At 70.1% G+C, this 112,511-nt stretch carries 106 protein-coding genes, 3 tRNA genes and 1 pseudogene (2 of these 110 only partly in view); 49 read left to right on the top strand and 61 right to left on the bottom strand.

From position 1 onward, the window contains the following. A protein-coding gene (alsS, locus tag HMPREF1529_RS08710; RefSeq protein ID WP_016464532.1) for an acetolactate synthase AlsS crosses the window boundary here: on the top strand, positions 1-883 show its 3' portion. Its footprint begins 878 nt before the window's first position; the window shows 883 of its 1,761 coding nt (coding positions 879-1,761); its start codon lies off the left edge, out of view; its stop codon occupies positions 881-883. Between the two features lie 52 nt (positions 884-935). Further along, a complete protein-coding gene (gene budA, locus HMPREF1529_RS08705; RefSeq protein ID WP_005051000.1) occupies positions 936-1,667 on the top strand; it encodes an acetolactate decarboxylase in 732 nt (243 codons plus the stop codon). Between the two features lie 21 nt (positions 1,668-1,688). Here the strand turns inward: budA and HMPREF1529_RS08700 are convergent, their stop codons facing one another. The 3 genes from HMPREF1529_RS08700 to HMPREF1529_RS08690 are packed head-to-tail and all read right to left on the bottom strand — an operon-like array spanning position 1,689 to position 7,493. After that, positions 1,689-5,192, bottom strand: coding sequence for an error-prone DNA polymerase (locus tag HMPREF1529_RS08700; protein ID WP_016464531.1), 3,504 nt, complete (start codon positions 5,190-5,192; stop codon positions 1,689-1,691). Further along, complete coding sequence (locus HMPREF1529_RS08695; RefSeq protein ID WP_016464530.1) at positions 5,192-6,790, bottom strand: Y-family DNA polymerase; 1,599 nt, start codon at positions 6,788-6,790, stop codon at positions 5,192-5,194. Before HMPREF1529_RS08695 ends, HMPREF1529_RS08700 begins: the two co-directional genes overlap by 1 nt. A gap of 1 nt (position 6,791) precedes the next feature. Beyond that, the gene (locus tag HMPREF1529_RS08690; RefSeq protein ID WP_016464529.1) at positions 6,792-7,493 is read right to left on the bottom strand and encodes a hypothetical protein; all 702 of its coding nucleotides are present in this window, start codon (positions 7,491-7,493) and stop codon (positions 6,792-6,794) included. Positions 7,494-7,629: 136 nt separating this feature from the next. On the opposite strand from HMPREF1529_RS08690, the gene HMPREF1529_RS08685 reads away from it, so the two are divergent. Then, a complete protein-coding gene (locus HMPREF1529_RS08685) occupies positions 7,630-8,985 on the top strand; it encodes an amidohydrolase family protein (protein ID WP_016464528.1) in 1,356 nt (451 codons plus the stop codon). 27 nt (positions 8,986-9,012) lie between these two features. On the opposite strand, the gene HMPREF1529_RS08680 is transcribed toward HMPREF1529_RS08685, so the two are convergent. After that, positions 9,013-10,014, bottom strand: coding sequence for a PDR/VanB family oxidoreductase (locus tag HMPREF1529_RS08680; protein ID WP_016464527.1), 1,002 nt, complete (start codon positions 10,012-10,014; stop codon positions 9,013-9,015). A gap of 196 nt (positions 10,015-10,210) precedes the next feature. Between HMPREF1529_RS08680 and HMPREF1529_RS08675 the strand changes: the two genes are divergently transcribed. From HMPREF1529_RS08675 to HMPREF1529_RS08660, 4 genes are all read left to right on the top strand, one after another. Continuing rightward, a complete protein-coding gene (locus tag HMPREF1529_RS08675) occupies positions 10,211-11,503 on the top strand; it encodes an amidohydrolase family protein (protein WP_016464526.1) in 1,293 nt (430 codons plus the stop codon). Beyond that, positions 11,500-12,294, top strand: a complete 795-nt coding sequence (locus tag HMPREF1529_RS08670) for an ABC transporter ATP-binding protein (RefSeq protein ID WP_016464525.1) — start codon at positions 11,500-11,502, stop codon at positions 12,292-12,294. The genes HMPREF1529_RS08675 and HMPREF1529_RS08670 overlap by 4 nt, the downstream gene beginning before the upstream one ends. Then, positions 12,291-13,223, top strand: coding sequence for an ABC transporter permease (locus tag HMPREF1529_RS08665; RefSeq protein WP_016464524.1), 933 nt, complete (start codon positions 12,291-12,293; stop codon positions 13,221-13,223). The genes HMPREF1529_RS08670 and HMPREF1529_RS08665 overlap by 4 nt, the downstream gene beginning before the upstream one ends. A gap of 84 nt (positions 13,224-13,307) precedes the next feature. Continuing rightward, a complete protein-coding gene (locus HMPREF1529_RS08660) occupies positions 13,308-14,513 on the top strand; it encodes a hypothetical protein (protein ID WP_005051019.1) in 1,206 nt (401 codons plus the stop codon). A gap of 57 nt (positions 14,514-14,570) precedes the next feature. On the opposite strand, the gene HMPREF1529_RS08655 is transcribed toward HMPREF1529_RS08660, so the two are convergent. Next, entirely contained in the window at positions 14,571-15,179 is a 609-nt protein-coding gene (locus HMPREF1529_RS08655) for a cyclodeaminase/cyclohydrolase family protein (protein ID WP_005051022.1), read from the bottom strand. 153 nt (positions 15,180-15,332) lie between these two features. On the opposite strand from HMPREF1529_RS08655, the gene HMPREF1529_RS08650 reads away from it, so the two are divergent. Both HMPREF1529_RS08650 and HMPREF1529_RS08645 read left to right on the top strand, forming a co-directional pair. Next, the gene (locus HMPREF1529_RS08650; RefSeq protein WP_016464523.1) at positions 15,333-16,490 is read left to right on the top strand and encodes a methylenetetrahydrofolate reductase C-terminal domain-containing protein; all 1,158 of its coding nucleotides are present in this window, start codon (positions 15,333-15,335) and stop codon (positions 16,488-16,490) included. After that, complete coding sequence (locus HMPREF1529_RS08645; protein WP_016464522.1) at positions 16,487-17,575, top strand: methylenetetrahydrofolate reductase C-terminal domain-containing protein; 1,089 nt, start codon at positions 16,487-16,489, stop codon at positions 17,573-17,575. Before HMPREF1529_RS08650 ends, HMPREF1529_RS08645 begins: the two co-directional genes overlap by 4 nt. 8 nt (positions 17,576-17,583) lie before the next feature. Here the strand turns inward: HMPREF1529_RS08645 and HMPREF1529_RS08640 are convergent, their stop codons facing one another. Continuing rightward, the gene (locus HMPREF1529_RS08640; RefSeq protein WP_016464521.1) at positions 17,584-18,195 is read right to left on the bottom strand and encodes a helix-turn-helix domain-containing protein; all 612 of its coding nucleotides are present in this window, start codon (positions 18,193-18,195) and stop codon (positions 17,584-17,586) included. A gap of 34 nt (positions 18,196-18,229) precedes the next feature. Between HMPREF1529_RS08640 and HMPREF1529_RS08635 the strand changes: the two genes are divergently transcribed. Genes HMPREF1529_RS08635 through HMPREF1529_RS08625 form a run of 3 tightly spaced genes read left to right on the top strand, consistent with a single transcriptional unit; the run spans position 18,230 to position 21,062 of the window. Next, complete coding sequence (locus HMPREF1529_RS08635; protein ID WP_016464520.1) at positions 18,230-19,603, top strand: FAD-binding oxidoreductase; 1,374 nt, start codon at positions 18,230-18,232, stop codon at positions 19,601-19,603. Then, positions 19,600-20,409, top strand: a complete 810-nt coding sequence (locus HMPREF1529_RS08630) for a creatininase family protein (protein ID WP_016464519.1) — start codon at positions 19,600-19,602, stop codon at positions 20,407-20,409. The genes HMPREF1529_RS08635 and HMPREF1529_RS08630 overlap by 4 nt, the downstream gene beginning before the upstream one ends. Beyond that, positions 20,406-21,062, top strand: a complete 657-nt coding sequence (locus tag HMPREF1529_RS08625) for a pyridoxamine 5'-phosphate oxidase family protein (protein WP_016464518.1) — start codon at positions 20,406-20,408, stop codon at positions 21,060-21,062. Before HMPREF1529_RS08630 ends, HMPREF1529_RS08625 begins: the two co-directional genes overlap by 4 nt. 30 nt (positions 21,063-21,092) lie before the next feature. On the opposite strand, the gene HMPREF1529_RS08620 is transcribed toward HMPREF1529_RS08625, so the two are convergent. The 3 genes from HMPREF1529_RS08620 to HMPREF1529_RS08610 form a co-directional block, all read right to left on the bottom strand. Further along, positions 21,093-21,590 carry an HNH endonuclease gene (locus HMPREF1529_RS08620; protein ID WP_005051039.1) on the bottom strand — a complete coding sequence of 166 codons (498 nt, stop codon included), beginning with the start codon at positions 21,588-21,590 and terminating at the stop codon, positions 21,093-21,095. Between the two features lie 313 nt (positions 21,591-21,903). Continuing rightward, on the bottom strand, positions 21,904-22,680 hold the full coding sequence (locus HMPREF1529_RS08615) for a M23 family metallopeptidase (RefSeq protein ID WP_232212088.1): 777 nt from the start codon (positions 22,678-22,680) through the stop codon (positions 21,904-21,906). A gap of 354 nt (positions 22,681-23,034) precedes the next feature. Beyond that, complete coding sequence (locus HMPREF1529_RS08610) at positions 23,035-23,742, bottom strand: metal-dependent transcriptional regulator (RefSeq protein WP_016464516.1); 708 nt, start codon at positions 23,740-23,742, stop codon at positions 23,035-23,037. A gap of 99 nt (positions 23,743-23,841) precedes the next feature. On the opposite strand from HMPREF1529_RS08610, the gene serC reads away from it, so the two are divergent. After that, on the top strand, positions 23,842-24,960 hold the full coding sequence (gene serC / locus HMPREF1529_RS08605; RefSeq protein ID WP_016464515.1) for a phosphoserine transaminase: 1,119 nt from the start codon (positions 23,842-23,844) through the stop codon (positions 24,958-24,960). 24 nt (positions 24,961-24,984) lie between these two features. Here serC and HMPREF1529_RS15855 read toward each other — a convergent pair. The 3 genes and pseudogenes from HMPREF1529_RS15855 to HMPREF1529_RS08595 form a co-directional block, all read right to left on the bottom strand. Then, positions 24,985-25,126, bottom strand: a pseudogene (locus HMPREF1529_RS15855) (TetR family transcriptional regulator); the annotation flags it as partial. A gap of 94 nt (positions 25,127-25,220) precedes the next feature. Next, complete coding sequence (locus tag HMPREF1529_RS08600) at positions 25,221-25,817, bottom strand: DUF3027 domain-containing protein (RefSeq protein WP_016464514.1); 597 nt, start codon at positions 25,815-25,817, stop codon at positions 25,221-25,223. Next, a complete protein-coding gene (locus tag HMPREF1529_RS08595) occupies positions 25,801-26,184 on the bottom strand; it encodes a cold-shock protein (RefSeq protein ID WP_005051055.1) in 384 nt (127 codons plus the stop codon). Before HMPREF1529_RS08595 ends, HMPREF1529_RS08600 begins: the two co-directional genes overlap by 17 nt. A 139-nt stretch (positions 26,185-26,323) precedes the next feature. On the opposite strand from HMPREF1529_RS08595, the gene HMPREF1529_RS08590 reads away from it, so the two are divergent. From HMPREF1529_RS08590 to HMPREF1529_RS08580, 3 genes are all read left to right on the top strand, one after another. After that, positions 26,324-26,614, top strand: a complete 291-nt coding sequence (locus HMPREF1529_RS08590) for a hypothetical protein (protein ID WP_016464513.1) — start codon at positions 26,324-26,326, stop codon at positions 26,612-26,614. Position 26,615: 1 nt separating this feature from the next. Next, the gene (locus tag HMPREF1529_RS08585) at positions 26,616-28,358 is read left to right on the top strand and encodes a helicase-associated domain-containing protein (RefSeq protein ID WP_016464512.1); all 1,743 of its coding nucleotides are present in this window, start codon (positions 26,616-26,618) and stop codon (positions 28,356-28,358) included. Between the two features lie 71 nt (positions 28,359-28,429). Next, complete coding sequence (locus tag HMPREF1529_RS08580) at positions 28,430-30,073, top strand: DNA repair helicase XPB (protein ID WP_016464511.1); 1,644 nt, start codon at positions 28,430-28,432, stop codon at positions 30,071-30,073. 1 nt (position 30,074) lies between these two features. Here the strand turns inward: HMPREF1529_RS08580 and HMPREF1529_RS08575 are convergent, their stop codons facing one another. Beyond that, on the bottom strand, positions 30,075-31,103 hold the full coding sequence (locus HMPREF1529_RS08575; RefSeq protein WP_232212087.1) for a CPBP family intramembrane glutamic endopeptidase: 1,029 nt from the start codon (positions 31,101-31,103) through the stop codon (positions 30,075-30,077). A 57-nt stretch (positions 31,104-31,160) separates the two neighbouring features. Between HMPREF1529_RS08575 and HMPREF1529_RS08570 the strand changes: the two genes are divergently transcribed. The 3 genes from HMPREF1529_RS08570 to HMPREF1529_RS08560 all read left to right on the top strand — a co-directional run bounded on the left by HMPREF1529_RS08570 (position 31,161) and on the right by HMPREF1529_RS08560 (position 34,020). Next, positions 31,161-31,853, top strand: a complete 693-nt coding sequence (locus HMPREF1529_RS08570; RefSeq protein ID WP_005051066.1) for a response regulator transcription factor — start codon at positions 31,161-31,163, stop codon at positions 31,851-31,853. A gap of 10 nt (positions 31,854-31,863) precedes the next feature. Further along, positions 31,864-33,591, top strand: coding sequence for a sensor histidine kinase (locus HMPREF1529_RS08565; protein ID WP_016464509.1), 1,728 nt, complete (start codon positions 31,864-31,866; stop codon positions 33,589-33,591). A gap of 141 nt (positions 33,592-33,732) precedes the next feature. Further along, positions 33,733-34,020 carry a WXG100 family type VII secretion target gene (locus HMPREF1529_RS08560; protein ID WP_016464508.1) on the top strand — a complete coding sequence of 96 codons (288 nt, stop codon included), beginning with the start codon at positions 33,733-33,735 and terminating at the stop codon, positions 34,018-34,020. A 72-nt stretch (positions 34,021-34,092) separates the two neighbouring features. Here the strand turns inward: HMPREF1529_RS08560 and groL are convergent, their stop codons facing one another. The 5 genes from groL to HMPREF1529_RS08535 form a co-directional block, all read right to left on the bottom strand. Beyond that, positions 34,093-35,712 (bottom strand): chaperonin GroEL, encoded by a 1,620-nt coding sequence (gene groL / locus HMPREF1529_RS08555; RefSeq protein WP_005051072.1) that lies wholly within the window; start codon positions 35,710-35,712, stop codon positions 34,093-34,095. A gap of 133 nt (positions 35,713-35,845) precedes the next feature. Beyond that, on the bottom strand, positions 35,846-36,049 hold the full coding sequence (locus HMPREF1529_RS08550; protein ID WP_005051075.1) for a cold-shock protein: 204 nt from the start codon (positions 36,047-36,049) through the stop codon (positions 35,846-35,848). Between the two features lie 149 nt (positions 36,050-36,198). Beyond that, positions 36,199-36,771 (bottom strand): LytR C-terminal domain-containing protein, encoded by a 573-nt coding sequence (locus HMPREF1529_RS08545; protein ID WP_016464507.1) that lies wholly within the window; start codon positions 36,769-36,771, stop codon positions 36,199-36,201. A gap of 9 nt (positions 36,772-36,780) precedes the next feature. Then, positions 36,781-37,050 carry a DUF3263 domain-containing protein gene (locus HMPREF1529_RS08540; protein WP_016464506.1) on the bottom strand — a complete coding sequence of 90 codons (270 nt, stop codon included), beginning with the start codon at positions 37,048-37,050 and terminating at the stop codon, positions 36,781-36,783. 9 nt (positions 37,051-37,059) lie between these two features. After that, entirely contained in the window at positions 37,060-38,061 is a 1,002-nt protein-coding gene (locus tag HMPREF1529_RS08535) for a DUF2332 domain-containing protein (protein WP_016464505.1), read from the bottom strand. Positions 38,062-38,135: 74 nt separating this feature from the next. Between HMPREF1529_RS08535 and msrB the strand changes: the two genes are divergently transcribed. Both msrB and HMPREF1529_RS08525 read left to right on the top strand, forming a co-directional pair. Further along, positions 38,136-38,552, top strand: coding sequence for a peptide-methionine (R)-S-oxide reductase MsrB (gene msrB / locus HMPREF1529_RS08530; protein ID WP_016464504.1), 417 nt, complete (start codon positions 38,136-38,138; stop codon positions 38,550-38,552). Next, a complete protein-coding gene (locus HMPREF1529_RS08525) occupies positions 38,549-39,175 on the top strand; it encodes a nitroreductase family protein (protein ID WP_016464503.1) in 627 nt (208 codons plus the stop codon). The genes msrB and HMPREF1529_RS08525 overlap by 4 nt, the downstream gene beginning before the upstream one ends. A 16-nt stretch (positions 39,176-39,191) precedes the next feature. On the opposite strand, the gene HMPREF1529_RS08520 is transcribed toward HMPREF1529_RS08525, so the two are convergent. Continuing rightward, positions 39,192-40,145, bottom strand: coding sequence for a DMT family transporter (locus HMPREF1529_RS08520; protein WP_016464502.1), 954 nt, complete (start codon positions 40,143-40,145; stop codon positions 39,192-39,194). A gap of 216 nt (positions 40,146-40,361) precedes the next feature. Between HMPREF1529_RS08520 and HMPREF1529_RS16090 the strand changes: the two genes are divergently transcribed. Next, positions 40,362-40,499, top strand: coding sequence for a hypothetical protein (locus HMPREF1529_RS16090; protein ID WP_198013032.1), 138 nt, complete (start codon positions 40,362-40,364; stop codon positions 40,497-40,499). Positions 40,500-40,535: 36 nt separating this feature from the next. On the opposite strand, the gene HMPREF1529_RS08510 is transcribed toward HMPREF1529_RS16090, so the two are convergent. After that, positions 40,536-40,608, bottom strand: a tRNA-Thr gene (locus HMPREF1529_RS08510). A gap of 115 nt (positions 40,609-40,723) precedes the next feature. On the opposite strand from HMPREF1529_RS08510, the gene HMPREF1529_RS08505 reads away from it, so the two are divergent. Then, entirely contained in the window at positions 40,724-41,422 is a 699-nt protein-coding gene (locus HMPREF1529_RS08505) for a hypothetical protein (RefSeq protein WP_016464500.1), read from the top strand. A 77-nt stretch (positions 41,423-41,499) separates the two neighbouring features. On the opposite strand, the gene HMPREF1529_RS08500 is transcribed toward HMPREF1529_RS08505, so the two are convergent. After that, the gene (locus HMPREF1529_RS08500) at positions 41,500-42,444 is read right to left on the bottom strand and encodes a DsbA family protein (protein ID WP_016464499.1); all 945 of its coding nucleotides are present in this window, start codon (positions 42,442-42,444) and stop codon (positions 41,500-41,502) included. 269 nt (positions 42,445-42,713) lie between these two features. Here HMPREF1529_RS08500 and HMPREF1529_RS08495 point away from each other — a divergent pair, with 269 nt between their 5' ends. Beyond that, positions 42,714-43,814 carry an ABC transporter ATP-binding protein gene (locus HMPREF1529_RS08495; protein ID WP_005051102.1) on the top strand — a complete coding sequence of 367 codons (1,101 nt, stop codon included), beginning with the start codon at positions 42,714-42,716 and terminating at the stop codon, positions 43,812-43,814. An 84-nt stretch (positions 43,815-43,898) separates the two neighbouring features. Beyond that, complete coding sequence (locus HMPREF1529_RS08490) at positions 43,899-45,209, top strand: DUF4032 domain-containing protein (RefSeq protein WP_005051104.1); 1,311 nt, start codon at positions 43,899-43,901, stop codon at positions 45,207-45,209. A gap of 13 nt (positions 45,210-45,222) precedes the next feature. Here the strand turns inward: HMPREF1529_RS08490 and HMPREF1529_RS08485 are convergent, their stop codons facing one another. From HMPREF1529_RS08485 to cysS, 3 genes are read right to left on the bottom strand one after another with little or no spacing between them, the layout of a single operon-like run. Next, positions 45,223-45,861, bottom strand: a complete 639-nt coding sequence (locus HMPREF1529_RS08485; RefSeq protein ID WP_016464498.1) for an NAD(P)-dependent oxidoreductase — start codon at positions 45,859-45,861, stop codon at positions 45,223-45,225. 43 nt (positions 45,862-45,904) lie between these two features. Then, positions 45,905-46,897, bottom strand: a complete 993-nt coding sequence (rlmB, locus tag HMPREF1529_RS08480; RefSeq protein WP_016464497.1) for a 23S rRNA (guanosine(2251)-2'-O)-methyltransferase RlmB — start codon at positions 46,895-46,897, stop codon at positions 45,905-45,907. Next, positions 46,890-48,293 (bottom strand): cysteine--tRNA ligase, encoded by a 1,404-nt coding sequence (gene cysS, locus HMPREF1529_RS08475; protein ID WP_016464496.1) that lies wholly within the window; start codon positions 48,291-48,293, stop codon positions 46,890-46,892. Before cysS ends, rlmB begins: the two co-directional genes overlap by 8 nt. Positions 48,294-48,350: 57 nt before the next feature. Between cysS and HMPREF1529_RS08470 the strand changes: the two genes are divergently transcribed. Then, positions 48,351-48,824: a GNAT family N-acetyltransferase gene (locus tag HMPREF1529_RS08470; RefSeq protein WP_016464495.1), complete on the top strand. Its 474-nt coding sequence runs from the start codon at positions 48,351-48,353 to the stop codon at positions 48,822-48,824. 21 nt (positions 48,825-48,845) lie between these two features. Here HMPREF1529_RS08470 and ispD read toward each other — a convergent pair whose 3' ends face one another. Together ispD and HMPREF1529_RS08460 are read right to left on the bottom strand one after the other, a co-directional pair. Beyond that, on the bottom strand, positions 48,846-50,033 hold the full coding sequence (gene ispD / locus HMPREF1529_RS08465) for a 2-C-methyl-D-erythritol 4-phosphate cytidylyltransferase (RefSeq protein WP_016464494.1): 1,188 nt from the start codon (positions 50,031-50,033) through the stop codon (positions 48,846-48,848). 48 nt (positions 50,034-50,081) lie between these two features. Further along, positions 50,082-50,564 (bottom strand): CarD family transcriptional regulator, encoded by a 483-nt coding sequence (locus tag HMPREF1529_RS08460; protein ID WP_005051117.1) that lies wholly within the window; start codon positions 50,562-50,564, stop codon positions 50,082-50,084. 145 nt (positions 50,565-50,709) lie between these two features. On the opposite strand from HMPREF1529_RS08460, the gene HMPREF1529_RS08455 reads away from it, so the two are divergent. Further along, a complete protein-coding gene (locus HMPREF1529_RS08455) occupies positions 50,710-51,177 on the top strand; it encodes a hypothetical protein (protein ID WP_005051119.1) in 468 nt (155 codons plus the stop codon). Positions 51,178-51,253: 76 nt separating this feature from the next. Here HMPREF1529_RS08455 and HMPREF1529_RS08450 read toward each other — a convergent pair whose 3' ends face one another. Both HMPREF1529_RS08450 and HMPREF1529_RS08445 read right to left on the bottom strand, forming a co-directional pair. Continuing rightward, positions 51,254-51,937, bottom strand: a complete 684-nt coding sequence (locus tag HMPREF1529_RS08450) for a response regulator transcription factor (RefSeq protein ID WP_005051122.1) — start codon at positions 51,935-51,937, stop codon at positions 51,254-51,256. Continuing rightward, the gene (locus tag HMPREF1529_RS08445) at positions 51,934-53,208 is read right to left on the bottom strand and encodes a sensor histidine kinase (protein WP_016464493.1); all 1,275 of its coding nucleotides are present in this window, start codon (positions 53,206-53,208) and stop codon (positions 51,934-51,936) included. The genes HMPREF1529_RS08450 and HMPREF1529_RS08445 overlap by 4 nt, the downstream gene beginning before the upstream one ends. A gap of 90 nt (positions 53,209-53,298) precedes the next feature. Between HMPREF1529_RS08445 and phoU the strand changes: the two genes are divergently transcribed. Then, the gene (gene phoU / locus HMPREF1529_RS08440; RefSeq protein WP_016464492.1) at positions 53,299-54,000 is read left to right on the top strand and encodes a phosphate signaling complex protein PhoU; all 702 of its coding nucleotides are present in this window, start codon (positions 53,299-53,301) and stop codon (positions 53,998-54,000) included. An 88-nt stretch (positions 54,001-54,088) separates the two neighbouring features. On the opposite strand, the gene HMPREF1529_RS08435 is transcribed toward phoU, so the two are convergent. Next, complete coding sequence (locus HMPREF1529_RS08435) at positions 54,089-54,838, bottom strand: phosphoglyceromutase (protein ID WP_016464491.1); 750 nt, start codon at positions 54,836-54,838, stop codon at positions 54,089-54,091. 41 nt (positions 54,839-54,879) lie between these two features. On the opposite strand from HMPREF1529_RS08435, the gene HMPREF1529_RS08430 reads away from it, so the two are divergent. Further along, positions 54,880-55,719 (top strand): class I SAM-dependent methyltransferase, encoded by an 840-nt coding sequence (locus HMPREF1529_RS08430; protein ID WP_016464490.1) that lies wholly within the window; start codon positions 54,880-54,882, stop codon positions 55,717-55,719. Between the two features lie 137 nt (positions 55,720-55,856). On the opposite strand, the gene HMPREF1529_RS08425 is transcribed toward HMPREF1529_RS08430, so the two are convergent. From HMPREF1529_RS08425 to HMPREF1529_RS08405, 4 genes are all read right to left on the bottom strand, one after another. Beyond that, the gene (locus HMPREF1529_RS08425) at positions 55,857-56,873 is read right to left on the bottom strand and encodes an FUSC family protein (protein ID WP_232212086.1); all 1,017 of its coding nucleotides are present in this window, start codon (positions 56,871-56,873) and stop codon (positions 55,857-55,859) included. 122 nt (positions 56,874-56,995) lie between these two features. Beyond that, on the bottom strand, positions 56,996-58,102 hold the full coding sequence (gene ygfZ / locus HMPREF1529_RS08420; RefSeq protein ID WP_016464488.1) for a CAF17-like 4Fe-4S cluster assembly/insertion protein YgfZ: 1,107 nt from the start codon (positions 58,100-58,102) through the stop codon (positions 56,996-56,998). 2 nt (positions 58,103-58,104) lie between these two features. Next, a complete protein-coding gene (locus HMPREF1529_RS08415; protein WP_016464487.1) occupies positions 58,105-58,710 on the bottom strand; it encodes an FABP family protein in 606 nt (201 codons plus the stop codon). A gap of 134 nt (positions 58,711-58,844) precedes the next feature. Continuing rightward, positions 58,845-59,132, bottom strand: coding sequence for a hypothetical protein (locus HMPREF1529_RS08405; protein WP_005051143.1), 288 nt, complete (start codon positions 59,130-59,132; stop codon positions 58,845-58,847). Positions 59,133-59,258: 126 nt separating this feature from the next. Here HMPREF1529_RS08405 and HMPREF1529_RS08400 point away from each other — a divergent pair, with 126 nt between their 5' ends. The 4 genes from HMPREF1529_RS08400 to HMPREF1529_RS08385 all read left to right on the top strand — a co-directional run bounded on the left by HMPREF1529_RS08400 (position 59,259) and on the right by HMPREF1529_RS08385 (position 63,696). After that, on the top strand, positions 59,259-59,957 hold the full coding sequence (locus tag HMPREF1529_RS08400; RefSeq protein ID WP_016464486.1) for a response regulator transcription factor: 699 nt from the start codon (positions 59,259-59,261) through the stop codon (positions 59,955-59,957). A gap of 71 nt (positions 59,958-60,028) precedes the next feature. Further along, complete coding sequence (locus HMPREF1529_RS08395) at positions 60,029-62,197, top strand: RNA degradosome polyphosphate kinase (RefSeq protein WP_016464485.1); 2,169 nt, start codon at positions 60,029-60,031, stop codon at positions 62,195-62,197. After that, positions 62,194-63,132 (top strand): NUDIX hydrolase, encoded by a 939-nt coding sequence (locus HMPREF1529_RS08390; protein ID WP_016464484.1) that lies wholly within the window; start codon positions 62,194-62,196, stop codon positions 63,130-63,132. Before HMPREF1529_RS08395 ends, HMPREF1529_RS08390 begins: the two co-directional genes overlap by 4 nt. A 3-nt stretch (positions 63,133-63,135) precedes the next feature. After that, a complete protein-coding gene (locus tag HMPREF1529_RS08385) occupies positions 63,136-63,696 on the top strand; it encodes a hypothetical protein (protein ID WP_016464483.1) in 561 nt (186 codons plus the stop codon). A 25-nt stretch (positions 63,697-63,721) separates the two neighbouring features. On the opposite strand, the gene HMPREF1529_RS08380 is transcribed toward HMPREF1529_RS08385, so the two are convergent. From HMPREF1529_RS08380 to HMPREF1529_RS08370, 3 genes are read right to left on the bottom strand one after another with little or no spacing between them, the layout of a single operon-like run. Then, positions 63,722-65,014, bottom strand: coding sequence for a M1 family metallopeptidase (locus HMPREF1529_RS08380; protein WP_016464482.1), 1,293 nt, complete (start codon positions 65,012-65,014; stop codon positions 63,722-63,724). Then, positions 65,011-68,940 carry a Pls/PosA family non-ribosomal peptide synthetase gene (locus HMPREF1529_RS08375; RefSeq protein WP_016464481.1) on the bottom strand — a complete coding sequence of 1,310 codons (3,930 nt, stop codon included), beginning with the start codon at positions 68,938-68,940 and terminating at the stop codon, positions 65,011-65,013. The genes HMPREF1529_RS08380 and HMPREF1529_RS08375 overlap by 4 nt, the downstream gene beginning before the upstream one ends. A 1-nt stretch (position 68,941) precedes the next feature. Next, complete coding sequence (locus HMPREF1529_RS08370) at positions 68,942-69,547, bottom strand: Rho termination factor N-terminal domain-containing protein (RefSeq protein WP_232212085.1); 606 nt, start codon at positions 69,545-69,547, stop codon at positions 68,942-68,944. Positions 69,548-69,739: 192 nt separating this feature from the next. Here HMPREF1529_RS08370 and HMPREF1529_RS08365 point away from each other — a divergent pair, with 192 nt between their 5' ends. The 5 genes from HMPREF1529_RS08365 to HMPREF1529_RS16310 all read left to right on the top strand — a co-directional run bounded on the left by HMPREF1529_RS08365 (position 69,740) and on the right by HMPREF1529_RS16310 (position 74,986). Beyond that, on the top strand, positions 69,740-70,867 hold the full coding sequence (locus HMPREF1529_RS08365; protein ID WP_005051159.1) for a phosphate ABC transporter substrate-binding protein PstS: 1,128 nt from the start codon (positions 69,740-69,742) through the stop codon (positions 70,865-70,867). 166 nt (positions 70,868-71,033) lie between these two features. After that, positions 71,034-72,035, top strand: a complete 1,002-nt coding sequence (gene pstC, locus HMPREF1529_RS08360; protein WP_005051160.1) for a phosphate ABC transporter permease subunit PstC — start codon at positions 71,034-71,036, stop codon at positions 72,033-72,035. Then, positions 72,032-73,132, top strand: coding sequence for a phosphate ABC transporter permease PstA (gene pstA / locus HMPREF1529_RS08355; RefSeq protein ID WP_016464479.1), 1,101 nt, complete (start codon positions 72,032-72,034; stop codon positions 73,130-73,132). Before pstC ends, pstA begins: the two co-directional genes overlap by 4 nt. A 15-nt stretch (positions 73,133-73,147) precedes the next feature. Further along, the gene (gene pstB, locus HMPREF1529_RS08350; protein WP_005051164.1) at positions 73,148-73,927 is read left to right on the top strand and encodes a phosphate ABC transporter ATP-binding protein PstB; all 780 of its coding nucleotides are present in this window, start codon (positions 73,148-73,150) and stop codon (positions 73,925-73,927) included. 567 nt (positions 73,928-74,494) lie between these two features. Further along, positions 74,495-74,986 carry a DUF559 domain-containing protein gene (locus HMPREF1529_RS16310; RefSeq protein ID WP_016464478.1) on the top strand — a complete coding sequence of 164 codons (492 nt, stop codon included), beginning with the start codon at positions 74,495-74,497 and terminating at the stop codon, positions 74,984-74,986. 187 nt (positions 74,987-75,173) lie between these two features. Here the strand turns inward: HMPREF1529_RS16310 and HMPREF1529_RS08340 are convergent, their stop codons facing one another. The 4 genes from HMPREF1529_RS08340 to sigK all read right to left on the bottom strand — a co-directional run bounded on the left by HMPREF1529_RS08340 (position 75,174) and on the right by sigK (position 78,474). After that, a complete protein-coding gene (locus HMPREF1529_RS08340) occupies positions 75,174-76,058 on the bottom strand; it encodes an aminodeoxychorismate lyase (protein ID WP_016464477.1) in 885 nt (294 codons plus the stop codon). A gap of 335 nt (positions 76,059-76,393) precedes the next feature. Further along, a complete protein-coding gene (locus tag HMPREF1529_RS08335) occupies positions 76,394-77,032 on the bottom strand; it encodes a hypothetical protein (RefSeq protein WP_016464476.1) in 639 nt (212 codons plus the stop codon). Positions 77,033-77,065: 33 nt separating this feature from the next. Further along, complete coding sequence (locus HMPREF1529_RS08330) at positions 77,066-77,878, bottom strand: anti-sigma factor (RefSeq protein ID WP_016464475.1); 813 nt, start codon at positions 77,876-77,878, stop codon at positions 77,066-77,068. After that, complete coding sequence (sigK, locus tag HMPREF1529_RS08325; RefSeq protein ID WP_016464474.1) at positions 77,875-78,474, bottom strand: ECF RNA polymerase sigma factor SigK; 600 nt, start codon at positions 78,472-78,474, stop codon at positions 77,875-77,877. The genes HMPREF1529_RS08330 and sigK overlap by 4 nt, the downstream gene beginning before the upstream one ends. Before the next feature lie 278 nt (positions 78,475-78,752). Here sigK and HMPREF1529_RS08320 point away from each other — a divergent pair, with 278 nt between their 5' ends. Continuing rightward, positions 78,753-79,415 (top strand): fasciclin domain-containing protein, encoded by a 663-nt coding sequence (locus tag HMPREF1529_RS08320; protein ID WP_005051175.1) that lies wholly within the window; start codon positions 78,753-78,755, stop codon positions 79,413-79,415. Between the two features lie 60 nt (positions 79,416-79,475). Here HMPREF1529_RS08320 and HMPREF1529_RS15850 read toward each other — a convergent pair whose 3' ends face one another. After that, positions 79,476-79,961 carry a hypothetical protein gene (locus HMPREF1529_RS15850; RefSeq protein WP_232212084.1) on the bottom strand — a complete coding sequence of 162 codons (486 nt, stop codon included), beginning with the start codon at positions 79,959-79,961 and terminating at the stop codon, positions 79,476-79,478. A gap of 432 nt (positions 79,962-80,393) precedes the next feature. Between HMPREF1529_RS15850 and HMPREF1529_RS08310 the strand changes: the two genes are divergently transcribed. Further along, the gene (locus tag HMPREF1529_RS08310) at positions 80,394-81,632 is read left to right on the top strand and encodes a serine/threonine-protein kinase (RefSeq protein ID WP_016464473.1); all 1,239 of its coding nucleotides are present in this window, start codon (positions 80,394-80,396) and stop codon (positions 81,630-81,632) included. A 32-nt stretch (positions 81,633-81,664) separates the two neighbouring features. Here the strand turns inward: HMPREF1529_RS08310 and HMPREF1529_RS08305 are convergent, their stop codons facing one another. The 5 genes from HMPREF1529_RS08305 to HMPREF1529_RS08285 form a co-directional block, all read right to left on the bottom strand. Then, complete coding sequence (locus HMPREF1529_RS08305) at positions 81,665-82,438, bottom strand: DUF2510 domain-containing protein (protein WP_016464472.1); 774 nt, start codon at positions 82,436-82,438, stop codon at positions 81,665-81,667. Further along, entirely contained in the window at positions 82,435-83,019 is a 585-nt protein-coding gene (locus tag HMPREF1529_RS08300) for an isochorismatase family protein (RefSeq protein WP_016464471.1), read from the bottom strand. The genes HMPREF1529_RS08305 and HMPREF1529_RS08300 overlap by 4 nt, the downstream gene beginning before the upstream one ends. Before the next feature lie 47 nt (positions 83,020-83,066). Next, positions 83,067-85,349, bottom strand: a complete 2,283-nt coding sequence (locus HMPREF1529_RS08295; RefSeq protein WP_016464470.1) for an MMPL family transporter — start codon at positions 85,347-85,349, stop codon at positions 83,067-83,069. A gap of 62 nt (positions 85,350-85,411) precedes the next feature. Beyond that, positions 85,412-85,807 carry a hypothetical protein gene (locus HMPREF1529_RS08290; protein WP_016464469.1) on the bottom strand — a complete coding sequence of 132 codons (396 nt, stop codon included), beginning with the start codon at positions 85,805-85,807 and terminating at the stop codon, positions 85,412-85,414. Positions 85,808-85,833: 26 nt separating this feature from the next. After that, positions 85,834-85,909 (bottom strand) — tRNA-Thr (locus HMPREF1529_RS08285). A 226-nt stretch (positions 85,910-86,135) separates the two neighbouring features. On the opposite strand from HMPREF1529_RS08285, the gene HMPREF1529_RS08280 reads away from it, so the two are divergent. The 3 genes from HMPREF1529_RS08280 to HMPREF1529_RS08270 all read left to right on the top strand — a co-directional run bounded on the left by HMPREF1529_RS08280 (position 86,136) and on the right by HMPREF1529_RS08270 (position 88,803). Further along, complete coding sequence (locus HMPREF1529_RS08280) at positions 86,136-87,029, top strand: MetQ/NlpA family ABC transporter substrate-binding protein (protein ID WP_016464468.1); 894 nt, start codon at positions 86,136-86,138, stop codon at positions 87,027-87,029. 81 nt (positions 87,030-87,110) lie between these two features. Then, positions 87,111-88,151: a methionine ABC transporter ATP-binding protein gene (locus HMPREF1529_RS08275; RefSeq protein ID WP_016464467.1), complete on the top strand. Its 1,041-nt coding sequence runs from the start codon at positions 87,111-87,113 to the stop codon at positions 88,149-88,151. Continuing rightward, positions 88,144-88,803 carry a methionine ABC transporter permease gene (locus tag HMPREF1529_RS08270; protein ID WP_016464466.1) on the top strand — a complete coding sequence of 220 codons (660 nt, stop codon included), beginning with the start codon at positions 88,144-88,146 and terminating at the stop codon, positions 88,801-88,803. The genes HMPREF1529_RS08275 and HMPREF1529_RS08270 overlap by 8 nt, the downstream gene beginning before the upstream one ends. Before the next feature lie 3 nt (positions 88,804-88,806). On the opposite strand, the gene HMPREF1529_RS08265 is transcribed toward HMPREF1529_RS08270, so the two are convergent. The 9 genes from HMPREF1529_RS08265 to HMPREF1529_RS08225 form a co-directional block, all read right to left on the bottom strand. Then, on the bottom strand, positions 88,807-90,387 hold the full coding sequence (locus HMPREF1529_RS08265) for an alpha/beta hydrolase (protein WP_016464465.1): 1,581 nt from the start codon (positions 90,385-90,387) through the stop codon (positions 88,807-88,809). Beyond that, positions 90,384-91,562, bottom strand: coding sequence for a DNA polymerase III subunit delta' (locus HMPREF1529_RS08260; RefSeq protein ID WP_016464464.1), 1,179 nt, complete (start codon positions 91,560-91,562; stop codon positions 90,384-90,386). Before HMPREF1529_RS08260 ends, HMPREF1529_RS08265 begins: the two co-directional genes overlap by 4 nt. Positions 91,563-91,628: 66 nt before the next feature. After that, a complete protein-coding gene (gene tmk, locus HMPREF1529_RS08255; RefSeq protein WP_016464463.1) occupies positions 91,629-92,252 on the bottom strand; it encodes a dTMP kinase in 624 nt (207 codons plus the stop codon). Beyond that, positions 92,249-94,888 (bottom strand): type I DNA topoisomerase, encoded by a 2,640-nt coding sequence (topA, locus tag HMPREF1529_RS08250; protein ID WP_051120849.1) that lies wholly within the window; start codon positions 94,886-94,888, stop codon positions 92,249-92,251. Before topA ends, tmk begins: the two co-directional genes overlap by 4 nt. 127 nt (positions 94,889-95,015) lie before the next feature. Then, positions 95,016-95,342, bottom strand: a complete 327-nt coding sequence (locus HMPREF1529_RS08245) for a hypothetical protein (RefSeq protein WP_016464461.1) — start codon at positions 95,340-95,342, stop codon at positions 95,016-95,018. Between the two features lie 49 nt (positions 95,343-95,391). Beyond that, positions 95,392-95,727: a pilus assembly protein gene (locus HMPREF1529_RS08240; RefSeq protein WP_005051212.1), complete on the bottom strand. Its 336-nt coding sequence runs from the start codon at positions 95,725-95,727 to the stop codon at positions 95,392-95,394. Beyond that, positions 95,724-95,960: a DUF4244 domain-containing protein gene (locus tag HMPREF1529_RS08235; RefSeq protein ID WP_016464460.1), complete on the bottom strand. Its 237-nt coding sequence runs from the start codon at positions 95,958-95,960 to the stop codon at positions 95,724-95,726. The genes HMPREF1529_RS08240 and HMPREF1529_RS08235 overlap by 4 nt, the downstream gene beginning before the upstream one ends. Positions 95,961-95,998: 38 nt before the next feature. Next, positions 95,999-96,946 (bottom strand): hypothetical protein, encoded by a 948-nt coding sequence (locus HMPREF1529_RS08230; RefSeq protein ID WP_016464459.1) that lies wholly within the window; start codon positions 96,944-96,946, stop codon positions 95,999-96,001. Beyond that, entirely contained in the window at positions 96,943-98,049 is a 1,107-nt protein-coding gene (locus tag HMPREF1529_RS08225; protein ID WP_016464458.1) for a TadA family conjugal transfer-associated ATPase, read from the bottom strand. Before HMPREF1529_RS08225 ends, HMPREF1529_RS08230 begins: the two co-directional genes overlap by 4 nt. Before the next feature lie 399 nt (positions 98,050-98,448). Between HMPREF1529_RS08225 and acs the strand changes: the two genes are divergently transcribed. Then, positions 98,449-100,419, top strand: a complete 1,971-nt coding sequence (acs, locus tag HMPREF1529_RS08220) for an acetate--CoA ligase (protein ID WP_016464457.1) — start codon at positions 98,449-98,451, stop codon at positions 100,417-100,419. An 18-nt stretch (positions 100,420-100,437) separates the two neighbouring features. Here acs and HMPREF1529_RS08215 read toward each other — a convergent pair whose 3' ends face one another. The 5 genes from HMPREF1529_RS08215 to HMPREF1529_RS08195 all read right to left on the bottom strand — a co-directional run bounded on the left by HMPREF1529_RS08215 (position 100,438) and on the right by HMPREF1529_RS08195 (position 107,068). Then, on the bottom strand, positions 100,438-100,809 hold the full coding sequence (locus HMPREF1529_RS08215; RefSeq protein WP_016464456.1) for a PLD nuclease N-terminal domain-containing protein: 372 nt from the start codon (positions 100,807-100,809) through the stop codon (positions 100,438-100,440). A 27-nt stretch (positions 100,810-100,836) separates the two neighbouring features. Beyond that, positions 100,837-105,579 carry an HtaA domain-containing protein gene (locus HMPREF1529_RS08210; RefSeq protein ID WP_016464455.1) on the bottom strand — a complete coding sequence of 1,581 codons (4,743 nt, stop codon included), beginning with the start codon at positions 105,577-105,579 and terminating at the stop codon, positions 100,837-100,839. A 114-nt stretch (positions 105,580-105,693) separates the two neighbouring features. Beyond that, on the bottom strand, positions 105,694-106,161 hold the full coding sequence (locus HMPREF1529_RS08205) for a neocarzinostatin apoprotein domain-containing protein (RefSeq protein ID WP_016464454.1): 468 nt from the start codon (positions 106,159-106,161) through the stop codon (positions 105,694-105,696). A 224-nt stretch (positions 106,162-106,385) separates the two neighbouring features. Continuing rightward, entirely contained in the window at positions 106,386-106,853 is a 468-nt protein-coding gene (locus tag HMPREF1529_RS08200) for a RidA family protein (protein WP_005051228.1), read from the bottom strand. Then, the gene (locus HMPREF1529_RS08195) at positions 106,850-107,068 is read right to left on the bottom strand and encodes a DUF4177 domain-containing protein (protein ID WP_005051231.1); all 219 of its coding nucleotides are present in this window, start codon (positions 107,066-107,068) and stop codon (positions 106,850-106,852) included. Before HMPREF1529_RS08195 ends, HMPREF1529_RS08200 begins: the two co-directional genes overlap by 4 nt. Positions 107,069-107,155: 87 nt before the next feature. Between HMPREF1529_RS08195 and HMPREF1529_RS08190 the strand changes: the two genes are divergently transcribed. The 4 genes from HMPREF1529_RS08190 to HMPREF1529_RS08175 all read left to right on the top strand — a co-directional run bounded on the left by HMPREF1529_RS08190 (position 107,156) and on the right by HMPREF1529_RS08175 (position 111,654). Continuing rightward, positions 107,156-109,735 carry a transglycosylase domain-containing protein gene (locus HMPREF1529_RS08190; RefSeq protein WP_005051233.1) on the top strand — a complete coding sequence of 860 codons (2,580 nt, stop codon included), beginning with the start codon at positions 107,156-107,158 and terminating at the stop codon, positions 109,733-109,735. Further along, the gene (locus HMPREF1529_RS08185; RefSeq protein WP_016464453.1) at positions 109,732-110,727 is read left to right on the top strand and encodes a metallophosphoesterase; all 996 of its coding nucleotides are present in this window, start codon (positions 109,732-109,734) and stop codon (positions 110,725-110,727) included. Before HMPREF1529_RS08190 ends, HMPREF1529_RS08185 begins: the two co-directional genes overlap by 4 nt. A 16-nt stretch (positions 110,728-110,743) precedes the next feature. After that, positions 110,744-110,817 (top strand) — tRNA-Pro (locus HMPREF1529_RS08180). A gap of 72 nt (positions 110,818-110,889) precedes the next feature. Continuing rightward, a complete protein-coding gene (locus HMPREF1529_RS08175) occupies positions 110,890-111,654 on the top strand; it encodes an HAD-IIB family hydrolase (RefSeq protein WP_005051237.1) in 765 nt (254 codons plus the stop codon). A gap of 2 nt (positions 111,655-111,656) precedes the next feature. On the opposite strand, the gene HMPREF1529_RS08170 is transcribed toward HMPREF1529_RS08175, so the two are convergent. Then, a complete protein-coding gene (locus tag HMPREF1529_RS08170) occupies positions 111,657-112,394 on the bottom strand; it encodes a FadR/GntR family transcriptional regulator (RefSeq protein WP_005051241.1) in 738 nt (245 codons plus the stop codon). A 108-nt stretch (positions 112,395-112,502) separates the two neighbouring features. Here HMPREF1529_RS08170 and HMPREF1529_RS08165 point away from each other — a divergent pair, with 108 nt between their 5' ends. After that, positions 112,503-112,511, top strand: partial view of a DUF1295 domain-containing protein gene (locus HMPREF1529_RS08165; RefSeq protein ID WP_016464452.1) — the 5' portion only. 822 nt of this gene lie beyond the right edge of the window; the window shows 9 of its 831 coding nt (coding positions 1-9); the start codon lies at positions 112,503-112,505; its stop codon lies beyond the right edge, outside the window.

Raw genomic sequence — 112,511 nt, 5'->3', positions numbered from 1 at the left:
CCGCGCCGACCTCGTGCTGACGCTGGGCTACGACCCCGTCGAGTTCGTGCCCGCGGAATGGAACGCCGGCAAGGACCGCCGCATCGTCCACATCGACACCGTGCCGGCCGACATCGACAACGATTACCGGCCCACGGTGGAACTCGTCGGCGACCTCGCGACCACCCTCGTCGACCTGCTCCTGGCCGTGGATGCCGCGGGCCTTCCCCTCGAGCGCGATGCCGAGACCGCCCGCATCATCGACCGCGAGCGCACCCGCCTCGCCGAGAACACCGACCTCGGCGACCCCGACCACGACGACGCCTTCGGCCTCGACCCCGTCGCCGTCGTCGCCGGCATCCGCGCCGCCCTCCCCGATGCCGCCACCGTGCTCTGCGACGTCGGCTCGAACTACCTCTACATGGCGCGCCACTTCCGCACCTACCGTCCCCGCTCGCTGATGTTCTCCAACGGGCAGCAGACGCTCGGCGTCGCCCTGCCGTGGGCGATCGCGGCCAGCCTCGCCGACGCGGGCGCACCGGTCGTGTCGGTGTCGGGCGACGGCGGGTTCCTCTACTCCGCCGTCGAACTGGAGACCGCCGTGCGGGTCGGCGCGAGCTTCACGCACATCGTGTTCAACGACTCGGCCTACGACATGGTGGCCTTCCAGCAGGTCGAGAAATACGGGCGCACCGCCGCGGTCGAGCTCGGCGCCTACGACGTGGTCGCGTTCGCGGAGTCGTTCGGCGCCCACGGCCACCGCGTCACATCCATCGACGACCTCGTTCCGACGATCCTCGCCGCCATCGCCGAACCCGGCCCCTCGGTGATCGACGTCCCCGTCGACTACCGCGACAATCTGCATCGCCTGGGCGGCGACCTGCTCGCCGACGTGCTGCTGTGAGCGGACTCGCCCCTCTCGGCATCCTCCTTCCCTCCTCCCGAAAGGACCGCGCGTGAGCGCCGAACGTCACACCCTGTTCCAGACGAGCCTCATGGCCGCGCTCCTGGACGGCATCTACGAAGACGACATGACCGTCGGCGAGCTGCTGGGCCACGGCGATTTCGGCATCGGCACGTTCAACGCCCTCGACGGCGAGATGGTCGTCGTCGACGGCGTCGCCTACCGCCTGCGCGGCGATGGCACCGCCGCCGCGGCATCCGCCGACTCGGCCACGCCGTACGCGGTGGTGACCGACTTCGTGCCCACGATCACGCGGACGCTCCCCGACGGCGTCACGCGCGCGGAGGCGTCGGCCGCGATCGACGCGATCACCGCGTCGGCCAACTACATGTACGCCCTGCGGATCACGGGGCGCTTCCGCCGGGTGACCGCACGCACGGTCACCCGCCAGCAGAAGCCGTACCGCCCGATGACCGAGGCCACCGACGACGATGCGGTGCTGCAGTTCGACGAGGTCGACGGCACGATCGTCGCCTTCCGCACCCCGCTGTACGAGCAGGGCATCGGCGTTCCGGGATGCCACGCGCACTTCATCGACGACGGACGCACCCGCGGCGGCCACGTGCTCGACTTCGTCCTGGACCACGGCACGGTCGAGCTGTGCCTGTGCACCGACCTGCACCTGCGTCTGCCGCTGACCACAGAGTTCCGCGAGGCGGCCCTGTCGCCCGACGACCTGGCCGACCAGCTCGCCAAGACCGAGCAGCACGCCGGCCGCCCCTGACGCCTCGGCGCGGCGGTGACATCAGCGGAAGTCGCGGGAGCGGTGGCGCACGCCGACGCGCAGGTCTTCGAAGGCGTCGGCGACGAGGTTGGTGACGCCCTCGGGTGAGCGCTCCAGCATGCCGCGGGCGATGAGGGCGGGCGCGTCGCGCAGCACGCGACGATAACGATCCCAGACGCCTTTCGAGCAGATGACGTTGACGAGACCGTGCTCGTCTTCGAGGTTGATGAAGGTGATGCCGGATGCCGTCGCCGGCCGCTGCCGATGGGTCACCAGACCCGCGACCTCGACCCGACGGCCGACCTCGTGCGTGCGGAGCTCTCGCGAGGTGAGCACGCCGCGGGCATCCAGCGGGGCGCGGTAGTGCGTGAGAGGGTGATCGTCGGTCGAGATGCCCGTGGCCCACAGATCGGCGGCCAGCACGTCGTAGGTCGAGGGGTCGCCGAACAGCGGCGGCTGCACGGCGACGAGGGAGTCGGGCAGGAACTCGGGCAGATCCTGTGCCGCGTCGCCGGCCAACCAGATGCCCTCGCGGCGGCTGATGCCCATGCTCTCGAAGGCGCCCGCCGTCGCCAACGCCTCCACCTGTGCGGCGGTGGCGCCCGTGCGCCGCACGAGATCGCGCAGGTCGCGAAACGGACCCTCGGCGTCGCGGGTGGCGACGATGCGCTCCGCGAGCCGCTTTCCCACCCCGGTGACCGCCGCAAGTCCCAGCCGCACGGCGTGACCGGCGTCGCGGCGGTGGGCGGCCGACGCATCGGGAGCGGCGATGTCGAACGGGGGCACCGGGGGCTGGCGGCGGTCGGTGCAGGAGGGGATGCCGGTGGGGACGCGTTTCGACTCGCTCGCTGCGCTCGCTCGCTCAACGACCGGAGCCCCTGCAGCCGGCGAGGGGCCGCTGCTGTCGGCATCGAGGGGCTCGAGCCCGGCATCCACCCCGGAGGCGTGCAGGTCGGGACGACGCACGACGACGCCGTGGCGGCGGGCGTCGGCGGTGAGGGTCGCCGGCGAGTAGAACCCCATCGGCTGCGCCCGCAGCAGGGCCGCCAGGAACGCCCCGGGATAGTGCAGCTTGAGCCATGACGACGCGTAGACGAGCAGCGCGAACGACAGGGAGTGACTCTCGGCGAAGCCGAAGTTCGCGAACGCCTGGATCTTCGCGTAGATGTCGTCGGCGACGGCTCCCACCAGACCGTTGCGTGCCATGCCGTCGTAGAGCTTCTGACGCACCGACTCGATGCGCTCGATGCCGCGCTTGGAGCCCATCGCCCGGCGCAGCACATCGGCATCCTCACCGGTGAGGTCGCCGACGGCCATGCCCATCTGCATCAGCTGCTCCTGGAACACCGGCACCCCGAGAGTGCGCTCCAGCACCGGGATCAGCTTCTCGTGCGCGTACGTCGGCTCTTCCAGCCCGAGTTTGCGCCGCACGTACGGGTGCACCGCGCCGCCCTGGATGGGCCCGGGCCGGATCAGCGCGATCTCGATCACCAGGTCGTAGAACCGTCGCGGCTGCAGCCGGGGCAGCAGGCCCATCTGCGCGCGCGATTCGACCTGGAACACTCCGATCGAGTCCGCACGGCACAGCATGTCGTAGACGGCCGCCTCCTCCTTCGGGATGCTCTGCAGCGTCCAGGTCTCGCCCGTCGCCTCCGCGATGAGGTCGAAGCAGTACTGCAGGGCGGCGAGCATGCCGAGTCCCAGCAGGTCGAACTTCACGAGCCCCATCCAGGCGGCGTCGTCCTTGTCCCACTGGATGACGGTGCGGTTCTCCATCCGCGCATGCTCGATGGGCACCACCTCCCCCACCGGCCGCTCGGTGAGCACCATGCCCCCGGAGTGGATGCCGAGATGGCGAGGCGCCTTCAGCAGCTCGCCGGCGTAGGCGAGCACCCGGTCGGGGATGTCGTGCGCGCCGGCGACGGCGCCGTCCCATCTCTCCACCTGCTTCGACCAGGCGTCCTGTTGTCCGGGCGAATGCCCGAGCGCCTTGGCCATGTCGCGCACCGCGTTCTTCGGCCGGTACTGGATGACGTTCGCGACCTGCGCCGCGCGCTCGCGTCCGTAGGTGTCGAAGACCCACTGGATGATCTCTTCGCGCCGATCCGAGTCGAAGTCGACGTCGATGTCGGGCTCCTCCTCGCGCATCGCCGACAGGAAGCGCTCGAAGGGCAGGTTGTAGAAGATCGAGTCGATCGCCGTGATGCCCAGCAGATAGCACACCGCACTGTTGGCGGCCGACCCCCGCCCCTGACAGAGGATGCCGCGCCGACGCGCCTCGGCCACGATGCCGTGCACGATCAGGAAGTAGCCGGGGAAGTCCTTCTGCTCGATGACGCCGAGCTCCTTCTCGATGCGCGCCCGCCCATCGCCGTCGAGGTCGGGATACATGTGCGGCACCGCATCCCAAACGAGCTGGCGCAGCCACGACATCGGCGTGTGCCCTTCGGGGACGGGGAGCTTCGGCAGCGCGGGCTTGGCGCGGCGCAGCGGGAAGGCGAGCTCGTCGGCGAGGGTGACCGTGCGGGCGACCGCGCCGGGATAGCGCCGGAACCGCCGTGTCATCTCGGCGCCCGAGCGCAGGTGGGCGCTCGCATGCGACGGCAGCCACCCGTCGAGCTCGTCCAGTCCCCGATTCGCCCGCACCGCCGCGACCGCCGCCGCCAGGTGCACACGTTCGGGAACCGCATAGTGCACGTTGTTGCTGGCCAGCACGGGCAGACCCCGCGCGGCGGCGAGTGCGGCCAGCACGTCGTTGTCCCGCGTATCGGTCGGCGCCCCGTGGTCGATCAGCTCGACGAAGACCGCCTCAGGGCCGAACAGGGCGACGAGCCGGTCGAGCGCCGAGGCGGCCGCCTCCGCGCCCCCGGCGGCGAGCGCCTGCCGCACGGCGCCCTTGCGGCATCCGGTGAGCACCGCCCAGTGGCCGCCGCTGCGATCGGCGAGGTCGTCGAGGTCGTACCAGGGACGCCCCTTCTCGCCGCCGGCGAGCTGAGCATGCGTGATCGCCGCGGCGAGACGGTGATAGCCCTCCTCACCGCGGGCCAGCACGAGCAGGTGCGATCCCTGCGGATCGGCCGCCCCCGACCGGGCCGGACTCGGCCCGCTCAGCAGTCCGGCCGGCGGCGCGCTCACGTCCCCGTCGCCTCCGGCGGCGAGCGTCAGCTCCGCCCCGAAGACGGTCTTCAGCTGCAGGTGCTCCGCCGCCTCGGCGAAGCGGGCGATGCCGTAGAACCCGTCGTGGTCGGTGATCGCGAGCGCGTGCAACCCCAGCCGTTCGGCCTCTTCCGCCAGTTCCGCCGGTGAGGAGGCGCCGTCGAGGAAGGAGAACGACGAGTGCGCGTGCAGTTCGGCGTAGGGCACGGCATCCGCGGGCCGTTCGATCGGGGGCGGCTCGTACTTTCCCCGCTTGCGCGAGAAGGCCGGGCCGTCGCCGCCATCGGGTTGCGAGTCGCCGCCGATATCGGGAGACCCCAGCAGCCGCGCCATCTCGGACCAGCGCACCGACGGATTGTTGAACCCCATCAGTCGTACCTCCCCTCGATCTGCCAGACCCCTTCCTCGCACACCAGCAGCCACGCCCCCTGGGCATCGTCGACCATCTGGAAGCGATGCGCCCGCCGCGCCCGCGCCGGATCCCACTCACGTTCGATGACCGGCCACGGCCCGGCCCAGGTGCGGATGCCGCGGCGTCTGCCTCCGAGCTCGATCACGGTCGGCGCCGCCGTAGGCTCGCCACGCGCATCGACCGCGATCATGTCGCCGTCGTCGTCGAGCACCGCCACCGGAACCGGCTCGGCGAACACCGCCGAGGGCAGCGGATCGGGAAGGCTCCCCGGCCAGGGCCGCTCTCCTGCCTGCAGGTCGCCCGCGACATCGCCCCACGGCACGAGGCGCTGCCGCTCGCCCAGCCAGCGCCCTCCGCCGACGGCCGGCGTCAGCACGCCCTGATGGCCGAGCATCGCCTGCACGCGCGAGAGCGCGCGGTGCACGCGCTCCTCGGGCCCCGATCCGAACAGACGTGCGGTGTGGTGCGCGGCGGCATCCACCGCCTCGGGTTCGATCCGCACCCGCGCCACGGCGCTGCGCAGCTGCCCGGCCAGGCGACTCGACGGCGCCACGCTCTTCGCTGCGCCGGGCCCCTGCTCGGCGAGCTGCCACCGCACCCGGTCGACGACGGCGGCCGCATCGAACGCCCCCGGGTGCAGCCAGACCCGTTCGCTGCGCTCGCCGCGATCGCCGGTCAGCACGACGCGCAGTTCGGTGCAGACCAGCCCCTGCGCACCCAGACGGGAGACGAACTCCGCGGCGGGAACCCGCAGGGCGAAAGCGATCTGATCGGCGGTCTCCACCGGCGGCTCGAACGCCACCTCGCGGTGCAGCTCGGGCGGGGGCGTGCGGGCGGTGACCGGCCGGGGATCGCGGCCGGATGACAGGGCGTACAGCCAGTGGCCACGGGTGCCGAAGCGCTCGACCAGGCGGTCGGCGCCGAGCGCGGCGACCTCGCCGACCGTCTGCACACCGAGCCGGCCGAACAGCGAGGCCAGCTCCTCATCGAGCACGACGACCGGCAGCGGTGCGAGGAAGTCCGCCGCGGTGCCTGCGGGCACGATCCGCACCGGATCCTCGCGCCGGGTGCCGGAGCGTGCCGCCTGTTCGGCCGTGAAGGTGCCGTCGGCGATGCCCACGCGCACGTCGTCGATGCCCAGCGCGGCGATCGCCCCGGCCAGCACGGTGGCGGCGGCCGCCTCGCCGCCGAAGTAGCGCGCCGGACCCCGGGCGCGCAGCGCGCACAGCCCGGGCTGCATCACCTGCACGTTCGGCGCGACCTCCTCGATCGCCGCGATCAGGGGGGCGAACGCGCGGTGATCGCGCACGGCGTCGGCATCCACCACCGTCAGCTGCGGGCAGCGCGCCTGGGCATCGCGGCGGCGCATGCGGCGGCGCACACCCGCGGCGCGCGCCGCGGCCGAGCAGGCGACGACCGCGCCCTTCTCGAACACGGCGATCGGCTCCGCGGCGTCGAGGGGCTCATCGCCGTCGCGGGTGGTCGCGACGATCGGCCAGTCGGGCACCCAGACGACGAGGCTCCGCGGCGGGGTGCCCGCAGGGACGACGCCCATCTCACACCGCCCGTCTCATCGGCAGGGGTTCGGGAAGGCGCGTGCGGGCGGGCTGAGACCCGCCGCCCAGGCGCCCCCGATCGTCGGGCAGCATCAGGCGCCGCGAGCGCGGAACCGGCGCACGGCGGCTGGTCACGGTGACCGTCAGCTCGCGCCCCGACAGGATGCCGTGCCCCTCGCCGAGGCCCGACCACGACGGATCGGACACATCGATCATCGCCTCGGTCTGCGGCCACGGTCCCTGCACGAGCAGCACCGCCTCCCGCTCGCGCATGCGGGCGGCCAGCCGGGCCACCTCGCTGTCCTTCGCCCGCGACGGCGGGCGCACCGCGACCACCGACAGCACGTCGGCGAGGGTCGAGGTGACGGCCAGCCACCGCTCTCCCGGGTCTGGCACGAGCACGAGCCGCGACAGATCGACCCCGGCGGCGCGAGCCGCTTCGACGCCCACGTGCGGCATGCCGACCACGGCGCACCACGATCCGGCCTGCGAGGGCTCGGCGAGCAGGGCGAACAGCAGCGCCATCGACCGCCCGAGCGCGTAGGCTCCCCCCGTTCGCAGTCCGCCGCCGGGCAGCAGCTCCGCCAGCGCCGGGGCGACGGGGAGCACGGGCGTGTCGAGGCGACGCCCCTGCATACGCTCCATCTGAGCGCGCAGGGTGCTCACGGTGCCCGCGACATCCGCGGCAGCAACGGTCCCCACGATCGGCCTCACTTCGACAGATTAGAACATGTATTCGACTAGTTCAATGTGCTTGTCTCGAAGATAGGAACGGGTTCGGACATTGCGCGTCGGCCCGCACATCTGCCCGAAACATGCGGCTGATAGGACGGACGGCATGACCGGATCGCTCATCCTCACCGGCGCCGCGCGCATCGTGGAACGCTTCGACGACCCCGCCCGCGACCGCGGCGGCGACCTCGTGATCCGACGCGGACGGGTCGCGAGCACGGCATCCGCGCCCTCGCCGGAGGAGAGCATCGACACCCTCGACGCAGACGGCGGGATCGTCACCCCCGGCCTCGTCAACGCGCACCACCACCTGCTGCAGTCGGGCTTTCGCACCCTCCCGGGCACCCGCGGCGTGCCGATGCGCGAGTGGCTGCCGGCCATGGCCGCCGCCTACACGGACGCCCATATCGACGCATCCCTGGTCGGCGCGACCGCCGGCGTCGGCGTGGCCGAGTCACTGCTGAGCGGGGTGACGACGGTCGCCGACCATCAGCTCAACTGGCCCGACCCGGCCAGAAGCGACGACCCGGTCGGCGACACCGTGGACATCGCCCGCGCGATCGCCGCCGCCTCCGCGGCGCTCGGCGCCCGGCTCGTGTTCGTGCGCGGCTCGGCGCGCGATGCACCGGATGCCGCGGCAGCGAGCGCGGACGCGATCGTGCGTGCCCTACTCCCCGAGGCTGCGGCGTCCTCTCCCGGCGGCACGAGCGCCGACGGCATGCTGCAGCTCGCCGTCGGCCCCGCCGGCGTGCACTCCGACAGCGAGGAGACCTTCCGCGCGCTGGGCGAGGTCGCCCGGCGCTACGGTCTGCGCCGGCGCACGCAGGCGAACGAGCAGGTCGACACCGAGATCGCCCTGGCCCGCTACGGGCGGCGCCCCCTGGACCTCCTCGAGGAATGGGGCTGGCTCGAGTCCGGGGTGACGATCGCGCACCTGTGCGACGTCACCGACGAAGAGATCGCGCGGCTCGCCGCCGCCGGCATCACCGCAACCCACGCCCCGGGCTGCGACGTGCCGATGGGCTGGGGCATCGCGCCGGTGCGCCGCCTGCAGGAGGCCGGCATCACCGTGGGACTAGGCACCTCCGGCGGCGGCTCCAACGACGCCGGGCACCTGCTCGCCGACGCGCGCCTGGCGATGCAGGTGTCGGGCCTGGTCGGCACCGCCCTGCCGGCCCGCGATGTGCTCGCCATGGCCACCTCCGGTGGCGCGAGCGGCCTCGGTCGCGCCGACCTCGGCATCCTGACCCCGGGCGCGGCGGGCGATCTCTGCGTCTGGGATGTCTCCGGGGTCGCCGACGCCGGAGTGGCCGACCCGGTCGCGGGCCTGCTCTGGGCCCATCCGGGACGCCGCCCTCGCCATGTCGTGGTCGCGGGACGCGTCGTCGTCCGCGACTACCGGCTGGTCACCGCCGACGAAGACGCCCTCACCGCGGCCCTCCGGGAGCGCGTCGGCCGGTGAGCGTCGCGGCGCCGTTCCGGCATCGCGTCAGGCGTCGAGCACGATCCGCGGGCACGCTGCGCGCGAGACGCACACCATCATGACCGCGCTCTGCTCGCGCTCGAGCGGCGTGAGCACGGAGTCGCGGTGCTCGATCTCGCCCTCCAGGACGGGCACCTCGCAGGTGCCGCACGTCCCCCGACGGCAGCTGGAGAGCACCATCGTCGTGGGGCTCTGCTCCTCGATCGCCTCCAGCACCGACTGCGCGGGCTGCACGGTCACGATGTCGCCCGACAGGGCGAGCTCGACCTCGAACGGATCCGGCCAGACGGGCTCGCCGTACTCGATCGCCTCGAACCGCTCGACGTGCAGCGCTGCGGCGCGGCCGGCGGCTTCGAAACCGTCCTCGAGGGCGGCGATCAGCCGGGCGGGTCCGCACGCGTAGACCGGACCGCCGTCACCCGCGGCATCCACCAGCCCGGCCACATCCAGACGCGCCCCGCTGTCGGCGGGGTACAGACGCACCCGCCCCGCACCGCCGTCGAGCGCGCGCAGCTCGTCGACGAATGCCATCGTCGACAGCGACCGTCCGGCGTAGTCGAGGGTCCACTCCGCTCCGGCCCGCGCCGCCGCCCGCACCATGCCGAGAAGGGGCGTGATCCCGATGCCCCCGGCGACGAAGCGGTGGGTGACGGCGGGAACGATCTCGTACGCGAAGTGGTTGCGCGGTCCGCGCACGCGCAGGCGCTGCCCCACCTGCACCTCCTCGTGCACCCGCACCGATCCGCCCCGTCCCTCGTCTTCGCGCAGCACCGCGACCCGCCAGGTGGAGCGGTCGGCCGCGTCGCCGCACAGCGAGTACTGCCGTTCGACGCGCTCGGCCGCGGGCACGCGCGCGTCGGAGAAGATCAGATCGACGTGCGATCCGGGCTCCCACACCGGCAGATCGCGGCCATTGTGCGCAACGAGGTCCAGCGCCACGATCCCGTCGGCCAGCACGGTGCGGGCGGCGACCACGAGATCGCGTTCAACGTCACTGAAGTAGCTCATGGCTCCCACTCTCTCCGCTCGCGCAGCGCCCCCGCGTGCGAGGGCGGCGACCGGCCGCACTCTTCGCGCGGATTTAACACGGCCGCAATCCCGACAGGCCTGGCAGGAAACACGTCGAGCGTTTACTGATTCTCACCCGATGTTGGCCATACCAACAACACCGCACGACACCGCAGACCCCGAGGAGGACGATCAGATGGACGCCGAACTCCTGCAGCCGGGCCAGCGCATCGCGGCCCTGACCGGCCTCACCGCCTGCGGCGAGATCGGCGACCGCCTGGCCTTCGCGGGCGGCGTCGTGGTCGACGCCGATGCGTCCCAGCTCGCGGGCGGCGCCGGCGGCGAGACGGTCGATGCGACGGGCTGGATCGCCCTGCCGCCCCTGGCGGATCTGCACGCGCACCTCGACAAGGGCTACACCTGGACCTCGTTCGGCCAGCCCGAGGGATCGCTCGACGACGCGATCGCGTGCTGGATCGACCACGGCGAGAACCACTCCTCCGACGACATCAAGGCCGCAGCGCGGCGGCACCTGGTGGCCGCGCTGCACGCCGGTGTCACGGCCGTGCGCTCGCACACGAACTACCACCTGGGCGACGACCCCCTCCGCGGAGTGCGCGCCCTCATCGAGCTGCGCGACGAATTCGCCGGCATCGTCGACCTGCAGATCGTCGCCAGCCCCGGCGCGTCCGACGGCCCCGACGACCTCGGACGCGCCGCGGTGGCCCTCGGCATCGACCTCATCGGTGGTTTTCCCCACCTCGCCGAGGACCCCGGCGCCGATCTGGAGCGCAACGCCGCCTTCGCCGAAGAGTTCGGCCTCGGCATGGACCTGCACACCGACGAGACGCTCGACGCGGCATCCACGGGTCTCGCCGAGCTCGCCGCCCGCACGCGGCACTGGCCTGCCGGCGTGATCCGCTCGGCGGGGCACTGCGTGAGCCTGTCCATGCAGGATGCCGAGACCCGCGCCCGCACCCTCGCCGCCGTCGCCGAGGCCGGCGTCTCGATCATCACCAACCCGCTGACCAACCTCTACCTGCAGGGCTGGCAGAATCCGATCGCCACACCCCGCGGCATCCCGCCGCTGCGCGAGATCCTCGCCGCCGGCGTCACGCTGGCCGCCGGCGGCGACAACGTGCAGGACCCGTTCAACCCGCTCGGCAACGCCGACATGGTCGATGTCGCCTCCGAGCTCGTCGTCGCGGGCCACCTCACGCCCGCCGAAGCCTGGCACGTCAGCTCGAACGGCGGACGCGCCGCATTCGGACTGCCCCCGGCGCGAGGACGCGTCGGCGACGTCGCCGACGTCGTGCTCGTGCGCGCCGCACACACCGCCGAGGCCCTCGCCGAGCGCGCGCCCGACCGCATCGTCATCCGCGACGGGCGCGTGATCGCCGTCCGCCGCCGCGTGGTCAGCAGCGTGCTCGACCTGCGCGCCCTGCCGACCCCGCCCTCCGCCCCGACCTCCGAGGGAGCACTGCTATGAGCACCACCATCGATCCGACCGTCGCGCCTGCCACCGCCGCGACAGCGGTGGACACCACCACCGCGCCGACTCTCGCCTTCACCGACGTCGCCAAGGTGTTCGCCACCGGCACCCGCGCCCTCGAGGGCGTGTCGATCGACGTCCGTCCCGGCGAGTTCGTGTCGGTGGTCGGCCCATCCGGCTGCGGAAAGTCGACCCTGCTGCGCCTGGCCGCCGGCCTCGACGACGCCACCGAGGGAGCAGTCGACGTCCGCGCCGACACGACCAGCTTCGTCTTCCAGGAGGCGACGCTGCTCGAGTGGCGCACAGCCCAGCGCAACGTCGAGCTGGTCGGCGAGCTCGCCGGCGTGGGAGCAGCCGAGCGGCGCCGCCGCGCCGCCGAAGCCCTCGAACTGGTCGGCCTGAAGGGCTTCGAGAACCAGCATCCGCGTGCGCTGTCCGGCGGCATGCGCATGCGCGTCTCGATCGCCCGCGCGCTGGTCGCCGAGCCGCAGCTGGCCCTCTTCGACGAGCCGTTCGGCGCCCTCGACGAGATCACCCGCCTGAAGATGCAGACCGAACTGCAGCGCCTGTTCCAGCTCAAGGGCTTCGCCGCGATGTTCATCACGCACTCGATTTCCGAGGCCGTCTACCTGTCGAGCCGCGTGCTCGTGATGAGCGGACGGCCCGGCCGCATCGTCGACGACATCGAGCTGCCCTGGTCCTATCCCCGATCCCCCGAGCTGCGCTACGAACCCGAGTTCGGGCGCATCGTCGGACACCTCTCGCACGCTTTGGAGGCGCACTCGTGAGCCAGAACCTCGCCCTGAAGGCCCCGGCATCGCTCGCCGAGTCGGCATCCTCCGCGTCCGTCGGGGATGCCGCGGCATCCGCCGAGACGGCGACCGCGACCATGGCCGCCCGTCCGGCCCGCCCGAGCGGTGCGGCGAGCGTCGCCCGCCGCACCTGGTCGCGCGCGTTCCCGATCGTCGCGGCGCTGATCGGCATCATCGCGATCTGGTACGCCGTGTCGTACCTGCTGCTCAGCGAGAGCCGTCGCTTCCTGCTGCCGCCTCCCCACCAGGTGCTGGCCGAGACGATCGGCAACGACAAGGTGATCGGCCCGATGATCGCCGCACTGGGTCAGACCATCACCGTCGCCCTCATCGGCCTCGCGATCGCCGTCGCGATCGGCATGGGGTGGGCGATCGTCATGTCGCAGTGGACCCTCGCCGAGAAGATCCTCTACCCGTACGCCGTCATCCTGCAGACGATCCCGATCCTCGCCCTCACCCCGCTGATCGGCATCTGGATGGGCTATGGACTGCCCGCCCGCATCGTGGTCTGCGTCATCATCGCGGTGTTCCCGATGATCTCCAACACGCTGTTCGGCCTGCAGTCGGCCACGCCCGCCGCCCACGACCTGTTCACGCTGCAGAAGGCCACCAAGTGGCAGCGGATGACGAAGCTCATGCTGCCCGCCGCCATCCCGTCGATCTTCACGGGCCTGCGGCAGTCGGCCGGCCTCGCCGTCATCGGCGCGATCGTCGGCGACTTCTTCTTCCAGCAGGGCAGCCAGGGCATCGGCGGACTGCTGCGCACCTACACGCTGCGTCTGAACATGGAGCCGCTGTTCCTCGCGATCATCTTCACGGCACTGTTCGGCGTGATCGTCTTCTCGATCTTCGCCGCGCTGGACCGCGTCGTCGTCGGTCGACTGTTCGGCGTCGCCACCCGCTGAACCACCTCTTCTTTCCCTCCCTGCACCACGAACACGCACCACCCGTCTGTCCACACCGCACCCGAAGCCTTCCAGGAGGACACCGTGTCACAGCCCGCCTTTCTCTCCCGCCGCGTGATCGCACGCACCGTCGCGATCGGAGCGCTCGCCGCCACCGTCGCCGCCGTCGCGGGATGTTCCAGCACCGACGCCGCGGCTCCGGCGACCACCTCGGCGGCGAACGTCGCCGAGAAGGGCGGCCCGCTCGACCTCGCGAGCGTCTGCCCGGCGACCGTCGTCATGCAGCAGGACTGGCAGCCCGAGTCCGAGCACGGCGCCATGTACAACCTCGTCGGCGACGGCTACACCGTCGACACCGAGAAGAAGACGGTCACCGGCCCGCTCGTCGTCAACGGCACCGACACCGGCGTCAAGATCGAGGTGCGCTCCGGCGGCCCCGCGGTCAACTTCCAGCCCGTCCCGGCGCTCATGTACCTCGACACCGACATCCTCATCGGCGCCGTCAACACCGACGCGGCGATCGTCGCGAACGCCGACCAGCCCACCGTGGCCGTGACCTCGCAGCTGACCTTCAGCCCGCAGATCCTCATGTGGGACCCGGCCAGCCACAACGGCGCCACGACGATCAAGGAGGCCGCCTCGGCCGGCGACCCGATCGTCACCTCCGGCGACGTGATCCCGAACCTCCTGCTCTCGCAGGGCATCATCACGACGTCGCAGATCGACACGAGCTACGAGGGCACCCCGCAGCGCTTCGTCTCCGACCCGAAGATCCTGCAGCAGGGCTTCGCGACCGCTGAGCCCTACATCTACAAGAACGAGATCTCGCAGTGGGGCAAGGACGTCGGCTACCAGCTGCTGTCCGAGCTGGGCTACAACATCTACCCCGAGCCGCTCGCGGTGCGAAAGGCCGACGTCACCGACAAGGCCGACTGCCTGAAGAAGCTCGTCCCGATCATGCAGCAGTCGCAGATCGACTTCCTCAACTCCCCCGAGCACGGCAACGCCGTGATCCTGGACCTCGTCGAGAAGTACGACACGGGTTGGACCTACTCCGAGGGCGTCGCGCAGTTCTCCGTCGAGCAGCAGAAGAAGCTGGGCCTCGTCGCCAACGACAAGGCATCGGGCGTGTTCGGGCAGTTCGACCCCGCCCGCATGGCGTCGATCGTGAAGGACTTCACGCCCTTCCTCGTCACGGCCGGCAGCATCTCGCAGGCCGCCGCGTCGGCGATCGATCCGTCCGCGCTCTACACGAACCAGTTCATCGACACGTCGATCAAGATGAACTGACCGTCCTCACCGGCGATGCCCTGACTCCCCCGCGGGGGTCAGGGCATCGCCGTGTTCTCAGAGCGCCGCGGTCACGCGTTCTGCCACCGCGTCCAGGCCGCCGGCGGCGTGCGTCGCCTGATCCCACGCATCACGCAGGCGCTCGAGGGTCACGGCGTCGACTCCCGCGGCGGCGGCGCTGGTCGTGTTTCCCCGGATGTTCACGGCAGTCGAGCGGATGCCGCAGGCGAGCATCCGCGCGGCGACGGCGACATCGGGGGCCAGGCGATCCTCGCCGAAGCGTTCCAGCCAGAGGAGGGGCCCCTCGAGGGATGCCGCGAGTGCGACCAGGTCGGCGCCGGCGTCCGCGGCGGCGACGGTGGCGGTGCGCAGCGCCTCGCCGCGCTCGGGGTCGTCGATGGGGCGTCGGAAGGCCGCGACGAGCCGGCCCGACATCCGCCCGTCGTGCTCCGCGGCGGTGAGCGCATCGCCGCGCACCCGGGTCGCCGCGGCCGCGATCTCCGCCGCAGCCTCGGCCGGCGCGTAGCCGGCGGCCATCGCGACGAGCGCGGCACCGGTGGCGATCACGATCCCCGCGGCGGCACCGCCGCCGGGATCGGGGACGGGCGCAGACAACTGCTGCAGCCAGTCGTCGATGCGGGAGGCGGCGAGCGCGGACGTCGGCATGGGCCTCACTCTAGAGCCCCGCGCGCCGCGTGATTCCGCGGCGACATCGACGCACACGTGACCGTAACACCGGCGAAACGGCGCGCTCCTACAGTGGCATTGTTGGCGACACCAACATCGCCGGACCGATCCGCGAACGCGAGAGGAGCACCCGTGACCGCTCCCCTGCGCCTGCGCGAAGCAACACGGCGCTGCCCGAAGCGCATGGTCCACGGGCCCTGCGGCGGTGTCGCGATCGACGGCGGCTGCGAAGTGCCCGGCATCCGATGCTCATTCGTCGACGACCCCGCGGTACTGCACGATCTGGAGTTCTCCGCCGCCGAAGTGGACGCTCCGAACGCGGCCCGCGCGAGCGGCGACGCGCTGCCGGTCTCCCCGCGGGGAGAAGCATCGACGGCGTTCGCGGCCCTCGTCGACGCCGATGCGGTCATCACGGCCGACCTCCCGGTACGCTCCACCGACCCGGCCGTCATCACTGAGGCGGGCGTGCGACTGCGAGAGCTGACCGCCGTGATCGCCGGCGAGCCGCCCGGGCTGCGCGATGCGCTCAGCCTGACCCACAAGGCCCTCCTGCTCGCCGCCGCCGGATCGCGCGTGGTGGCCGGCCTCACCTGTCGCGACCGCAACCGGGTCGCACTCGAAGGAGAACTCGCCGCCCTCGCCGACCTGGGCGTGTCCGGCGTGCTCGCCGTGACCGGTGACCACCCGGCCTCCACCGCCCTGCCGCAGGCGCAGCCGGTCTTCGATCTCGACGCGACACGTCTGACGGCTCTCGCCCGCCGGGCCGGGCTCTTCGTCGCGGTCGCCGAACAGCCTTCCGCACCGCCCGTCGACCACCGGCCCGTCCGTCTCGCCCGCAAAGCGCAGGCCGGGGCGGAACTCGGCATCCTGAACCTCTGCGGCGACCTCGCCGAGATCCGCCGCTTCACCGCCGCCCTCGCGACCACGGCGGCCCCCGTGCCGGTACTCGTGTCGGTGCCGGTGCTCACGTCCGTCGCTACGGCCCGACGACTGGCCGCGCTTCCCGGGGTCGGCCTGCCGGACGAGCTCGTCACGGCGGTGGCCGGCGCCGACGACCCGGTGGACGCCGGTATCGCCGCGGCGGTCGCCTGGGCGCGCCGCGCGCTCGCGATCCCCGGCGTCGTCGGCATCCACCTGTCGGCGATCGCCGCTGCCGCCTCCGCTCCGACCGCGGGGGCGGCGGATGCCGCAGAACTCACTGCGGTCGACGCGTTGGCATCGGCGGCCGCGCGGCTGCGGACCGCGATCGCCACCGACGCGATCGCCGCCGAGACGGCGGGCACCGCATGAGCGTCGCGACGGCGACCCCCGCGGCAGCGGCCAGCCGCATCGCCGGATGCCCGAAGTCGATGGCCTACGGCCCCTGCGGCGGCGTCAACGCCGACGGGACGTGCGAGGTGCACCCGACCCCGTGCGTGTTCCTCGCCCGCGACCTCCCGGTGCGCTGGACGAGCCCGGCCACAGGTGAGACACCTCCGGACGCCGTCTCCGAAGACCCCTCCAGGCCGGCGACGACCGCCGGGCGCGAGCTGGTCGAGATCGCCGTGCGCCGGCCGCTCGTGTTCACCGGCTTTCCGGTGCGCGCCCTGCGTGCCGATGCCGTGGGGCCGACGGCCGAGGCGCTCGCCGGCAGCGTCGACGCCGTCCTCTCCGGCGACGCCGGACGCTCCCGCGTGCAGTTCCCCCCGTCGTACCGTGCGGCGCTGATCGGCGCGACCGGGCTGCGGGTGTGGATGGGATTCAACGCCCGCGACCGCAACCGCACCGCCCTGGAGCGCGAACTGCTGTCGCTACGCGTGCTGGGTGTCGCCGGGGTGCACTGCGTCACGGGCGATCACACGCAGACGGGCGACCGGCCCGATGCCCGCCCCGTCTTCGACCTCGAATCCACCACGACGCTGCCTCGGGCCGCCTCCCTCGGGCTTCTCACCTCGTTCGCCGAGTCGCCCGCCGCCCCGCCCGTCGCCGAACGCGGCGCACGCGTCGCCGAGAAGCAGCGCGCCGGGGGACGGATGTGTCTCACGCAGTACGCCGGGGATGCCGAGGAGGTCGCTGCCTTCGTGGCGCTGTGCCGTGCGGCCGGCGCGGACGTGCCCGTGCTCGCGGGCGTGCCCCTCGTCGTCGACCGTGAGGGCGCAGAGCTGCTCGCGTCCTTCCACGCCGCGAAGCTGCCCTCCGGCTTCATCGACCGCCTCTTCGCCGCGCGGGACGTGCGCGCGGAGGGCATTCGTCTGGCTGTCGCGTACGGGCGCGCGCTGCTCGCCACGGGCGCCGTTGGCGGCGTGGTCATCGCCGGCGGAGCCCGCTCCGGAGGCGAGGCCGCGTACGCCGCCGACCTCGCCACGGTCGCACGGGAACTCGGAGGCGGATCGTGATCGACCGCTCAGTGCGCGCCGGCGCTGCCTTCCTTCACGGTGAGGACCTGCACGCTCTCGCCCGGTTCGGTGCGCCACCGGTGACGTATGCCGCCCTGGTAATACACCGCGTCCCCGGCTTCGAGGGCGAACTCGTCGGTGTCCAACACCACCACGAGGCGACCCTCGAGCACGTAGACGAACTCCTCCTCGTCGTGCACCCACCACAGATCCTCGGTGAAGGTTCCCGACATCACCATCGGCACGAAGCGCGGGTGGTCGCGGGCGAGGACCCGCATCGGGCTGCCCCCGGCATCCAGCGGCGTCGCTTCGCTCGCCCGGAAGACGTGGAAGCTGCCCGCCCCTCGCGGCGCCGCGTCGGCGTCATCGGTAAGCAGCGCCTGCTGGGTCGTGCCCAGCGCCTGCGCGACGCGGAACAGCGACGTCATGCTCATCCGTTCCAGCCCGCGCTCGACCTGGCTCAGGAACGAGTGCGACAGCTCCGCCTGCACCGCGACCTGGGTGAGCGTCATCCCGCGGCTCTGGCGCAGCGCCCGGATCCGAGCGCCCAGCGCACGCGACGCGGACGCGGGCCCGTCGTCGCCCTTGGCGCCACGGCGCGAGGAGACGGCATCCGACATGACTGAAGACTATGACACACGAAAGGAAACCGAGATGACCGGCGCGACCCCTACCGACGTCCTCGATCCCGCGGCGACCGGCGCCGCTTCCGCCCCCGACTACGCCGCCCTCGAAGCGGAGCTGGCCACCGCGCTCGGGCCCCGCGGCGTCTCCAGCGACCCGCGTCAGCGCGAGAAGGCGTCGGTCGACGGCGCGCGCATGTCGCCGATCATCGCCGAGCAGCTGCCGCTCGGGGTGGCCGACCTGGTCGCGTTTCCCGCCGATGCCGCTCAGATCGCCGAGACCGTCCGCATCGCCGTCGCCCACGGCGCGCCGGTGACCCCGCGCGGCAAGGGCACCGGCAACTACGGTCAGGCGATCCCCATGCCGGGCGGACTCGTCCTGGACACCTCGCGCGCACGGGCCGTCGTCGAGGTGGGCGACGGCTGGATCACCGCGGAGGCGGGAGCACCGATGGCGACCCTCGAGCTCGCCGCTCGCCAGCACGGCCAGCAGCTGTGGATGTACCCCTCCACCGTCCATTCGACCCTCGGCGGGTTCCTCTCCGGCGGATCCGGCGGCACCGGCTCGATCGCGCATGGCGCCAACCACGAGGGTTTCGTCCTCGCGCTGGACGTCGTGACCCCGGCATCCGAGGGCGAGCTCGTCCGGGTGGAGGGCGATGAGGCCCTCGGGTACGTCCACAACTACGGCACGGCCGGCATCATCGCGCGCGCCACGGTGCGGCTGGAGCCGATGAACGACTGGCGCGGGCTCTACGCGTCCTTCGACGACTTCACCGGCTCGATGTCGGTGCTGCAGCGCCTCGCGGCGCTCACCCCGACGCCGCGCCTCGTCTCCGCCGATGACCCGCACGTGAGCGCCCAGCTGCCGCCCGACCCGGCCTTCCCCGAGGGCCGCAGCTCGCTGCGGACGATCATCGATGCGAGCCTCGTCGAAGAGGCGTCGATGATCATCACCGGCGCCGGCGGACGCATCGAAGACGTGCGCGAGGGCCCCCAGGTGTCGGCCGCGATCTCGGTGCTCAGCTACAACCATCCGATCGAGTGGCTGCAGAAGTCCGAACCGGGCGTCTACTTCCACGTCGAGGTGGGCGGCGACGCGCTCATCGATCGCCACGATGAGGTCATGGCCGTCTATCCCGGTGCGCACCTGCACATCGAAGCGACCGCGCTGCGTCCGATCGGCATGCTCGCCGGCGTGTACGAGAGCCCGGAGCAGGTCGTCGACGGCATCGCAGCGCTCACCGACCTCGGCGTCGGCGTGCACAGCCCGCACCAGTGGAACGTGGACTTCCGCCTGCCCGAGACGGTCGCCCTCGCCCGCACCACCGACCCCCGGGGCCTGCTGAACCCCGGCAAGCTCAACCCGGACTACACCGGTCCGGTGAAGGGATCGATCCGATGACCGCCGCGTTCACGCCCCCGTTCACCCCGACCTCCCGCCACTGGGCCGATCTGTCCGGTCCGGCGCTCACGGCTGCACTCACGGAGCGTTCGATCGCTGTCGTGCCCATCGGTGCGATCGAGCACCACGGGCCCCATCTGCCGCTGCGCACCGACGCCCTGGTCGCCGAGACGATCGCCACCGCGGCGGTCGAACGCGTTGCCGCCGACGGGATCGACGCATGGGTGCTGCCGACGATCAGCTACGCGAAGTCCGACGAGCACCACTGGGCGCCCGGGACCGTCTGGCTCGAGGGCACCACGGTGCTGGACACGCTGGTGGACATCGGTCGATCCGTCGCGATGACCCCCGCCAAGACCGTCGTGTTCGTCAACGGTCACGGCGGCAACGTCATGCTGCTCGGATGGGCGAACCGCGAGCTGCGCCGCCGCTTCGGCCTGCGCACGTTCTCGATGCCCGCGACCGCCGCCGGGGCCGGCGACGGCCTGGACGGACGCCCCGACGAGAAGGGCCAGGGCATCCACGGCGGCTTCTCGGAGACCTCCCTGGTCATGCACCTGGCGCCGCACCTCGTGGCCCCCGAGATGCCGGCGCGCAACATCCCTGAGCACATCGCCGGCCTCACCCACATCGGCTTCAACCGCAAGCCGGTGATGTTCGGCTGGACGAGCGACGACTTCGGCCCGGAAGGCGTTATCGGCGACGCGACCGGCGCGAACGCCGCGCACGGCAAGGAGCTCTACGAGCGCGGCGTCGACTTCGTGTGCGAGGCGCTCGCCGAGATCGACGGGTTCGTGTTCGGGTGACGGCGTCATACACTCCCGGCATCCCGCCCGCGCCCGTCGTGATCGATCACGACAGCGACCCGGTGCAGTCCGACACCCCCGTCGCCGATCCCCTGGCCCTCGCCGGGGCCTGGCTTCCCGGTCCCGGCGAGGACCGTCTGCTGATGACCGTGTCGACGATCGGCCTCGACGGGCTGCCCGATGCCCGCACGACCATGCTGAGCGACTTCGACGGCGAACGGTTCTTCTTCCACACCGACGCTCTCAGCCGTAAGGCCGCCGAACTCGCCGCCCAGCCCGGCGTCGCGCTGACGATCCTGTGGCCCGGGTTCACCCGCCAGCTGGTCGTGCAGGGTACGGCGGCGCGCTCGTCGCGCGCCGAGTCCGACGAGGCCTACCACCGGCGCTCCGCCTACCTCCAGCAGCTCGCCTGGCAGAACACCGACGCGTTCGCGCAGCTGCCGCTGGCCGAACGGCGCGCCCGCTGGGATGAGTTCCTGCGGGCTCACGGCGGTCCCGACGACCCCTCCTTCACGCCGCCCGAGGCGTGGGCCGGATTCGCGGTCACCCCGCACCGCCTGGTGTTCTGGGTCTCCAACCCGCTCGCCGCGAGCCGCCGCATCGCCTACACGCGCGAGGCTGCAGGCTGGACCCTCACGACGCTGCCCGGCTGACCGCCGCCGCGTGGCGGGCGGGCACGCCTGTCACGCGGCGAGCGACAGGTACGGCTCCCACGCCGGCTCAGAGCGTTCGGTGCCGCGCACCGTCCACTGCGGTCCGCGCGGCGGCTGCGGTGCCCACCGCAGCTCCCACCCCATCTCCTGCGGGGTCCGATCGCCCTTCATGTTGTTGCAGCGCAGACACGCGGCCACCAGGTTCTCCCACGAGTCGGCGCCGCCACGTGAACGCGGCAGGACGTGGTCGATCGTGGTGGCGCCCTTGCCGCAGTAGGCGCACCGGTGGGCGTCACGGCGAAGCACGCCGCGACGCGTGACCGGCACCCGCCGAGCCCCCGGCACGCGCACGTAGCGCGTGAGGACGATGACGGCCGGACGGTCGCAGGATCCCCGGATCCCCCAGACGGGGTTGCCGTCCATGCGTTCGATGACGGTCGCCTTCTCGTTCATGACGAGCACAAGGGCTCTCTTGAACGAGACGACGGCCAGGGGTTCGTATCCGGCGTTCAGCACCAGTGTGCGCATGCGCGTTCCTCTCGAACGGCCGTCGATGGCTTCGACGGCTCTCCGTTGTCGACGCGGCGCAGGCACGGCGGCGCAGGCACGAAAAAAGGCGCTGTCATGAAGACAGCGCCTTGAACCCACGACGAATGTCGCGGCAGTCGTGCACACGATGCCGAAGGACATAGCGGCCCACCGCATTCACGGTTCGAATGCGAGATCCTGTGTCCATGCGGCTCCCCCTCGGCTGTGCGAGCGTCGGGATCAGGCTAATGCACGTAGAGCCCGCCGGGGCGAATCAGAGGTGAACGAATGCCGCGTGTCGACGCAGACAGCGTCAGCGGACGTTCGCGACGAGGAAGTCCTCGGCGTTGGTCCACGATCCGTTGACGTAGATCTCGAGGTGCAGGTGGGTGCCGAACGCGCGTCCCGTGTCACCGACCTGGCCGATGATCTGTCCGGCACGCACGGTGTCGCCGACGACCACGCGACGGGTGCCGTACGACATGTGCGCGTACAGCGAGGTCACCGTGTTGCCGCCGATGTTGTGGGCGATCTTGACGTAGACGCCCCATCCGGGACCATCCTCGCTCGACTCGACCACGACGCCGTCGGCGATCGCGTAGATCGGGGTGTAGCGGTCGACCATGTAGTCGGTGCCCTTGTGGCCCGGGTACGGCTCACCGAAGTGGTTGAAGAACGGCAGGGGACGCACGACGGAGCCCGCCGGAGCGATCGTCTCGGCGAGCGAGCCGGAGTAGACCGAGGCATCGGCGGATGCGGTGGATGCCGCCGCGATGCGGGCAGCCGCCGCGGCTTTGGCGGCATCCTCGTTCTTCTTGGTCTGGATCTCTTCGGGCGTCGTCGCCGAATAGCTGTCGCGGGCCAGGGCGGCCGGCGTCGCTTCGGACGCGATCACGAGCGACTGCGCGTTCTCCGCGGCGACCTGCTGGAGCGTGACCGCTTCGGCGGGGCTCGACGTCGAGGCGGCGAAGGCCGGCGCGATCGCGACGGTGGCGATCAGACCGCCGACGGCGGCGACCGTGATGAAGCTGCGGACCGGATGGCCTCTGCGGCGCGAGCGTCGCGGCGCGGGGGCCGGCGTGACAGCCATTGCTCGCACAGCGGGGGCGGAGCCCGCGGAACGGGTCAACGCGCCGCGCTGTGCGCGGCTACGCCGTGTCGGTGTCGTCGCTTCGGACTCGGGGATCTCCTGCGACGGGTCGTACTGTTCAGCCAATTGTCCTCCGGCGCCTCTGCGATACCGCTCGGGGCGGTCCGCTGGTTCGTCGGCACTCGGTGTCAGGGCACAGATGTACGGGTGTCACCGCGCGAACGACGAACCGATGAGGCAATCCGTGCGGAGGTCCGTGGCGGGCTTCTCGCCACGTGGACTTTTCGAGGCTACCGGAAGGTAACGAATAAGTCACGCACAGGTGTTCATGCCCAGGCGCTTCCCGGGTGACGCTCAGGCGTGCGGGACCGCGTCGACGAGGAAGATGTGCGAGGCGACCTCGACCGGAAGCTCCAGTCCATCGACCTTGCCGGCCATCTGCACGAGGACGTAGCCCTCACTGAACCGGAAGTCGCCGACGCCTCCCGGCACGACGCCGGCGTCGCGCAGCTGCTCGAGGAGTTCGGGGTCGACCTGCACCGGCTCAGCGAGGCGCCGGACGGTGCCGTGCACCGGGCCGCCGGTCTCATTCAGCAGGCGTACGAGACCCACCACGCCGTCATCGAAGGTGCGGGCCGGCACGTCGCCCAGCTGGTCGAGGCCCGGGATCGGGTTGCCGTACGGCGACTCGGTGGGATGGCCCAGCAGCTCGATGAGGCGGCGCTCGACGAGCTCGCTCATCACGTGCTCCCAGCGGCAGGCCTCTTCGTGCACGTACGCCCAGTCGAGACCGATCACGTCACTGAGCAGACGCTCCGCCAGGCGGTGCTTGCGCATGACGTCGCCGGCCTTCTGCCGCCCGGGGATCGTGAGCTCCAGCGAGCGGTCGTCGGAGACCACGACCAGACCGTCGCGCTCCATGCGTCCGATCGTCTGCGACACCGTCGGACCGGAGTGGCCGAGACGCTCCGAGATGCGCGCACGCAGGGGGACGATGCCTTCCTCCTCGAGCTCGAGGATGGTACGCAGGTACATCTCGGTGGTGTCGATCAGATCCGTCATGGGCAGGCCTCGTGCACGTTCGTGGGTGTGTTCTCAGCCTATCCGTTTCTCACGGCGACGCGGCGGGGCGCCGGCGGCGCTGACCCTAGAATCGGGAGCATGGCCCACGTCACGCTGCCCCGCGAGATCCTGCCCGCCGACGGTCGCTTCGGTTGCGGCCCGTCCAAGATCCGGCCGGAGCAGCTCGCTGCCCTGGCGGGCCCCGGTGCGGTGCTGATGGGAACCTCGCACCGACAGGCCCCGATCAAGAACCTGGTGGGCCAGGTGCGGATGGGCCTCAGCGACCTGCTGCGTCTTCCCGACGGCTACGAGATCATCCTCGGCAACGGCGGCTCGACGGCGTTCTGGGACGCGGCCGCGTTCGGTCTCATCGAGCGCCGCGCGCAGAACCTCGTCTTCGGCGAGTTCGGTGGCAAGTTCGCCGCTGCGGCCGCCGCGCCGTGGCTCGAAGCGCCGGACGTGCGCAAGGCGGATGCCGGAACGCGCACGGTCGCCGAGGCGGTCGAGGGTGTCGACGTGTACGCCTGGCCGCACAACGAGACCTCCACCGGTGTCGCGGCACCCATCTCCCGTGTCGCCGGTGACGAGGGCGCGCTCACCGTCATCGACGCGACGAGCGCGGCCGGTGGCATCAACTTCGCCGTCTCGCAGACGGACGTCTACTACTTCGCGCCCCAGAAGAACCTCGGTTCCGACGGCGGCCTGTGGTTCGCGGCGGTCTCCCCTGCCGCCATCGAGCGCATCGAGCGCGTCGCGGCATCCGGCCGCTACATCCCCGAGTTCCTGAGCCTGAAGAACGCTCTCGACAACTCGCGACTCAACCAGACGCTGAACACCCCCGCGGTCGCCACTCTCGTGCTGCTCGACAAGCAGCTCGAGTGGATCAACGGCAACGGCGGCCTCGGCTGGGCGGCGGGCCGCACGGCGGAGTCGTCGCAGGCCCTGTATCAGTGGGCCGAAGACTCCGCGGCGGCGACCCCGTTCGTCGCCGATCCGGCCGACCGCTCCCCCGTCGTGGTCACCATCGACTTCGACGAGTCCGTGGATGCCGCGGCCGTCGCCGCGAGCCTGCGCGCCAATGGGATCGTCGACACCGAGCCGTACCGAAAGCTCGGACGCAACCAGCTGCGCATCGCCACGTTCGTCTCGATCGAGCCCGACGATGTCCGCCAGCTCATCAAGGCGATCGACTACACGATCGAGCACATGCGCGGCTGAGGCCGATCGCCCCGCGCCGCGGATTCACGCCAGCGGTGACGGCCGAGGATCCAGCACGGCCGCGACGATGGCCTCGATCGCGAACTCAGAGGCCGCCGAGATCGAGCGCATCGGGCTCGAGCAGCCACTGCACCTGCAGGCCGTCCATGACGGCGAGGATCGCGGCGTCGCGCGAGGAGGTCTTGCAGTCCGCGCCGTTCACCGTCGCGTTCTGACACCCGGTCGTTGAGCGCGCGACGCCGGCGCGAGTCGAAACGCCGCTAGTCCTCGTCGGCGTCGGCGTCCTCGTCGTCGGTGTCGTCGTCCAGCACGTCGATGTCGACGCCGTCGACGTCGCCGGCGTGCAGAATCGGCGAGCCGTCGTCGTCGAAGTCGGCGGCATCCAGATCATCCACGTCGTCGAGGTCGTCGTCGTCGAGATCATCGTCCGAATCGTCATCGGCGTCGGCAGCATCCTCGGCCTCGACGCCGCGCTCGGCGGCGAGCGCCGCCTGCGCGGCCTGGTACTCGGCCAGACGCACCGCCCACGGCACCCACTCGGGTGCCAGGAGGGCCCCCTCACCCGGAAGGAGCTCGGCCTCGAGCACGGTCGGCTCGGCGTCGTCGACGACAGCGAGACTCACCGTCCAGAACCAGCCGGGATAGCCCTCCATCGTCGTGGCGAAACGCAGGGAGACGACACCGTCCGCCTCGAGCGTGTATCCGGCGGGGTCGCCGATCGTCGCCGCCGGCGTGATCTCGCGCAGCGCGGACAGCGCCAGGTCGTGGGCCGCGAGCAGGCGGTCGTCGGCGACGAGCACCGGCTTTTCGCCCTCGGCATCCGCGCCGGAGTCGACGGACTCAGGCGTCGAGTTCATCGGCGACCTTGCGCAGGATCGCGGCGACCTTCTTGCCCTGTCCCGCGTTCGGGTAGTGACCGTGACGCAGGTCGCCGCCGACCTTGTCGAGCAGCTTGACGAGGTCTTCGACCACGATCGCCATGTCATCCGGCTTCATCCGGTTGCGCTTGGCGAGGCTGACGGGGGCGTCGAGCACCCGCACCGCCAGCGCCTGCAGCCCGCGCTTGCCGTCGGCGACGCCGAAGTCGAGGCGCGTTCCGGCCTTCAGCCCCTCGGTGCCCGCGGGGAGGGCCGTGGCGTGCAGGAAGACGTCCTGGCCGTCATCGGTGGTGATGAAGCCGAACCCCTTCTCGTCGTCGTAGAACCTGACCTTGCCGGTGGGCATCGCAAAAACCTCGCTCGTCGGCGCCCTGAGGCGCGGTGACATCGTGACCCGTGCCGCGAGGGCACGAGGGTGGGCATCCTGCCCACTCCAGCCTACGACACCGCTACGCCCGACGCGGGGACGCAGTAGGGTGATCCCGATGCCCTCTTCGTCTTCTCGCACCCCCGGCTCGGCCGACGATCTTCCCGTCCGCCGCATCGACCGCGTCCTCGCGTTCATGTCCCTGGGTCTGTTGTTGCTGTCCGTGATCTGCTTCGTCGCGATCATGATCGGCTCGGCTGGGGGCATGAAGCACGACGACTTCGGGCAGGGCGTCTGGCCGTTGGTCGGCACGCTCGTCTATATCGCGCCGATCGTCGCGTTCATCCTGCTGATGGCAGTGCTCATCATGACCTTCGTGCGGAAGGCCCGGGTCGGCAAGGGCCGCTGACGTGACCGGATCGGATGCGCGCGCTCTCGCACAGCACCTCGTGCAGCGCACCGACGACGCCCTGACGGCTTTGTTCGCGGCGCGCCACGTGTCGCCCACGGCGAGCTGGAACGACGCATTCGACGCGGCTGAGTCGCTTCTGGACCCGTCATCGATCGAGCGCACGCTGCGGGGCCTCACCTCGAGCGAGATCTCGGCCCTCACTGACGCCGCCCCGGCCGCAGACGATGGCGTCCGCTCCCGGCTGCAGGAGCTGGCGCTGGTGGACGAAGAGGGCGTGGTGTACGACGCGGTGTCGTCCGCATTGGCAGCCCTCACCACGGCGCCGATGCCCGCGGTCGGGCTCGACGAACAGGAGGGCGCGGATGCCGAGGGCCTGCCCGACGACGCCGGCGCCGCGGAGCGGGCGTTCTCCTCGCTGGGCTCGCTCGGCGACATCCTGCACGCCGCACTGACGCATCCGTTCGGCCGCATCGGCTCCGGCACGCTCGGCGCCGCCGACCGTCGCCGCCTCATCGAGGACGGGATCGTCGACGATGCCGCCGCCGCCGATGAACTGGTCGTGATCGCCGAACGGACCGGTCTGCTGTCGGGGCAGGAGAAGACCTGGCTCGTCACGGCCCGGGGTTCTCAGTGGCTGCATACCGACACGATCGCGCGGTGGACAGAGGTGGCCGCAGCGCTTGTCGAAGGATTGCCGCGTGGACTGCGGCGACCGACCGGCGGCTGGCTCCCGCCCGCGGCGTGGGCGCGGGCTTACCCCTTGGATGCGCTGTGGTCGGAGAGGGCGGCGAATCTCCGTGCGCTCCTTCGACGTTGGGGCGTCCTCGACGAGGCGGACCGCCCCGCCTCGTGGGCGCGCGACACGTTCGTCGACGGCGCGAGCGCGCCGTTCTCCTCCGCGACCCTCGACGAACTCTCCCGGCTGCTGCCGAGCGAGGTCGATCGGGTGTACCTGCAGAACGACCTGACCGCCATCGCGCCCGGACCGCTGTCGCCGCACCTCGACATGCGGCTGAGGTCGATGGCGCGGCGGGAGTCGCGTGCGCAGGCGTCGAGCTACCGCTTCACGACCGAGAGCATCGCCGACGCCCTCACGGCGGGTGAGAGCGCCGAGTCGCTGCGCGCCTTCCTCACCGAACTCTCGCTCACCGGCTTGCCCCAGCCGCTGGCGTACGAGATCGAACGCACCTCTCGCACGCACGGCATGGTCCGCGTCGGTCCCGACGACGAGGGCCGCACCCGGGTCTGGAGCGACGACGAGGCGCTGCTGCGCACCCTCGCCGTCGATCAGGCGCTACGTCCCCTCGGGCTCGTGCAGGACGCCGACGGCCTCGTGACCCGCAGCGGGGCCGACACCGCATTCTGGATGATCGCCGACGCCCGATATCCGGTCGTCGCGGTGGATGCCGACGGCCAACGTCGACGCCTCGACCGCCACCGCCTGGCGCCGACACCGACCGAGCCCTCACCCGATCGCGACACGTACGCCGCGCTCCTCGCGCGGCTGCGCGCCGCCCCTACCGACGATGCCGACGCCGCGTGGCTCGGCCGCGAACTGGATCACGCCGTCAAGGCGCGCGCCACCATCGTCGTCGCGGTGCGTATGCCCGACGGCACCGAGCGCGAGTTCACGATCGAGGCGACCGGCCTCGGCGGCGGACGCCTGCGGGGACTCGATCGCACCGTCGATGTGGAGCGCACCCTGCCGGTGTCCAGCATCAACGGCATCCGTCCTCTCTGACCGCCTGCAGGCACACGCGGGAACGGCGACGCGAAGCCCCGGGCGCTGCGAGGTCGGTAGACTGGGACGCTATGGCTGACGGCCCCCTCATCGTGCAAAGCGACCGCACCGTGCTGCTCGAAGTCGCTCACCCCCAGGCGGAGACAGCGCGGCACGAGCTCGCGATCTTCGCCGAGCTCGAGCGCGCACCCGAGCACATCCACACCTACCGGGTCACCCGGCTGGGGCTCTGGAACGCACGCGCCGCCGGCCACAGCGCCGACGACATGCTCGCCACGCTCGACCGCTGGTCCCGCTTCCCGGTGCCCGCCTCGGTGTCGATCGACATCCGCGAGACCGTCAACCGCTACGGGCGCCTGGTCATCGAGCGGGATGCCGAGGGCGCGCTCGTGCTGCGGGGCTCCGATCCCGCCGTTCTCGCCGAGATGGCCAAGAACAAGCGCATTCAGCCGCTGCTGATCGGCCACCCCTCCCCCGATACCTACGTGATCGACGCCTGGGCGCGCGGGCACATCAAGCAGGAGCTGCTGAAGATCGGCTGGCCTGCGGAGGATCACGCCGGCTACACCCCCGGAACCCCGCACGAGATCGACCTGCACGAGGACGGGTGGACCCTGCGTCCGTACCAGCGCCACGCCGTCGACATCTTCAGCGAGGGCGGCTCTGGCGTCGTCGTGCTCCCCTGCGGCGCCGGCAAGACGCTCGTGGGCGCCGCGGCGATGGCCGAGACGAAGACGACGACCCTCATCCTCGTCACCAACACCGTCAGCGCGCGCCAGTGGCGCGACGAGCTGCTCAAGCGCACCACGCTGACCCCCGAGGAGATCGGCGAGTACTCCGGTCAGACCAAGGAGGTCAAGCCGGTCACCATCGCGACCTATCAGATCCTCACGGCCAAGCGGAAAGGCCAGTACGCGCACCTGGCGTTGCTGGACGCGCTGGATTGGGGCCTCATCGTCTACGACGAGGTGCATCTGCTCCCCGCTCCGGTCTTCAAGCTCACCGCCGATCTGCAGGCACGTCGCCGCCTCGGACTGACCGCGACGCTCGTCCGGGAGGACGGCCGCGAAGGGGACGTGTTCAGCCTCATCGGCCCCAAGCGCTTCGACGCCCCGTGGAAGGAGATCGAGGCCCAGGGCTTCATCTCTCCGGCCGTCTGCTACGAGGTGCGCGTCGACCTCCCGCCCTCCGACCGCATGGAGTACGCGGCATCCGCCGACGACGAGCGCTACCGTCTCGCCGCCACGGCTCACGCGAAGATCGGCGTGGTCAAGGATCTCGTCGCCCGTCACGCGGGAGAGCAGATCCTCGTCATCGGCCAGTACCTCGATCAGATCGACGTGCTGTCCGAGGCGCTGGACGCACCGAAGATCACGGGGGCGACGCCCGTCGACGAGCGCGAGGAGCTGTTCGCCGCGTTCCGTGAAGCGCGCCTGCCGGTGCTCGTGGTCTCGAAGGTCGCGAACTTCTCGATCGATCTGCCCGATGCGTCGGTCGCGATCCAGGTGTCGGGGTCGTTCGGCTCACGACAGGAGGAGGCCCAGCGGCTCGGCCGACTGCTTCGTCCCAAGTCGAACGGGCACACGGCGAGCTTCTACACGCTCATCGCACGCGACACCGTCGACCAGGACTTCGCCCAGAACCGGCAGCGCTTCCTCGCCGAGCAGGGCTACAGCTACACGATCCTGGATGCCGAGGGCATCGCCGCCGCGTAGGTCACCAGACGGGAGCAGGCGGCGGCAGGACCAGCGTGCGCGGCAGGGGGCGACGCGTCAGCATCCACTCGACGAGCGCGACGTACCCGGCGATCAGCAGGAACGACCACAGGAAGCTGACCAGTCCCGTCGTGCTCTGGGTGGGGCTGGACCCCGACGCGAGCGAGAGCAGGAACGCCGACAGGTTGTTCACGACGTGGAGGGCGATCGCCGCTTCCAGTCCGCCGGTGCGCCACGTGAGCCAGCCGGCGGCGACGGCGAAGAGCCCCACACCGATCTGACCGAGCAGGTCATAGCCGTGACCGAGGACGAACAACGGCACGGGCAGCAGGATCGCGAAGGCAGGATGCCGCAGCCAGCGCCCGATGCTCTGCATGAGGTACCCGCGGAAGATGTACTCCTCCGCCGCCGCCTGCACCGGAACGAGCAGCAGCACGATCACCAGCGTGATCGGCCAGGTCGCGGCCGGGACGGGCGTCCCGGGCTCCTCCATTGCGCCGGGAAGGAGGAAGCCCACCGCGGTCAGCACGACCGACACGCCGACGGCGAGCGCGCCGCAGCGCAACATCCAGCGCCAGCGCAGCCGCCCCGCGGCGGAGGAGACGAGCCCGACCCGCGGTCCGTTCACGATCAGTGACGCGAGGATGTAGGCCGGGAGCATGAGGGCGATCGTGCCGAGCAGGATCGCGACCATTAGCGGGTCGCCCATGTCGACGCCGCCCGACTGACCGAGGCGTCCCAGGTCGTCCAGGCGCGCCGGGTCGCCCAAGAGCGCGATGCCGATGACGACCATGACGAAGACCAGGAACCCGAGGTAGATCGCGAGTCCCAGGATGCCGGTGACCAGCGGCGTCCACCATCCCGAGCGTCGGCGCGCGAAGATCAGGCGGTGGAAGGCGAGACCGCCCACGAGGGCGTCGGCGGGCAGAGCCCGGGCCGCGCGGGAGATCGCGGGCGCGATGGGTGACATCGGTGGCGCGAACAGCGGTGTTGACGGAGGGACGGGGACCTGCGGCGCGGGCGTCGTCATCCATCCATCTTCTCCGATATCCAGCAAAGGGAAGGGTTGCGATGCCAGGATGGGGCTATGACCGCACCGCGCATCCTCGTCGTGGACGACGAACCGAACATCCGGGACCTGCTGGTCACGAGCCTCAGGTTCGCCGGCTACCAGGTGCGCGCCGTCGCGAACGGCGCGCAGACCATCTCGGCCGTGCTCGAGGAGGAACCCGACCTCATCATCCTCGACGTCATGCTCCCGGACATGAACGGGTTCAGCGTCACGAAGCGCCTCCGCGGCGCGGGCTACACGGCCCCCATCCTCTTCCTCACCGCGAAGGATGAGACCGAGGACAAGATCGAGGGCCTGAACGCGGGCGGCGACGACTACGTCACCAAGCCCTTCTCCCTCGACGAGATCGTCGCGCGCCTGCAGGCGATCCTGCGTCGCACCATGCAGGCCGACGAGGAGTCGACCATCCGCGCGGGTGAGCTGACGATGGATCAGGACACGCACGACGTGACCGTCGGCGATGTGTCGATCGACCTGTCGCCCACCGAGTTCAAGCTGTTGCGCTACCTCATGCTCAACCCGAACCGCGTGCTCAGCAAGGCGCAGATCCTCGACCACGTCTGGGAGTACGACTTCAACGGCGACGCCGGCATCGTGGAGAGCTACATCTCCTACCTGCGCCGCAAGATCGACCCGTATTCGTCGGAGCCGCTCATCCAGACCAAGCGCGGCTTCGGCTACATGCTGAAGGCCGGCAAGACCACCTGATCCGCGCGCGATGACGGCGGACGGCGTGTACGCGGCCCACGCGAAGAAGAACGACCGCCTCACCTCGTGGTGGCGCGGCCTCAGTCTGCGCGCGAAGGTCACCGGCGTCACCGTCGCCGTGCTCACCGTCGGCCTGCTCGTCGCCGGGTTCGGGACGGCGGTTTTCCTCCGCAACGCCCAGATCGCCGAGCGCGACCAGTCGATCAGCCAGACCGTGACGCTCGACCAGGCCAGCAGCCTGCTGAGCGTGCAGGTCGTCGACGGCGTGGCACAGTTCGAACCCGCCGAGTATCCACCGCTCACGTCCTTCTACATCGCGGTCTACGGACCCGACGGCACGCTGCTGGCCCGTGGTGGACCGACCGCCGACGGGGGCCCGGTCTTCCCGGCGACGTTCGGACTCGATCGCACTCTCATGCAGGGCACGGCCCCCTTCGATCTCACTTCCGCCGACGGGAAGACGACCTTCCACGCGGCGGTGGACATCCTGCAGATCCCGGGGGCGCGCGAGAACAACGTGCAGCTACTGGCTCTCCCCCTCACCCCGGTCAACCAGACGGTCGCGAGCTTCGTCGGCATCTACGGCATCCTCGCGGTGCTGACGGTGCTCGTCAGCGCCTTGTTGACGCGCTGGCTCGTCACCCTGGCCTTCCGCAGCCTCGGGCAGGTGGAGCAGACGGCGATGTCGATCGCGCGGGGCGACTTCGGCCAGCGCATGGGCGACATCGCCCCCGGCACCGAAGTCGGAAAGCTCAAGACGGCGATCAATGCGATGCTCGATCGCGTGGATCAGGCGCTCGGCCAGCGTGACGCCACGGTGCTGCAGATGAGACGCTTCATCGGCGATGCGAGCCACGAGCTGCGCACCCCGCTGGTCACCGTGCGCGGATACGCAGAGCTGTATCGGATGGGCGCCATCTCCGGCGACGAGCAGACGGCCCAGTCGATGGAGCGCATCGAGAAGGAGGCGATCCGGATGGGCGGCCTCGTGGAGGATCTCCTCGCCCTGGCCCGGCTCGACGAACGTCGCGACATCGTCGTGGCCCCCGTCGACCTGCGCCCCATCGCCCGCGACGCGGTGCTCGACGCCCGGGCGACCGCACCCGAGCGGACGGTATCGTTCCGCGACGATGCGCCGCGCCCGCGGATGCTGCGCCCGGCATCCGTGCCGCCGACCAGCAGCACCCCGACCCGCAAGCGCCCGCCCACGGCCACGATCGGCGCGTTGCTGCGGCGTCGTCCGCGCGCGGAGGACGCTCTCGTGAGCGCACCGCCGACGCCAGCGGAAGCACCGCTGCTGGCGGAGCGCGAACCGGTGGTCCTGGGCGACGAGAACCGCATCCGTCAGGTCGTCGCGAACCTGCTCGGCAACGCGCGCCGGTACACGCCGGACGGCTCACCCATCGAGCTCGCCGTGGGCGTCGACGAATCCGGTGGGATGGGATGGATCTCGGTCATCGATCACGGCGAAGGCATCGCTCCGCAGCTGCGGGAGAAGATCTTCCAGCGGTTCTGGCGTGCCGACACCTCGCGCACGCGGGAGACGGGCGGCTCCGGCCTGGGTCTGTCGATCGTGGCGTCGGTGGTCGACGCGCTGCACGGATCGATCGTGGTCAGCGAGACGCCCGGCGGCGGCGCCACTTTCCGTGTGGCGTTCCCGCTCGCGCAGCGCCGCGACGCCGCGGAGCATCTCTTCATCGAGACACAGCCCCTGCCTCGGCTGCACATCGACTCCTGAGGCACCGAGGCTGCGAGCTCCGCTCGAGGCTTCCTCCCCAGAGCCCCTCCGTGAGCGCATTGCGTACACCCGTGCTCTGGGCCATCTCAGGCCAGCGCACCGCTGGCTAGCGTGAACCCACACCGACGAAAGGACGTCATCATGACCGCGTTCAGTGTGGACTCGGAAGCCGTACTCAGTGCAACCGGCGCGATCCGCGCCACCGCCGATCGCCTGCAGTCAGAGACCGCCGCGATGCTCGGCCAGCTCACCCAGCTCCAGGGTGCGTGGACGGGCAGCGCGGCCGTTGCCTTCCAAGGGTTGGTCGATCGGTGGCGGGCTGCACAGACGGAGCTGGAGAGCGCGCTCGGAGACATCGGCACCGCGCTGGGTCACGCCGGCGCACAGTACGCGCAGACCGAGAGCGCCGCCGCGAGCATGTTCCGCTGAGGCCGCCCGACTGCGCACCGCTCCACGCAGAAAGGCCCCTCCGAAGAGGGGCCTTTCCGTTGAGATCCGGACTCAGAAGTCCATGCCACCCGTGGGGTCGCCCGCGGGAGCGGCGGCCTTCTCGGGCTTGTCGGCGACGACGACCTCGGTGGTGAGGAACAGACCCGCGATCGACGCGGCGTTCTGCAGCGCCGAGCGCGTCACCTTGGCCGGGTCGATGATGCCCGCGGCGAACATGTCGACGTACTCACCGGTCGCGGCGTTCAGGCCCTGGCCGACGGGAAGCTCCGACACCTTGTTGGCGACGACACCCGGCTCGAGGCCGGCGTTGAGGGCGATCTGCTTCAGGGGCGCCTCGATGGCGACCTTGACGATGTTCGCACCCGTCGCCTCGTCGCCCGTGAGCTCGAGCTTCTCGAACGCACGCTTGCCGGCCTGGATGAGGGCGACACCACCACCGGGGACGATGCCCTCCTCGACGGCGGCCTTCGCGTTGCGAACGGCGTCCTCGATGCGGTGCTTGCGCTCCTTGAGCTCGACCTCGGTGGCCGCGCCCGCCTTGATGACGGCGACGCCGCCGGCGAGCTTGGCGAGGCGCTCCTGCAGCTTCTCGCGGTCGTAGTCGCTGTCGGTGTTCTCGATCTCGCGCTTGATCTGGGTCACGCGACCCTCGATCTGCGCGGACTCGCCCGCACCCTCGACGATCGTGGTCTCGTCCTTGGTGACGATGACCTTGCGCGCCTTGCCGAGCAGGTCGGTGGTGGCGTTCTCGAGCTTGAGACCGACCTCCTCCGTGATGACCTGGCCACCGGTGAGGATGGCGATGTCCTGGAGCTGCGCCTTGCGGCGGTCGCCGAAGCCGGGGGCCTTGACGGCGACCGACTTGAAGATGCCGCGGATCTTGTTGAGAACGAGGGTCGCGAGAGCCTCACCCTCGACGTCCTCGGCGATGATGACGAGCTCCTTGCCCTCCTGGATCACCTTGTCGACGATCGGCAGAAGGTCCTTGATGTTGGAGATCTTCTGGTTCGCGATGAGGATGTACGGGTCCTCGAAGACAGCCTCCTGGCGCTCCGGGTCCGTGACGAAGTAGGGGTTGATGTAACCCTTGTCGAAGCGCATGCCCTCGGTGAGCTCGAGCTCGGTGCCGAACGTGTTCGACTCCTCGACCGTGACGACGCCTTCCTTGCCGACCTTGTCGATCGCCTCGGCGATCAGCGCGCCGATCTCGGGGTCGGCGGCGGAGATGGATGCCGTGGCGGCGATCTCCTCCTTGGTCTCGACCTCCTTCGCGGACGCGAGCAGCTCGTCGGAGAGCGCCTTGACGGCCTTCTCGATGCCCTTCTTCAGGGAGATGGGGTCTGCGCCGGCCGCGACGTTGCGCAGCCCTTCGCGCACGAGGGCCTGGGCGAGGACGGTGGCCGTCGTGGTGCCGTCACCGGCGACGTCGTCCGTCTTCTTGGCGACCTCCTTGACGAGCTCCGCGCCGATCTTCTCGTACGGGTCGTCGAGCTCGATCTCCTTGGCGATCGAGACACCGTCGTTCGTGATCGTGGGGGCGCCCCACTTCTTCTCGAGCACGACGTTGCGACCGCGCGGGCCCAGGGTCACCTTGACGGCGTCGGCCAGGATGTTCAGGCCACGCTCGAGGCCACGGCGGGCCTCCTCGTCGAAAGCGATGATCTTTGCCATAAGTGTGTCGTCCCTCCCGGACGTGAGGATGAGTCTTTAGCACTCGCGATGATTGAGTGCTAACTCATTCTGGCACTCTGGCATGACGAGTGCAAGCCGCGCCGAGCGGGCGCGACGGGAGGGTCGAACGACGTCAGGCGACGACGCGGACCGACTCGGCCTGCGGGCCCTTCTGACCGGCGCCGACGGTGAACTCGACCGTCTGCCCCTCCTCCAGGACGCGGAATCCCGACATGTCGATGTTGGAGTAGTGGACGAATACGTCCTGGCCGTCGGTCACGGTGATGAAGCCGAAACCCTTCTCGGCGTTGAACCACTTGACGGTGCCTTGGGCCATGCGAATCTCCTGATGCTGCGGTGGGACGTCGCAATGCTAACCAGCGTGACAGCGGCGAAATCGCCGTTCCGGCAAGTGTTGACACGGGCGCATCGAACTGTTCACACGCGCGAAACACGCTCCCCGCCGATACCCGCGGGGCGGTGTGGTCAGCCGGACGGAGTGGCCCCGGCATCCGTGCGATCGGCACCGATCACGACCACGAGGAGCTTGGCGCCGTCGCCGCTCGCGAGGCCCTTGTACGCATCGCTGAGTGTCACGGCCGCCCCGCCGATCACCTGTGCGAGCCCCCGCGCCGCACCTTCTTCGGCGGGGTCGGAGTAGAAGACCGTCGTGTTCGGGAAGTCCTTGGAACTGGCGTCGCCGGCCGTGACGCTGTCGGGCGACCAGCCGGCCCCGACGATGGTCTGCGCGAGGGAGCCGGCCAGACCAGACTGTGTCGTCGCGTTGAGAACGGTGACCGAGTACGACGTGTCGACGACCGGCTCGGCGGTCGAGATGGTCCTCGGCGTGGCGCTCGGTGTGGGAAAGAGGGTGACGCGCCCGGTGGCGATCAGCGTGCCGAAGATACCGAGCGCGACCAGCACGACGATCGCGATGACCGACCACAGCCCGACGATTCCTCCCCGCAGGCGCGGATTCTCGGCGCGGTGCGCACCGATGCGTCCCCCCTCGAGGGCGAGATCATCGAAGCGGTCTTTCTGAGGGGGCGTACTCGGCACCCCAGAATGCTATCGGCCTGTTCCCGTGCGGACGGCGGGAACGGCCGCGCGTCCCGCACGCTCGCTCTCGCGGGCATCGCGGAGCCGACGGAGGCGGTGCACCAGCATGGCGTCGTGCGCCGCGGCATCCGGTTGATCGATGATGCGAGCCAGCAGCTGGTAGTACCGGGCGGGCGCCAGGGCGAGCTCGGCGCGGATGGCCTCCTCCTTCACGGCGTCGTGTACGGTCCACCGCGACTCGAAGTCGAGGAGGAGGCGATCACGCTCGGAGAGGGGCACCTGCTCACGCTAACCCCGCGCAGCGCGCTCGCCGGGACGCCACTCCAGCCATCGCCCGAGTGGGTCGGCATGGGCGAGGACGACGCCGTCGCGCGCGAGTGCGAAGCCCTCAGCGGGAGCGTTCGATGCGATCCGCCCGCCGCGCCATCCCTCGTGCAGCGAGGGCGCGTCGAGCGTGATCCACCGACCCACGGCGGATACCTGCTCGATCAGCGCGTGGCGCGCGTGCCAGCCGAGGTGCGCCAGCACGCCGGGGGTCTGAACGACCAGCGTCGCCTCGGGCGGCGCCGCCGCGACGGCGTGAGCGAGCTGGTCGACGCCGTCGCCCGCGAACATGAGGGGCGGCTCCGCTGCCGCGATGCGCAGGGCGGAACGCACCCGATCGGCGCGTCCGGTCTCGCCGGGCCAGACGAGAGCGGTCAGCCATGATTCGGTGGCCGGGTCGGCTGGATCCAGCGGTGCGAGATCGATGCCCGCCCGCCAGACGATCTCCGGATGCCGCAGCGGCGGCACGTGCGGACCACGAAGCTCGCTCTCGAGCACGACGGACGATGCGCCGCCGCGGGGGTCGTGCACGATCTCGCCGGCGACGCCGCGATAGCGGTAGGAGTATCGGTCGGGGTAGAGACACAGTCCTGCACTCGCGCCGACCTCCAGCAGCGCGATCGGCCCGTCGATGCCGGCCAACGCGGGCAGCAGAGCGGCGCACCGCAGGGGTTCGTTCGTCTGCAGAGACCGCGCCGCGCACTCCGTGATCAGTCTGTCGCTGTGGGCGAGCACCCACTCCCGCCACTGGGGGTACCCACTCTCGCCGGATCCGAGCATCCGCGCGACGGCGAAGACGAGGGGCGGCTGACGATGCGAAGGCGAGATCCTTTCCAGCACCTCCTGCACCGCGGCATCCGCGGCGACTCCGACGGCCCACTCGCCGTACAGCGCGGAACGACCGGGAGTCTCGTCGCGGGCGAACCGGGCGTAGCGCGCCGACACCGATTCTGGGAGGGAACTCATGGGTGACATTCTCGCGGGCTGAGCCGACCGCGGCCCGCGTCGGGTTGAATGGTGGGTGGAGTAAGGAGCCAGACATGACCTACCGCGTGACCAAGACCGACGACGAGTGGCGTTCGGAGCTCACCGCCGACCAGTACGCGGTGCTCCGCCAGGCGGGCACCGAGCGCGCCTGGACCGGCGAACTGCTCGACGAGAGCCGCGCCGGCCTCTACACGTGCGCCGCGTGCGGCGCCGAACTGTTCCAGAGCGGGACGAAGTTCGACTCGCACTGCGGGTGGCCGAGCTTCTACGAGTCGGTGCGTCCCGAGGCCGTCGAGCTCATCGAAGACCGCAGCCACGGGATGGTCCGCACCGAGGTGCGGTGCGCGAACTGCGGCTCGCATCTCGGACACGTCTTCCCCGACGGGTTCGGCACCCCCACGGGCGACCGGTACTGCATGAACTCGCTCTCACTGTCGTTCACCCCGGCCCCGGAGGCGGATGCGTCGTGATCGAGACGGTCACGGACTACCCGGCCCTGGCGGCGGTGCGAAACCGTCGCTCGTGGTCGAAGGTGACGGATGCCGCGCCCACCCGCGCCGAGCTTCTCACCCTGATCGCGGCGGCGGGGCGGGTCGCCGACCACTCGTCCCTGCGGCCGTGGCGCGTCATCGAGCTGCGTGGCGAGGACCGGGCGACGCTCGGGGCGGCGATCGCGAAGGCCGAGGGCGACGACAAGCCGTCGACGAAGCCGTTGCGCGCGCCACTGCTGCTCGCCGTGGTCGCCAGCTACCGCAAGAGCGAGAAGGTTCCCCGCTGGGAGCAGGAGGCGGTCGCCTCGGGTGTCGCCCACACGCTCAGCCTTTTGCTGGATGAGGCGGGATGGGGTGTCATCTGGCGCACCGGTCATTACACGCGGGCGAAGGCGGTGGCCAAGGCGCACGGACTCGCGAAGGACGAGGAGCTGCTCGGCTGGCTGTACGTCGGCGGCAAGCCCACCGGTGCGCGACCCGGTCGCCGCAAGAGCGTCGACCCCCGTGCGCATCTCAGTCGAATGCCGGCCCCCGCCAAGGGCGCCGACAAGGACGGCGGGGCGACGAAAGCCGGCGCGAAGAAAGACAAGAAGAAGAGCTGACACTCCCGTCGTCCGCTCAGGTTCGTCGTCGCCGCCAGGGCGCGAGAGCGACGACGACCGAGCTCGCCGCGACAGCGACCATCAAGAGCTCGGTCATCCAGCCGGGACCGGCATCCGCGGGCCAGAACGCGTCCAGGGTGAACGCGGTGGCGAGCTGGCCGACCACGACGCCGAGGCCGAGCAGCAGCACCCCTGTGTGCGCGACGAGCGCCGCCGACAGGAAGATGTAGATCACGCCGACCACGCCGCCGAGGTAGAGCCACGCCTCGGTCGGCAGCGCCGGCGGCACACCGACGAACGCGACGTGGACGACGGCGGCGACGGCGAGCACCACCGTTCCGCCCAGAAAGTTGACGAACGTCGCGATCAGCGGTGTCCCCACCCGCTGGCGCAGCCGCCCGTTGGTCGCCTGCTGCCACGCGATGCCGACGCCCGCCAGGAACGGCAGCACCAGCATCCACACCGGCACACGGTCCAGCACACTGCCCTGCAAGGAGATGCCGACGGCGAGGAGAGCCAGCGCACCGCCCGCGACGCGCGGCATGGTGACCGCGACGACGCCGGCGGGACCGTACCCGATGCGGTCGAGCACCAGTCCGTTCAGTGTCTGCCCGGCCACAACCCCGACGGTGAACAGGGAGACGCCGATCACAGCGACGGCGAGGCCCTGGGTCGCGACGGTGAGCGCTCCGGCCAGCCCGCCTCCCAGCATCCACCACGGGATCGTGCGTGCGCGGACGCCGCTGATCAGCGCGCCGAAGCCGCGGCGGCCCGCCGGCAGCAGTGTCGACAACACGGCCAGCACCAGCAGACCTGACCCGAAGGAGATGACCGCGGCGATGAATCCGTCGCCGATGCGCAGACCGAGTTGCCCGTTGATGCGGGCTTGAAGCGCCGTCAGCACGCCGACCAGCACGGCACCACCGAGAGCGACACCGGCGGGAAGCCGGGGCGTCGTCGGTGCGGTCACGACTCCTCAGCCTAGCCGGGCGCGTGGGAGAGGAGCCGATCGGTCAGTCGTAGCCCAGAATGCAGATCGCTTCGGTGACGGTGTCGGGTTCGGTACGCGGCTCGTGCTCGTCCACGGAATCGAATCTAGGGGTGCGGGCCGGCGGATGCCGAGCGCATCGCCGTGGATAACGCGCTGGACACGCGATGGACACAGCGGACTCGCTACGATCACCGCATGGCCTTTCGCGACCTCCCCGCCCCCGAGCGCCGACTCGTCATCTGGCAGTTCGTCGGCGTCGGCACTCTGATGATCGGCGTGGGCGTGCTCGTCTGGGCAGCCGTCGCCTACTATCAGTCGGTCAGCCTCGGCTGAACGGAGGTCGCGACGGCGGGCATTGCAAGAAAACGGTGCCGGCTACAGGACTTGAACCTGCAACCCCCGTATTACAAGTACGGTGCGCTACCAATTGCGCCAAGCCGGCGGGCCCGGAAGTCCGGACGACCACGGGATACCCCGCGCCTATGAGCGTACGTGATGCGCCGCGTCACACGCACATCGACGCAGGCAGCTCGCAGCGACCCTGAGAGGATAGGCGCATGCGCAGAAGCTGGTTCGTCGTTGTGTTAGGCGTCGTCGCGGTCATCCTCGCAGGATGTACAACGGCGCAGCCCTCGCCGCTTCCGACCGCTTCACACACCCAGCCGCCGACGTCATCAGCTCCGATCACCACCCCAACTCCCACACCTACCTTTACACCCAGCCCGACATCGACCCGTGCCGCGTTGGTCATCTCGGCGACCGATGTGACGCTGATTGACGCGAGTGGCGAGGTCGTGGCGCGGCTGAAGTTCAAGGGCGAGGATCCCACGCCGTTCGCTCAGGCGATCAGTGCCGCAGCCGGGTCGGCCGGCATTGAGGAAACAAAGCCCGGCGGGCCGGAAGGCGCGAAGTTCACATCCACGTTCACGTGGGACAGCCTGACGATCACCACGGTCTTCAGCCCCGACGAGTGCGATGCCGGGTGTCGGGGGACGTTCCTATACGTCACCGCGCCACGGGTTGGAACACTGCCTATCCACACCGCCTCCGGCATCGTCGTGGGCCAGACCGTCGATGAAGCCAAGAAGCGAGGAGCGCAGCCCACGCCCGATCTTCCGCTCGCATCGGACCCCGAGGATCCTTCGCTCATCAACTCGACGACGGAGGGAACCAACGTCGTCATCCCAGACGCGGACCAGGGAGTGATCATAGGCATCCGAGCCGGGGACTGGTACACGTCCCTCAGCGGCTTATGATCCGCGTTCCGCGGTCGACGTGTCCGTCGTGACGGGTCGCCGCTCACGTCATACGCGACGCGGACACGGGGCCCGACTTACGGCGCGGCCGTCGGCTTCACGGTGGGCGTGGGAGTCGCGGTCTGCGACTTGTAGTACGCCCCGCTCGCGCTCGTGAGCACGAACTGCGAGAACTCGGCGGCATCGGTCATGTCGCCGACGTACTGCTGACCGTTCACGACGACCATCGGTGTTCCGGTGAGGGTGAGCCCCTTCGTCCCGGGGATGCCGCTGATCGCCCGTTCGGTGGCGCCCTTCACCCATGACGAGTACGACTCGGTCTCGATGCAGTCGCGAAGCCGCTTCGGATCGTCCGAGCCGTTCGCCTGCGCGATGTCGGCGAGTTCTTTGTCGGAGAAGCCGTCGGAGTCGACGGCCGGCTGACGCGTGAGGAGGTCGTTGTTGAAGCTGAAGAACTTCGACGGATCGAGAGTCGCGACGCACGCGGCCGCGCTCGCCGCGCGCAACGAGTACTTCGTTCCGTTCGACTTGGCGGTGAGCATCGACACCGGGTGGTAGGTGAGGGTCGCCGCCCCGTCCGACACCCACGACGCCAGCTGCTTCGCGTTGGCGAGCTGCCATTGGCGCGCCGCAGGCGAGAGGTAATCGACGTAGACGTGGATGTCGACGACGGATGCCGAGGTTGACGGCGACGGCGTGGCCTGCGGCTCTGCCGCCGCCGTGGGCGCCGGGCTCGCACCGTCGATCGGTGTTCCCGGCGAGACCGACGACACCGACGTCACCCGGAAGCCGTCGGCGGTGGCGTCGGCTGGCTGAAGCTGTGGCCGGTCGCTGTTGGAGCGCACCGCCCACGACACCGCGACAGCGACCGCGACGACGGCAGCGGCGGCGACGACGGCGAGCGCCGAGCGCCGCAGCACGCGTGCCCGCGACTGCTTCGCGTGAACGAGCTGCGCCTTCTCGCGCACCGCATCACGGCGGCCGGCAGGCGTGGGCTCGTTCGGGGCGTCGTCGTGGGACATGGGACCTTCTGTGGGAGGCAGCTCGAGGGCACATCGCGGTGCATCCCGGTCGTCACGATCCGGATCGGGTCCAGCGTCGCGGGCGGAGCAAGGCGATGTGTCGATGCTAGCCAGCGAGCCTGTGAAATGCCCAGACGAGCCCCCTTCCTCGCACAGGAGAACGTGCGATACTGAGAACGCGTCCATCGAAGGACGTGCGGGCCAAGCCCCCGCTCATTCCATCACTACGGATCGTCCGGCACGTACCTGCCGGTGAAGGAGAAGAAAACATGGCGTCCGTCACCTTTGACAACGCAACCCGTCTGTACCCGGGAGGCACCCGCCCGGCCGTCGACAAGCTCAACCTCGAGGTCGGTGACGGCGAGTTCCTCGTCCTCGTCGGACCGTCCGGTTGTGGAAAGTCGACGTCGCTGCGCATGCTGGCCGGCCTCGAAGAGGTCAACTCCGGCCGCATCCTCATCGGCGACCGCGATGTCACCGACATCCCGCCGAAGGACCGCGACATCGCGATGGTCTTCCAGAACTACGCGCTGTACCCGCACATGACGGTCGCCGAGAACATGGGCTTCGCGCTGAAGATCGCCGGCGTCGGCAAGGAAGAGCGCGCCCAGCGCGTGCTCGAGGCCGCGAAGCTCCTCGACCTCGAGGACTACCTGACCCGCAAGCCGAAGGCCCTCTCGGGCGGTCAGCGTCAGCGTGTCGCGATGGGCCGCGCGATCGTGCGCAAGCCCCAGGTGTTCCTCATGGACGAGCCCCTGTCGAACCTCGACGCGAAGCTGCGCGTGCAGACGCGCACCCAGATCGCGTCGCTGCAGCGCAACCTCGGCGTCACCACCGTCTACGTGACCCACGACCAGACCGAGGCTCTGACCATGGGCGACCGCATCGCGGTGCTCAAGGACGGTCTGCTCCAGCAGGTCGGCACGCCGCGTGACCTGTACGAGAAGCCGAACAACGTCTTCGTCGCCGGGTTCATCGGCTCGCCCGCGATGAACCTGTTCCAGGTCGACCTTGCGAGCGCCGGCGGCATCCAGTTCGGCACCGCCGTCGTCGACGCCGACATCGACCGTCCCACCAGCGCGACGCAGGTCACCGCCGGTGTCCGCCCCGAGGACATCATCGTGAACCCGGCCGACGGCCAGGGCCTGTCGGTGACCGTCGACCTCGTCGAGGAGCTCGGCGCGGACGGCTACCTCTACGGCCACACCGAGATCGCCGGCAAGCGCACCGACATCGTCGCGCGCGTCGACGGCCGCAACCACCCGAACGCCGGCGAGACGGTCGTCCTCGCCCCCGTGCCGCACCACGTGCACGCGTTCGACATCGAGTCGGGCGAGCGCCTCACCAAGAAGGCGATCGCCTCGGCCTGATCCGACCAGACGCGGCGCGGGGGCCCGGTTCCACGGACCGGACCCCCGCGCCGCGGCGTATCCCCCACGAAAGCGAAGACCCGCGTGGCCCACTCCCTCACGATCACCGCGAGCAGTGTCGACGCAGGCCTGCTGGCACTGCCCTGGTCCACGCCCCTCGACGAGTGGGGCAAGGACACCATCGTCTCGCTGCCCAAGGGCCTCTCACGCCACCTCGTCCGCTTCGCGGACCTGTCCGGACGCGTGGTCGCCGTCAAAGAGACGACCGGCGAGATGGCCCGCCGCGAATACGACATGCTCGGCTCCCTCGGCCGCCTCGACGTCCCGTGCGTGGAACGGGTCGCAGTGATCGACGGTCGTCGCACACCCAAGGGCGAGCCACTGCCGGCCGCCCTCGTCACGGCCCATCTGAAGTTCTCCCTCCCCTACCGCGCCCTGTTCACCCAGGTGCTGAGGCCCGATACCGCCGGCCGGCTCGTCGACGCCCTCGCCGCTCTTCTCGTGCGCCTGCACACGGTCGGCTTCTTCTGGGGAGACGTGTCGCTGTCGAACACCCTCTTCCGACGCGATGCCGGGGCCTTCGCCGCCTACCTCGTCGACGCCGAGACCGGCGAACTGCACGAAAGCGGTCTGACCCGCGGACAGCGCGAGCACGACCTCGATGTCGCACGCACGAACATCGCCGGCGAGATCATGGACCTGGAGGCCGGCGGTCGCCTCGAAGGAGGGGTGGATGCCGTCGCCATCGCCGACGGCATCATGTCGTCGTACCGCTCGCTGTGGGCGGCGCTGACCGACAAGGAGACCTTCGCCGCCGGAGAGGCCTGGCACATCACCGAGCGGGTCAAGCGTCTGAACGACCTCGGCTTCGACATCGGGGAGATGTCGATCCGCACGACCCCGGACGGTACCACTGTGTCGATCCAGCCCAAGGTCGTCGATGCGGGACACCACCAGCGGCGCCTTCTGCGTCTGACGGGACTGGACGTCGAGGAGAACCAGGCACGGCGCCTGCTGAACGACATGGATGCGTTCCGCGCGCGCGTCTCACGCCTCGGCTCCGATGAGGAGATGGTGGCGCACGAGTGGCTCACGCGCGTGTTCGAACCGGTCGTGAAGGCGATCCCGTGGGACCTGCGCGCCAAGCTCGAACCGGCCGAGGTGTTCCACCAGGTTCTCGAGCACCGCTGGTACATGTCGCAGGCGCGCGGGCAGTCCGTACCGATCGCCGAGGTCGTCTCGTCCTACATCGACGACGTGCTGCGCCACCGCCGCGACGAGGCTACTGTGATGGGCCCGCCGACCGAGACGATGGCGATTCCGATGATCACGTCGGCGATCTCGACGATCGACGATGATGAAGACGAGGACGTCGACTGGCGCGATCTCGTCTGAGTCCGCGTCGGGGTCAGTACCCGACCGTGAAACGCTGGCGCGAGTGCTGCGGCTTCTCGATCTCGTCGAGCACCGCCACGGCGAGGTCGGCGCCCGAGATGTAGGACTGCCCCTCGGCATCCGTGACAATGACATCGCCGCCGACCCGGTACGACCCCGTCCGCTCCCCCGGGTTGAACCCGCCGAAGCCACCCGCAGGGTGCACGAAGAACCAGTCGCGACCGGTCTGCTCGGCCTGCAGGTCCTCCAGCACGCCGATCATCTCCAATGCCTCGGCCTTGAAGGCGTCGGGGAAGTCGACGTCGACAACGCGAGGGCCGCCGGGGGCGACGAGGCTGCCGCCGGCGCCGCCGATGACCCCCAGCCGCACGCTCTCGGGGAGCACGCTGTTGAGCGCCTCGAGGTTGGGGCGGACGAGTCCCTCCATCCCACCGCGCGGCGCGACGGCGCTGATGACCACGTCCGCGCCTTCCAGCTGTGCGACCAGCCCGGGAATGTCCAGCAGGGTCCCCTCGACGTAGGTCGCACCCGGCACGCGGTCGGCGGCGACGGTGCGCGACACCGACAGCACGGTGTGCCCACGATCCACAGCCTCGGAGACGATGTGGCGACCGGCGAAACCGGTGCCTCCCAGAACGGCGATGATGGCCATTGTCAGTGCTTCCCTTCGTGTACGCGGACGGGCGATACGGGCGTCACTCGGACGCGGCGCGGATGGTGGAGACCTGGTACAGCGCGACGGATGCCGCGATGCCGGCGTTGAGCGACTCTGCGGCGGAGGAGATCGGGATCGACACGATCTGGTCGCACGTCTCGGTGACCAGCCGCGACAAGCCCTTGCCCTCCGAGCCGACGACGATGACGACGGGGCGATCTGCGAGCTCGAGCTGGGGCAGCGCGACGTCACCGCCGCCATCGAGACCGAGCACGAACACGCCCTGCTTCTTGAACTCCTTGAGCGTCGTCGTCAGGTTCGGCGCCATCGCGACCGGTACGCGCGCGGCGGCGCCGGCGCTCGTCTTCCAGGCGGCCGAGTTGACGCCGGCTGAACGGCGCTGCGGAATGATGAGTCCCTGACCGCCGAAGGCGGCGGTGGAGCGGATGATCGCGCCGAGATTGCGCGGATCGGTGATGCCGTCCAACGCGACCAGCAGGGGCGTCTGCCCCTTGCCGATGACCTCCTCCAGCAGGTCCTGCGGGTGCGCGTACTCATACGGGGGCACCTTGAGCGCGACGCCCTGGTGCACGCCGTCGAAGCCGGCCATGCGGTCGAGCTCGGGACGGGTGACCTCCATCACGGGGATGCCGCGCTGGGTCACGATCGACAGCATCTCCTTGACGCGATCATCCATCTCGACGCGCTGGGCGATGTAGAACGCCGTCGCGGGGATGCGCGCACGCAGAGCCTCGAGCACGGAGTTGCGCCCCGTCACGTTCTCGGTGTCGTCGCCGGCCTTCGCCTTCGGCGCGCGGGAGGACGCCGGCTTCTGACCCGGCCGACCCTTGCCGCCGGCCGCAGAGTAGCGCTCCATGGCCGCCTTGCGCTTGCCGGCGACGTGCCAGCTGCGGTCCTCGGCCTTGGGCGTCGGCCCCTTGCCCTCGAGCGCCTTGCGTCCGTTGCCGCCCGTGCCCTTGAGCGGGCCCTTCTTCTTGCCCTTGCCCGCAGAGGGGTTGCCCGGCTTAGCCATCGTTCAGACTCCAATGGGTCCCGTCGGGACCGTCTTCGAGGACGACGCCGGCCGCCGCGATCGCATCGCGGAGACGATCGGCGCTCGCCCAGTCTCGGTTCGCGCGCGCCTCGGCACGCTGGGTGATCATCGCTTGCAGCAGGGCATCGAGGGCTCGCGCCTCGGCACCGTCGGCCGCGGGCCGCCACTGCGGGTCGGCCGGGTTCATGCCCAGAACGCCCATCATGCGGCCCACTTCGACCAGAGCGCGCGCCGCGGCATCCCGCTCACCCGCATCCAGCGCGGCGTTTCCGGCCCGCACCGTCTCGTGAACGACCGCGAGCGCCTGCGGCACGCCGAGGTCATCGTCCATGGCTGCGGCGAATGCCTCGGGAATGTCGGCGGCCACCAACGGCACGGCGGTGCCGAGGATCCGCGCGGCGCGCTGCTGGAACGTCCGGATGCGCTCCAGAGCCGTCTCGGCTTCGTCGAAGGATGCCGCGGTCAGATCGAGCGTCGACCGGTAGTGCGCGGCGCCGAGCGCGTAGCGCACCACGAGCGGGTCGCGGTCGGCGAGCACGTCGAGCGCGAGCAGATGGTTGCCGAGCGACTTGGACATCTTCTGATCGCCCACCGTGACCAGTCCGTTGTGCACCCAGTAGCGCGCGAACGCGTCTCCCGCCGCGGTCGACTGGGCCAACTCGTTCTCGTGGTGCGGGAAGCGCAGGTCGATGCCTCCGCCGTGGATGTCGAAGGAGTCGCCGAGGTAGCGGCGGCTCATGGCGGAGCACTCGATGTGCCAGCCGGGCCTGCCCGGACCCCAGGGGCTCTCCCACACGGCATCCGCCGGCTCGTCGCTCTTCGCGCTCTTCCAGAGGGCGAAATCCCGCGGGTCGCGCTTGCCGCGCGGGTCCGCATCGGTCGCCGGCTCCATCGCATCGATGCTCTGATGGGTCAGGGCGCCGTAGGCGGGCCATGAGCGCACGTCGAAGTAGACGTCACCGGCCGCAGCGTAGGCATGACCGCGTTCGATGAGGGTTGCGATCAGCTCCTGCATCTGCGGGATCGATCCGGTGGCGCGCGGCTCGTACGTCGGCGCGAGAATGCCGATCGCGCCATACGCGCGGGCGAACTCCCGCTCCACGCGATACGCCAGCGCCCACCAGGGCTCATCAGTGGTGGCGTTCTGCAGGACTTTGTCGTCGATGTCGGTGACGTTGCGCACGAACGTCACGCGCCCGAAACGGCGGGTGAGCCAGCGACGCAGCAGGTCGAACGCGAGCGCCGCACGCAGATGATGGATGCCGGGACCCGACTGCACCGTCGGACCGCACACGTACATCGTGACGTTCGCCGGATCCTGCGGCGCGAAGTCGCGCAACGCCTGCACCTGGGTGTCGTAGAGCCGGACCGTCACCGCTCCAGCCTACCGGCGCAGGCGCCGGCGGACGGCGGCGTGGGACACTGACGGACGATGAACGCCCCCGATGCCATGATCATCCGCCCGGACGACCTCACCGGGCAGGCCACCCGCGCTCTGGTTGCGGCGCACCTCAGCAGGATGCACGCCGCGTCCCCCGCCTGCAGCGTCCACGCGCTCGACATCGACGCGCTGCAAGATCCCGCCGTCTCGTTCTGGTCGGCATGGATTGCCGAAGAGATCGCCGGGATCGGCGCGCTGAAGCGACGCGACGCACACCGCGGCGAGCTGAAGTCGATGCGGACCGCTGAGCGGTTCCTGGGTCACGGGGTCGGCCGCGCGCTCCTTCGTCGCATCACCGCCGAGGCGGCAGCATCGGGCATGTCCAGCCTGTGGCTGGAGACGGGCACGACTGAAGAGTTCGCCGCGGCGCGGCACCTCTACGCCAGCGAAGGCTTCGTCGTGTGCGGCCCGTTCGGCGACTACGCGCCCGACCCGTTCTCGACGTTCATGACGAAGGAGATCTAGCACCGCGCCCCTCGGGGCGGCTCAGCGGGGGATCACGACCGCGACGGCGAAAGCCGCGACGCCCTCCCCCGTCCCGGTGAACCCGAGGCCGTCTGTCGTCGTCGCCGATACCGAGACCGGAGCACCCAACGCCGCCGACAGGACGCGCTCGGCTTCGGTACGGCGGGGCGCGAACCGCGGATTGCGCGCTTGTACCTGCACCGACACGTTGCCGATCGCGAAGCCTGCCTCGGTCACGAGGGCACGCGTCCGCGCGAGGAACGCCTCGGCGTGCGCACCGGCGTACTCGGGCTGGTCGGTGCCGAAATGGGTGCCGATGTCGCCGAGCCCCGCCGCAGCGAGCACGGCATCGACGATCGCGTGGGCGACGGCATCCCCGTCGGAATGACCGTGCAGAGCCGGCTCACCGGGCCATTGCAGTCCCGCCAGCCACAACTCCCCCTCGCCGCCGACGGCATGCACATCGGTGCCGATGCCCACCCGCGGCGGGGCCGGCACAGCCGACACCGGCGCGACGCCGAGCAGCGCACGCGCGCGGTCGAGGTCCGCGGGCGTCGTGATCTTGAACCCGCGCTCGTCGCCCGGCACCGTCCACACGGCGGTGCCGGCGCTCTGAACGAGTGCGGCATCGTCGGTGTGATCGGCGGCTGCCGCGGCGTAGGCCGCGTCGAGAACCGCGCGACGGAATCCCTGCGGCGTCTGCGCCGCCGCGAGATCGGACCGGTCGACGGCCTCGCTGACCACGTCGCCCGCCACGCGTTTCACGGTATCGACGACCGGAAGCACGGGCAGCACGGCATCCTTGCCGCTCTCCAACGCGGCGATCACGCGCGCGAACACCGCGGGAGGAGTGAGCGCGCGGGCGGCGTCGTGCACGAGCACCCAGTCGACATCCGGCCAGACGGCCTCGAGACCGGCAGCGACCGACTCCTGTCGTGTCGCGCCCCCCGCCACGACAGAGACGAGATCGCGCCGATCACCGGCCACCGTCCGCGCCTCGGTGAGCGCGTCGCCCACCCGGTCTGCGGGAGCGACGACGACCACCTGGGCCGGCGGCGCGGCGAAGACTCCGAGGAGAGCGTGGCGGAGCACCGTGTGCGCGTCGAGACCGACGAACGCCTTCGGCCGACCGGCACCGAGGCGCTGGCCTGATCCCGCGGCGACGACGATCACGGCGACGCGGGGAACGGGGAGCAGATCTGAGGTCACATCGCGACCCTACCGAGCCGCGTCCGCGCGGGCGAACCCGCGCGGCGATCAGCTGGCGAGGACCTCGTCGAGCACGCCCGAGGCGTGGTCTTCGTCGGCCTTGAGCGCGAGCGCGATCTCCGAGACGAGGATCTGGCGCGCCTTGGCAAGCATGCGCTTCTCACCGGCGGACAGGCCGCGGTCCTGGTCACGGCGCCACAGGTCGCGGACGACCTCGCTCACCTTGATGACATCGCCGGAGGCGAGCTTCTCGAGGTTGGCCTTGTAACGGCGCGACCAGTTGGTGGGCTCTTCGGTGAACGGTGCGCGCAGCACATCGAACACCTTCTCGAGACCGTCCTTGCCGATCACGTCACGGACGCCGACCAAGTCGACGTTGTCGGCAGGGACCTCGATGATGAGGTCTCCCTGCGTGACGTTCAGCTTCAGGTACTTCTTGGTCTCGCCCTTGATGATCCGGTCCTTGACCTCGATGATCGTCGCGGCCCCGTGGTGCGGATAGACGACCGTCTCGCCAACCTCAAAAAGCATGCAGTTATGTCCTTTCGGCAAAGTCCAGAATACCACAGGCGACATACGCTAAGGTTCGCCGGCTGAGCACCTGCGGCGATGGGCGACGGGGCGGTATCCCGTCCCGGCATAGAATGAGCACACACCGACTCGTCCAGGAGGATCCGTGAACACGCGCCGTCTCGCGTCCGTCGCCCTCGCCGCCGTTGTGGTCCTCTCCACCGCCGGCTGCAGCATGATCTCGCCGCAAGCCACGACCATCAGCTACTCGGCCGCCGAAGGTGTCAACATCGTGCACTCGGCACCGCTGAAGGTGCGCAACGCGCTCTTCGTCGCCAACGAGAAGGGCACCGAAGCCAACTTCCTCGCGGCGATCGTGAACGACACCGACACCGATGAGACGCTGCTGGTCGGCGTCGAAGGCGACACGCAGCGGGTGCGGGTCGCCGCACACTCGACCGTCAGCCTCGGCTTCGACGGTGCAGAGCCGCTCCTGTTCACCGGCCTGTCCGCCAAGCCCGGCACCGACGTTCGTACGACGTTCCAGTCCGGCACCGGCGAGGCCGTCGAAGACCGCGTTCCCGTCCTGGACGGCACGCTGTCGTACCTGAAGGACTTCATTCCCGCGAGCTGATCGCGCTCACGGATATCGGCGGCGTCCCTCCTCACGAGGGGCGCCGCCGATCTTCGTGTCGCGGGGAACGGACGCGTCAGGCTTCGAAGCGGTAGCCGAGCCCGCGCACGGTCAGGAGCATGACCGGCTCGCTCGGATTGCGTTCGATCCGTGACCGGATGCGCTTGATGTGCACGTCGAGCGTCTTGGTGTCGCCGAAGTAATCGCTCCCCCAGACCCGGTCGATCAACTGGCCGCGCGTCAGCACGCGCCCCGCGTTGCGCATGAGCACCTCGAGCAGCTCGAACTCCTTCAGCGGCATCGGGATGGTCTCACCGTCGACGGCGACGGTGTGCCGATCGATGTCCAGCACGACCCTTCCGCCGTCGACGACGCTGTCGTCCAGCCCCAGCTCGGGGCCTTCGCTGCGTCGCAGCACCGCCCGCATCCGCGCGAGCAGCTCGCGCGACGAGTAGGGCTTCGTCACGTAGTCGTCGGCGCCCAGCTCGAGACCGACGACGATATCGACCTCGGAGTCCTTCGCTGTCAGCATGATGATGGGCACTTTGGAGGTCGAGCGCACCACACGGCACACCTCGGTTCCCGGCATCCCCGGGAGCATGAGGTCGAGCAGGATGATGTCGGCGCCGCGCGAGGCGAACGCATCGAGGGCCGCGGGGCCGTCCTCGGCGATCTCGACCTCGAATCCCTCACGGCGCAGCAGATAGGCGAGCGGATCGGCCAGATCGGGCTCATCCTCGACGATCAGGACGCGGGTCATCGCTTCTTCTCTCCTTTCGCCCGCGCACCATCGCGGGCGGCCTTCTTCTTCTTGCGTTTCTTGGGAGCGGGAAGGTCGTCGGGCGCAGGGACGGCGGGCAGTCGCACGGTGAAGGTCGAGCCCCGCCCCGGACGCGACCAGACCTCGACCTCTCCCCCGTGCCGCTGCACCGCGTGCTTGACGATCGACAGCCCCAGCCCCGTGCCGCCGGTGCGGCGCGAGCGCGCCTGGTCGGCACGATAGAACCGCTCGAACACGCGTTCCTGCTCGTCCTCCGGAATGCCGATCCCCCGGTCGGTGACCGCGATCTCGACGACGCCGCCGTCGAGTTTCACGCCGACGCCGACCTGACCGCCCTGCGGCGAGTACGCGATCGCGTTGGCGACCAGGTTGGCGACGGCCTCGGTGAGCACCTGCACGTCACCGCGCACGTATGCGTGCCGTTCACCCCCGCGGGCGACGGTGATGGCGGCGGAGTCCGCGGCCACCGACTGCGACTCGATGGCGGCGGCGACGACCTCGTCGACGGACACGTCGCGCAGTTCCGTCAGATCGTCGGCCGACTGCAGCCGCGACAGGTTCATGATGCGCGACGTGAGCTGGCTGAGCCGCGCCGCCTCGGCGCTGAGGCGACTGGCGAAATGACGCACCTGATCGGGATCGTCGGCGGCCGACTCGACCGCCTCCGCGAGCAGGCTCACCGCACCCACCGGCGTCTTCAGCTCATGACTGGTGTTGGCGACGAAGTCGCGGCGCATCTCCTCGACGCGCTCCCGCTCCGTGATGTCACGGACGACGATGAGGATCAGCCGCGGCGTGATCACGCTCGCCCGAGCCGAGACCAGTCGCGGCTCGACGCCGCGCTTGAGGCGCATCGTCTGCGTCTCCGGCGCCTCGGTGCGGCGGACGGTCCGGGCGAGGGCGCGCAGCTCATCGCCGGGAAGCGCGTAGTCCTCGTGCATGCCGAACAACTCCGCGGGCGCCGAGACGGCGACGATCTGCAGCGACGTGTCGACGACGACCGCGACTTCGTCCATCCCCTGGAGCACCGCCGCCGTCCCGTCGGGCAGGGCGGTGGATGCCGCGACACGCGCGCGGTCACGCGCCCGCAGCGCGATGAGCACGAGCGTGGCCACTCCGCCGCCGAGCACGAGGCCGAGGATCAGCGCGATCGCCGGCTGCAGGGACTCCATGGCTCCCAGCGTAGGGTGGTTGGACACCGCAGATTCACGATACGGATCAACGCCGGAAACCGCGTCGGCAACGTTCATCGCTGCGGCACCGATCGTTAACCTTGGCCCGCGATGATCACCGGGTCAGGAGGCGGCACCGTGCCTGCCTGCCGGAAGAGAGGCCCTCTCATGCGCGAAGTGTTCCACCAGTCGCTCGAGGACGTGCAGTCGCGTCTCGTCGAGATCGCCGAGCTGGTCACGGAGGCGATCGACAAGGCCACCCGCGCCTTCGGCACCAGCGACGTCGCCCTTGCCGAAGAGGTCATCGAAGCCGACCAGACGATCGACGACAAGGCGGTCGCGCTCGACGAGCTGGCGATCCAGATCCTCGCTCGTCAGCAGCCGGTCGCCCGCGATCTGCGCATCGTCGTCGCGGCCCTGCGCGTCAGCGCCTCCTTGGAGCGCATGGGCGACATCGCCGAGCACATCGCTCAGCTCACCCGCATGCGCTTCCCCGAGCGCGCCATCCCGAAGGGCCTGAAGGGGACCTTCACCAAGATGGGCGAGCTCGACGTCGAGGTCGCGAAGACCCTCACCGAGCTGCTGCGCACCGAAGACCTCAGCTACCTCGAAACGCTGCGCACACTCGACGACAAGGTCGATGACCACCACCTCGCCGTCTTCGAGAAGGTGCTGAGCGAGAACTGGCAGGGCGAGGCCGGAGCCACCGTCGATGCGACGCTGGCCAGCCGCTACCTCGAGCGCTTCGCCGACCACGCCGTCTCGGTGGCCAAGAAGGTGGCCTACCTCGCTACCGGCGACTGGACACCCGACACCGACACGATCGCCGTCATCATCGCCGAGGGCGAATCGGTCGACGGCGTCGAGTGAGACGTCGCCTCCGCTGTGGCGGAGGCGGAAACCGAAGAGGGGGATGCCGGTCGGCATCCCCCTCTCGCGTTCGTACGGCCGCTGAGCCTCAGCCCTTGCCCTGGCTCGCGACAGCCGCGGCGCCGGCAGCGGCGGCCTCGGGATCGAGGTAGGCGCCCGGCTCGAGCGGCATGAGGTCTTCACCGAGGCGGTAGACGAGCGGGATGCCGGTCGGGATGTTCAGCTCGGCGATGTCGGCGTCGCTGATGCCGTCGAGGTGCTTGACCAGGCCGCGCAGCGAGTTGCCGTGCGCGGTCACCAGAACGGTCTTGCCCGCCTTCAGGTCCGGAACGATCTCGTTCTCCCAGTACGGCAGGAGGCGGTCGATCACGATCTTCAGCGACTCGGTGCGCGGGACGTCGCCGTCGATGCCGGCGTAGCGCGGGTCGTCCACCTGGCTGTAGGGCGAGTCGTCGGGAAGGGCGGGCGGCGGCACATCGAACGAGCGGCGCCACAGCATGAACTGCTCCTCACCGAACTGCTCGAGCGTCTCTGCCTTGTCCTTGCCCTGGAGGTCGCCGTAGTGACGCTCGTTGAGGCGCCACGACCGCTTCACGGGGATCCACAGACGGTCGGCCGCGTCCAGCGCGATGTTGGCCGTCTGGATCGCCCGACTGAGCAGCGACGTGTGCAGCACATCGGGCAGGATGCCGGAATCCTTCAGCAGTTCACCGCCGCGCGCGGCCTCGCCGCGCCCCTGCTCGGTGAGGCGGACGTCCACCCATCCGGTGAACTGGTTGGTCTTGTTCCACTCGCTCTGCCCGTGGCGGAGGAGGATCAGCGTGTACGGCGCGGTCATGCTCGTCATCCTACCGGCGCGCGCGCTGGCATCATGGGGGGATGCCGCCGGAGAAAGCCCCCGCTCGTGCGGTCGTCGGTCAGATCACGCGCGGCACGACGAACACCAACCGGCTGCGGCGCATCGACCGCTGGATCGCCCGGCATCCCGTGCTGAGGCGCGCCGCCGATCCGTTCGTCATCGACCTCGGATACGGCGCGAGCGCCGTCACCGTGCTCGAGCTCGAGGAGCGGCTGCGGCGCGCCCGCCCCGGTGTCGATGTGCTCGGGCTGGAGATCGATCCGGCCCGGGTCGAGCGGGCCCGCACGCAGCTGCTCGACGTGCGCGCGGGGCGCACGGCGTTCTCGCCCGACGCTCACGTGTCCTTCGCCCGCGGCGGGTTCGAGGTGCCGACGCCGCAAGGGCGCCGACCTGCGGTGCTGCGGGCGTTGAACGTGCTGCGGCAGTACGACGAGCACGAGGTGAAGGATGCGTGGGCGCGCATGACGCGGCGCCTGCATCCCGACGGCATCCTCGTGGAAGGCACCTGCGACGAGCTCGGGCGGATCTGCACGTGGGTCGAGATCGGCGCCGACGCCGCGCCACGAACGCTCACGCTGTCGTTGCGTCTGAGCGAACTCGCCTCGCCGTCGATCGCCGCGGAGCGGCTGCCGAAGGCCCTCATCCACCGCAACGTGCCCGGTGAGCCGGTGCACGATTTCCTGCGCACTCTCGACGAGGAGTGGACACGCGCCGTCGGCACCGCGTCGTTCGGACCGGTGCAGCGCTGGCGCGCCGCGCTCGACGCGATGCACGCGACGGGCTGGCCTGTGCAGGGCCGGGCGCGCTGGCGGCTGGGCGAGGTCACCGTGCCGTGGAGCCTGGTCGCTCCCGTCGTCTGACCGGCGCCCGCCGGCGAACGGCCGACCGAGCGCAGGCGATCTGCCCGGCACAGGCCGATTCTGCGCCGTTCTGCCTCTCCCCGGCACATTGCCTGCCCTCGGGGGCGCGCCATCGCCGGTTCGGGGCGGCCGGCGGCTCAGACGCGCGGGATCGCGGCGCGCGCCTCGTCGGCGGGCATCCCCGCCGCCGTCATGAGGTCGACCGCCAGCGGGCGCAGCGCACCGATGAGCGTCTGGTCGACGGCCGAGCTGCGATCGGCGAGAACGGTGGGATCCAGACGGGCCGCCACGGCACGGACGGCTTCGCGGGCGGCCGGCTCGTAGGAGATGTCGCCGAGCGACTCCGCAATGAGGCGCGCACCGGCCGCGAGTTCGGTGAGCAGATCGGCGGCGATGGGACGCGGCTGCCGGTCGTCGCAGAGGTAGACCACGCGTCTGGCGATCACGCGCAGATTGCGGGTGGCCAGGTCCAGGTGCAGGCGGATGCGGTCCTGCCGCTGGAACTCCGAGCGCTGGCGGCGCAGGAACGGCGAGATGCGCGCGATCTCCGAACCCGACTCGATTCCGGCGCGCCACTGGTCGACCAGCCCCTGAAGGGCGCGCGCCTTGGCGAGTCCGCGCTCTGCGCGCACCGCGTCACCGCGGCGCAGGGCCTGCACGAGGGTGGACACGGCGCCGTCGAACGCCCAGAAAAGGGCCGCTCCTTCCCGCGCGACCGTACGCAGCGGGCTGCGCGGCAGCAACGCCGTCACCAGCAGGGCCATGACACCCCCGACGAGACCGTCGATCATCCGGAGGAACGGCACGCTCACCGGGATGACCATCACGATCGCCGACTGCATCGCCGCGGCGATCGCGAACGCTGGCTGGGGCGAGAGGAACCGCGCGACGATCAGCGAGGCCGTCAGCGTGATGCCGAGCTGCCACCACCCGATTCCCGCGACGAACACGATCAGCTCCGCGACGAGGATTCCGACGACCATTCCGATCACCGTCTCCAGCACCCGGCGCGGTCGGGCGTCCCTCACGAGACCGAGGCTCGAGACCGTGACGGTGGCCGCCAGCAGGGGCGCCGCGTGACCGAGCACGTAATGGGCGAACGAGAACGCCGCGGTCGCTGCGATCACGATCTGCGCGATCGCAGGAGCCGACACGATGGCACGGTCGATGCCGACACGCGGATGCCAGCGGGAACGCCACCCGGTCGGGATGGCGGCGGTCTGCGCAGCCGTGTTCCCGGGGCGTTCCGAGGGCGGCGGCGCGGACGTCACCGTGCTCAGCGGCGCCGGGAGAGCCGCGGCATCCGCGGGATCGATGCGGTGCGCCCGGCGTCGGGCGGGACGATGACCTCCTGCGCTGCCGCGATGCGCCCCTCGTCCACCGCGACCGTCAGATCAGCCTCGACCGGAACCGTGCGCTTGACGTATGCAAGCGCGATCGGCCCCTCCTCGAAGTGGCGTGCGACGGACGTCACCGCGCCGACCACCTCGTCGCCGAGGAAGACCTCGGCGCCCCCCACCGGCAGGTCGGCGTCGCTGCCATCCAGCTGCAGCGCGACGAGCCGGCGCGGCGGATGACCGAGGTTGTGCACCTTCGCGACGGTCTCCTGGCCGCGGTAGCAGCCCTTGTCCAGGTGCACCGCCGTGCGCAGCCAGTCGGCCTCGTGCGGCAGCGCCCGTCCGTCGGCCTCGGTCGCGGCGCGAGGACGCCAGGCGGCGACGCGGACGGCATCGACGGCCATCCATCCGGCGACGGGCTGATCACCGGATGCCGCGGCCTCGGCGAGGCGGGACGCCGCACCGACCGGCACGATCGCCTCCGCCCAGTCGTACGACTCCCCCGGGTGCGGGTCGGCGGGGGCGTATCCCCACCCGCCGGTGCCGACCGCAGGCCACGGGTCGTGCCAGATCGCGAGCGGGTCGAGCGCAGCAACCGCTTCCGCGGTGCCGCCGATGACGCGCACCTCCTCCGAGAGGTCCTGCGGCTCTACCCGCAACCGGAACCGCATGCGACTGAGCCACGTCACGAGCGCCGCGGAGCGGGACCGATCGACGATCAGCCACGTGCGCTCACCGTCGTCCACGACTCCCGCGGCGTGTTCGACGTGGCCCTGCGGGTCGAGCACGAGCAGCTCGGTGCTGGTTCCCGGTGCGAGCGCCGTGAGCGCCTGCGAGGTGATGGAATCCAGCCAGCTGAGGCGGTCGACGCCGTCGACCGCGAGCACGACCCGGTCTTCGAGGGGCGCGAGTGCGCGTCCGGCGATGAGATCACGCTGCTCACGCGCGGGCGCGGCCACATGCGCCAGCCCACGCTCGTCGACGACGGCACCGGGAACGATGGCGAAGGGGCTGGCGGTGGGCTCAGACGGACGCAGGTCGGACATGCTCACTCGGCCCGCGCCAGTCGCGCCGACGCGTGCGAACCGAGTTCGCCGCCGAGCGCGGCGATGTCCCATGCCCAGAGCAGATGACCGTCGACGAGGCCGTACATCCGGGTCGCCGCGGTGTAGACCTTCGCACTCGCGGGGCGCACTACGGCATCCGTCGCCAGGTCGATGCGCGGACCGCGCACCTGCCCCACGTAGAGCTCGCTGATGCCGTCGGAGTGGACGATGGCGACCTCGAGATCGAAGCCGCCCTCCGCATTGCGAAGAGCCTCGACGTCGTCGGCCGTGCGCGAGGCGTCGCGTACCGCCGACGGCGGCAGCAGTGCCGGGCCGGCGTCGGCCTGCTCGAGCGGGCGAGCGAGGCGCCAGTACCCGGTCTCGGCCACGAGAGGGGTGCGGGACTCGTCATCGGCGACGAACCAGGCGTTCGCCGCGTAGTTGACGTAGTCGCCGCCGTCATGGCTGAAGCTCACCCGATGGGCGAACTCGCCGCGGAAGGCGACACCGTCGGCCTCATAGTCGATGACGCCGGTGCCTTCCCAGACGCCGAGCAGCCACGAGAGCGGAACGAGATCGGCCGGCAGGTCGGTCGGCAGGTCGATCATGCCGATCAGCGCTGGCCGCGGTAGAGGTTCTTGATCACGACACCCGACACGAAGACGATCGCGAGCGAGGCGAGCGCGAGCAACCCGACGAAGAAGAGTTCGAGCGCGAGCAGGTCCATGTCCTCACTCTACCGTCACGCGAACATGCTGGAGAGTCCGAGACCGAGCCCGATCAGGCCCATCACCACGAACGCACCGAGAGTGCTCAGCGCCACCCGACGCACGAAGCCCTGCGAGTGTCCCTGCACCAGTTGCACGACGAAGGCGAGGATGAGGCAGGCGGCCATGCCCACCGGCATCCATGCGGCGCGCCACTCGCCCGGAGCGACGACGCCGATCACGATCGCGATCACCGCGCCGGCGGCCCAGACTCCGACGATGCCGCCGTACTCGGCGCGGGGCGCCAATCCAGGAAGCGTCATCCTCCCATTGTCACCGACGCGCGCACTCCGCGCACGTCGGCCGAGCCACCCGCGCACGGCGCCTGTGCGAGCGGGTTCTAAGATGGGGGCACGGTTCGGGGGCATCCGAACCGGAAGGGACCCCCATTGGCTCAGCTTCTCGTCTTGAGTTCCGCCCCGGGCGGGGGCCCCGTCCTGCCTGCGCTCGAGCTGCTCAGCCATCGCGTCCGGCAGATTCCCGCCGAGCCGGCCCAGCTCGTGAACGCGCCGAGCTCGGATGTCATCTTCGTCGACGCCCGCGCCGACCTGGTCGGGGCGAAGTCGCTGTGCAAGATCCTCAACACGACGGGCCTGGACGCACCGCTGGTGCTCGTCGTGACCGAGGGGGGCCTCACCGCGGTGTCGACGGACTGGGGCATCGACGACGTGATCCTCGTCGGCGCCGGGCCCGCCGAGGTCGACGCGCGCATCCGGCTGGCGGTTGGACGTCAGTCCGCCTCTCAGGTGTCCAGTCGCATTCAGACCTCCGGCATCACGATCGATGAGTCGTCCTATTCGGCCAAGGTGCACGGCAAGCCTCTGGATCTCACCTACAAGGAGTTCCAGCTGCTGCACTTCTTCGCCACGCATCCGTCGCGCGTGTTCACGCGCGAGCAGCTGCTGAGCGAGGTGTGGGGTTACGACTACTTCGGCGGCACGCGAACCGTCGACGTGCACGTGCGACGACTGCGCGCCAAGCTCGGCGACCTGGAGCAGCTCATCGGCACGGTGCGCAACGTCGGCTATCGCTTCAACGTCTACGAGGACGACCAGATCCCCTCGTCGCACGAGGCCTCTTCGGCCTGATGACGCGGCGGCCAGTGCCGCGCGACGTCGTGGTTAACGCGTCGGTCACCTGGCCCTGACATGATGAGGGAATGATCGACACCGACGTTCTGGACACCGGACTGGGCGACGAGGACGACGACGACTTCGACGAGATGGTCGAAGACGGCGACGCCCAGCTCCCCGAGCACCGCTACATGGATCGCGAGCTCAGCTGGCTCGCCTTCAACCAGCGCGTGCTGGAGCTCGCGGAGGACCCGTCGGTGCCCGTGCTGGAGCGCAGCAACTTCCTGGCGATCTTCGCCAGCAACCTGGACGAGTTCTTCATGGTGCGCGTGGCCGGCCTCAAGCGCCGCATCGTGACCGGGCTCGCGGTGCCGACCAACGTCGGTCGCGCCCCCCAAGACGTGCTCGCCGACATCTCCGACGCTGCCCACGCCCTGCAGCTGCGTCAGGCGAACGCCTGGCTCGGGATGGTCCAGCCCGCGCTGGCCGATGCGGGCATCCGGGTGGTGTCGTGGGACGACCTGTCGGTGGATGACCGCAACGATCTCTCGGAGTACTTCCAGACGCAGGTCTTCCCGGTGCTCATGCCGCTCGCGGTCGACCCCGCCCATCCCTTCCCGTACATCTCCGGCCTGTCGCTGAACCTCGCGATCCGCATCCGCAACGCGAAGACCGGTCGGCAGGAGTTCGCGCGCCTGAAGGTGCCGCCCATGCTCCCGCGTTTCGTCGCGGTGCCGGGAGAGGCGGGCCGCGCACGGTACCTGCCGCTCGAGCAGCTCATCGCCAACCACCTGGGCGACCTGTTCCCGGGGATGGAGATCCTCGAGCACCACACGTTCCGCCTCACTCGCAACGAGGACGTCGTGATCGAGGAGGACGAGACCGAGAACCTCATCCAGGCGCTCGAGGCCGAGCTGCTGCGACGCCGCTTCGGTCCGCCGATCCGCCTCGAGGTCACCGAGGACATGGACGAGGTCACGCTCGATCTGCTGATCGCCGAGCTCGACATCACCGAGCAGGAGGTCTATCGCCTGCCCGGTCCGCTCGACCTGCGCGGCCTGTTCGACCTGTCTCGCATCGACCGTCCGGAGCTGCACTATCCGGCGCACGTGCCGACCACGGCTCCGGCCTTCCAGCCCGCCGAACAGAACGGGCGCGCCGATCTGTTCGCCGCGATCCGCAAGGGCGACGTGCTCGTGCACCACCCGTACGAGTCGTTCACCACGAGCGTCGTGAGCTTCCTCGAGCAGGCCGCGCGCGACCCGCACGTGCTCGCCATCAAGCAGACGCTCTACCGCACCTCGGGCGACAGCCCCATCGTCCAGGCGCTCATCGACGCCGCCGAGCGCGGCAAGCAGGTGCTCGCCCTCGTGGAGGTCAAGGCGCGCTTCGACGAAGCCGCGAACATCGTCTGGGCGCGCAAGCTCGAGAAGGCGGGCGTGCACGTCGTCTACGGCCTGGTGGGTCTGAAAACGCACTGCAAGTTGCTGCACGTGATCCGCGAGGAAGACGGCATGCTGCGCAGCTACAGCCACATCGGCACCGGCAATTACAACCCGAAGACCAGCCGCATCTACGAGGACTTCGGTCTGTTCACGTCGGACGAGCAGGTCGGTCGCGACCTCACACGCCTGTTCAACGAGCTCAGCGGCTACGCGATCGAGAAGAAGTTCAAGCGCCTGCTGGTGGCACCGTTGCACCTGCGCAAGGGGCTGCTGCGTCAGATCGAGAACGAGCGCCGCCACGCCCTGGAGGGCAAGCCGGCACACATCCGCATCAAGGTGAACTCGATGGTCGACGAGCAGATCATCGACGCTCTCTACCGCGCCAGCCAGGCGGGCGTTCGCGTCGACGTCTGGGTGCGCGGCATCTGCTCGCTCAAGGTCGGCCTTCCGGGCGTGAGCGACAACATCACCGTGCGCTCGATCCTGGGCCGCTACCTCGAGCACTCGCGGATCTTCGCCTTCGCCGGCGACGGCGACCCCCAGGTGTTCATCGGCAGCGCCGACATGATGCACCGCAATCTCGACCGCCGCGTCGAGGCCCTCGTGCGCGTGGTGGCTCCGGCCCAGATCAAGGAGCTCGTCGACCTGTTCGACCTCGCGATGAGCGACGAGACGAGCTCGTGGCACCTCGAGGACAGCGGCGAGTGGAAGCGCCACAGCACGAATGCCGACGGCAAGCCTCTCGTCGACCTGCAGGACCGCACGATGGCGCAGGTGCAGCGCCGACGTCGGGCTCGGGCGGTGCGATGACCGAGACTGCCGTCTACGCAGCCGGTGGCGTGGTGTGGCGCGTCGTCGACGGCAAACTCCGCGTCCTCGTGATCCACCGCACGGCCTACGCCGATGTGACGATCCCGAAGGGCAAGGTCGATCCCGGAGAGAGCCTGGCCGAGACCGCCGTGCGCGAGATCTTCGAGGAGACCGGCATCCAGGTGGCCCTCGGCATCCCCGTCGGCGTCTCGCGCTACCGGATGCCCAACAAGCGGCAGAAGATCGTCCACTACTGGTCGGCCGAGGCGACGGATGCCGCGATCCGCGCGTCCGCGTTCGTCCCCAACAAGGAGATCGCCGCGATCGAGTGGCTCTCGCCGCGCAAGGCGCTCGCCAAGCTGTCGTATCCGGTCGACGTGGAGATCATGGAGGAGTTCCTGCGCTACGTCGACGACGGCGTGCTGGCGACCTTCCCGATCGTGGTGCTGCGTCACGCGAAAGCGCTGGACCGGGCGGACTGGGACGGCACGGATGCCGCGCGACCGCTCACCACGCGCGGAGCGAAGCAGGCCGCCGCCGCCGTGGGACCGCTCCGGGCGTTCGGAGTGCGCAAGATCGTCTCGAGCGACGCGGTGCGTTGCGTGACGACCGTGACGCCGCTGGCCGCCGCCCTCGGCAAGAAGATCCATCGCACGAGCGCGCTCAGTCAGGACGCGTGGGAGGACGGGACATCGGATGTGCGCGCGGTGATCGGACGACGCGTGCGTTCCCGCAAACCCGCCGTGCTCTGCAGCCACGGTCCGGTGCTTCCCGGGATCATGGCGGAGCTGGCACTGGCAACGGGCACGCTCCACGGGTCGTATCTCGGCAGCGCCTCCGCGCTGGAGACGGGAGCCTTCTCGGTCGTACACCTGTCGGCCACGAACCCCGGCTCGGGCATCATCGCGATCGAGACGCACGAGCCGAAGCTGTAGACCGTGGAAGGGCTCCGCCTGGCGTGGGCGCCGGCCCCCGCCTCGCGCGACGGCCGACGGGCGGTGGCGTGGGGGCTGATCCGCGACCTTCTGCGCGCGGAAGCGGTGGCGGAGGTGCGACTGACGAACCCGTGTCCGCAGTGCGGCGGCCCGCATGGCCCGGTGCGGGTGGAGGATGCCGCGTGGCGAGCGGGGGTGACCTACGCCGGGCGTTTCGCTGTGGTCGGCGTCGTGCCGGGCGTCGGTGGGGGCTTCGCCATCGACGCGGAACCGCTCCACGACACGGTCCGCGAAGCCGCCGGCGGTGTTCCGGGTGGGGTGCGCCGGTGGGTGAGGGTCGAGGCCGCGCTGAAGGCCGTCGGCACGGGACTGCGGATCGATGCGGCATCCGTCGCGCTCGAGGAGTCTGCCGACGGGGCTCACTGGTTCGCCGATGTTCCCGGGGTGGCGACGACCGTTCACGGCGTGGATCTCGACGGCCCGCCGGGGATCCTCCTCTCTGCCGCGGTGGTCGACACCGTGGTCGACACGATGGTCGACACGGCGTCGATGAGCGCCAGATGAGGCGGGGGTGTCGGTCTCGTGACCGCTACGGGCGCGGCAGCGGGGGCAGCTCGACGCGATCGAGCCACGGCGTGAAGACGTCGTCGAGATCGCGGCCGGCGACGCGGGCGGCCAGCGCGCGGAAGTCGTCGGTCGTCGCGAGGGCGTGCCGATAGGTCGCCACCCATTCGTGCAGCACCCGTGTGAACACCGCGGTGCCGACGGCGCATCGCAGGGCATACAGGGTGAGGGCGCCGCGCTTGTAGACCCGGTCGTCGAACATCAGGTCCGGACCCGGGTCGGACAGCACGAGGTCCTGCGGCAGCGCCCGCAGACGAGCGTGGTGCTTCGCCGCCTTCTCGGCGACGCTCGCCGCGCCGGAGCGCTCGAACCAGAGCCACTCGGCGAAGCAGGCGAAGCCCTCGTTGAGCCAGATGTCCTGCCAGCGGCCGATGCCGACACTGTTGCCGAACCACTGGTGGGCGAGCTCGTGCGCGATCAGCCGCTGCTCGTCGGGGACCAGATGGTTGCTGCCGAAGACCGCGAGCCCCTGCGCCTCGAGCGGGATCTCCAGCTCGTCCGGTGTCACGACAAGTGTGCAGGCTTCCTGCGGATACGGCCCGAAGGAGTCGTCGAACAGTGCCCGCATGCGCGGAACGTCGGCGAACGCCCGCGTCACGTCGCGGCGCAGTTGTGCCGGAGCGAACACCCGCACACCCTCGCCGCCTTCGAGCGCGGTCTGCTCGTAGGGGCCGACGTGCACCGCGACGAGGTACGTGGCCACGGGCACGGTCGACTCGGACGTCACCGTGACCCGACCGCCCGCCGTCGTCGTGCCGGTCGGGCGGCCGGTGAGGACCGGCAGGTACCCGGCATCCGTCGTCACCGACAGACGCATCGGCGCGCGTGCGTCGGGGCGGTCGTTGCAGGGGAACCACGTCGGAGCGCCGGTCGGCTGCGACGCCACCAGGGCGCCGTCCTCGAGCTCCTCCCACCCGATCGTGCCCCAGCGGGAACGACGCGGTGCGGGCGCGCCGGCATAGACGATCTCGATGGAGAACCGCTCCCCCGGCTGCAGCCGATGCGGCAGCGTGACCCGCAGCTTCCGCGGGCCCTGCGAGAACCGGGTGCGCCGATCGCCGTCGACCCGCACCCTCGTCGCACGCAGGCCCACGAGGTCGACACTCACGGCCGACACCGCGATGGCCGCCACGGCGTTGAGCGTCGCCCGCCCCTCGAGGCGGTTGGTGCGCACGCGATAGTCGATCTCCACGTCGTACGAGTCGACGTCGAACGAAGGATCGCCGCTTTCGGGCGCGTACGGGTCGTGCCCGCTCACGAGGTGGACTGGTAGGCGCGCACCTTGACCGCGTGCCAGGGGCCGATGGGGTTGCCGCTCCACCGCGAGCCGAGGGGAACCGTCTCGCCGCGCATCACGAGGGATGCCGGGCCCACGGTCGCGTGGGCGGCGATGCGGGCGGCGGGGAGGATGACACTGTGGGGGCCGAGCGTGGCTCCGGCCTCGAGTTCGACGGTGTCCATGCTCATGATTCGATCATGGAACAGGTGCGTCTGCACGACGCATCCCCGATTGACCGTCGACCCGTCGCCCAGGCTGACGAGGTCGGGCTCCGGCAACCAGTAGCTGTCGCACCAGACGCCGCGCCCGATGGTCGAGCCCAGCGACCGCAGCCAGACCGCGAGGGCCGGCGTCCCGGCGGCGGCGCGCGCGAACCAGGGAGCTGCGACCATCTCGGTGAAGGTGTCGGACACCTCGGTGCGCCAGACGAAGCTCGACCACAGCGGCTGCTCGCCGGCACGGATGGGGCCGACGATCAGCCACTTCGCCGCTGTCGAGACCCCGGCGGCGACGGCGCCCGCGGCCAGCATGACGATGCCCGACAGTAGAATCGCACCGCCGAGACCGACGGCGTCGATCAGCGCTGCCAGGGCGAAGACGACGAGCACGCCCAACGCACAGGTGACGACGACCGGCACGACGCGTCCCAGCTCCCACAGCGCGCGAGCGACGCGCAGGCGCGCCGGCGGCTGATACGTGCGCGTCTCGTCGCCCTCGGCGGTGCGTCGCCGAAGGCGTACGGCGGGCGAGCCCAGCCAGGATGAGCCCGGTTTGGCCTTCGCCGGCGCAGCCGAGAGCACCGCGACCAGCCCGTCCCGGGGAACGCGGTGTCCGGGCGCGGCCATGCCGGAGTTGCCGAGGAAGGCGCGCTTGCCGATGCGCACCGGGCCGAGGCGCATCCAGCCGCCGTGCAGCTCGTACGACGCGACCATGGTGTCGTCGGCGAGGAACGCACCGTCTTCGATGCGCGTCAGCGACGGAAGTAGCAGCACGGTGGAGGCTTCGACATCGCGACCGACCTGCGCGCCGAGCAGGCGCAGCCATACGGGCGTGAACAGGCTCGAGTACAGCGGGAACAGGATCGTTCGCGCCGAGTCCAGCAGGCGCTCGATCGTCCATGCCTGCCAGCCGACGCGGCTGCGCACCGCGTGCACGCCCTCGTTCAGCCCGATCGACAGCACGCGAACCGTCACGACGACGACACCGGCGAAGACGACACCCGCGACCAGCACACCGGGAACAAGCCACACCAGCGCCCCGCCCAGCGCCTCGAGGAGCGACGCCGCACCCTGGATGCCGCGGGCGACGACGAGCGCGCCCGCAGCGAACGCCACCAGCGGCAGGAGTGCCAGAGCGATCGCGGAGGCGGCGTATGCCCAGAGCCAGCGGGTGGGAGCGGGGGCCCGCTCGACGGGCCACTGCGCGGATGTGCCACCCACGCGCACCGCGGGAGAGCCCGCCCACGTCTGGTCGGCGCGCACCCGTCCGAACACCGCCGACCCGGGTGCGATCTCGGCGCGGCGGCCGATCCGGGTGCCGGGAGCGAGCGTGCTGCGCGAACCCACGGTGGCCCCGGCGCCGATACGGATGGCACCGATGCGCACGACGTCACCATCGATCCAGTACCCCGACAGATCGACCTCGGGCTCGATGGCGGCGCCGTCTCCGATCTCGAGCATCCCGGTGATGGGCGGCAGCGCGTGCAGGTCGACGCCCGTGCCGATGCGCGCGCCGAGGGCGCGGGCGTAGTAGCTCACCCACGGCGCTCCGGCGAGACCCACGGCATCCACCTGATCGGCGATCTGCTCGGCCAGCCACAGCCGGATGTGCACCCAGCCGCCGCGCGGATAGTCACCCGGTCGCACGCCCCTCAACAGCAGTCGGGCGGATGCCGCTGCGATCGCCATGCGCCCGAACGGCGTCGCGAACACGAGCAGTCCGACGGCAAGAAGGGGAAGTGGTGCTTCGGGCAGCACGTCGAACCCGGGGAAGAGCCGCAGGACGGCGGATGCCGTGAGCAGGTAGAGCATCCACCGGATGCCGGAGAGGATGAACAGCGGCACCGCGAGCAGCGTCTGCGCCCACTGGGCCCGTCGCGGCGTCGGCTCCGGACGGTGGAATGTGGCAGGGGCATCCTCCTGCAGACCGGTGCCGAGGGCTTTGGCCATCGCCCCCAGTCGCGGCACGTCATAGATGTCGGCGACGGAGAACTCGGGCACGCGCGTGCGGATGCGGGACACGAGCTGCGCCGCGGCGAGTGACCCGCCGCCGAGATCGAAGAAGTCGGTCTTGCGGTCGACGACCGGCATGCCGAGTACCGCGTGCCACTGCTGGGCGAGCCACGCCTCCCCCGGCGAGAGATCGGATGCCGGAAGCTCCACGTTCGGCAACGGCCACGGCAGGGCCGCACGGTCGACCTTGCCCGACGTGCGCACGGGCAGGTCGTCGACGACGGCCAGCAGCGGCACCATGGGAGCCGGCAGCCGCGCCGCCAGATCCGCCCGCGCCGCGAGACGATCGAAATCCGCAGGCGCCGCGAGGTAGCCGACGAGAACGGGCACCCCCGCCTCGGTGGTGCGTACGGCGGCCGCGGCGCCGGTCACGCCCGGCAGATCCTGCAGGGCGGCCTCCACCTCGCCGAGCTCGATGCGTCGCCCGCCGACCTTCACCTGGTCGTCGGCGCGGCCCTGGAACACGAGCCCCGCGGGCTCGAAGCGGACGAGGTCGCCGGAGCGATACGCGCGGTCCCAGCCGAGTGTCGGGAAGGGTGCGTACTTCTCGGCATCCTTCGCCGGGTCGAGGTAGCGCGCGAGACCCACGCCGCCGATGATCAGCTCGCCGGCGCCACCCTCGCCGACGGGCTGTCCGTCACCGTCGACCACCGCGAGCAGCCACCCGTCCAGGGGCAGGCCGATGCGCACCGGCACGGACCCGTCGAGCGGAGCCGCGCACGCCACGACCGTCGCTTCGGTCGGGCCGTACGTGTTCCACACCTCGCGTCCGTCGGCGACCAGGCGCGCGGCGAGCTCGGGCGGACATGCCTCGCCGCCGAAGATGAGCAAACGTACGTTCTCGATGGACTCCGCCGGCCACATCGCGGCCAGCGTGGGCACCGTGGACACGACAGTGATGCTCTGGCGCAGCAACCACGGCGCGAGATCCTCGCCGGAGCGCACCAGCGACCGCGGCGCCGGAACGAGACACGCACCGTGACGCCACGCGAGCCACATCTCCTCGCATGAGGCGTCGAAGGCCACGGACAGTCCGGCGAGCACGCGGTCGTCGGGTCCCAGCGGCGCATGGGGAACGAACAGACGAGCCTCGGCATCCACGAAGGCGGCCGCCGCGCGGTGGGTGACCGCAACGCCCTTGGGCACGCCCGTGGAGCCGGACGTGAAGATGATCCAGGCGTCGTCGTCGACGTTCGGCGGCGGCACCGCCACAACCGCCTGTGTCGCGGGGTGAGGCGCCTCACCGTCGAAGAGGTCATTCGCCACGGCGGCTTCTTCGGATGCCGGGGCGTACGTGCCCGTGCCGGTGATGACGCCGCGCACGGCAGCCTCTCCGAAGACCAGCCGCGCACGCTCGTCGGGGTCATCCGCGTCGACGGGCACGTACGCCGCACCGGCGGCGAGGACGCCGAGGATCGCGATGTACAGCTCTTTCGAACCCGACGGCATCCGCACCCCGACGCGATCGCCGCGTCGAACGCCCGCGTCATGCAGGCGCGCCGCCGTGGCGCCGACCCGGGCCAACAGCTCGCGATAGCTCAGGGCGCCCGAACCGTCGTCGATCGCGGAGGCTTCGGGAAACGCGCGCGCCGTGGCACGCAACACGTCCAGCAGCGTGCGGGCCGGGGTCGCAGCCTCCGCCCGACCGAGGAGCGCCCGGGGTGAATCGTCCACGTCAGGAGAGCAGTTCGATCAGCTGCGCCTTCGTCAGGCGTGAGTAGCCCGTTCGTCCGGCGGAGCGCGCGCGTTCGCGCAGCTGCACGACGGTGAGGGCGCTCAGGTCCGCGTCGTCATCCGTGGGCTGCGGCGCGCCCGTGTCCGCGGGAGCGGCGAGCTCGGCGGCGAGCGCCTCATCGGCCGCATCCGCGTCGAGCTCGGCGCGCGCGGCAGCGGCCTCCGCGCGGCGTGCGGCCTTCTTGAGCGCCTTCGCCTCGGCTGCCTCCGCCGCTGCGCGCGCAGCGGAACTCTCCGCCTCCTGGGCCGCACGGCGCGCCTCGGCACGCAGCCGCGCCTTGCGATCGGCGGCGGCGACGGCCTTCGCAACGGCGCGTTCCAGGCGCCGCACCGCGCGTTCCGCGTGCTTCGTCACCGTGCGGGGCTTGCGGCGCAGCTTCTTCTTCGACACATCGGCGGCGTCGCGCGCCTCGTCGATGTACTCCTCGAGCCCGGCCGCCAGCTTCTTCGGGAGGTTCTTGGCCGTCTTGGCCGCCGTCTTGGCCGCCGCGGACGCGTCGGTGATGGCATCGCGCGCGGCGCGTTCGCTCTTGCTTGTCGTACCCATGGCCCACATCGTAGGGGTGCCATGTGAACCGCCGGGGAACCGGTGCCCTCCGGCCCGCGCCCCGCACACGATCGCTCACGATCGTTAACCTCTCGTTCACCTCTGCACCGCCGGCCGGTAAGAGTGCCTGTCTAGCGTCGGGGCGTGCCCTGCACCGGGCCCGCATTTCCCACACAACGTGAAGGATTCACAGTGAAGCTCACCCGTATCGCCCAGCTGGGCGCCATCGCGGCCGTCGCCGCCCTCGCCCTCACGGGCTGCGCGTCGTCCGGCAGCAACACGCCGGCCGAGAGCGCAAGCCCGACCGCCACCAGCTCGGACGTCGCCTTCCAGATCGACCCCAGCCTCAGCGGCACCATCACCGCCGGCGGATCGAGCGCCCAGTCCAACGCGCAGCAGGCCTGGACGACCGCGTACAACGCGACCGCCAAGAACGTGAAGATCAACTACGACAAGTCGCAGGGCTCGGGCGGCGGCGTCACGAACTTCCTCAGCGGCGCGTACGACTTCGCGGGTTCGGACTCGCCCCTCAACGCCGACCAGACGGCTCAGTCGAAGGCGCTGTGCACCGACGGTGCCGTGAACATCCCGATCTACCTCGACGGTGTCGCGATCGTCTTCAACATCCCCGGTGTCACCAAGCTGCAGCTGAGCGGCGAGACGATCGCGAAGATCTTCGCGCTGCAGATCACCGACTGGTCCGACCCGGCCATCACCAAGGACAACGGCACGGCGCTGCCGGCTGGCGCGATCACCACCGTGGCGCGCTCGGACGGCTCCGGCACGACCCAGAACTTCACCAACTACCTCGCCGCGACCCAGTCGTCGGTGTGGACCTTCCCCGCGGGCAAGGACTGGCCGGTTCAGGGCAACGTTTCGAAGCAGAAGGGCGGCTCGGGTGTCGTCGAGGCCGTCAAGGCCGGCTCCGGCACCATCGGCTACGCCGACCACTCCGCCATCGGCTCGCTGAACGCCGCGTCGATCCTCACCAACGGCACCGCGATCGCGTTCAGCGGTGACGCGGTCTCGAAGACGTTCGACGTCGCCGCTGTCGAGGCCTCCAACGGTGTTCCGGGAGACCTGTCGAAGAAGTTCGACTACTCCAAGCTGACGGCTGACACGTACCCGATCCCGCTGGTCTCCTACGCGGTCATCTGCTCCACGTTCAAGGATGCCAAGCAGGCCGAGCTCGTGAAGTCCTACCTCGGCTTCGTGACCAGCTCGCTCGGCCAGTCGGTGGCCGAGAAGAACGCCGGCTCCGCGCCGCTGCCGGCCTCCGTCCTCGCAGCCGCTGCGAAGACGCTCGCCGCGATCAAGTAACACCTCGTCCCGGTCCGGTCTGCGCGGCTCACGCTGCGCAGACCGGACCTGGCTGAGCAGGGTCGTCGATCCGCGATCGACGACCCTGCTGAGTCGGACACACACCCGGACTCAGCGATCCCGACCCGAGGAGTACACATGACCCTGCCCGACCCGGAGGGCCGTCGTGGCTGACGTCAAGACCGCACCCGCGCGCAAGCCGGCCTCCAACATCGTCGGTAAGCGTCGCGCCGGCGACTCGGTGTTCCTGGGCCTGTCGACCACGGCCGCCGTATCGATCATGATCATCCTCGCGGGCGTCGCGATCTTCCTCATCCTCAAGGGTCTTCCGGCTATCACCGCCAACTGGTCGCAGGGCGATCTCGCCGGCTACCAGAACGCCAACTGGTCGAGCTTCTGGGACTACGTCGCGCCGCTGCTGTGGGGAAGCATCTGGGCGGCGCTGATCGCCATGGTCCTCGGCACGCCCGTCGCCATCGGCATCGCCCTGTTCATCTCGCACTACGCGCCGCGACGGATCGCCGGCTTCCTCGGCTACATCATCGACCTGCTCGCGGCGGTGCCCTCCATCGTCTTCGGCCTGTGGGGCATCATCGTCATGCGCCCGCTGCTCCTGCCGCTCGCCGATTTCCTCAACCAGTACTTCGGCTGGATCCCCCTGTTCCAGGGTCCGGTATCGAGCACGGGCTCCACGATGCTCGCCGGTGGCGTCGTGCTCGCCGTGATGATCCTGCCGATCGTCACCTCCATCACGCGCGAGATCTTCCTGCAGACGCCGCGTCTGCACGAGGAGGCAGCCCTCGCCCTCGGCGCGACGCGATGGGAGATGGTGCGCCTCGCGGTGCTCCCCTACGCTCGCAGCGGCATGGTGTCGGCCACGCTGCTCGGGCTCGGCCGTGCGCTGGGCGAGACGATGGCGATCGCCCTGATCGTCTCGCCGAGCCTCATCTTCTCGGTGGCTCTGCTCACCGACGGCTACAACTCGCAGACGATCGCCGCCAACATCGCGCTCAACTTCCCGATCGCCACCGACCTGCAGCGCTCCGCGCTGATCGGCACCGGTCTGATGCTGTTCGTCGTCTCCCTCGCCGTGAACATGCTGGCCCGCTACATCATCGCGGCCACGGGTCCCGGCGCGAAGGGCCGCAAGAGAGGAAAGCGCTCGTGAGCGAGCTCACCACCCCCGTGGCCACGACGTCCACGCCGCCGCTGTCGCTCACCAGCGGTCAGCTGCCGCGGTTCATCGAGCCCATCGTGCTCGTCGTCTCGCTCGCGGTGATCGCCGCCCTCCAGCTCGTGCTCGGCGGCTTCAACGTCGCGACCTGGCTCATCCTCAGCGCGGTCGTCTACCTGATCGCCATCGGCGTCTTCTCGGCGATCGTCGAAGGCAGGCGCAAGTCGACCGACCGCGTCGTGCGCGGTCTGGTCACGGTGGCCTTCGTCCTGGCCGTTGCTCCGCTCATCTCGACGCTGTGGACCGTGTTCTCCAAAGGCATGGGCGTCATGTCGTGGGACTTCATCACCAAGGTGGGCGGGACCGCATTCGACCCCAACACCCTGGCCGTGGTCTCGACGCCCGGCGCACTGCAGGCCATCGTCGGAACGCTCATCATCACGGGGATCGCGGCGCTGATCTCGGTGCCGATCGGCATCCTCGCGGCGGTCTACCTCGTCGAGTACGCGCAGCCGAAGAACCCGCTGCGCCGCACGATCACGTTCCTGGTCGATGTGATGACCGGCATTCCGTCGATCGTCGCCGGTCTGTTCGCCTTCTCGCTTTTCGCCCTCATCGTCGGTCCGAAGGCATTCAGCGGATTCTCGGCATCCATCGCCCTCTCGGTGCTCATGATCCCGATCGTGATCCGCTCCACCGAGGAGATGCTGCGCCTGGTGCCCGCCGACCTCCGCGAGGCGTCGTTCGCCCTCGGCGTGCCGCGATCGATCACGATCATCAAGGTGGTCCTGCGCACCGCCGCCAGCGGCATCATCACCGGCGTCGTGCTCGCCGTGGCCCGTGTCATCGGCGAGACGGCGCCGATCTTCATCGCCGCGAGCTTCACCGACAACTTCAACTCCGACCCGTTCAACGGTGCGATGCAGACCCTGCCGGTCATGGCCTACACGGCCTACAGTTTCCCGGGGCAGGACATCGACGCCTCTCAGGCCCAGGCCTGGGGCGCGGCGCTGCTGCTGGTCATCCTCGTCGTCATCTTCAACCTGATCGCCCGGATCGTCGCGATGGTCTTCGCGCCGAAGGCACGCTAAGCAAGGAAGGCCCCTGTGTCCAAGCGCATCGAAGTCGAAAACCTCAACGTCTACTACGGCGATTTCCTCGCCGTGGAGGGCGTCTCCATGGAGATCGAGCCCCGCGCCGTCACGGCGTTCATCGGGCCGTCCGGCTGCGGCAAGTCCACGTTCCTGCGCACGCTCAACCGCATGCACGAGGTCATCCCCGGCGCCCGTGTCGAAGGCAAGGTCCTCGTCGACGGCGATGACCTGTACGGCAGCGGCGTGGACCCCGTGCTCGTGCGTCGTCACGTCGGCATGGTGTTCCAGCGGGCGAACCCGTTCCCGACCATGTCGATCAAGGAGAACGTGCTGGCCGGCGTGAAGCTCAACAACAAGCGCATTTCCAAGAGCGACGCCGACGCCCTCGTCGAACGCTCGCTGCAGGGCGCAAACCTCTGGAACGAGGTCAAGGACCGCCTCGACAAGCCCGGTGCGGGCCTGTCGGGCGGGCAGCAGCAGCGCTTGTGCATCGCGCGCGCGATCGCGGTCTCCCCCGACGTGCTGCTGATGGACGAGCCGTGCTCGGCCCTGGACCCGATCTCGACGTTCGCGATCGAGGAGCTCATCCAGGAGCTGAAGACGGAGTACACGATCGTCATCGTGACGCACAACATGCAGCAGGCATCGCGTGTGTCCGACAAGACGGCGTTCTTCAACATCGCCGGCACCGGCAAGCCCGGAAAGCTCATCGAGTACGACAACACCGACACCATCTTCACGGCCCCGTCCGTGCAGGCGACCGAGGACTACGTCTCCGGCCGCTTCGGCTGAATCGCCCGGCGGAGAACGACCACGGCAACCGAACTGCAAGGGTTTCGTAACGACACGCCGCGCGCGGCGGCATCCGCCCGGCGAGTCGCCTGACGGGCCTTGCAGTTCGGCACGCGGCGCCCGTCGGCAACACGTCCTGCACAGGCCGTGCGGTGTGCGGATTTGTCCACGGATGCCGAGAACCGAGCGGTCATGCCCGTGCGTACTGTGCAGGGTGTCGCCATGTGCGATGCGTCCCAGGCCGTCTTCACCACCGGAGCTCTCCTGCGCGGCGGCTTGTCGCGAAGCCAGTTGCGACAACACATCAGCGCGGGTACGTTCCACCGATGCCGCCGAGGCGTCTACACGACTGTCGCTGCCTGCGACGCTGCACGAGACATAGGCGCCCACGGCGGACGGTTCGCCTGCGTCACTGCGGCTCGGCACCTGGGGCTCTGGGTTCTGACCGACGATGCGCGGACGCACGTGTGGCTCTGCGACGGACAGCGGACCTACCATCCCCGCGGATGCGGCTGTGTCGAACACTGGGATGACGGCCCCCTCGGACGTGCCGGGACGAGCGCGTCCGTGCCGCGCGTCCTGCTGCAGATCCAGCGGTGCCACGGCGTCGAAGAGTTCTTCGTCGTGCTCGAATCGGCGCTGCGACTCGGTCTCATCGATGACGATGGTCGGCGGTGGCTGCACGAGCGGGTCGATGCCGCGGGGCGCGAAGCTCTCGCCCTCGCCCGCCACGATGCCGACAGCGGGCTGGAGTCGCTGCTGCGCTGGCGCCTTCGCCGCCTCGACCTGCGGGTGCAGACCCAGCGCACTGTCGTGGGCGTCGGGCGGGTCGACCTGCTGATCGGGGACCGACTTCTCATCGAAGCGGATGGCGTCGACAATCACGATGGTCCGTCGCACCGCCATAAGGACCTCGTGCGCGATGCCAACGCGGCCGCCTGGGGCCTGGTGACGTTGCGATTCGACTATGCCCTCATCGTGCACGACTGGGATCTCGTCGAAGCCGCGATCGTCGGCATGCTCGCGACGCTCGCGCAGGCGCCCCGGGTCACCATCTGACGCCCGCCTCCCCGCCGCCGCTGCGCTCCTCGCCTCCTCTCCTCGCGACGCAACTGCAAGGCGCAGATCTCGACACGCCGGTCACCGCAGGTCACCGCCGGCGTGTCGCCGCCGACGCCTCGCAGTTCGGCATCCGTCATGCCGCCGGGGACGCGGGGGACGCGGGGGACGCGGGGATGCGGGGGCGTCAGTCGCGCGGGCTCAGGAGGTACGCGTTCATGGATGCCGTGAGGGCGGCATCCCCCGCGAGTTCGCGCTCGTCGACCGCCGTGACCGGCGCGGCGAGGCGCACGCTCGACACGAGCCACGCGGCGTCGGCCGTCTGCAGTTCCGATACGGGGATCGTCTCGTAGCCGGTCTCGAATCCGCGCGCCTCGAGGTGCTCGAACAGGCTGAGCTGCGTGGTCCCATGCAGGATGCCGGCGTTCGGCGCGGGCGTGACGAAGCTGTTGCCGCGGCGAAGGATCAATGAGGCGGTGGGCGCCTCGAGCACGAAGCCGTCGCTCGTGATGAAGATCGCGTCGTCCGCACCGCGACGGTGCGCTTCGCGCAGGGCAGCCATGTTCACGGCATACGACAGCGTCTTGGCTCCCAGCAGCAGCCACGGCGCTCGCGCGGGGGTGTCGAGCGCGTACCCGCGATCCAGCGTGACAACGCGGATGCCGCGCGTGCGCGCCGCCGAGAAATCAGTGGCAGGCGCCGCCGTCACCCAGGCGGTCGGGGTCGGTCCGTGTTCGATCCCTCGACTCAGGATGAGCTTGATCACGGCCTCCCCTGCACCGCACGCGGCGGCGGCGAGGGCGACCGCCTGACGCCACTGCTCGAGGTGGGGATGCGGCAAATCGCACAGCTGGGCGGAGTGCGCGAGACGTGACAGGTGCGCCTCCACCTCCTGCGCGTGACCGTCGACGACCCCGATCGATTCGAAGATGCCGTCGCCGCGCTGAGTGCTGAGCTCCCCGACGGTCAGTGCGGGGGCGGCCGGATCGACCTCGGTGAACGTGCCCGCGAAATCGGAGCGAGTATCGCCACTGTCGGCGGGGTCGATCATCAACGCGAAGTGCCAAGCCATGACCCGAGCCTAGACCGCGGGAATAGCTCGCAGAGGCGGTCCGTTACACTGGAACAGCCGGGCCGCAGTAACCCCGGGCTCCATCTTTCGCCGCTCCGAGCGGCCTCGCGCCGAGAGGCGTTCTGCGGCCCGGCACTTCTCTGCCCGGACGTCCGAACGCTCCGTTTCGACTCGTCACTGCGCTCCTCGCTCAACGACCGGGTGAGGCGCCCGCCCCCGGTCACTGCGCTCCTCGCTCAACGATCGAAGATGCGCGACAGGCTCCCGGTCGTTGAGCGAGCGCAGCGAGTCGAAACGCCCCACGCCCCGCGCCCCACGCGACGCCGCACGCCCGGTCAGGTCAGCGCGTCGCGCCGCCACAGCCCGGCGCACGCCGTGAGATCGCCCGCGTAGGTGTCCAGACGCAGCGCCCGGGTGGTGAACGTACTCGCACGGTTCGGTTCGGTGTCGTCGTAGTCGTCGGCGAGGTCCGCGGCGCCGGCGGCCTCGACGCGGCAGAACGAGGCGGCGCGTTCCAGGGCGACGGCGAAGTCGCCGGTGAACACGCCGCGCAGGATCTCGTCGACCAGCGTCATCAGCTCCTCCGGCCCGGCCGGTGTCGGAGCTCCCGCGACGACATCGTCGACCGAGTGCAGCACCGTGCGCCCCCGCTCGTACAGCAGGGCGGCGGTCGCGGCATCGTCGCGCACCATCAGCTGCAGCAGGTAGAGACGCCACAGCGTCCCGGGCAGCGACTTCGCCGGGGAGTGCGACCACAGCTCAGCGACGGTCTCGAGGCCGTGGGCGTCGGTGAACGTGATCAACCGCTCGACGACGGCATCCGTGGGCTCGTCGCGCACGCGCGTGATCAGGGCGGATGCCGTGGCGTGCGCGATCCGCGACACGTCGGCCGGGTCGGTGGAGCCGAACCGACGGTCGAACGTGTCCGCCGGCCGATGGACGGGGCGGTGATAGTCCCGGGGCTCGTCGCTCATCGTTCCAGGCTACCGGCGGCCGCAGCGGTGGGCTCAGGCGGTGGTCGGGATGGCGATGATGGGCTTGGTGGTCGGATTGCCGTCGGGCGAGCCTCCGGCCTGTTCGATGGTCACGGCGATGGTGTCGCCGGGCTGCATCGTCCCGCTGAGCTCCGCGGTGGTCACCGAGCCGGACGCGTCGAAGGTGCCCGCCGCGATCGGCTGGGTTCCGCGCACGAACCACAGTTCGAAGGTGCGATCGTTCGGCAGCTCGGGCAACCCGTCGGCGACCAGCACCACTTTGCCGACACTGGCCGACCAGTGCGCCGTGGCCTCGCCGCCCTGGAAGCTGACCTGCGCCGACGAGGCGTCGGGGGCCGACTGGATCTGCTCCAGCGCGGTCACCGCGGCCGGCGTACGCCACAGGTTGGCCACGGCTCCGGTGCCCCACCCTATTGCGACGAGCAGTGCGACCGAGGCGACGAGAGCGAAAAGTCCGCGCGTCCAGTTTCGACGCTGCACCGCCTGCACCACTTCTGTCGGCGGCGCGACCGGAGCGGTTTCGGCGCGATCCTCCTCCTCGACGGTGGATGCCGCGGCATCCGCTGCGGTCGGCGACTCGTCGGTGTCGATCGCCCGCATCAGTCGCGAGCGGAGGTCCATCGGCGGAGCGACGGGCGGGATGCCGTCGGCCAGGACGTCGATGGTGGCCGCGTCGAGGCGGGCGACCTGTTCCCACTCGGGGTGCGCGGCCAGGGCAGCCTGATAGGCGCGCTCGTCGTCGAGCGACAGCGCGTTCAGCGCGTGCCCTGCCGAGAGCTCGGCAAACTCGTCTGCTCCGATGTCTCGGTACTCGCGGTCGTTCATGACGTCACCCCCATCTCCTGCCTCAGGCGCGACAAACCGTCGCGCATTCTTGTTTTGATCGTCCCCAGGGGCGATCCCACCAGTGCGGCGATCTCGCTCTGAGAATATCCCCCGACATACGACAGCAGCAGTGCTTCGCGCTGCGCATCGGGAAGTGCGTCCATCGCTCGGGCGACGCGCCTGCTTTCGATACGCAGGGCGACCTGATCGTCGACGCTGTCCTGGCCGCTGTTCAGTTCGCGCAGTCCCGCCTTCTCGTCGCGCTCGGTGCTGGCGCGTGTGGAACGCACCCGGTCGACGGCGCGACGGTGGGCGATGGTGAGGACCCAGGACCGTCCCTGTCCCTTGTTCGGAGCGAAGCCCGAAGCGGATTGCCACACCTCGAGAAACACGTCCTGGAGCACTTCTTCGCTGAGCGCTCGGTTCACGAGCACGCGCAGGATGAGTCCGAACGCGCGCGGCGCGAGCATGTCGTAGAGCTGTCCGAACGCGGCGCGGTCGCCCGCGGCGACGCGCACCAGAAGCTCCCCGGCGTGATCGCGTGCCGGCGAATCCTCGGGTACGTCCACACCGTCGATGACCATCTCTCTCAGCATGCCGTATCACCGTCCTCCTGTCGTGCAGCCCGCGCGCGGGTGGCGCGGAAAGACCGCGTGTGCTACGACCGCGCCTCCCGGCGCTGAGCGCCCGTCGGCCGGCAGATTCTCGGAGCCCGACCGTTGTTCGGCGTCCGCGACCGATCGGATTGATCTCGGACCAGATCGAACGGATCCGAACTTTCTCCGATCCGATATCTCTCGGGCTCCGAAGGACCTGTCGAGACCGCACCACGCGGCTCGGCAGGACTAACCATTCCGCTCACATGGAGGACATCATGCTCAGCAAGACGAAGAAGATCACTGCCGCTCTGACGCTCACCCTCGCCGGCGCTTTCGCCCTGTCGGCATGTTCGATGGGTTCGTCGTCGACCTCGGCGACCACGCCCCCCGCGATGAGCGAAGAGACGCAGTCGATGGCTCCGTCTCCGTCGACCATGGACCCCGCCGCCAACCTCGTCGGCCCCGGCTGCGCCGCCTACGCCGAGGCTGTCCCGTCCGGCTCCGGCTCCGTCGAGGGGATGTCGCAGGCCCCCGTCGCCACGGCCGCCTCGAACAACCCGCTGCTGAAGACGCTCGTCGCCGCAGTCAGCGGCCAGCTGAACCCCGACGTAAACCTGGTCGACACGCTCAACGGCAGCCAGTTCACGGTCTTCGCGCCCGTCGATGACGCGTTCGCCAAGATCGACGCCGCCACGATCGACTCCCTGAAGACCGACAGCGCCACGCTGACCAAGATCCTCACGTACCACGTGGTTCCCGGCCAGCTCGCCCCGTCGGAGATCGACGGCACCCACAAGACCGTCGAGGGCGGCGACGTCACCGTCACCGGCTCGGGCGACAACATCATGGTCAATGGCGCCAAGGTCATCTGCGGTGGCGTCCAGACCGCCAACGCCACGGTGTACCTGATCGACTCGGTGCTCATGCCCACCAACTGATCGTTTCGATCACCCCCGGTCGAGGCCGCCGGCGCACTGCGCGTCGGCGGCCTCGTCGCGTCATCCGTGTCGTGCCGCACGCGAACGCCAGTTCTGCGGTGCCCTTTCGAGGGTGGCGATCGCGTGGCAGTTACGGCACCTCACATCGCACTTGTCGACTTCGTCCTGAATGATCCGGATACTGAATCCCTCTTTGACCAGCTGCATGACGTCCTTGCGCTTGGAGCTCTGGGGCCTGTGGTCGAAATCGAGAACCCGAATGTCGCCGATCCCGCAGTCCACGCACGGATGAGAACGCAGGTAGGAGAGCAGATGCTCTTTCGCCTCGATCCGACGCCTCGCCGTGCGAGCGACGACGACGCGCACATGTCGTTCACGATTCGCCGCGTAGTAACGCCGCGAAGACGCGCGGTTGCATTCGCGGCACGTCTCCTGAAGGCCATCCGGACGCCGCCGCTTGCGATTGAACTCCGTGAGCGACTTCGTCTCGTGACACGTGCCGCACTCTTTGGCAGTACCTGAACTGAGGACTTCTCGCGACGTCATGACGATGGTGTACAACCACCGTCGGACATCGCTGTGTGGTGCCCCCACAGGGACTCGAACCCTGGACCCACGGATTAACCTGCTGCACGAGGTTTCCCCCGCCACCGTTCTACCGGCTTGCAGTCTGGACTATATCTTCACCTTCGGCCTGACCGGTCAGGTGCGCCGCGTGTAGTCTCTGAGGTTCCCTTGCGGTTACCTGCTGATTACCCAATCCCTCGGATTGTCACTGTCGGATGACACACATCCGACGAGTACCTCGGGCTCTCAGGGCGTCCCAGCATATAGCGGCGGTCATCCAGCGCATTTCTACACTGGCGCTCCATTGTGTTCTGTTGAAGTCCGTTGCTCTAACCAACTGAGCTATAGGGGCGGGATCAGCCTAGCAAGCGCTCAGCACCACGGCATCCATCGCCCGACTACTCTCGGAACGTGGACGATCAGACACCGGACGTCGATGCCGGGACCGTGCTCGATGAGCGCTACCGCATCGACGCGCTCATCGGCACCGGCGGTATGTCCCGCGTCTACGCGGCCCGCGACCTCCTGCTCGGCCGCACCGTGGCGATCAAGATCATCACGGCGACGGACGACGACCTCGATGCCGGGCAGCGGGTGCGCGCAGAGACCGCCGCGCTGGCCGCGCTCACCCACCCCCACCTGGTCGTTCTGCACGATGCGCGCCTGACCGGCCCTGGCCCGCGCTATCTCGTGATGGAACGCATCGACGGCCCGTCGCTGTCGGCGCGGCTGTCGGACGGCCCCATGACGGATGCCGAGGTCACCCGCATCGCCGGCGAACTCGCCGACGCGCTGAGCGCGGTGCACGCCGCCGGCATCGTCCACCGCGACGTCAAACCGTCGAACATCCTGCTCGCTCCGAGCACGGCGCCTGCCCGGCCGCCGCGGGCGAAGCTCGCCGACTTCGGCATCGCACACCTGCTCGGCTCCGATCGCATCACCCAGCCCGGCTCCCTCATCGGCACAGCGGCCTACCTGGCACCCGAGGTCGCGCTCGGGAACGCGCCCGCCCCGGCATCCGACGTCTACGCGCTCGGACTCGTCCTCCTCGAGGCGCTCACCGGGACGCGCGCCTTCCCCTCCGCTCAGGGCGCCGCGCAGGTGCTCGCCCGACTTGCGCAGGATCCCGCGATTCCCGATCATCTGTCTCCGCTCTGGGCGGAGCTTCTGCGGGCCATGCTCAGCCGCGACCCGGCTGCACGCCCGAGCGCCGCGGCCATCTCCGACACGCTCGCCGGTCCCCCGCGCGAAACCAGCAACGACGAGACCCGTGTTCTCGCCGCGCCGCAGCCGCCCACCGAGCCGGCAGCCGTCGCGGCGGCACGGTTCGAGCACGCGGGAGCGACCGAGCGACAATGGTGGCGACGGACGGGCGTCCTCGTCGGCGGGGGCGCGGCGGTGATGGCGATCGTCGTCGCGCTGGCGGCGTGGTCGGGACTGTCCGGTGCACCGACCGTCGATCCCTCACCGACGGGAGTCGTGGACACGACCCCGACGCCCGCCGTGACCGATGCGAACACCGTCTCGAACCCTGAGAAGGCACCCGCGACCCCCGCGGCCCCGAAAGACAACGGAAACGGCAAAGGAGGCGGCCCCGGCGGCAACAACGGCGGTGGCAAGGGCGGCGGGCCGGGCAAGGGCGGCGGCTGAGCGCCGCCTGCCCCCCGGGTCCGATGCCGTGATCAGCTGCCCTGGACGGTGAAGGACACCGCCTGCACGATCTCTCCGATGACCCACACGATGAGCGAGATCGAGGCGATGAAGCCGACGACCGTCGCCGCGATCCAGGTCCACAGCGGCGCCCAGCCGCCGGCGACGGTGCGACGGCGCAGCACCACGGCGCGGCCGATCATGTAGACCGCGGATCCGAGGCCGAGCAGCACGAAGAACGACCACGCCCAGCCGAAGGGGGCGACGACGCCGCGGCGTTTCAGCTCGCGCCAGTCCAGCCAGCTGAACACGACGAACGCGGCGTAGAACACCCACCCGATCAGGGAGATGCCCAACGTGCGCGCCTCCCACGACATCAGCTCCGCCGGCACGCCGGTCATCCCCGACGAGGCCTCGCGCGACATCGCCACGACGGCTGCGATGTAGCCGTTCCAGTCGATGAGGAAGACCGACAGGATCGGCAGAACGGATGCCGCGACGGCCAGCCAGACCCACACCGTACTGGTCGGAACATCGACGACGGGCGGGGTGGACCCCGGGCCGGCGTAGGCGGGTGCGGCAGGATAGGCCGCAGAGCCGCCCATCGCCGGCGCGGCCTGCGGGGAGGAAGTCGGCGGCCCGACGGTCGCTGCAGGGGCGACGGCGCTGGTCGGCGCTCCGGGCGTGGGGGCATACTCGCCGAACCGGGGCGCCGGGGCGGTCTGCGCCGTCCACTGCGTCCCGTCCCACCAGCGGCGGGCCGCGGCGTCGGCCGGGTCGGGGTACCAACCGGCCGGGGCGCTCACGCTGCCACTCCGACCAGCTCGGCGCCCGCGTGGGCGAGCTCAGCAAGCGCAGCAGCGGAGGTCTCCGACGCGACACCCGCGACGAGCTCCGTGAGAACGCGCACGTGGAGTCCGTGTTCGATCGCGTCGAGCGCTGACGCGCGCACGCAGTAGTCGGTGGCGAGCCCCGCGACGTCCACGTCCGTGACGCCGTGCACGCTCAGCAGCGACGACACCTTCTCACCGGCATCCGTGGTTCCTTCGAACAGCGAGTAGGCGGGCATGCCCTGTCCCTTCTTCACGTGGTGGGTCACGGCATCCGTGACGAGTTCGGCGTCGTAGTCGGCCCCGGGCGTGTCGGCGACGCAGTGCACCGGCCAGGTGTCGACGAAGTCGGGGGCGGCATCGGTCGCGAAGTGACCGCCGTTGTCGGTGTGGCCTTCATGCCAGTCACGCGACGCGATGATGAGGTCATAGTCGGCGGCGTGGGCGGACAGGTATGCCGTCAGGCCGCGCGCGACCGCGTCGCCACCGGCGACGGCGAGCGCCCCGCCCTCCGTGAAGTCGTTTTGGACATCGACGATGAACAGTGCTCTGGTCATACCACCGAGGCTAACCCTTCGGCACCGCTGCGGTCAGCGCTGCCCGTTCACAACCCCCGCGCGTCGTTCCGGTTCTGCCGCCGCGACCGGCGTGTCGCGGCCTCAGCCGCAGGAATGGAGGAGTTCGGAGCAGCGTCGAGGTCCGAGCGCGCGAGCCGCGAGGGCCACCAGATCCGCCGCCCGGGGTCGTAGGTCGCCGCCGGCACCAGCAGCGAGCGCACGACGAAGGTGTCCAGCAGCACCCCGAAGGCGACGATGAACGCGAGCTGGGCGAGGAACAGGATCGGAATCACCCCGAGCGCGGCGAAGGTGGCCGCCAGCACGAGTCCGGCCGACGTGATCACGCCCCCCGTCGCGACGAGTCCGCGCAGGATGCCGGGGCGTGTGCCGTGCCGCTTCGACTCCTCCCGCACGCGCGACATGAGGAAGATGTTGTAATCGACGCCCAGAGCCACGAGGAAGACGAAGCCGTACAGGGGCACCGCCGGATCGGCTCCCGGGAAGTGGAACAGGTTGTCGAAGACCAGCGCGCTGACTCCGAGCGCGGCACCGAACGAGAGGATCACGCTCAGGATCAGGATGACCGGGGCGACGACCGCTCGCAGCAGCAGCATGAGGATGACGAGGATGACAGCCAGGATCACCGGGATGATGAGAGTGCGGTCGCGGACCGACGTGTCGTTCGTGTCGAGATCGATCGCCGTGGGTCCGCCGACCAGTGCGACGTTCGCGCCGAGCTCGCTCGTGAAGGTCGTCCGCAGGTCGCGCACGGTCTGCTCCGCCGCGAGCGAGTCGGCCTCATCCGACAGCGTCGCCACCAGCAGCACGTCACCGTCGACCACCGTCGGCTCAGGCGGGGTGGCGCTCGGCGGACCGGCCAGCGTGTACACCGGGGTGCCGCCCTGCACCGAGACGCCGACCTGACCCGAGGCGATGTCTTTGGCGGTCGCCGCGACGGACTCGATGCCGGGCGCCTTCTCGAGCACGGTCACGGCATCCGCGACGCGATCCTGGGGCACGACGATGTACGCGGGGCTCCCCGACCCCGCAGCGAAGTGCTGCGCGAGGACGTCCTGCCCGTCTCGAGCCTGCGAGGCTCCCAGCACCAGGTCGCTCTGCGGCACGCCGTCGGCCTTGAGCTGCAGCACCCCGACAGATGCCGCGAGCAGCACGACCGTCGAGATGATCCACACCGGCCGCGCGTGGCGCGCGACCAGGCGCGCCTGGCGACCCCAGAAGCCGCGAACGGGAGCGCTCGGGTCGGTGACGAGACGCTCGGCGTTGTCGCCCGGGTCGCCGTCAGCGCCCTTCGGGATGAACGGCCAGAAGGCCGCCCGGCCGAAGATCGCGAGCAGCGCGGGCAGGAAGGTGAGAGCGGACAGCACCGCGAAGGCGATGCCGATCGAGGCGATCGGCCCGAGCGCGCGGTTGCTGGCGAGGTCGCTGAGCAGCAGGCAGAGCAGGCCCGCGATCACGGTGCCGCCGGAGGCGATGATCGGCTCGAAGGCGCCGCGCCAGGCCATGAGCGCGGCATCCCAGCGCTTCGCCCCCGTGCCGATCGCTTCGCGGAAACGTGCGGTGTAGAGCAGGGCGTAGTCCGTGGCGGCACCGATCACGAGGATGAAAAGGATGCCCTGGACCTGTCCGTTGAGCACGAAGATGCCGGCCTTGGCCAGCCACCAGACCGTCAGCAGCGCGACGCACAGCGCGAACGTCGAGGTCAGCAGCACGAGGATCGGCAGCAGCGACGATCGGTAGACGATGACGAGGATGATGAACACGGCGCCGAGCGCGACGGCGAGCAGAATCCCGTCGATGCCGAGGAACCCGGCCACCAGATCGGCGGTGAAGCCGGCGGGCCCGGTCACCCACGCCTCCAGGCCCGTCGGGAGGTTCTTCTCGATGCTCTCGCGGACGGCCGTGACCGTCTCACCGACGTCGCCCGAGGTCGAGATCGGCACGAAGAACTGCACCGCCTCGCCGTCGTCGGACGGGATCGCCGGCGAGACCTGCTCGACGCCCTCGACGTCGGAGATCGTGGCGGCGAGTTCGGTGATCTGGGTGAGCTGGGCGGCGCTCAGCGCTCCCTCATCGGTGACGACCACCACGGCCGGGATGCTGTCGCCGCCGGTGAACTGCGAGAGCCGCTCCTGCACCTGCGTCGACTCCGCCGACGACGGCAGGAACGAGGACTGATCGTTGGTGGCGACCTCGTCGACCTTGCCGAAGTACGGGCCACCGATGGAGCCGCCCACCAACCAGATGAGGACGAGCAGCACAGGAGTGCCGATACGCAGCCAGCGGGTGGGGGTGCCGGTGCGACGAGTCATGTCGCTAGCTTATCTAGTAATAATCCGAGCGCGCCACCCCGATCTGCAGGCGGCCGCCGCCCTCAGCCGCGAGCGAAGTAGAGCACCCAACCCGCGACGAGACTGACGACCCCCAACGCGAGCATCCCCACCGCCGACCACGTCAGTGTTCGCAGTCCGGCGGGCCGTCGCTGCAGGCGCATGCGCCCCTGCCAGCCATGGCGATACCAGATGGACGCCGCGTCCGCGTCGCCGATGACCGCGGCATCCGCCGCCGACAGCGGTGCACTGTTGGCGTCCCCGTCGGCGTCGAACCACCGCGCGACCGGCTGCTCACCGTCACGGTCGATGATCGCGTCGGCCGGCAACCAGGTGCCGTCGGCCGCCCACGCGATCACGACGGCGATCGCGAGGAGGAGGAAGGCGCCGAAACCGACCCAGGTGAAGATCTCGATCAGCGCGTCGATCGCGTGATCCATCGGTCTCCCCGAAGTCGGTGAAGAAGTGGAGCCGCCTAAGGGAATCGAACCCTTGACCTATTCATTACGAGTGAATCGCTCTGCCGTCTGAGCTAAGGCGGCGCAAGGAGCCGGAGCGCCATGCACGATCACCGATCTTACAGGGTCCGGAGCCCGGTCGCGAACCACGACGGCGACCGCCTCACCCGCGCGGTGTCGCCGTGTTACGGAGCGATTCCACGACCTCGGTCCACTGTGCCTACCGTGGATCAGGCACCGCGACGAGGCGAGCGCGGGTAGCCGAGAGATCCCGCGCGACGCGGTGCCCCGATCCACAAGGAGCACCACCATGTCCCGAAAGTCCCTGGCCGCGATCCTGGCCGTTCCCCTTGCCCTTCTTCTGAGCGCCTGCGCATCCGGCGCCGCCGCCCCCGCGGAGGGCACCGGCGGCGCGCAGGACCCCGTCCGCATCGGTGTCGTCGGCGCGGGCGACCCGTACTGGCAGACCTACAAGGATGCTGCGGCCGCCGAAGGGATCAACGTCGAGATCGTGAACTTCGACGCCTACGACCAGCCCAACCCCGCCCTGTCTGCGGGCGAGCTCGACCTCAACCAGTTCCAGCACATCATCTACCTCGCGACCTACAACGTGAAGGCGGGCGACGATCTGGTCCCGGTCGGTGCGACTGCGATCTACCCGCTGGGCCTGTACTCGACGAAGTACAAGAGCGTCGCGGACATCCCGAACGGTGGCACGATCGCCGTCCCCAACGACGAGTCCAACCAGGCACGCGCCCTGCTCGTGCTGCAGTCGGCCGGCTTGATCTCGCTCAAGGGCGGCGGATCGATCTTCTCGACCGTGGCCGACATCCAGCCCGGGTCCAAGGCGAACGTCGAGGCCGTGGCCGCCGACTTCACGGCATCCTCCCTCCCCGATTTCGCCGGAGCCGTCGTCAACAACGACTTCGTCGCGAAGTCCGGACTGACCAAGGACCAGCTTCTCGCGCAGGACGACCCGTCCGATCCCGCGGCCTTCCCGTACATCAACGTCTTCGCCGCCAAGGCGAAGGATGCCGACAACCCGACGTACCAGAAGCTCGTGAAGATCTACCAGGAGACGGCATCGGTGCAGCAAGGGGTGCTCGACGCATCCGGCGGCAGCGCCGTGCTGCTGAAGACGCCGGTCGCCGACCTCGTCAGCTCGCTCAAGAAGACCGAGGACGACATCCGCGCCCAGCAGTGACCACCGCGCATGCGGCCCCGCCTACGGGCAGGGCCGCATGCGCGCGTTCGTCGTCCGTCCATCGACACCGAGCGAGATCTCATGAGCCTCATCCGACTGGTCTCCGCGACCAAGACCTATCCGCCGCAGACGAAAGGCGCTCCACCCGTCGTCGCCCTCGACGACGTCTCACTTCAGATCGCGGCCGGCGAGGTGTGCGGCGTCATCGGCTACTCGGGGGCGGGCAAGTCCACCCTCCTGCGCCTGATCAATGCCCTCGAGATCCCCACGACAGGCGCGGTCGAGATCGACGGCACCGACATCACGCGGCTGCCCGAACGGCAGCTGCGCCGCCTCCGCTCCGATATCGGGATGATCTTCCAGCAGTTCAACCTCTTCGACTCGCGCACCGTCGCGGGCAACATCGCCTACCCGCTCGAGGTCGCCGGCAGGCCGCGGAGCGAGATCCGCCATCGCGTGGCCGAGCTGCTCGACTTCGTCGGCCTCGCCGCCCGGGCGAACGCCTACCCGGAACAGCTCTCGGGCGGGCAGAAGCAGCGCGTCGGCATCGCCCGCGCTCTCGCGACGAGCCCTCGCATCCTCCTCGCCGACGAGGCCACGAGCGCCCTCGACCCCGACACCACACAGGAGGTTCTCGCTCTCCTGCGACGCGTGAATCGTGAACTCGGCGTGACGATCGTGCTCATCACGCACGAGATGGAGGTGATCCGGGTCATCGCCGACCGCGTCGTCGTCATGGAGGACGGTCGTGTCATCGAGTCCGGCGGCGTGTTCGACGTACTCTCCGCCCCCCAGCACCCCGCCACCGCACGCTTCGTGGCGAGCGTCATCGACGAGGTCCCCCGCGGCGCCGACCTTGCTGCACTGCGCGCGCGGCACGACGGGCGCATCGTCACCATCGACGTCCGCGAGGGCGAGGGTTCCGCGCAGGCCCAGGTCTTCGCGACCCTTGCCGCGCACGGCGTGAGATTCGAAGTCGTCCACGGCGGTATCAACGACATCCACGGTCGCGTGTTCGGCCACCTCACCCTCGCGCTCACCGGCGAGGCGGATGCCGTGGAGCGCGCACTGGCGGCGGCATCCACCGTCGCTCGTCTGACCGAGGAGGACACTCGTGGATAGGCTCATCACTCTTCTGCCGCAGCTCTGGGACGCGACGGTCGAGACCCTCTACGTCGCCTCCGCCGGGCTGCTGCTCGGCGGCCTCGGCGGCCTGGTGCTCGGAATGGCGCTCTACGCCACGCGGGCCGGCAGCCTCTTTCCCCACCGCGTGGTGTTCGGGGTTCTCAACGTCATCGTGAACACTTTCCGTCCGATACCGTTCATCATTCTGCTCGCCGCTGTCCAACCGATCGCCCGCGGCATCGGACTTCCCGGCATCGGCGTGCCGTTCGCGATCTTCGCGATCACGATCGCGTCGCTGTTCGCGATCAGTCGCATCGTCGAACAGAACCTGCTGACGGTGCGCCCGGGCGTGGTGGAGGCGGCGCGCGCCGCGGGAGCAAGCCGCTCCAGGATCCTGTTCCGACTGATCCCGCGCGAGGCGCTCGGCCCGCTCCTGCTGGGTTACACCTTCGTCGTCGTCGCCCTCGTGGACATGACGGCGATGGCCGGCGCCATCGGCGCGGGCGGTCTCGGCGAGTTCGCCATCAACTACGGCTTCAAACAGTTCAACCCGTGGGTGACGTGGTCGGCGGTGCTCGTGATCATCGTCATCGTGCAGCTCGTGCAGTTCGTGGGCAACGCCCTCGCTCGACGCGTCCTGCGTCGTTAGCGATCAGCAGGTGAGGCCGTTGGTCGGCACGGTACCGTCGACGAGATAGGACTCCACGGCCTTGTCGACGCAGGCGTTGCCCTTGTTGTATCCGGTGTGGCCCTCGCCTTGGCGGGTGACCAGCACGCCCGATGACAGCTGCTGCGCGAGCGACACCGACCACGCGTACGGGGTGGCCGGGTCGTTCGTCGTGCCGACGACGACGATCGGAGCCGCCCCATCGGCGGTGATCTTCTCACGCACGCCGGTGGGCGGATACGGCCACACCTCGCAGACGTCGACGCCCTGCCAGTACGGGGCGATCGTCGGCGCCTTCTGCTTCACGATCGCGTCCGCGGCATCCTTGTCGGCCTGCGCGGTGTCGAGCGGGTAGTCCATGCAGTTGTAGGCACGGAACGCCTCGGTCGAGTTGTCCTGATAGGTGCCGTTCGAGCGCGCGTAGTAGAAGTCCGCGAGCTGGAACGCGGTGTCGGGCTTGCCGGCGAGGGCGTCCGAGAGCGCGGTGGACAGATACGTCCAGCTGTCCTGCGAGTAGAGGGCGGCGATGATCGCCGTCATGAGCGTGTCGGCCCCCAGCTTGCGGCCGTCCGAGGCGGTGAGCGGTACGCGATCGACGCTGGCCAACAGGGTGCCGAGCGCCGCCATGCCCTCATCGACCGTGCCGGAGAACGGACAGCTACGACTCTGCAGGCAGTCCGCCATGTACGCCCGCAGCGCCGACTCGAATCCGATCGCCTGCGTCGTGCTGACGTCGAGCCCGGAGACCGACGGGTCGATCGCGCCGTCGAGCACGAGCCGCCCGACGCGCTCGGGGAACAGCTTCGCGTAGGTGGCGCCCAAGAACGTGCCGTAGGAGTATCCGAGGTAGTTGAGCTTGCTGTCCCCGAGCACGGCGCGCAGCAGATCCATGTCGCGCGCCGCATTGTCGGTGGTGATGTACGGCAGGATGCCGCCGCTGTTGGCCTCGCAGGCCGCGACGAAGTCGCGGTTTCGCGCCGTCAGCTCGTCGGTCCACCCCTGGCTGCCGCGCGGATCGGCGGGAATGTCGAAGAGGTAGGCGTCCATCGCTGACGGGTCGAAACACCGCACCGCGGTCGAGCGGCCGACGCCGCGGGGGTCGAAGCCGATGACGTCGTAGGCGTTCGACAGCGCGGAGCCCACCGCGAACGACGAGGACTGGGCGATGAGGTCGTACCCGCTCGCGCCCGGACCTCCCGGGTTGGTCAGGAGTGAGCCGATCGACGCCCCGTCCGTCGCGGCGCGTCGGATGACGGCGAGATCGATCGTCCCGACGGCAGGGTCGGACCAGTCCAGCGGGGCCGTCACCGTGGTGCAGTCGAAACGGCCGGCATCGCTCCCGGTGCACGCCTTCCAGCCCAGCGTCTGCCCGTAGAACTGCTCGGACCCGGCCGGAACGCCCTCGACGTCGGGCTGGCGGCTCGGCGCCGGAGTGGCCGCGCTCTCGGGCGGGATCGCCGCATAGAGGCATCCGGTGAGCATCGTGGATGCCGCGACGACGGATGCGACCGCGATCAGCGCACGGCGGATGAGGGTTCGGCGGGGACGGCGGGGTGTCTCGGTCACAGGGTCCTCCCGCTCGCGACGGTCACGAGCATGCTCTCCAGGGCCAGGGTGGGGGCGGCGTTGCCCTCCAGGTTGGTGCGGGTGGCGGCGATCGCGTCGAGCACGACGAGCGTCCGCGGGGCGCTCCACGCGGCCGCGAGTGCTGCCAGCGCGTCGGCCAACTCGCGGTTGATGAGATCGTCGTCGCGGCCGAACTGCAGCATCAGAACGTCGCGGAACATCGACTCGAGATCGGTCAGGACGCGGTCGATGCCGTCACGCAGACTCCGGGTTGCCCGGCGCTTCTGATCGTCTTCTAGCGCGCTGAGCTGGCTGCGCACGGCAGGCGGCACCGCGGCTCCCGGGGTGATGCCCAGCGTCCGCAACAGCCCCTCCCGCTCGGCCTCGTCGCGCTCGGTGGTCAGCGCCTTCGCGTCGTCGGTGGCCAGCTGCACGATGCGCGCCGCTGTTTCGACCGCGGACCCGACTCCGCGCACGGACAGCACGGCGCGCAGCGTCTCGTCGCGTCGCGCACGCGCATCGGCATCCGTCGCCAGACGAACGGCCATGCCGATGTGGCGCTGAGACAGCCGCGCCGCCTGCTCGGCCGTCCGCTCGTCGACGCCGGTGCGGGTGACGATGAGCCGGGCGACGTCGGCGATGTCGGGCTCGCGCAGGCGCAGTGTGCGCACGCGCGAGCGGATCGTGGGCAGGAGGTCGGCCTCGCTGGGCGCGCAGAGGATCCACACCGTGCGCTCGGGAGGCTCTTCGAGTGCCTTCAGCAGCACGTTGCTGGTGCGTTCGATCATGCGATCGGCATCTTCCATCACCATGACGCGGTACCGACCCAGCGACGGCGAGAAGTAGGAGCGTTCCACGAGGGCCCGCGCATCCTTGATGGAGATGATGACGCCCTCGGTGCGCAGCGCCGTGAGGTCGGGGTGCGTTCCCGCGAGCACCTGCCGCATGGCCGCCTCGTCGCCCGGTTCGGCGATGAGCGCGGCGGCGAAGGCCGCCGCCAGCGTCGAGCGGCCCGATCCGGCCGGACCCGTGATCAGCCAGGCATGGGCGAGCTGACCGGGATCGGATGCCGCGGCCTGCAGCTGCTGCAACGCCTCGTCCTGTCCCCACACCTCGCCCCACGGCAACGCGGCGCGGGATCGATCTGCCGTGGCGATCGCCGAATCCGCACTCATGAGCCCAGCCTACGGGCAGGTGCCGACAGCCCACCGCCGATCGGGTCGTGCCGCGGAGGTGACACCTCAGGCCAGCAGAGGGCGGATGCGATCGCGGACAGCGGCGGCGAGCTCGTCCTCCGACCGTGCCGCGTCGAGCACGAGAAAGCGGCGTGGATCGGCCGCCGCGAGGGCGAGGAAGGCGTCGCGGACCCGCTCATGGAACGCGCTCTTCTCGGCCTCGAGACGGTCGAAGGGCTTGTCCGCCGCGTCGAGGCGCCGCCGCGCGACAGCCGGGTCGAGGTCGAGCAGCACCGTCAGATCCGGCAGCGCCCCCTCGGTGGCCCACATCGACAGATCCCGCACCTGCTCGGCATCCAGCACGCGTCCCGCGCCCTGGTAGGCCACGGAGGAATCGAGATAGCGGTCCTGAATCACCACGTCGCCGCGCGCCAGCGCCGGCCGCACGAGCGTGGCCACGTGCTGGGCGCGGTCCGCGGCGTACAACAGCGCCTCGGCCCGCGGCGCGACCTCGCCGCGATGGTGCAGCACGATCTCGCGGATGAGCACACCCACCTCAGTGCCGCCGGGTTCGCGCGTGCGCACGACGGTGCGCTGCTGCTCACGCAACCAGGTCTCCAGACGCGTGGCCTGCGTGGTCTTGCCGGTGCCGTCGCCGCCCTCGAAGGTGACCCAGATCCCGCGGGTCATTTCTTCTTGGCGGCCGGCTTGCGCGTGGTCGTCGCTCGCCGGGTGGTGCGCTTGGGCGCGGGACCTTTGGCGCGCTTGTCCGCCAGCATCTGCACGGCGACTTCGAACGTGATGTCATCGGCGGTCTGGCCGCGCGGAATGGTCACATTCGTGGTGCCGTCGGTCACGTACGCGCCGAACCGGCCGTCCTTGATGCGGATGGGCTTGGCGGACACCGGGTCGGCTTCGAACTCCTTGAGGAAGCTCGCGGCGCGGTTCGCGTACTTCGGCTGCGCGTAGATCTCCAGAGCCTGCTCGAGCGTGATGTCGAAGATCTGATCCTCGCTCGTGAGCGACCGCGAGTCCGTGCCCTTCTTCAGGTACGGGCCATAGGGGCCGTTCTGGGCCGTGATCGGAGTCTGCGTCTCCGGGTCGACGCCGACGGTGCGCGGCAGTGAGAAGAGCTTCAGAGCGGTCTCGAGGTCGATCGTCTCGGGCGACATGCTCTTGAACAGCGACGCGCGACGCGGTTTTGGCGCTTCGACCTTCTTCTTCGCGACGCGCTTCTTCGGAGCCCCCTCAGCCACCACCGGATCGGTCTCGGGCTCGGGCTCGGCGGGCAGCACCTCTTCGAGGTAGGGGCCGAAGCGTCCGTCCTTCACGACGATGTCGCGCCCGTTGTCCGGGTTCTGCCCGAGCACGCGGTCGCCGGCGATCGGGGCGTCGATGAGCTCGCGCGCCTTCTCGGGGGTGAGCTCGTCGGGGGCCAGATCGCCGGGGACGTTGACGATGCGCGTCGTTCCGTCGTCGTTGGGCACGTCGAGGTACGGCCCGTAGCGTCCGAAGCGGAGGGTCGCGACGTCGCCGATCTTGGTGGCGTTGATCTCGCGCGCGTCGATCTCGCCGAGGTTGTCGAGGATGTGGCGCAGACCGACGTGGTTCTCGGAGCCGAAGTAGAACTCGTTCAGCCACGCGACCCGCTGCTGCTCGCCGCGGGCGATCGCGTCGAGATCGTCTTCGAGCGCCGCGGTGAAGTCGTAGTCCACGAGGTCGGCGAAGTGCTCCTCGAGCAGTCGGACGACGCTGAACGCGAGCCAGCTCGGAACCAGTGCCTGGCCCCGCTTGGTGACGTACTCGCGATTGATGATGACGTCGATGATGCTCGCGAAGGTGGATGGGCGGCCGATCCCCTTCTCCTCGAGCGCCTTGACCAGCGAAGCCTCGGTGTAGCGGGGCTTCGGGCTCGTCGCGTGGCCCTTGGGCTCGACGTCGCTCAGAGAGAGCACGTCGCCGACGGCGAGCGCCGGGAGGGACTGATCGTCGGACTTGTCCGCGTCGCCGCGCTTCTCGTCCCGTCCCTCTTCGTAGGCCTCGAGGAAGCCTTTGAAGGTGTAGACGGTGCCCGATGCGGTGAAGGCGGCCGTCCGACCTGCGGCTTCGGTCTCGAGCGTCACCGTGGTCGTTTCGTACTTCGCATCCGACATCTGCGAGGCGACGGTGCGCTTCCAGATGAGCTCGTACAGACGAAGCTCGTCGCGGTCGAGCGAGGACGCGACGGATGCCGGGGTGCGGAACGACTCCCCCGACGGCCGGATCGCCTCGTGAGCCTCCTGCGCGTTCTTGCTGTTGTTGCGGTAGCTGCGCGGGTTCGCCGGCACGGCCTTGTCGCCGTACAGGGCGACGGCCTGCGTGCGCGCGGCGGTGACGGCCTGCGTCGACAGGGCCGTCGAGTCGGTGCGCATATAGGTGATGAAACCCTTCTCGTAGAGCCGCTGCGCGACGCCCATGGCGTGCTTGGCGCTCATCGAGAGCTTGCGTCCGGCCTCCTGCTGCAGGGTGGAGGTGGTGAACGGGGGCTTCGGGCTGCGGGTGCCGGGCTTGGCTTCGACGGCGGTGACAGTGGCGTCGCCTCGCGTCTCGATCGCGGTGGCAAGTTCACGCGCCTGCGACTCCGTCAGCACGACGACGGCCTTCTTGAGCTGACCGGCGTCGTCGAAGTCGGTGCCGCGGGCCAGCGGCGCGCCGTCGAGGCGGGCGAGGCGCGTGGCGAAGGACTCCTGTCCGGAGGCGGCGAGTGCCTCCACATCCCAGTAGGAGGCCGAGACGAACGCCATCCGCTCACGCTCGCGATCGACGACCAGGCGGGTGGCCGCCGACTGCACGCGCCCGGCGGAGGTGCCCTGACCGACCTTGCGCCGGGTGACGTCGGACACGTCCCACCCGTACAGGCGGTCGAGGATGCGGCGTGTCTCCTGAGCGTCGACCAGCGCGAGATCAAGCTCGCGGGTGTTGTCGACGGCGGCGCGGATGGCGTCCTTGGTGATCTCGTGGAACACCATGCGCTTGACGGGGACCTTGGGCTTGAGTGCCTCCAGGAGGTGCCACGCGATGGCTTCGCCTTCGCGGTCTTCATCGGTTGCGAGCAGGAGCTCGTCGGCGTTCTTCAGGGCGCGCTTGAGTTCGGCGACGGTCTTCTTGCCGCGCTCGCTCTCCACGTACAGCGGAGTGAAGCCGTTCTCGATGTCGATCGAGTACTTCCCGACCGAGGTCTTCTTCAGTTCGGCGGGAATGTCCTTCTTGTCCGCAAGGTCACGAATGTGACCGACCGAGCTGAGCACCTCGTATCCGTCGCCCAGGTATCCCTGGATCGACTTCATCTTCGTCGGCGACTCGACGATGACGAGCTTCTTGCCCCCAGCACTCTTGACAGCTGCCACGTGGCGTCCTTTCTCCGATGCACACCATACACACCGCCCGATGGAGAAGACGCTGGGAGCGGGCCAGTCATTCCTGCCCCGGCGGGGGTCCGGCACGCGCCCGAGCCTCGGCGCCGAGCAAGCCGGCGCCGACGCGGACGCGCACGGTGGCGGTCGTTTCGGCGAGCGTGCACGCGATGAGCTCCGCCCCCACCGAGGCGGCGACCTCGGCGGCACGATCGCACGCCACGCCGGTGGCGGCTCCGGTCGCGGCATCCGCGGCGGCGAGAGCCGCAGCATCCGCCGCCCCCGCCGCACGTACGGCGTGGACCGACGCGGCGCCGACCGCCCCGACTCCCATCGCTGCGGCAGCGGCGACGGCGAGGGCCCCGATGGCGGCGGCAGACCCGGCCATCAGGTGGCCTTCCCGGCACACGGGTCATCCGCGTCCGCTGACGTCATGGTCATCGTCCTCCCTCGAGTGCGCAGGAACGCGCACTCAGCTCAGGAAGCGGAAGCGGCACGCCGGGGACGGCGGACGCCGTCACGCACACGAGGTCGCCCTCCGCGGCAATCGCCTCGACGCGCGCATCCGCGATGGCCGCGACGAGCTCTGCGACGCGACCGGTCTCCCCGCGAGCGGCGAGTCGCGCGGCCTGCGCGACCGCGTGTTCCAGACGCACCAGGCGACCGACCGCGCTCAGCGAGCCCGCGGTCAGGGCGATCAGGAGCACGACCGCGGGCACGATGACGGCGAACTCGGCAGTCGCGGATCCGCCATCATCGCACCGGCGGATCATGCGACGGTCAGCGCGCGGCGGACGAGGTCGGTGAGGATGCCGCGGACCTCATCGCTGCGCATGATCATGACGAGCAGGCCGGCGAAGGCCACGGCGGCCATGGTGGCCACGGCGTACTCCGCGGTGGCGGCTCCGGACTCGTCGGCGTACAGCTCACGCGCGCGTCGCAGCGTGAGCGGCGGCAGGGCGACGGGCCCGCCGATCGTGAGGGTGGTGGGCGAAGGATGGAACATGCGGACTCCTGCTTTCTCTCGATATGGACGGGGGCACGTCAGGCCGCGGCGAGTCCCGCGGAAGTGAGGAGGAGGGGCGTCGATCCGCCGAGGACCGAGATCAGCAGAGGGGCGACGCCGAGCAGAAGGAACGCGGGCAGAGTGCACACGCCCATCGGCAACAGCAGCCGCGAACTGAGTCGAGCGGCGCGCAGCCGCCCTTGCGTGCGCGCGCTGCGACGCTGCTCCGCCGCGTCCGCGCGCAGCAGCTCGACGGCGCGCGCACCGGCGCGTTGCGAGAGTCGAAGCACCGCACGGACCTCCGTCTCAATCTCCCCGGCGCCTGCAGCGGAGGTCACGGTGAGTGCACGCTCGAGCGACACGCCCCCGCTGAGAGCGATCGCCACGATCTCGCTCTGCAGTCCCGCCAGACGCGGGTCGGGCTCGGCCCGCGCGACGAGGCGCGCCGTCCAGAGGCGCGCCGCGAGCATGAGCGCGGCACCGGCGACCGCGCAGCCGATGCCGACCGGATGCACGAGGACCGCGGCCACGTCGAAACCCAGAGCGAGCCCGAGAACGATCGCGACAGCGGGCAACCACGCGACGAGGCGCGCCGTCGCCCGCGGATCGGCCAGGGCCACGGCAACGTCGTCGCGCACCTCTGCGGCCGATCGCAGGGCGCCAGCGAACTGACGAAGGCTCGGCGCAAGCGGAGCCCCCACCGTCTGGGCGACACGCCAGGCCACCGCGACGTCGGTCCACGCCCCTCCCAGCCGATCCATGTTCTCCGTCGGATCGAGCAGCGGGTGGTGCTGCGGAGGGGGAACGCCCTCCGCGTCCCCTCCGCCGTCGGGTGAGACGTCTCCGAGCATGCGCTGCGCCGTGACATCACCGTCCTGCGCCAACAGCGTCCACGCCCGCGCCGGCGCGACACCGGCCTCCAGCAGAACGGCGAGCCGCTGCAGCGTCTCGGCGGCATCAGCGGGCCCGACCGTCAGGACGCTCATGGCACCGCCGCCATCTCCAACCGACCATGCACGTCGAGCGCGGGCCGAGCGAAGCCGGCGACGCGACGGATGCCATCCGCACCGCGCTCGACGTGCACGACCACACCGATCGCGCTGACGACGTGGCGGGCGAGCGCCCGGTCGTCCATCCCGGCGAGCGCACCGAGCGCTTCGAGTCGAGCCGGAAGATCGACGATGCGGCCGACGTGCACCGTGCCCGCTCCGCCCTCGTGGCCCGTGTTCAGCGCGGTCAGCAGCTCGCGGATCTCCTCGCCCCGGCACTCCCCCACGACCAGGCGATCGGGCCGCATCCGCAGGGCTTCGCGTACGAGGCGCGACAGCGGCACGGCGCCGGCCCCTTCGAGGTTGGGTTGGCGCGCCTCGAGCCGCACGTGGTGCGGATGGTCCACCCGCAGCTCGGCGACGTCCTCGATCGTGACGATCCGCTCGTGGGCGGGCACGCGGCCCAGCAGCGCAGACAGCAGCGTCGTCTTTCCCGCCCCCGTCGCACCCGACACGAGGATGTTGCGGCGCTCCGTCACGAGCTGCTCGAGCCGCCGGCGGGTCTCAGAATCGCAGAGGCCGCGCCGGGCGAGCTCGTCGAGGTCCGGAACCTCGACCTGGGGCAGACGGATCGAGATGGTCGCGCCCGTGCACGAGACGGGTGGGAGCACGGCGTGCACGCGCGCGCCGTGCTCCCACCTCACATCGACCACGGGGGACGCATCATCGAGGTGTCGCCCGCCGACGCCGACGAGCGCCACGGCGAGCTCGCGCAGCTCCTCGGCATCCGCCCGCCATCCGACCACCTGCACCGCCCCGGCCCCACGGTCGACGAACAGACCGTCCTTGCCGTTGATGAACACGTCCGTCACGTCGGGATCGCTCAGGAGGTGACGAAGCGGGTCGAGGGCCGGATGATCGGGAAGGCGCCGGCGGCGCGCGCGGCGCAGCGGAACCGGCCCTGCCGGCACCGCGGGAACGGCCGCGGGGGCGCGGACACCCGCGACGACCTCGGCGCCACGTCCGTCGACGGGGAACCGGCGCACCGCCTCCGGAACGCGACGCGCGCCGCGACGACGGGCGATGAAAGGCTCGGACATACCCCGACGCTAAGAGCGCCCGCTCCGAGGGAACGGCGGGCGGCGGCATCCGTGGAGGAACGCACCGACCGCCGGCCCTGGGGAGGAACCCGTGGGGCGAAAAGAGAGAGGGCGGCATCCCATAGGGGGAGATGGGATGCCGCCACGCGACATCCCGGAATCGGGGGTGGTCGGGAGTCGCGCTGCCTGAATCGAAGTTCGGCCGGATTGAGCTTACGCAGACGCTTCGCACCACTCCACTCGAAAAGGCGTGTCGGAGCTGATATATCGGTGGAACCACCGCTCCTGCACGTCGAGGTCGCCCCCTCCTTCCGGAGGTAGTGCCGTGTCGTAAGTCGTCGCTAGATTTCGTGAATCGTCCGGGACCCGATCCCGTCACCGCCGCAAAGGAGCGCGCAGATGAGCAGCCAGATCGACCACCTGCTGAATGAGACCCGACGGTTCGCCCCCTCCCCTGAGTTCGCCGCGGATGCCGTCGCCACCGCCGATCTCTACGCGCAGGCGGATGCCGATCGCGACGGCTTCTGGGCCGAGCAGGCTCGCAGCCTGCACTGGCACACCCCGTTCACCCAGGTGCTCGACTGGACCAACCCGCCCTTCGCGCGGTGGTTCGCGGACGGCGAGCTCAATGTGGCCTACAACTGCCTCGATCGCCACGTCGCGGCCGGCAACGGAGACCGGGTCGCGCTGCTGTGGGAGGGCGAGCCCGGCGACGAGCGACGCATCACCTACGCGGAGCTGACCGAGGAGGTCAAGCGGACCGCGAACGTGCTCGAAGAGCTCGGCATCGGCGTGGGAGACCGCGTGGCCATCTACCTGCCGATGATTCCCGAGGCGATTGCCGCCATGCTCGCCGTCGCCCGGATCGGCGCCATCCACTCCGTGATCTTCGGGGGCTTCTCGGCCGACAGCCTGCGCTCGCGTATCGACGACGCGGGAGCGAAGCTCGTCATCACCGCGGACGGCGGCTACCGCAAGGGACGCGTATCGCCTCTCAAGCCGGCCGTCGATCAGGCGCTGGGAGACCGCGGTGCCGGACCGCAGGAGAGCGTAGAGCATGTGCTGGTCGTGCGCCGCACCGAGAACGACATCTCGTGGACCGAGGGCCGCGACATCTGGTGGCACGAGGCGGTGGCCGCGGCATCCAGCGAGCACGAGGCTCGGCCCTTCCCGGCGGAGAACCCCCTGTTCATCCTCTACACCTCGGGAACGACAGGAAAGCCCAAGGGCATTCTGCACACCTCGGGCGGCTATCTGACGCAGGCGGCATTCACGAACCGTGTGGTGCATGACCTTCACCCGGCATCCGACGTGTTCTGGTGCACGGCAGACATCGGCTGGATCACCGGACACTCCTACGTCACCTACGGCCCGCTGGCCAACGGCGCCACCCAGGTGCTCTACGAAGGCACGCCCGACACCCCCCATCCGGGCCGGTGGTGGGAACTGGTGGAGAAGTACGGCGTCACGATCCTGTACACCGCCCCCACGGCGATCCGCTCGTTCATGAAGCTGGGTCGCGAGATCCCGCAGAAGTTCGATCTGTCCTCGCTCCGTCTGCTCGGTTCGGTGGGCGAGCCCATCAACCCCGAGGCGTGGATGTGGTACCGATCGATCATCGGCGGCGAGACTGCCCCCATCGTCGACACGTGGTGGCAGACCGAGACGGGCGCGATCATGGTGTCCGCACTGCCCGGTGTCACCGAGACCAAGCCGGGATCGGCTCAGGTGCCGCTTCCCGGCATCGGCATCGACGTGGTCGACGATGAAGGCACGCACGTCGGCAACGGCAACGGAGGGCTGCTCGTCATCACCCAGCCCTGGCCGTCGATGCTGCGCGGCATCTGGGGCGATCCGGAGCGCTTCGTCGAGACCTACTGGGAGAAGTTCCACGACAAGGGCTTCTACTTCGCCGGTGACGGCGCGCGCCTGGACGAGGACGGCGACGTCTGGTTCCTCGGCCGGGTCGACGACGTGATGAACGTGTCGGGGCACCGTCTGTCGACAACGGAGATCGAGTCGGCGCTCGTCGGCAACGAGGCCGTCGCCGAGGCCGCGGTGGTCGGTGCCGCCGACGAGACGACTGGCCAAGCGGTGGTCGCGTTCTGCGTGCTGAAGGAGTCGTTCCTCAAGGCTCACGACGTCGACGGCATCGTCGACATCCTCCGCCGATGGGTCGGCGAGCAGATCGGCCCGATCGCCCGCCCGCGCGACGTCTACATCGTGACCGAGCTGCCCAAGACCCGCTCGGGCAAGATCATGCGACGGCTCCTGCGCGACGTCGCCGAGGGTCGGGAGGTCGGCGACACGACGACGCTGGCCGACACCATGGTCATGTCCACGATCCAGTCGAAGATCACGAAGAAGTAGCGCTGGCGGCCGACGGGGTCAGTCGCCACCGCCTTCCTGCGCGGTCCGGCGACGGCGGATCTCCGCCTCGAGCCGGGCCGCGTGCTCCTCGCGCTCCAGGTCCGCGAGCTGCTGCTCGGTGCTGCGCGTGTCCCGCGGGCGGGATGGCGCGGCATCCGGCTCGGGCTCGCGCGACCACCGTCGCGGGTCGCCGAAGCTCATGGCCTCCGGCGCCGGCGCCCACTCACGTCCGAGGGCGAACCAGAGGATCGAGCCGACGAGCGGCAGCAGGACGATGAAGACGATCCAGGCGAACTTGGGCAGGTGGCGCACCTGGTCGTCACGGCGCGTGATCGCGTCGATCAGCGCCAGCACCATGATCACGAAGACGAGGAGAGCGAGGATCGGCATGACATCCACTCTGTCGTCGCCCGCGCGTCATCGCAACGCCTCCGCGCCCTTCCGCCGCCGCGACACCACGCTGGTGACGACCGATCCCCCGGCCGCGAACAGCAGCGCCACGGCGCCGATCAGCGCCCATCCCCACACCGGCATCGCCGACCCCGCGGCGTCCACGGAGGTGCCGGAGGCCGAGACCTCGCCGTCGCCGGGGAGCGCCTGCGCGGCGCAGTCGGTGACCGTGATGGAGAAGGCGATCGGGTCGAACGCGGTGCCCGCGGGGTAGTTCGGAAACGCCGTGGAGCCCTGGGCCGTGATCGCCGTGGGAGCACCCGTGACGGTGAGCGTGCTGCCATCGCGCGTGAGCTCAGCCTGTGCGAGATCGATGTCGACGAACGGCACAGCGCTGACGGTGACGACGTTGTCGGTGCTCCCGGCGAGCGCGTCCTCCATCGTCACCCCCGACACGTCGAGCAGCAGCTGCGCGTGCGCGTCGTCGACGAGACGGATGCGGGGGCTTCCGACGGTGGTCCGCAGCAGTCCGTCGTGGCCGGTGAAGGTCACCGTTCCGGCGAAGTCGACCTGTCCGGTCATGGCCGTGAGCTCGGCGGTGCCCGTTCCGCCGCGCCACTGGAACACCGGGGTCGTGTAGGCGGCGCCGTCGGAAACCTCCCACGTGCCGTGCGCGATCGAACCGGAGATGTAGGAGCGGAACGACTCCTTGAACCCCCAGTCGATCGACGCATCCTGCACGGTGCAGCCGCTCACGGGCAGGGGCGCGAACACCGTGATCGGCGCGCCGAGCGCGAGGTCCTTGCCCTGGAACGTGAGCGTGTGCTCCCCCGGCGACAGCGTCGCCGGCAGCAGTCCGCGCCACGTCGCGACACCGTCGGCATCGGCCGTGAGCGCCTGCTCGAGGATGACCGGCGTCGAGTACACGACGACTTTGATGTCGGTCTCGCCCGGCGCGAACCCAGCGCCCGACGCCGAGATCTCGCCACCGGCGGGCACGCCCGCGGCATACTTCGCGTCGATCGTCAGCCCGGTCCGGGACGGCGGGTCGGCCGGTGGCGCCCACGCGGCGACGGCGCTGGCCGCCGCGACCGTGCGCGCCTGTCCGCCGGTGCCGGCGGCGGCATCCGCGCCGACGACGAACGTGACGGCATCCATCGCCGTGCCGGGTGCGTAGAACTGCGACGAGCCGTAGGAGAACACGCCCGCGCCGGACGCGGTGAGGGTCGCCGGCACCGACGAGTAGGCGATCGCGCCCTCCGCGTCGCTGCGCGTGCCGGCCGACAGGTCGAGCGCGGCCAGTTCGGTGCGCCGACCCCCGACGCTCACGATGAGGGCCGCGCTCGAGGCGGAGTCGATCCGCACCTGCGGATCGGAGAACGTCAGATCCAGCACCCCGGCGTGGCCGGTGAAGCGGACGGATCCGCCGTAGCTGGCGGTGCCGCGCCCGTCGGTCAGGGCGCTGGCGGTCTGGCCGAAGCGGAAGAGGCCGTCCTCCGCGCTCGCGCCGCCGGACACCGCAATGGCCCCCTTCGCGATCGGCCCGGTGATGTAGCTGCGGAACGAGCTCTTCACGCCCCACAGCAGCGCGCCCTCGCGCGCCGCGACGACCGTGGTCGGCGCGCTCGGCGCGACGACCGGCGGGGTCACCACCGGCGTCTCGGGCGTCACGGGCGTGCTGGGGATGCCGGCGCCCGAGAACCCGACCGCGAACGGTGCCGGGCGCTTCGCGGCATCCATCGATCCGCCGGTGGAGTAGAAGTACGCCGCCAGATGCGTCGTCGTGTGGAAGTCGACGAACGACTGCGGCCACGCTCCCCATCCAGATCCCGTCCGCACCTGGGCGGTCCCGCCGCGAGGATCGATCTCGACGCCCGCGAAGTCGGGGGTGACGACGATGCCGCGCTGCGGGTCGACCACGACACCGCGGAACGTCGCGACGGTCACGCCCTGGCGCGCGGCGACCGCCTCCTTGGGCTTGTCGGGGTTCGCCATGTCCCCCGCGTAGCCGGACAGGTCGGCGGTCAGGGTGCCGGTACCGTCTGCCGCGACGGCCAGCCGCGGTGCGGTCAGCGTGAACGGAACGAGACCGTCGTAGAAGTTGACGCTCGCCGTCCCCGGCCAGGCGATGGTGGTGGCCCCGCCCGCCTCGATCACCGCCGTGCCGCCGGTGAACCGCATGACCTGAGCGGCCTGCCCGCCCGCGCCGACGTGCGCCCCGCGGGTGTCCCAGGTCGCTGCGGTGCTCGCGCCGTCGGACGCCCGCTGCAGGATCTCGATGCCGTCGGCGGACGCGCGGTAGGTCGTCGCGGTGCCGTCGGAGACGCCGGCAGAGAAGTAGTTCGCGGTGCTGCCGTTCGGCGGACGGTGCTGCCACTCCGGAGCGCCCGTCCACTCGAGGGCGACCCCGGAGTAGGTGGTCGTCTCGGGAACGGTGGGGCGCTCGCGCACGGTGACGCTCGCCTCCGCGCTGTAGACGGTGTCGACGCTGTTCGTCAGTCGGGCGCGGTAGACCGCGCCGTCGTCGCTCGCCGCGGCGGCGGCGATCCGCAGGCGCGTGCCGTCCACCCCTTCGACGACATCCGTCCACCCGTCGCCCGTCCTGCGCTGCCATGTCACCGTCGGCGCGGGGTTCCCGGTCGCCAGAACGGAGAACTCGTAAGGCTGGCCCGCGTAGACGCTCGTCGCGGTCGGCTGGGCCTCGATGATCGGCGCCGTCGTCACCCGGATCGTCGCCACCGCGCTGGCCACGCGGCCACCGGCCGTCGTGAACACGGCACGCACCTGGGTGCCGTCGGTGTTCACGGTGGCGTTCAGAGCGAGCAGCGGCGCGGTCTCGCCGGGGATGTCGCTGAAGCGCGTGGCCCCCGCGGGCCGCAGCTGCCACTGCACCTGTCCGGAGCCGGTGGCCTGGAAGGCGATCGGAGCCGCCGCGGTGCCCGCGGGCAGCGTGAGCGTCCGGTCCGCGGGGTCGGCGGTGACGACCGGGGCGGTGCCGACGAGATCGAGGCGCTGGATCGCGCGCCGCGAGGTCGCGGCATCGGTCACCCGCACGATGACGGCGCCGTCCGGCAGCACGGCGAACACGTCGCGGCTGAGCGCGTCGCGGGCGTAGCCGGCGATCGGGATGCTCGAGATCAGACGGTGCTCGCGCAGCACGTCGATGGCGGTGGAGGTCTGGCTGAGCACGTAGTCGAGCCCGTGGGCGGGGTCGGAGCCCGCCTGATCGGCGTACCCCTGGATGCCGAGGGCCACGTCGTTCGCCAGCATGCGCGGCGTCCCGTCGACGACGTCGAGATAGCCGACCACGCCCGTCCAGTTGGCGCCGTACAGGAGCACGCCCCCGTCCGCGGCGCGGGTCGCGAGTTCGTACGCGAAGTACTGGTTCCACTCCGCGGCATACGGCTGGACCGTCGGGACGCTGCCGTCCACGAGCGACACCGCGGCCGACCCCGACGCCGCGACGAGATGGCGCGCGGGCAGCGGCCTGCCGTCGGCGAGGCCGCCGACGGCGAGGTAGCTGCCGTCGCGGAGCGCGATGAGCGCGCCGCCCGCCTTCGCCGTGTTCGCGCCGAACAGCGCGGCCGCACGCTGCGCGGTCGTCAGCGACGCGGGCAGCACGATGGGAACGGACGAGAGCGCCCCGTCGCCGCCGGCGGAACGGGTGAGGGTGAACCGCTCGGCCGCGGTGCCTCGGGTCTGGGTGACGATGGCGACCTCACCGGCCACCGGGTTCCACGCCATCGCGTTGAGGGTGTACGCGCTGCCGGTGATGGTTCCGACGACGGCGGCGTCGTAGTGGTCCCCGCTCAGGGTGAGCGCGGTGAGGGTCGCGTCGCCGCCGCGCACGCCGCCGACGTTCGTCCGCACCTGGGTCAGGACGAACACGCGGTCGGATGCCGGGTCGTTGACGACCGCGTATGTCGCCGATGCCGCCAGTGCGATCTGCGTCACGGCGACGGGCGCGAGCGTCGCGGGGTCGAGGGCCCGCACACTGATGCTGGTCGCGGTCGTTCCGGCGCGCTCCACCAGGTGTACGGCGTGCGCACCGACGAGGACGTCGCGGCTGGCCGGGTCGGCGGCGCCCACCCACGTCGCACCCGCGGTGAACGCGGGCGCACCGGGCGTGCTCCAGTGCTCGCCGAGGTCGGGAGCGCCGCCGGGACCGGTGTAGGTCAGCGACACCGGGTCCATCGTGGTGCCGACGGGGTACAGGGGGAATCCGTCGCCCGCGACCGTGGGCAGGGCCGGCCAGGTCGTGGCGCCGCCCTCCGTGGTCGGCGTCGCGCCGAGGGCATCGACCGTCGCGATCACGACATCGCCGTAGTGGGTGATCGCGCCGCCGGGGGTGTCGCGGGAGATGCCGTCGTAGTCGCCGCGGATCTCCTGGCGCTCGGCGGTGAGGACGAGACGCAGGTTCGAGAACGTCGAGTCCAGCAGGCAGCCGGTGAACGCGGATGCGTCGTCGCAGTAGGCCGCGAACCGCACCGTGCCCGCGAGGCGGAGCGTGAGCGCGTTGCCGGCGTCGTCGAACGCGCCCTCGGCGACGGGGAAGTCGAAAGCACCGTCGTCGGCGCGGGTGACGCCGCCGGTCATGATGACACCCGAACCGATGTAGTTGCGCCAGGACTCCTTGACGCCCCAGTGGACGGTTCCGGAGGTGATGTCGGTCGTCGCGGCGACGGCGGGCGAGGGCGCGAGCACGGAGAGAAGCCCGGCGATGAGGGCGAGGACGGCGGCGAAGACGGGGATGCGGCGGAGCGCGGACATGCGGGAATACCTCGGTCGGGTGTGAAAGCTGTCGGATGCCGCGACGACGTGACGACGCGCGGATCGGCGGGTGGGGTCGAGCGATCGACCCCACCCGCGAAGGTCGGGCGTCGGCTACTGTTCGACGCGGAACGAGACGCTCTCGTCGACGATCTGCTTGTTGCTGCCGTGGGTGGCGACCTTGATGGCGCAGGCGTCCGTCGCCGTGCAGTCCACGCTCGCCGGCTGCCCGGGCGCCTTGGCGTGCGTGTTCGCGCCGTTGCTCTGCAGCACGACGGTCGCGGTCAGCGAGCCCGCGGCATCCGTCGCCACCGACTGGAAGCCGGCGCAGGCGGGGATGCCGAAGAGGTAGGAAGCGTTCGCGCAGAGACCGACGTAGTAGTCGGTGTTGGCGGCGAGGCCGGTCACGGTGGTCGTCGTGGTGTCGCCGTCGATGAAGTAGCGTGCGCCGGCGGCATCCACGGACGGCGCCGGGCTGAGGCCCGTCGCCGCATACGCGGGGACGCCGACGAGGCCGACGAGGGCCAGCGCGAGGCCGGCGAACGAGGCGGCCATCGCGCGCTTTCGCAGGGTGCTGGACATGAGGGTGTACTCCAATCGTTAGGGTTGGAGTGCCTCTCGGCACTCGGTGCAACGCCCGCACGCGTGCGGGCGCTCGTGAGCCGATGAGGTGCCGGGGCGGCTGCCGCTACCAACAGTCGCCGCCCCGGCTCTCATCAAGCTCTTAGGTAAGGCTAACCTAAATCATGGAGTGAAGGAAGGCCGAGATCGCCTCGATCTCCTCCGATCGGCCGATCGCGCGGTGATCAGGCGAAGGAGAAGACGACCTCGACCTCGACGGGGCTGTCCAGCGGCAGCACCGGCACGCCGACCGCGGAGCGGGCGTGGCGCCCGGCGTCGCCGAAGATCTCGCCGAGCACGTCGCTGGCACCGTTGATGACGCCGGGCTGACCCGTGAACTCGGGAACGGACGCGACGAACCCCGTCACCTTCACGACGCCTGTCAGGCGCTCGATGTCACCCACGACCGCCGCCGCCGCGGCGAGAGCGTTCAGCGCGCTCTGGCGCGCGAGGTTCTTCGCATCGGATGCCGCGACCAGCCCGTCCCCCTCGCCGACCTTGCCGGTGGCCGGCAGCGCTCCCGACACCATCGGCAACTGCCCGGAGGTGTAGACGAGATCGCCGTGAACGACGGCGGGGACGTAGGAGGCGACGGGAGGAACCACGGAGGGCAGCTCGATGCCGAGCTCAGTCAGCCGGGCAGCGATGCTCATGCTTCCTCTCCGAACTGCTGGGCGGCAACGGCGGCCGCTCCGAGACCGGCGTTGGCCGCTCCGCCACCGGCGGGACGCTTGAAGTAGGCCACGAGCCCGCCTTCGGGGCCGGGGACGACCTGGACGAGCTCCCACCCCTGCTTTCCCCAGTTGTTGAGGATGGCGGCGGTGTTGTGGATCAACAGCGGGGTCGTGAGGTACTCCCACGTGGTCATGCGAACTCCCGGAAATCGGCGCGGCGTGCGGGGGCGCGCCCCGGTGCACCGAGGGATCCCCCAGGGTTCTCCCTTACGATCAACCCTATGCCCCAACTCAAACGGACGGCCACCGGTGTGCTCGGTGGCATCGCGGGACTCGTCGGTCTGAGCGCCATCGCCGGCATCCTCGTCACGGCTACCGTGACTCCGGCGATCGCGGTCTCCGGCTACGCCGCTTCCAGCGCCCTCGACTCGTTCGAGAACATGCCGGGCTTCCTCCAGATCGATCCGCTCATGCTGCCGACCGAGATGTACCGCAAGGACGCCAACGGCAACGACGCGCTGATGGCGGAGTTCTACGACCAGAACCGCATTCCGGTGACCTTCGACCAGGTCAACCCGGTGATGTACGACGCGATCACCTCCAGCGAGGACAAGAACTTCTACACGCACGGCGGTGTCGACCTCGTCGGGACGCTGAGCGCTCTGGTGGGCAACGCCTCCAACGGCTCGAACCGGGGCGGCTCCTCCATCACGCAGCAGTACGTCAAGAACGTGCTGCAGCAGAACTGTGAGAGCAAGGCGCAGAACTCCGACGAAGTCGCCGCGTGCTACGCCACGACGACGGCCAACCAGGGAGCCGAGGGATACCAGCGCAAGCTGCAGGAGATGCGGTACGCGATCCAGCTCGAGAAGCAGTACTCCAAGGATGAGATCCTGCTGGGCTACCTCAACATCACCAACTTCGGTGGCCTGGTCTACGGAATCGGCGCCGCAGCACAGCACTATTTCGGCGTCTCGGCAGCCGATCTGACGATCGCGCAGGCGGCGACCATCGCCGGCATGGTGCAGGCGCCCAACGTCTACCGCATCGACATGCCAGAGGGGTCCACGACCGACAAGGCCGGCAACCCGGTCAACAGTCAGGCCGATGGCTACTCGCTGACCCTCGATCGACGCAACTACGTTCTCGGCCGGATGCTTGCCAATGGCAAGATCTCGCAGCAGGAGTACGACGACGCGATGGCCTCGCCCATCACGCCGAACATCACGAACCGCAGCCAGGGCTGCCAGAACGCGACGGGTGCCGAGTTCTTCTGCGAGTACGTGCGCACGATCCTTCTCAAGGACCCTGCCTTCGGCGCCGACGACGACACGCGCGCGGCGAACCTGCGCCGCGGCGGCATGAAGATCTACACGACGCTCGACCCGACGCTGCAGGACGAGGGCATGAAGGCCATCTCGATCGTGCCGGCGTACGTGGACTACATGAACCTCGGCGCCTCCGCCGTGCAGGTGGAGGTCGGCACCGGACGCATCCTCTCCATGGTGCAGAACCGCCCGTTCTCGACGGACGATGCCCCCGTCAACGCCCCCACCACGCAGGTGAACTACAACGTGCGTCAGGAAAACGGCGGCGGCGGCGGTCACTCCGCGGGCTCGACCTACAAGATCTTCAGTCTGTTGAACTGGCTCGAGCAGGGCCACTCGGTCAACGAGACCCTGAACGGGCGCATCGGCCCGAAGAAGGTCGACCAGTGCGACGGGACGATCCAGAACGTGGTCGCCGGCAACAACGGCAACGGCCAGATCGGAAACTTCGAGAACAACTCGGGCTACGTGGGCACGGTCTACAACTTCACGAGAGACTCGCTCAACTCCGGGTTCCTCACGATGGCGGAGAAGATCTCGGTGTGCAGCACGAACCGGCTCGCGATGAAGATGGGCGTCATGACGGGCAGCGGCGGACCGCTGGACACGACCAACTACGCCTACAACGTGCTCGGCGACCAGGCGGTGGCACCCATCGACATGGCCCAGGTCTATGCCTCTGTCGCCGCGAAGGGAACGCTGTGCCCCTCGAAGGCGATCGACAAGGCGATCGACGCGCAGGGCAAAGACATCACCCCGCAGATCACCTGCCAGCCGGCGATGAGCGAAGCGGTCGCGGCTACTGCGGCGTACACCCTGCAGGGCGTCATGACCGGAACCGGCTCCGGCGCCCGGATCGGCGACGGTGTCCCGGTCTTCGGCAAGACCGGTATCCACGAGTACCTGCACACCTGGATGGACGGCTCATCGACCAAGGTCGCGACGGTCGTCTGGGTCGGAAACGTCGAAGGCACCGATCTGCTGAGCGACCACTCCGAGAACGGCTACGTCCTGTCGCGGATCCGCAACTCGATCTGGCCCGCGATGCAGGGAGCCGCAAACGCGAAGTACGGCGGCGACCGCTTCCCCGACCCGGATGCCGCGCTGACCAAGCGTCAGCTCACCGATCTGCCGTCGGTGATCGGCATGACCGTCAGCCAGGCGCAGCAGACGCTGAGCACGGCCGGATTCTCGGTGACGGTGGGCGACCCGGTCGACGGAACCGAGGCCGCGGGCACGATCATCCAGCAGGATCCCGGTGCGGGCAGGGTCGCCGGCGGAACGACCGTCACGATCCGCCCCAGCAACGGTCAGGGCATCGCCGTTCCGGCCGTGAGCGGCAAGCCCGCCGACGCGGTCGCCAACCTCAAGGCGCAGGGCTTCAGCAATGTGGGCCAGCAGTGCACCGCCTCGCCCACCGCTGATGACAACGGCACCGTGACGGGAACAGACCCTGCCGCGGGAACCGTGGTCAACCGCGGCACGCAGATCACCGTGCAGTACCAGGCCAAGAACTGCGGCGGACGTCCGTGACGTCGGCACGCACCGCCCTCGCCGCCGTATCGGCGGCGGGGGCGGTGGCCGCTGGCGCCGCCGTCTGGGGCACGTGCATCGAACGTTTCCTCTTCACGGTCCGTCGCCACGAGCTCGACATCCTGCCTGCCGGGTCGGCCTCACTGACGGTGCTCCACCTCTCCGATGCCCATATGGCTCCGTGGCAGCATCGAAAGCAGCAGTGGATCGCTCTGCTCGCCGATGCGGTCCGACCGGATCTGGTCGTGAACACGGGAGACAACCTCGGCCATGCCGACGGGCTCCGCGGCATCCGTTCCGCGTTCGCGCCTCTGCGCGGCGTGCCGGGCGTCTTCGTCCACGGTTCGAACGACGTGAGCGGACCGTCGGCCCGGAATCCTCTCAACTACTTCCGCGGCCCTTCGGGCGGCCCGCACAACGTCGAGAAACTCGACACGGCGGCGATGGACGCCTACTTCACCGATGAGCTCGGCTGGACGAACCTGAACAACACCGCGGCCGTCGTCGAGGCCGGTGGTCTGCGGCTGGAGACCTTCGGGGTCAGTGACGCGCATCGCGAGTGGGACGATCTGCCCGCGCTGCCCGCCGCGATCGAAGCCGCGCGACGCGGTCGCCCCTTCCACGCCGCGCGCGATGCGGATCTCGTGATCGGCGTGACGCACGCGCCGTATCAGCGCGTCCTGGACCGGTTCGTCGAGCTGGGTGCCCAGGCCATCTTCGCCGGGCACACGCACGGCGGTCAGGTGCGCATCCCCTTCTCCCCCTCCGCGCTGGTCGCCAACTGCGACATCCCCCTCGACCAGGCGCGCGGTCTCAGCACATGGACCGCCGCCGGACGCCGCGCGCCGCTGAACGTCTCGGCCGGGCTCGGACACTCGATCTATGCCCCGGTGCGGTTCGGATGCCGCCCGGAGGCGTCGGTGCTCACGCTGCGCGCACGGCGTGACGACAACGGCCTGCTCGATTCGTCACGAGGGGCATCGACGGGGTAGACTCGGAGGGTTGCCACGGGGTGTGGCGCAGCTTGGTAGCGCGCTTCGTTCGGGACGAAGAGGCCGCAGGTTCAAATCCTGTCACCCCGACAGCAGAGAGGCTCCGCCTGGAGAGATCCGGGCGGAGCCTTTCGCGGATCACTCACCGGATGGGAGCACCCGATGACCACCCCCCGCCTGATCGCCTTCGATCTCGACGACACGCTCGCCCCCTCGAAGAGCGCCATCGACCCCCGCATCGGCGAGCTCCTGCTCGAGCTCGCGGCGCGCGTCGAGGTGGCGATCATCTCGGGCGGCCAGCTCCAGCAGTTCCAGTCGCAGGTCGTCGAGCGGCTGCCCGCAGCGGATGCCGAGACCCTCGACCGCTTCCACCTCATGCCCACCTGCGGCACGCAGTACTACCGGCTCGAGGACGGCGGCGTCCGCACGGTGTACGCGCACGCGCTCACCGATGACGAGAAGTCCCGCGCGCTGGCTGCCGTCGAAGAGGAGGCGCGCCGCCTCGGCCTCTGGGAGGCCGAGCCCTGGGGCGACATCCTCGAGGATCGCGGCTCGCAGATCACCTTCTCCGCTCTCGGCCAGACCGCTCCCCTGGAGGCGAAGATGGCCTGGGACCCGACGGGCGAGAAGAAGAACGCGCTCCGCGACGCGGTCGCCGCGCGCATCCCCGACCTCGAGGTCCGCTCGGGCGGCTCAACGTCGGTCGACATCACCCACCGCGGGATCGACAAGGCGTACGGCATGCGTAAGCTCGCCGAGGTCACCGACATCCCCCTCGACGACATGCTGTTCGTCGGCGACCGCCTCGACGAGCACGGCAATGACTACCCCGTCCTGGCAATGGGCGTGACCTGCCAGGCCGTGGACGGCTGGGAGCACACGGCCGCCTACCTCACCGAGCTCATCCCGACGCTCCCGCGTCGCTGACGTCAGCCGTCGACAGCCACGACGGCGGCCGACGGGGCAGGCATGCCGGCATCCGCGTAGTAGGCGGTGATGTGGGCGCGCACGAGCTCACGAGCGCGCTCCGCGTCGCCCGACTCGATCGCACCGAGGATGTCACCGTGCTCGCGGTGCAGTCGCTCGACGGTCGCGTCCCAATCGGAGATCCGACGCGCGCCGGCGCGGATGTAGTTCTCGATCGTCGTGCGAAGACCGGCCATCGTCGCGGCGACGACGAGGTTGCCCGCGGCATCCGTCAAACGCAGGTGGAACTGCGCGTCGAGCGCGAGGAAATCGTCTGCCGTCAGCTGCTCGTCCTCCATGGCGGTGAGTGTCGCCCGGGCTTCGGCGAGATCGGGCTCGTCGAGATCGGCCAGGTGGGCGACCGCCCACTCCTCCAGCAGGAGCCGCGTCTCATACACGTCGGGGATGGGAAAGCCGTGCGCCGCGACCTGCAGACGCAGCAACTGTGCGAGACCACCGTGCGGGGTCGCCGTGACGATCGCGCCCGCGGTGGGGCCTGAGCCCGTCGCCGTCCGGATGAGACCCATAACCTCGAGCACCCGCAGGGCCTCGCGGACGCTGGACCGCCCCACCCCGAGGGTGGCCGCGAGTTCGCGCTCCGGCGGCAGTCGGTCGCCCGGCCCGAGGGCGCCGCTGAGCAGGTCGGCCTCGATCTTCTCGAGCACGACGCGCCAGGCGCGGGCTGGGGTGTTCTCCGTCATCGTCGGCTTCTCATTCCGTCGTCCCTATATGGTCAGGCCACACTAGCGCACCAGCGACGGACCGGCAATAATCGCCGGACCGGGGAGACACGGGCCTACTCTCGGACCATGGACCCC

The organism is Microbacterium sp. oral taxon 186 str. F0373 (assembly GCF_000411455.1).
Lineage (GTDB): Bacteria > Actinomycetota > Actinomycetes > Actinomycetales > Microbacteriaceae > Microbacterium.
This window is presented reverse-complemented; position numbering and strand designations above follow the sequence as displayed.

Excerpts from the sequence above, each read along its gene's own strand:
- HMPREF1529_RS08335 (WP_016464476.1), bottom strand. The coding sequence starts at position 77,032 with ATGAGCGACGAGCCCCGGGACTATCACCGCCCCGTCCATCGGCCGGCG.
- HMPREF1529_RS08685 (WP_016464528.1), top strand. The coding sequence starts at position 7,630 with ATGACCGGATCGCTCATCCTCACCGGCGCCGCGCGCATCGTGGAACGC.
- HMPREF1529_RS08485 (WP_016464498.1), bottom strand. The coding sequence starts at position 45,861 with ATGGCCATCATCGCCGTTCTGGGAGGCACCGGTTTCGCCGGTCGCCAC.
- HMPREF1529_RS08620 (WP_005051039.1), bottom strand. The coding sequence starts at position 21,590 with ATGCGCACACTGGTGCTGAACGCCGGATACGAACCCCTGGCCGTCGTC.
- HMPREF1529_RS08560 (WP_016464508.1), top strand. The coding sequence starts at position 33,733 with ATGACCGCGTTCAGTGTGGACTCGGAAGCCGTACTCAGTGCAACCGGC.
- HMPREF1529_RS16090 (WP_198013032.1), top strand. The coding sequence starts at position 40,362 with ATGGCCTTTCGCGACCTCCCCGCCCCCGAGCGCCGACTCGTCATCTGG.
- HMPREF1529_RS08210 (WP_016464455.1), bottom strand. The coding sequence starts at position 105,579 with ATGTCCGCGCTCCGCCGCATCCCCGTCTTCGCCGCCGTCCTCGCCCTC.
- HMPREF1529_RS08575 (WP_232212087.1), bottom strand. The coding sequence starts at position 31,103 with ATGACGACGCCCGCGCCGCAGGTCCCCGTCCCTCCGTCAACACCGCTG.
- HMPREF1529_RS08300 (WP_016464471.1), bottom strand. The coding sequence starts at position 83,019 with ATGACCAGAGCACTGTTCATCGTCGATGTCCAAAACGACTTCACGGAG.
- HMPREF1529_RS08235 (WP_016464460.1), bottom strand. The coding sequence starts at position 95,960 with ATGTTCCATCCTTCGCCCACCACCCTCACGATCGGCGGGCCCGTCGCC.
- HMPREF1529_RS08500 (WP_016464499.1), bottom strand. The coding sequence starts at position 42,444 with ATGTCCCACGACGACGCCCCGAACGAGCCCACGCCTGCCGGCCGCCGT.
- HMPREF1529_RS08445 (WP_016464493.1), bottom strand. The coding sequence starts at position 53,208 with ATGAACGTTGCCGACGCGGTTTCCGGCGTTGATCCGTATCGTGAATCT.
- tmk (WP_016464463.1), bottom strand. The coding sequence starts at position 92,252 with ATGACCCGCGGGATCTGGGTCACCTTCGAGGGCGGCGACGGCACCGGC.
- HMPREF1529_RS08275 (WP_016464467.1), top strand. The coding sequence starts at position 87,111 with ATGAGCCTCATCCGACTGGTCTCCGCGACCAAGACCTATCCGCCGCAG.
- HMPREF1529_RS08390 (WP_016464484.1), top strand. The coding sequence starts at position 62,194 with ATGACCGAGACTGCCGTCTACGCAGCCGGTGGCGTGGTGTGGCGCGTC.
- HMPREF1529_RS08450 (WP_005051122.1), bottom strand. The coding sequence starts at position 51,937 with ATGACCCGCGTCCTGATCGTCGAGGATGAGCCCGATCTGGCCGATCCG.
- HMPREF1529_RS08245 (WP_016464461.1), bottom strand. The coding sequence starts at position 95,342 with ATGGCCGGGTCTGCCGCCGCCATCGGGGCCCTCGCCGTCGCCGCTGCC.
- HMPREF1529_RS08295 (WP_016464470.1), bottom strand. The coding sequence starts at position 85,349 with ATGACTCGTCGCACCGGCACCCCCACCCGCTGGCTGCGTATCGGCACT.
- HMPREF1529_RS08505 (WP_016464500.1), top strand. The coding sequence starts at position 40,724 with ATGCGCAGAAGCTGGTTCGTCGTTGTGTTAGGCGTCGTCGCGGTCATC.
- HMPREF1529_RS08175 (WP_005051237.1), top strand. The coding sequence starts at position 110,890 with ATGACCACCCCCCGCCTGATCGCCTTCGATCTCGACGACACGCTCGCC.
- HMPREF1529_RS08495 (WP_005051102.1), top strand. The coding sequence starts at position 42,714 with ATGGCGTCCGTCACCTTTGACAACGCAACCCGTCTGTACCCGGGAGGC.
- HMPREF1529_RS08405 (WP_005051143.1), bottom strand. The coding sequence starts at position 59,132 with ATGACGCTTCCTGGATTGGCGCCCCGCGCCGAGTACGGCGGCATCGTC.
- HMPREF1529_RS08205 (WP_016464454.1), bottom strand. The coding sequence starts at position 106,161 with ATGTCCAGCACCCTGCGAAAGCGCGCGATGGCCGCCTCGTTCGCCGGC.
- HMPREF1529_RS08435 (WP_016464491.1), bottom strand. The coding sequence starts at position 54,838 with ATGACCGCGCCGTACACGCTGATCCTCCTCCGCCACGGGCAGAGCGAG.
- HMPREF1529_RS08340 (WP_016464477.1), bottom strand. The coding sequence starts at position 76,058 with ATGGCTTGGCACTTCGCGTTGATGATCGACCCCGCCGACAGTGGCGAT.
- HMPREF1529_RS08225 (WP_016464458.1), bottom strand. The coding sequence starts at position 98,049 with ATGTCCGAGCCTTTCATCGCCCGTCGTCGCGGCGCGCGTCGCGTTCCG.
- HMPREF1529_RS08655 (WP_005051022.1), bottom strand. The coding sequence starts at position 15,179 with ATGCCGACGTCCGCGCTCGCCGCCTCCCGCATCGACGACTGGCTGCAG.
- HMPREF1529_RS15850 (WP_232212084.1), bottom strand. The coding sequence starts at position 79,961 with ATGACGTCGCGAGAAGTCCTCAGTTCAGGTACTGCCAAAGAGTGCGGC.
- HMPREF1529_RS08290 (WP_016464469.1), bottom strand. The coding sequence starts at position 85,807 with ATGGATCACGCGATCGACGCGCTGATCGAGATCTTCACCTGGGTCGGT.
- HMPREF1529_RS08570 (WP_005051066.1), top strand. The coding sequence starts at position 31,161 with ATGACCGCACCGCGCATCCTCGTCGTGGACGACGAACCGAACATCCGG.
- phoU (WP_016464492.1), top strand. The coding sequence starts at position 53,299 with ATGCGCGAAGTGTTCCACCAGTCGCTCGAGGACGTGCAGTCGCGTCTC.
- acs (WP_016464457.1), top strand. The coding sequence starts at position 98,449 with ATGAGCAGCCAGATCGACCACCTGCTGAATGAGACCCGACGGTTCGCC.
- HMPREF1529_RS08415 (WP_016464487.1), bottom strand. The coding sequence starts at position 58,710 with ATGATCGACCTGCCGACCGACCTGCCGGCCGATCTCGTTCCGCTCTCG.
- HMPREF1529_RS08240 (WP_005051212.1), bottom strand. The coding sequence starts at position 95,727 with ATGATCCGCCGGTGCGATGATGGCGGATCCGCGACTGCCGAGTTCGCC.
- HMPREF1529_RS08460 (WP_005051117.1), bottom strand. The coding sequence starts at position 50,564 with ATGCTTTTTGAGGTTGGCGAGACGGTCGTCTATCCGCACCACGGGGCC.
- HMPREF1529_RS08230 (WP_016464459.1), bottom strand. The coding sequence starts at position 96,946 with ATGAGCGTCCTGACGGTCGGGCCCGCTGATGCCGCCGAGACGCTGCAG.
- HMPREF1529_RS08370 (WP_232212085.1), bottom strand. The coding sequence starts at position 69,547 with ATGGGTACGACAAGCAAGAGCGAACGCGCCGCGCGCGATGCCATCACC.
- serC (WP_016464515.1), top strand. The coding sequence starts at position 23,842 with ATGGCCCACGTCACGCTGCCCCGCGAGATCCTGCCCGCCGACGGTCGC.
- HMPREF1529_RS08695 (WP_016464530.1), bottom strand. The coding sequence starts at position 6,790 with ATGGGCGTCGTCCCTGCGGGCACCCCGCCGCGGAGCCTCGTCGTCTGG.
- HMPREF1529_RS08200 (WP_005051228.1), bottom strand. The coding sequence starts at position 106,853 with ATGAGCATCGCTGCCCGGCTGACTGAGCTCGGCATCGAGCTGCCCTCC.
- HMPREF1529_RS08610 (WP_016464516.1), bottom strand. The coding sequence starts at position 23,742 with ATGACGGATCTGATCGACACCACCGAGATGTACCTGCGTACCATCCTC.
- HMPREF1529_RS08190 (WP_005051233.1), top strand. The coding sequence starts at position 107,156 with ATGCCCCAACTCAAACGGACGGCCACCGGTGTGCTCGGTGGCATCGCG.
- HMPREF1529_RS08645 (WP_016464522.1), top strand. The coding sequence starts at position 16,487 with ATGAGCGTCGCGACGGCGACCCCCGCGGCAGCGGCCAGCCGCATCGCC.
- HMPREF1529_RS08550 (WP_005051075.1), bottom strand. The coding sequence starts at position 36,049 with ATGGCCCAAGGCACCGTCAAGTGGTTCAACGCCGAGAAGGGTTTCGGC.
- HMPREF1529_RS08280 (WP_016464468.1), top strand. The coding sequence starts at position 86,136 with ATGTCCCGAAAGTCCCTGGCCGCGATCCTGGCCGTTCCCCTTGCCCTT.
- HMPREF1529_RS08670 (WP_016464525.1), top strand. The coding sequence starts at position 11,500 with ATGAGCACCACCATCGATCCGACCGTCGCGCCTGCCACCGCCGCGACA.
- HMPREF1529_RS08680 (WP_016464527.1), bottom strand. The coding sequence starts at position 10,014 with ATGAGCTACTTCAGTGACGTTGAACGCGATCTCGTGGTCGCCGCCCGC.
- HMPREF1529_RS08595 (WP_005051055.1), bottom strand. The coding sequence starts at position 26,184 with ATGCCCACCGGCAAGGTCAGGTTCTACGACGACGAGAAGGGGTTCGGC.
- rlmB (WP_016464497.1), bottom strand. The coding sequence starts at position 46,897 with ATGGCTAAGCCGGGCAACCCCTCTGCGGGCAAGGGCAAGAAGAAGGGC.
- HMPREF1529_RS08615 (WP_232212088.1), bottom strand. The coding sequence starts at position 22,680 with ATGGCTGTCACGCCGGCCCCCGCGCCGCGACGCTCGCGCCGCAGAGGC.
- HMPREF1529_RS08590 (WP_016464513.1), top strand. The coding sequence starts at position 26,324 with ATGCCCTCTTCGTCTTCTCGCACCCCCGGCTCGGCCGACGATCTTCCC.
- msrB (WP_016464504.1), top strand. The coding sequence starts at position 38,136 with ATGACCTACCGCGTGACCAAGACCGACGACGAGTGGCGTTCGGAGCTC.
- HMPREF1529_RS08700 (WP_016464531.1), bottom strand. The coding sequence starts at position 5,192 with ATGGGGTTCAACAATCCGTCGGTGCGCTGGTCCGAGATGGCGCGGCTG.
- HMPREF1529_RS08565 (WP_016464509.1), top strand. The coding sequence starts at position 31,864 with ATGACGGCGGACGGCGTGTACGCGGCCCACGCGAAGAAGAACGACCGC.
- HMPREF1529_RS08635 (WP_016464520.1), top strand. The coding sequence starts at position 18,230 with ATGACCGGCGCGACCCCTACCGACGTCCTCGATCCCGCGGCGACCGGC.
- HMPREF1529_RS08675 (WP_016464526.1), top strand. The coding sequence starts at position 10,211 with ATGGACGCCGAACTCCTGCAGCCGGGCCAGCGCATCGCGGCCCTGACC.
- groL (WP_005051072.1), bottom strand. The coding sequence starts at position 35,712 with ATGGCAAAGATCATCGCTTTCGACGAGGAGGCCCGCCGTGGCCTCGAG.
- sigK (WP_016464474.1), bottom strand. The coding sequence starts at position 78,474 with ATGCTGAGAGAGATGGTCATCGACGGTGTGGACGTACCCGAGGATTCG.
- HMPREF1529_RS08195 (WP_005051231.1), bottom strand. The coding sequence starts at position 107,068 with ATGACCACGTGGGAGTACCTCACGACCCCGCTGTTGATCCACAACACC.
- HMPREF1529_RS08215 (WP_016464456.1), bottom strand. The coding sequence starts at position 100,809 with ATGCCGATCCTCGCTCTCCTCGTCTTCGTGATCATGGTGCTGGCGCTG.
- topA (WP_051120849.1), bottom strand. The coding sequence starts at position 94,888 with ATGAAGTCGATCCAGGGATACCTGGGCGACGGATACGAGGTGCTCAGC.
- HMPREF1529_RS08395 (WP_016464485.1), top strand. The coding sequence starts at position 60,029 with ATGATCGACACCGACGTTCTGGACACCGGACTGGGCGACGAGGACGAC.
- HMPREF1529_RS08580 (WP_016464511.1), top strand. The coding sequence starts at position 28,430 with ATGGCTGACGGCCCCCTCATCGTGCAAAGCGACCGCACCGTGCTGCTC.
- HMPREF1529_RS08330 (WP_016464475.1), bottom strand. The coding sequence starts at position 77,878 with ATGAACGACCGCGAGTACCGAGACATCGGAGCAGACGAGTTTGCCGAG.
- HMPREF1529_RS08170 (WP_005051241.1), bottom strand. The coding sequence starts at position 112,394 with ATGACGGAGAACACCCCAGCCCGCGCCTGGCGCGTCGTGCTCGAGAAG.
- HMPREF1529_RS08320 (WP_005051175.1), top strand. The coding sequence starts at position 78,753 with ATGCTCAGCAAGACGAAGAAGATCACTGCCGCTCTGACGCTCACCCTC.
- HMPREF1529_RS08630 (WP_016464519.1), top strand. The coding sequence starts at position 19,600 with ATGACCGCCGCGTTCACGCCCCCGTTCACCCCGACCTCCCGCCACTGG.
- HMPREF1529_RS08535 (WP_016464505.1), bottom strand. The coding sequence starts at position 38,061 with ATGAGTTCCCTCCCAGAATCGGTGTCGGCGCGCTACGCCCGGTTCGCC.
- HMPREF1529_RS08430 (WP_016464490.1), top strand. The coding sequence starts at position 54,880 with ATGCCGCCGGAGAAAGCCCCCGCTCGTGCGGTCGTCGGTCAGATCACG.
- HMPREF1529_RS08260 (WP_016464464.1), bottom strand. The coding sequence starts at position 91,562 with ATGAGTGCGGATTCGGCGATCGCCACGGCAGATCGATCCCGCGCCGCG.
- HMPREF1529_RS08470 (WP_016464495.1), top strand. The coding sequence starts at position 48,351 with ATGAACGCCCCCGATGCCATGATCATCCGCCCGGACGACCTCACCGGG.
- HMPREF1529_RS08600 (WP_016464514.1), bottom strand. The coding sequence starts at position 25,817 with ATGAACTCGACGCCTGAGTCCGTCGACTCCGGCGCGGATGCCGAGGGC.
- ygfZ (WP_016464488.1), bottom strand. The coding sequence starts at position 58,102 with ATGTCCGACCTGCGTCCGTCTGAGCCCACCGCCAGCCCCTTCGCCATC.
- HMPREF1529_RS08640 (WP_016464521.1), bottom strand. The coding sequence starts at position 18,195 with ATGTCGGATGCCGTCTCCTCGCGCCGTGGCGCCAAGGGCGACGACGGG.